A 113015-nucleotide genomic window follows, 5' to 3' on the forward strand; every position below is an offset into this window, starting at 1 on the left:
CAGAATCAGATCAAGCAATGGGCTCCTCTGATTATCGCCGGGCGCGATCCACACCAGAAAGTGGCTGCAACCTGGACGCCGGTTGGCACCGACGTCAACTATGGCGAAATTACACGCCAGCTGGTGGGTAGCCTGAAAAAAGACGCTAACTTTAAGCTGGAAACCTCGTCTGAAGTTACGGGCTTTAAACGTAACAGCGATAACTCCTGGCACGTCACTATTACCGACGTGAAAAGCGGCAAAGAGCACGCTGTAGATGCTAAATATGTCTTTATTGGCGCAGGCGGCGGGGCGTTAAAACTGTTGCAGGAAACGGGCATCCCGGAAGCTGAGAATTATGCAGGTTTCCCTGTCGGCGGTTCGTTCCTGGTGACAGAGAATCAGGACATAGCCCGTCAACACGCGCAAAAAGTTTATGGACAGGCTTCTGTGGGCGCACCACCGATGTCGGTACCGCATCTGGATGCGCGTTTCCTGGATGGTAAACGTGTCGTGCTGTTTGGGCCATTTGCGACCTTCTCGACCAAGTTCCTTAAAAACGGCTCTTTCCTCGATCTGTTAAGTACCACTACGACCAAAAACGTGGGTCCTATGACAGACGTAGGGCTTGATAACTTTGACCTGGTGAAATACCTGATTGGCCAGGTGATGTTAAGTGACGAAGATCGATTCGAGGCGCTGAAAGAGTATTATCCGTCAGCGCGTAAAGAGGACTGGAAACTCATTCAGGCAGGCCAGCGCGTTCAGATCATCAAGAAAGATGCTGAAAAAGGCGGCGTACTTAAACTGGGAACTGAAATCGTTACCGATAAACAGAAAACCCTGGCTGCGCTGCTGGGCGCTTCTCCGGGAGCCTCTACTGCTGCGCCTATTTCCATCAACGTGATGAAGGAACTGTTCCCTGAGCAATTCAAGTCGGCGGAGTGGCAGAGCAAGATCCGTAGCATCGTTCCTAGCTATGGGCAGAAACTGAACGGCAACGTTGCGCTGACCCAGCAGGTTTGGGATGAAACGGCGGCAACGCTGCAGCTGGTAAAACCGCCAGTGATCCAGATGAAGGACGCTCAGGACTCTCCTCAGGCTCAACCTCAGAAACCAAAAGCCGCTGCTGAAGCTCAGCATGATATGGCTCTCTAATCCTTACGGATGATTATAAAGCCCCTGAAGTTCTCTTCAGGGGCTTTTATTATCAGGTCGCTGCACGACAAATTTCACCTTTGCGATGTAATTTGCGTTAGAACTAAAAAAGCCACATATGAAGACTCACACTTTTACATTTATGTGAATTGCAGTCGGGCAAGTTATGGTGTTATTCAGCATCGCTACTTTCTATAAAAAGGCTTTTGTAAATGCCAGATAACGGCTGTCTGCTATACCCCGTTTAATACCCTTGTCGCGTAGTATGAGGTATTAACGCAAATTAGCCTTACGCATTGGCATTCTGTCGATGGTAGAGAGTAAATCTTCTGAAGTAAGCGGTGTTTTTTGACGAATTTTCACTCCGCCATCTTTACCGACCAGTATCACTTCGAAACCATCGGGCTTAAATTGCGAACGCAGCTGGCCACTGGCAGCGGGTGAGGTATCACTTAGCACAATGATATCGCGATCCGCTAAATCAGCTTTGCTTTGCTCTAGCATGGCAATTTGCCTGACATAGTCAGCATCTTTTTCAGATGGAGCAAATACAATAACAGGGCGATTATGCCACTGATACTGCTCAAGGCTTGCTGTATCAGGAGGTAAAGAGTCGAACATCGTTGTACCTGCCGTCAGCGCAGAGCTGTAAAACAACAATGACAGCACCAACATGCCTGAAGCCATAACGGCGTTATGAGACAGATATACTTGTGTTGGTAGTAAATATTTCATACGCATCCTTTACTCCTCTTAGTCAGGCTGACGGTATTCAGATAAAAAGAATGATCGGACAGATAAATGCGGGTCATATAACAACAGTAGTGTAGCTGGCCAGGTATGAACGTCTTCTTTTGTATATTTACAACGAGAGGGAACAAGAAACTCTATTCAAGACTGCGCTGGAGATGCACTCTGGCAACGCTTCGCCAGGCGCAGGCCGCCGGACAGGTAAGCGAAATCTTCCCGCCGGCGTTTCTGCTGACTACCATCATGGCCATGTTTGTAGCGTAGTCCGTCGCCAGTCCGTTTAGGCTTCACTCTGACATGGCTCAGCAGTCGCCACGGGCTTCCTGAGCTTCTCGGACAGCTGCAGGCTGACCAACGCCAGTACAATGAAGGCCACCGACATCCCGGCCAGCCCGTAAAATCCCGCCACCGGATAAACCCAGGAGGCCACCGCTGAGCCAAAGCCTATGCCCCCGAACATAAAGGCACTCGTCAACGCCAGCGTAATGCCGCGATGCCGGGCAGACGACAGTTCAACGATCCTGCGCTGCTGGCTGGGCCAGAGCAGGTCAGTAGCAAAGGCCCAGAAAACGAGCGCCGCCAGCAGCACCCCCAGCGCTTTCGGCAGCAGGGCAATCAGCGCCGTATCTACGATGAGCAGTGTCATGCCCGTTAGTAGCAGCTTTTCAGATGTAAAGCGTGTCGCCGCCCGGGTGACCCAGAGGTTTCCCAGCACCCCGGCTACGCCCAGCACTGCCAGCGCCGCAGAGACCGCATGCGTGCCGCCAGCGTAGGTGTCGCGGATGAGTGGGGCGATAAAAGAGTAAAAGCTGTAGACCCCTGAGGTGATGAAAAACACCACCAGAAATGCCGTCAGGTATTTCCCCTCAGACAGGACGTCCGCCATCTCGGCGAGCCGGATACGCGAACCCACACTTTCATCCGGCACCGTCAGCAGGATGTTCAGCCCGCTCAGCAGGCTCACCAGTCCGACCAGCGCAAACAGTGCTTTCGCCCCCCATATGCCGGCAACCCACGCGGCGAGCGGAATACCGGCCAGGCTCGCCATCGATACCCCGAGAAGCACCATGCCGATAGCCCGCCCGCGCTGCTGTTCATGTACCAGCTCAGAACCCAGCGCAACCAGTACCGGGCCGATAAACCCTGCACCCACTCCCATCAGTATGCGGGAGGCAACCAGCGCACCGTAGGCCGGAGACAGCGCAAAAGCGAAGGCGCCCAGGCCAAAAAGCGCGATGCCCGTGAGTACCAGCTGGCGACGGCGCAGATGACCAAACATGACCTGAACCAGCGGGGCGGCGAGTGCAAAGGTCAGGCCGAATATACTCAGTAAGCGCGCGCTCTGCGCATCAGTCAGCTGCCAGGCAGCAGAGATAGCAGGCAGGCTGCCGGCGACAGACAGCGCACCGGTAGCCTGTACAAAGTAAGCGATGCTTAGCGCGCGCAGGGCGCGGCGCTGGGAAGACGTGATAGCAGCGTTCATTATTCATCTCCGGCATAAAAAAACAGGGGCTGGACGCCCCTGTAGCGTTTACTGAACAGGAATTGGGTTATCCGCTACGGACTGGTTGAACTGGTTCACCAGGGTATGCTCGTCTGCGCCCGGGTTATCGCGCACCGGCAGCACGCGATCGACGATGGCTTCGATGGTGTCGGTGCCGAGCTTGTCGAAGGTTTCGCGGATAAAGTCTTCCAGCGGCATGGCACGCGGATCGCCGCTCTTGTAAATCAGGTCGGTATCAACCCATGGCGGAGAAATTTCAATCACCTGCACGCCACTGTCGCGCAGCAGGAAACGCTGAGACAGGGTGTAAGAGTGAATGGCGGCCTTGGTGGCGGAGTAGAGCGCGTTGGTTGCCAGCGGCAGAAACGCCAGCACTGAGCTGTTGTTGATCAGCACCGCGTCAGGCTGCTGCTTCAGGTGTTCGATAAAGGCGGCACTGACGCGCACCGGCCCAAGAATATTGGTGTCCAGCAGGGTGACCGCCTGCGCATCGTCCAGCTCGCCGGCCGCGTTGTCGAAAGGCATGATGCCGGCGTTGTTGATCACCACGTTCAGCGCCGGATAGCGGGCCAGCACGCTCTGCGCGGCGGCTCTGATGCTGTCGGCGCTAGTCACATCCAGCACCACATAATCCATGCCCGGGCTGGCAGCGGTCACCTCCTTCAGCAGCGCCTCACGGCGCCCGGAGATAATCACCTGGTTACCCAGCCGGTGAAATTTTTCTGCCATTGCGCGGCCGATGCCAGAGGTGCCGCCGGTGATAAAAACAGTGTTATTCGTCAGTTTCATGGTCATATTCCTTCAGATGATAAGTTTTAAGGTAATTAAGGTGTCAGGGTGGATCAGTGCATGGAAACAGGCTGATAGCGTGGAGCTGGCGCATCACTGCCAAGGTGCGGGATCATCGCCTGGCGTGCCTGCTCGTAATTTGTCCACAGGGTTTCGTCCTGCAGGGGCGGAATGGTGATCAGCTCGCCGCGGGCAAAGCCGGTCAGGGCGGCATCCACCATCTCCTGTGCGCTCATGACGATTTTTGGGTCGAGCCGATCGACAGGCAGACCGCCGTTATCCCAGAAAGGCGTCGCGGTGGCGCCAGGCAGTACGGCCTGCACCTGAACGCCTTTGCTGGCCAGTTCGTGATGCAGCGACTGCGTAAATGCCAGAACAAAGGCCTTACTGCCGCCGTAGACGCCGTTCAGCAATTCGGGCGCGACGCTGACGATTGAGGCAATATTGATGACGGCGCCGCGTCCGCGGTCAACAAACCCGGGTACCACGGCGTAGGTCAGGCGGGTCAGGGCGGTGACGTTCAGGCTGATCATGGCGGTCATCTGCTCCGCGCTGCTCTGCAGCAGCGGGGTGTGGGTGCCAATGCCGGCATTGTTAACCAGAAGCGTGATGCTGGCATCCTGACGCAGCTTCTCTTCCAGGCTGGCAAGCTGGGCGGCATCGGCCAGGTCAGCTGCGACAACCTCGACGCTGCGACCGCTGTCGGTGGTGATATGCTCAGCCAGCTGGTTCAGGCGATTGTGGTTACGCGCCACGATAATCAGGTCATAGCCCATACGTGCCAGGCGGCCGGCGTAGAGTGCGCCCATGCCGGTGGAAGCGCCGGTGACAACGGCGGTGCCGCGGTCGGTGTGTGTCTGCTGCGTCATGATGTTCACCTTGTCAGTTATCGGGTTGGTGAATTCATAGTACGCAGTCGCGCACCGGCGCGGCTGACAAGAAAGGGCGTATTTCAGGACATCATGATGGCCGGATTAACGGACATCATGATGGAGGAGGGATAAAGAGAGGCGAGGCTATCAGGCTTTTCCGGTGCGTATAGACTGTGGCGGAATGCCATAGCCGCGCATAAAGACCTCGCGCATGTGGCGCCGGTCGCGGAACCCGGACTCACGCGCAATCACCTCCATCGACAGCCTGCTCTGCTCAATCAGCAACCTGGCATTTTCCAGCCGCAGCGCCTCCACCGCTTTTGCCGGCGACTTGCCGGTTTCAGAACGGAACAGCCGGCTGAGCTGGCGCGCGCTGACGTGCACCGCATCCGCCATCTCTTCAATGGTGAGCGGCTTGCTGAGATTCTTGCGCGCATACTCCAGCGCGGACTGCAGGCGATCGCTGCGCGGCGCGAGCATCAGCATCTCCGAATGCTGGGTCTGCCCACCCGAGCGGCGATGGTGCATTACCAGCAGATGCGCCACGCTGCGCGCGACGTCCGCGCCCAGATCCTTTTCCACCATGCCCAGCGCCATATCAAGACCGGCGGTTAAGCCGGCGGACGTCCAGACGTGATCGTCGATGATAAAGATGCGGTCTTCCTCCACTCGAGTGGTGGGGTGCATCGTTTTCAGGGTCTGCGCGTGGATCCAGTGAGTGGTGGCGCGGCGCTGCGCAAGCAGTCCCGCCTGGCCCAGCACAAAGGCGCCGGTACAGATACCGGCCACGCGGCGCGCTTTCAGCGCATGAGTCTGCAAAAAGGTCACCACGCCGGGCGTTGCCGGCAGCTCAACCGGCGTCAGCACCCCGGCGATGAGCCAGGTGTCAACGGGCGCGTCCGCATCAAGCGGTTTGCTGTCAACGCTGAAGCCGTACGAAGATAAAACGGATCCACCCCTTTCAGAGTAAACCGCGCAATCATAGAAAGGTTCACCCTTAACCTGATTAGCGAACTCAAAGATACTCAGCGTGGACAACCCTAAAACCTGAAAGTAATCAGAAATCAGTAAGCCTACCCGATGCATCATATTCTCCTGTTACAGCCTGGCGCCGGAACCGTCTGGGTTGCCGGTATCGCTGAAAACGTTGAACATTAACAATACCCTGAATAAGACGCTTCACGTACTGACTTTTTAAGTGTGCGTCAATCCTCCTGCAGAACCAGACTTTCTATCTTCACTTTTCACGTGAAAGTGTTTGCTGTTATTGCACCTGTTTTACAGCAGATGTCCGCACTACTATTCATTTCACACAAGGCAGCGGAAATAACAGGCCGCCCTGATAAATAACCCTGAAAATCTCAATCACTGATTAAGGAAATGAAAATGAAAACTGTAAAATCTGCTCTGATTATTGCCGCCCTGACCGCCATTTCATTTGGCAGCTTTGCTCAGAGTATTACCGCAACGGGTTCGACGCTGGATGAAGCGGAGTCACAAATTGCACAGCAGGCTAAAAAAGCGGGCTCTGATTATAAAATTACCGAAAGCTATGCTGGTAATCAGTTCCATATGACAGCCGAGCTGATCAAGTAAATATGAAAATGATGAAAAAGGGCCATTTATCTGAGTGGCCTTTTCTTTTTTATATTTCCTTGCACTTGTTTTATCAGCAATGTTTCTTTAAGAGCTGAAGCAGGTAAGGCAACTCCGGCTTATCTTCATTCCACTCGTGAAAGTCTTTCCTGAAAAGGCTCTTTTCCGTTACGAGAGCGCTTATTAATATTTAACTCATACAAGGCGACCGAATTGAACGGCCACCTTAAAGTACTAACCTGACATCACAACGACTTTTAAAGGAAATGAAAATGAAAACTGTAAAATCCGCACTGATTGCAATCGCTCTTTCTGCTGTTTCATTCGCTGGTTTTGCGCAAAGCATTACTGCGACAGGTTCGACAATTGATGACGCTGAATCTCATATTGCGCAGCAGGCTCAGAAAGCAGGCGCCACTTATAAAATTACCGAAAGCTATTCAGGTAATCAGGTACACATGACGGCGACGCTGCATAAATAAGTTGAGTCTGGAAGGGCCATTTCAGTGAAATGGCCCTTTTAATTCAGGCGCTCTGGTTTGCGGCTGATACAGCCTGCGCTCCCTGCGCGAAAGCCGGATGTGTACGCATTAACGCCGTAATAGACTTGAGATGTTCGCGCAGCAGGGCGTGCAGCTCCCGGATCGCGGGCGAAAACTGTTTACGATGGGGGCAAATAAGATTCAGCGGCACGGCTTCACCAGGCTGTTCGGGAAGCAGCACTTCCAGCCGACCAGCCAGCACATCGGTGCTGACATCGATCCATGATTTATAGGCAATACCCATTCCCGCTACTGCCCAGCGTCTCACCAAATCGGCATCATCGCACAGCATCCTGCTGCTTACCGTCAGCTGGCGGCGAACGCCATTTTCTGGAAATGACCATTTATCGTAAGCGTGTCCGTTAAGGGTATAGAGCAGACAGTGGTGACTGAGTAAATCATCAAGGTGCTGCAGCCTGCCATGCTTGCTGATATAGGCCGGTGAAGCGGTAAGCACGCGCCGGTTGTCTTCGGCCAGCGGCAACGCCACATAGCTGCTGTTTTCGAGCGTCCCGTAGCGGATAGCCACATCCACCGGATCGCGAAAAACATCGCTGACCTGATCGGACATAAAGAGGCGAAGGGATATTTTGGGATGTTTTTCGCAGAAGGCGGTGATCACCGGCAGGATGATGTTTCGCCCGATATCTGACGGAATGGCAATTTTCAGTTCACCCTGCATCTCATCTTCACTGCCCTGCAGGCGCTCAGTGCCTGCCTGCAGGATGGTCAGCATTTCCTGAGCATAAGGAAGCCAGGTTTCTCCTTCTGCGGTAAGGCGCAGGCTGCGCGTGGATCGCGCAAACAAGCGTTTATTCAGGTCGCGCTCGAGGCGATTGACTGCGGCACTGACCTGCCCGGGAAGAATATCGGCTTCACGGGCTGCACTGGAAAAGCTGCCCAGCGCGGCGGAACGGACGAACAACGTAACATCTTCAAGACGTATCATTCAGACTCCAGAATGCAAAACGTATTCAGATCCGGTCAGGCTGAGACATTACTGGCTATCAGAAGATCTGATAAAGCCAAGCAGGGCGGTGACGCGCGCCTGCCAGCCCTGCGGCTCGAGCCTGTCATTTGCTTCCAGACAGGCCTCAACCAGAAAAGACCAGATAATTTCTGCCATTACGCCGGCATTTTTTTGTAGCGGGATATTCATCCGTATCTGTTCAATGACCGCTCCGCGAAAGTCGCGCACGATCTCCAGCGCAGCTGCGGGCAGAACGGCAACTTCCCGTGTGGAGTTGATAATGAAGCAGCCGTTAAACGCAGGATTATTAAACGGCGCAGCCAGCAGGAACTGTTCAATATTTTGCCAGCCATACGGCTGTTTTTGTAACAGAAACTGAGCGGGCGCGCTACTGACATAGTGTTCAAGCGCGCTGACAAAAAGCTGCTCCTTACTGCAGAAGGTGGCATACAGGCTTGAGCGGTTAATATCCGTCGCTTCTTCAAGCTGGCCCAGGCTGGTGCCAGCCAGCCCGTTCTTCCAGAAGACCGGAATAACGCGGCTCAGAACATCTTCATTGCTTATTTTCCTGGGTCTGGCCATCGGGACCTCCGTTTTAAACCAATCGTTTTAATATGCATCCTGTCGGCAAAAAATACCAGACTGAAAAAAATAAAAAACTGATTGGTTCAAAACTGCTTGCCTTTTTACTGTGCCATTAGCTAGTTTTAAAACGAACAGTTTAAAACAGGATCGCAGCATGAAAACCGAGACTCTTTCAGCCCGATATGCCTTCTGGATTAGTGCCGCCGTAGTGGCCCATACGCTCTGGACCAGCGCAGCACCCGCAATGATCTATCCGCTCTATGCCGCACAGTGGCACCTGTCCTTTACTCTTGTAACGGTGATTTTTGCTGTTTATCCGCTGACAGTTGTGGTGACGATGCTGCTGTTTGCGGGCCTGTCCGACAGAGCAGGCAGAAAATATGTCATGCTCGCTGGCCTGCTCAGCTCTGCTGCGGGCGTGCTGATGTTTGCGGCTGCAGACAGCGTAGCTGTCCTGTTGGCGGGGCGGGTCATGATGGGAATAGGCGTAGGATTATCAGCAGGGCCTTCTGCCGCGGCACTGGTAGATTACGCCGGTCAGGGCGGCTCAGCGCGCGCGGGTGCTGTGACGCTCGGGGCGCAGTCGGTGGGGTTCGCCGCGGCCCTTTTACTGGCCGGGGCGCTGGTCACGTGGGCACCGGCGCCTACGCGCCTGAGTTTTTATGTTCTCTTTGCGCTGCTGATAGTCCTGATCGTTCTTTGTCTGTTCATCCCGGGCGACCGTCCTGTGGGGATGCCTTCCAGACTGCTGGCCCGCCCTGACGTGCCAGTATACCTGCGCCACACTTTCATCTATGCCGCGCTGGCGGTAACGGGCGCCTATACCCACGGGGTGCTCATATCATCTGTAGGCGCTCAGATTGCCCGTTCGCTCATCGGTTCACCCAGCCCGTGGATTAACAGCGTGGCGCTGGCACTTTTTCCCGTGGCGCTGGGGATCGCTGGAAGCCTTGCCAGAAAGATTGAGGCTCGCCGTTCAGTCATAACGGGATCGATTGTCTCCGCGACGGGTATGCTCAGCCTGTGTATATCCGTATCTGAACACAGTCTGGTTTTTTTTATCAGCGCCTCACTTATCTCCGGCGCCGGCTATGCCTTTATGACCTTTGGCGGACTGGGCCTGATTGCGCGCGAGGCACGGCAGTCGGATCGCGGCAGCGCCATGTCTATGCTGTTCGTTTTTGCCTATCTGTTTACCGGCGGGCTCGCCGTTGTCCTCGGCAAAATGGCCACACAGCTGAACCTGGCGGTGGCGGTGTTCACCGGCGCGTTGATCCTTATTTTCATCTGTGCAGTGCTGATTATTCTTGGTTTATTTCAGCTGCGCAGCACTAACCGGCTTTCTGCAGCCGACATCTGAAACGTTTCTTACCACTCACCGGCGCTGAGATGTCATGCAGCGCTACAGGTTTCTTTTACCAAAATTCAGGAGAATACAATGTCCTTAAACATCTATCCGCTCAACCTGGGCAATATTACGCTCGATAAATCAGGTCTGGTGTTATTTCAGGATGCGGGCGTGAAAACCACGATCCCCACGCTGGGTTTCCTGATCACCGGCGGCGAGTATCCGGTGCTGGTTGATACCGGCTCGCGCTCAACGGAATATTACCGTCAGTTCGGATTTGAGGCTGAACAGACGCGCGAGATGACCCTTATATGGCTGCTTGCCCAGCATGGCCTGAAGCCTGCCGATATTCGCTACGTTATACATACGCATGCGCATGTTGATCATGCAGGGGGAGATTATCTTTTTCCCATGACCACAACGGTTTGCCTGTCGAGACGTGAGCTGTCATTCGCCGCCTCCGGCATTATGGGGCCGGCAATGTATGCGCTTGAAGATACCCGCCATCTGCTTGACCGCCTGTATACCAGAGGCGCGCTGCGCCTGTTCGATGTGGACGGTAGCTATGAAGAGGAGGTTATCCCGGGGGTAACGGTGCGCCTGAGCGGCGGTCATACGCCGGGTTCAATTTCTGTGCTGGTGGATACCGCCGAGGGCATTGCCAATATCAGCGGCGATGTGGTGTACAACCTGCAGGGCAGCCTTATCGATCCCTTCCTCGACAGTCTGAATCCTGGTGAACCGACCATTACCGGTAACCGGGCGATGTCGACGCTTGAGGAGAAGACCGCGATCAAAAAAGCCCTGGCCGGCGTCCGCTTTATACTGCCCAGCCATGATGTGCCTGCACTCGTTCAGGGAGGCAGGGTTATAGGTCTCCTGCAAAATGCGATCTCTAATCCCGAAGCCCGCGTCACTGACTCTTCTGCCTACACATTGCTGTAATGTCTCCGCGGAGCCTGCCAGGCTCCGCTTTTCATTTAACCATCGATGAGCCCGCGCGGACCTTACTTTCACTGCAGGAGTGAAAGTGCTGATGGTTTTCCCACGTTTTTCTGCACGCGCTGAGCCCGTAATCTCTCATCAACGAATCGACAGCGATACTGCTCACGCTATAACAAACGGGAACCACACTATGAAAGCCATTGTATACAGCCAGAACGGACTGCCGGTTACCGATCCGCAGTCTCTTTACCAGACCGAATTACCAAAACCTCAGCCGGGCGAACACGACCTACTGGTAAAAATCAGCGCGATTTCGGTGAATCCGGTCGATATCAAAGTGCGCGCGGGCTCGCCTGTGACGCAGCCGCGCATTCCTGGCTGGGACGCCGTGGGCACAGTGGAGGCTATCGGTGAGAGCGTCACCCTGTTCAGGCCTGGCGACAAGGTCTATTACTCTGGCTCCATTGTTCGCCCGGGCTCGTATGCAGAATACAGTCTGGTTGACGAGCGTATTGCCGCTCATAAGCCCGCTTCACTGAGCGATGCCGACGCGGCTGCGCTCCCGCTCACTTCCCTTACCGCCTGGGAGCTGTTGTTCGACCGTCTTGAAGTGAAGGAAGGACACGGCGACGCCATTCTCATCATTGGTGCTGGCGGCGGCGTGGGTTCGGTGCTCACTCAGCTGGCCAGCAAGCTGACCGGTCTTCGCGTTATCGGCACAGCTTCCCGCGCGGAGACGGCGGAATGGGTGCGCGAACTCGGCGCTCATGACGTCATCGATCACTCCCGTCCGCTGCTGGAGGGCCTGCGTGAAATCGGTGTCTCTTCCGTACGTTACGTCGCGAGCCTGACGCACACCGACAAACACTATCAGCAGATTGTCGAAGCGCTGGCGCCTCAGGGCCGGCTGGCTGTTATTGACGATCCGGAAACGCTGGATGCCTTACCGCTCAAGCGTAAGGCAGCCTCCCTGCACTGGGAACTAATGTTCACCCGCTCGCTGTTCCAGACCCCGGATATGATCCGTCAGAACGAGATTCTGGAGAGCGTGCGCCGCCTGGTTGAAGACGGCACCCTGCGTACCACGAAAGGCGAGCATTACGGAAAAATCAGCGCGGAAAACCTTCGCCGGGCGCACGGCTTTATCGAAAGCGGCCGGGCACGCGGAAAAATCGTGCTGGAAGGTTTCTGATTTCCCTGCCGGTCAGGCTACAGGCCGGCTGGCCCATTCTCTGTCTCAGGAAGATGCAATGATGAAAACACATATGATGAAAACGGCGTTGGCACTCTCTGTGGCGCTGGTGGCGGGTGGCAATGCCCTGCATGCGCTGGCGGCGGATGCCCACGCGAACCCAACCCTCAGCGAGCTTGCTCAGGACCGTGCGATCGGCAAACCCGAAGTGGTGGCGACGTTCAGCGGCGCCATGCCGACCGGGGTCACCGTGACCGAAACGGGCCGTATTTTTGTGAATTTCCCGCGCTGGGGTGACGACGTTCCCTTTACCGTGGCCGAGGTAAAAGGGAACCGGCTGGTGCCTTACCCGGACGCCGCGATAAATACCGCAGACACTGCTGCTCCCCGCACACATTTGTTGAGCGTACAGAGCGTAGTGGCTGACGGCCGGGGCCGGGTCTGGATACTCGATACCGCCGCGCCGGGCTTTTCAAAACCGGTTGCAGGCGGCGCAAAGCTTGTCGCGGTTAACCTGAAAACCAATCAGATTGAGAAAACCGTTGTTTTCCCGGCTGACGTGATCAAACCCGCTACCTACGTCAACGATATGCGCTTCGATTTTCGCATCGGTAAAGCCGGCGTAGCGTACGTAACCGACTCTTCACTGTCCGGGACCGGCGCGATTATCGTTATCGATCTGGACACCGGCAAAGCGCTGCGCCGTCTGGAGGGCGATCGCACAACGTCACCTGAGGCAGGCTTTTCGCCTGTCGTAGAGGGCGAAACGCTGCTTCAGCGTCACGCGGACGGAACAACCGCGCCGTTCAGTGTCGCCTCCGACGGCATTGCCATCTCTCCAGACGGTAAAACGCTTTACTACAGTCCGCTCTCGAGTCGTCATCTGTACGCCGTTCCCACCGCGCTGCTTCGCGACCCGGCCGTTACAGAGTCTCAGCTCTCGGCGTCCGTGAAGGACTTGGGTGAAAAAGGGGCGTCAGACGGCCTGGAAAGTGATGCGAAAGGGGCTGTGTATGCCGGTGACTATGAGCGTAATGCTATCCGTAAGCTGCCGGCAGGCGGGGAGTGGACAACCATTGCGCACGGTCCTGAGATTCTGTGGCCGGATACCCTGTCCGTCGGACCGGATGGCTATCTCTACTTCACCACCAACCAGCTGAACCGCCAGCCCGGTTTCCACGGCGGTAAGGATTTGCGTCAGAAGCCTTATGCCCTGTTACGCATCAAAATCAATGCAGCACCCGCACTCACGCACTAAATCATTCTACTTCAGGGGGCCAGAGGCCCCCGCTATCAGGAGCAGGCATGTTCAGTAAAATGTATGACGTTGATGAAGATCACATTGACTTTCAGAAGGTGGTAGACGGGCTTTACTACCCGTTTTATATGGAGTGGGCCCGTCACGCCTTCATGAAAGAGGCGCGGGGGATTGATATTGAAGAGGAGTTCAGACAGGGACGCATTTATATGGTGCTGGAGTACTCCCTGCGTTTCCGTCAAAGCCTGAAAAAGGGAGACAGAATTTTCAATGGTCGGCCGTGTATGCCCGAAGCGGTGACAAACGCGTTAACTTGCTGATTTTTTCCCAAACCCGGCGCGTCCGTGATGAAATTCATATGCGCCGGGTTTTCTGCATCACCTCTGGCTGCCCGAACGTCCTTAATTGCCTGCGATACGTGAGGGGCAGATACGCCATACCCTAACTGCCTTCCAGCCCTGTCGCCATTTCTCCCAGTGTAATGTGAAGCGATAAATCGCAGTATTCAGCACTCACCTCATGAAGGCGGGAAATATGCGCTGTCGACCATATCCCCGACGGCAAACTGATGCTGAGAAGCTGCGACGGCGCAGCGGAGAAAGACAGCTGCTCAAATCAGGCCAGTGCTCCATTAGTATTAACTCGAGGGGCGTTTGTGGCGGCTGACTGTTTTGCTCACTGCAGATGGTTTCAGGCCAGGTTGCTTAGAAGCTGTCGGAACAGGGAGTTTAGACAAGGGCGCCGGGAATGTTAAAAGCCCCGACGCGCTGCGTACGGGGCCTTTTGCCGACAATCTGATACCGCTAAAGGAAGATTCAGCGGTTTCTATCCATAAACGTACCGGCAGAGCCGGCGTCCGGGTCGATAAACACGACGTCACCGGGTGAGCGGCGGGGCGTGTCCAGCGTCAGGAAAATCACGGGTTCTTCCAGCAGAACGGGAAGCGCATGCACAACGTTGCGCTCGAAAAAAAGCATATCGCCGGGTCCGAACTCGGCCTCGGTCGACGCATCTCCCATCCAGAACGTTCCGCGGCCTGAAAGCACATACAAATACTCATCGCATTCGCGATGAAAGTGAGGGGGAACGCCCCGGTAAGCCCGGAACACACGGCTGCTGGCATCCGGGCGGTCGGTTAAATAGATATCGGCCAGCATCGTGGTAGCCGACTCCGGCAGGTTTTTTGCGATTTCGGCCGGTCTGAAGCGCGCTGACTTCTGCGCAGTGATATCCGCCATGTCATTTTCTCCTTAGCGATTGCAGGGATAAGGGCAGAGAGCAGAAGCGGCGAATTCTTTCCCGCCTCTGCGCCACTGAAGTCCTGAGCATCAGCTCACTTTAGGGAAGTCAACGACGGTGTCGTTTACCCTGTTCACCATGTTGGTAAACAGAATGGCGCTGACGGCACTAATGGTTTCCACAACCTGCTGGTCGCTGAATCCGGCCTCGCGGAAAGAGGCAACGCGATCGGCTGATACCGTTCCACGTGTGGAAACGAGATACTGAACGAACTGCACCAGCGCATCGATACGCGCATCGCCGCTGAAGCGGGCTTCACGCAGCTCCAGCGTCTGCTCATCGGTGTAACCCGCTTTTTTAGCCATCAGCGTATGAGCGGCCAGGCAATAGTCGCAGCCCGACTCTTCACTTACCGCCAGATTAATCGCTTCCAGCTCACGGGCGCTCAGGCTGCCTTTGTGCAGGGCCGCATTCAGCTGAAGCATCTGACCCAGAACGTCAGGCGAGTTGCTGCCGATAGTCAGATAGGCATTTGGGACTTTACCCATGCTGCCTTTAATCGCGCTAAACAGCTGGGCGGTTTTGCCAGTGGCATCGCTTTCAGTGATGGTATGTAAACGGCTCATAGTCAACTCCTGGTTTTATCTACGGGTAGGGGTACAGGTGCCAGAGTCGTTTGGCTTATCAGACTCTGTCGCGCTGAAGTCAGGAGTACAGTACTGCGGCTGTAAGATATGAAAAAGCTACTGGCGGAGTCAGGACTTTATCTTGAAAAGGTAAAATGGGGAGTACGTCGCTAAGCTTTTTTAAAACTCAGCATCATACTCTGACGGTCAGAAGTCTGGCTTAGGATAAACAGGAAAAAGAGCGGCTAGCGTTGAGGAAATAGCGTCGCGGCGCGCCTGAAAAAAACCGGTGCGTTCGCACCGGTCACAGTTTTGCTGTTGGCACCCATCTCTTCTTCACGCCTGTTTTACCAACCCGAACAGGTCATTAAGCGATTCGCTCATGGTGGGATGCGTGAAAATTTGATCTCTGAGCACCGTGTACGGCAATCCCGCATCCATGACGGTTTTCACAATATTGATCACCTCGTGAGAGTCCGCTGCCAGCAGCGCCACGCCAAGAATTTTCTTGCTGTCCTTGTCTACCAGCGCTTTCAGGACGCCTCGCGTATCGTTAATAACGCGAGCACGAGGAATGGCCGCTACAGGCAATGTCACCACCTGAAAATTCCTGCCCTGTTCACGCGCCTGCGCTTCTGTGAGGCCGATGCGCGACAGCGTTGGCGTCATAAATACGGAATAGGGGATATTCACGCGATCGTCTGTGGTTCGCTTTCCTTTACCCAGAAGCTGATCGTGCACAATGCGAAAATCATCCAGCGAAATGTAGGTAAACTGCGGGCCACCGGTGACATCACCCAGCGCCCATATGTGGTCCACTGACGTTTTCAGATGCTTATCAACCAGGATTGCACCACGCGTATCCGTGGTTACATCAGCGTTTTCCAGTTTCAATGTCTGCGTTGCCGGACGGCGCCCGGTTGCCACCAGTAATACATCTGCCTGACGATCGCCGTGACCCGTATGGAGCGTAACGCTGTTATCGTCACTGGTAACCGACTGCACCCTGGTGTCCAGCTCAATTTTTACGCCCTGGTCCTGCAGAACGGTTTTTATGGCCGCGCTGATATCAGCATCCTCACGTGACAGAAATTGCGATGAAGTCTCAAATAAGGTGACCTCACTGCCGAAGCTGGCAAACACAGAAGCGAATTCGACGCCAATATAGCCCCCACCCAGAATAGCTAGCCGTTTTGGCAGGCTGGATAAATTCAGGATGCCGGTGCTGTCGACAATGCGTGGCCCAGTGATTAAGCCGTCAATCTGCGGGATAACCGCCTCGGCGCCGGTATTAATGAAAATGCGATCGGCGCTGAGCTGACGGATACCCTGCTCAGTGTTGATTTTCAGCGTGTGAGGGTCGATAAATTCCGCATGACCATCAATCACCTCAACCTGCGCGATATTGGCCAGGTTCATGTAATTTTTTTCACGTAAAAGCTCGACTATAGCGGTTTTGCGCTGCATCGCTTCACTGAAGTCGGCGGTGGTTTGCGCATTGTGCACTAGCGCCTTGGTGGGAATACAGCCGACGTTAATACAGGTGCCGCCATACATCTCTTTTGATTTTTCAATGATCGCCACACGCCAGCCTGCACGCCCAAGAGCGGCGGCCAGCGTTTTGCCTGCTTTACCAAATCCGATAATCGCTGCCTGATAATGGTTCATAATGCTCTCCGGTTTAAAAAGTTGTAAAAATAGTCAACACCATCAGCTTACGATTGACGGCGACGCGCTTTTACGCCGCAACGCTGGCTTTTTTGTCTTTGCGTCTGAAATATCCGATTTGAGAATGAGAAATGGAAAACAGAGGACAAGCATGGATCCACTGAGTCACCTGCTGTTACTGCATAACCCACAGGGCCGCATCGACAAAAACTGTGTACTGAGTGGCGAATGGCAGCTGCCGCATCGGGCAGGGCAGCTGCGTTCGGTGCGCTGGCACACCGTAGTCGGTGGTTCAGTCATGCTGGATATGCCAGGCTCAACGAAAATAGAGCTCACTTCCGGCAGCGTGGTATTCCTGCCGCAAAATACCGCGCACCGCCTTTATCAACAGAGTACGTTGCCAACGCAACTGGTATGCGGAGTGCTGGAATTACCCGCGTCAGCCCAGGCTTTTCTTACGGCGCTGCCGGAAGTGCTGATGCTGGCGCCAGCGGTGGAGAGTCATGAAGCGCGCTGGCTGGCCGCCGCTCTGCCTTTACTTACCCAAAGTGATACCGCCGATGCACCGGGCGACGAGGCGCTGCGCAGTCATCAAATCAGCGCGATGTTTACCCTTGCTGTTCGCAACGGCCTTTCTGAGACGCTGCAGAATAAAAGTCTGCTGGCCCTGGCACTCCATCCTCGGGTCGGTACGCTGATCGCCCAACTTTGCGAGGCGCCGGAACGGCCGTGGACCGTGGAGGAAATGGCACAGCGCGTTTTTATGTCGCGCGCCTCTTTTGCGCTGCTGTTCCGCCAGCTGAGCGCAACCACGCCGCTTGCCGTGCTGACCTCTATTCGCCTGCAGCTGGCCGCTCAGCAACTGGCGCGCGATTCCGCACCGGTAATCAATATTGCCCTGGCTGTGGGCTATGCCAGTGAGTCCTCATTTCATAAAGCTTTTCTGCGGGAGTTTGACTGCACACCGGGCGAGTACCGCCGACGAACAGAAATGCTGGCGAAAGAAGATGTGATGCTTTTTCGGGTATAATGCTTTAAAGCTTTTCAGACGCGGTTAACCGCTGGCGCTGAGTTTCATGCTGTTGTACTGAGATTAATTCGCGGTGTTACATCAATACATCTTCGTGTATGCCGAAGACAATTTGTTCGGCATCACGGTAAGCAATAACTTCATTTTGATGAATCAGTTAATGAGCGCACCGCCTTCAATATCAATAACCGTACCGGTGACAAACGGATTATCCAGCAAAAACAGATAGCCTTTAGCGATGTCCTGCGCGCGGCCGTATGCTTTCACCGGCAGATTTGCAGCAGCCATCTGGAGCATGTTTTCACGCGCAACGGGCTCCATACTGGCGTACGCCTCCGTATCGGTCAGTCCCGGACTCACCACGTTCACGCGCAACGGGGAGAGTTCTTTTGCCAGTACCTTTGCGGCTGATTCAATGGCAGCATTCATCGTTGATTTAACAATGGTTCCGCTCAGCGTACGTCTTGCCACAAAACCGCTGGTCAGCGTAAGCGTTCCACGGGGTCGGATATTTCTGCTGAGATGCCTGGCGGTATAGATGCTGCCCCAGAATTTGGTATCAAAAGCCAGCCGCGCCGCGCTGAGATCCATTTCAGAGAGAAATCCACCGGGTGCCTGTGAGCCTGCCGTAAACACAATATTATCTACATCACCCAGCGAACTACTCAGCGCAACGACTTCTGCTTCGTTACTGACATCCAGTTTTAATGTTCTGATATCTGCTGGCTTCAGATTAAGCGATCGACGCGCAGCTTCCAGCTTCTCATTATTTCGTCCTGCAAGAATAAGCTCGTTTTCCTGCTCCGCCAGTGCACTGGCCACAGCAAAACCAATGCCTGAAGCGCCGCCAATAATTAATGTTTTACTCATCAGATTTATTCCTCATATTTATCAAAAGATGGAGCTCTGTATGTCGCTTTGAAAAGTGGTGTTAAAAGCACTTTACTTACCAACCCCTTTTTTGATAATGACAGTGAAAGTGGAATTACTTTTCGGAATAAATGAAAGATGGGAAAGCTTGAGGACATGGCGCTTATTGTCGAAGTGGCCGAGACCGGCGGACTGTCGGCCGCCGGGCGACGTCTCTCGCTGTCACCGGCGTCAATGACAGCAAGACTGAAAACGATAGAAGAGCGCTACCAGACCCGGCTCTTTCATCGTTCCACACGCGCTATCACGCTGACAAAGGTCGGAGAGGATTTTTACCATGCCGCGCTTCGGGTACTGGACGAGGCACGACACGCAGAATCGCTTTTGATGCAGAAAGAGGGAGTACTCAGCGGAAACATTCGCATTTCTGCCCCATCTGATTTCGGTAGACAATATCTCAGCCCTGCGATACTGGATTTTTCCCGCCTTCATCCTGACGTGAATCCGTCGGTTTACCTGGGAGAGCGCGTTGAGGACCTGATCGCTAACCGGCTGGACATGAGTATCCGTTTCGGTAATTTGCCGGACAGCAGCTTGATCGTCAGGAATATCGCACCTAACCACAGGGTGCTGGTTGCATCAGATACATATCTTCAAACCTATGGAATGCCCTCTACGCCTGATACTCTTCACGATCACAGGTGCCTGGCTCTGGAGCTTCACGGTGTTGTCATAAATGAATGGCGATTTGAAGAAGAAGGCGTTAGCAGAACTATTCGCGTGAATCCTGCCATGGTGTGTGACGATGGCGCACTGCTCCGTCAGTGGGTGCTTATGGGCGCGGGTATTGCCTGCAAATCCTGGTGGGATGTAAAAAGAGACGTTGAACAGGGAAGGCTTCATGTTCTGTTTGCAGAGAGTTTTATAGGATTCAGCTGCTTCGATCGCAAAAATGTCGGGCTGCAGTTTGTCTATCCACAGCGTAAGCTTCAGCCTTTACAAGTGTCTGCATTTAGTGAATTTTTCATCGACTGGCTGAAAAAAGCATAATGTGGTTTGGCTATATCCATGTCTGACACATAACGGTAAAACCGGGCAGGGTAAGCCGTCTGCTCAGGCGACAAACGGCCCTTTGCCGCTCAGAAGTGCAAGGTCCCCTGCGAGGGAGTGAGATCTGGCTAATCAATGCGAACAGGTGTTTTCCCGGTTACCATGCCAATAGCGCCCGCATAAATTTCTTTCATACCATCAACTGCCTCTTTTTCAGACTTCCTCAGCTGCTCAAGGATGTTGTGTTTTTCAACGTGTTTACCTGATGAAATCAAAGAAGATACTGCACGCCCGATCGCTAAATTGATTTCATCCATAGCCTGTGAAGTAATGATATCCATTTTGGCTCCTCAATGTTCAAATCATATCAGTGCGGGAAGATCGACATTTGTTAAACGCTCAATACCCATCTATGCCGGTAGAATCTCGAATAATACCAGGAAAAGTGCAAGGCGATAATCAGTCATGTCTGAAGGCGCGCAGACATTCAATCTTGCCAAAATGGTCTCTTTCGCGCTTGCGGCCCATTAGTACGAACGCGCGTTCAGAAAAGCGCCCAGCCCTGTTAATGACACTATTTTGGAATGCGGGGCGATAAGCAACACCATCAACATAATCATCCAAATGCAGGTCGAGCTTCTGCTTCTGGCATGAAGCGGAGTGCCGCAGCGTCTTTGAGCGAGCAGACTCAGTAAGCTTTGAGGCTGGCATAAGTAATAGAGAGAGACGTAGGCAGCCTGTGAAACGCCTTACTCCCCGGCAGGCCGACATGCGGAAAGGGTGTTTTCGCTGCTGCCGGAAAGCGCGTTAAACGCCAGAAGCAAAGATTTGTTTTCCGGTATGGCGGCTGAATCCGGTGAGTCGCTAATTTCCTGCATGTTAATCTTCTGTATTGTGAACCTGATCACCTCCTCGCCGGACGCTATTCAAACCAATCCCACTATAGTCGTTAAACATTCCGATTACGGTGGGTTACTAAAATGAAAAGAAATAAAAAAGCGGTGCACAACCGTTTAGCCACAAACATAACCATGGCATTATCTCTGGCTGTTTTTTCACTGGCGGGAAGCACAATGGCAAATGCCGCAGTAGATCATCAAACAGCATTAGTAGGAACATGGACATCGATTCCAGATGCGCCGTCAGCGCAAAAACCCGACCATCCCAGTGAAGGGTTATATCGCCTGAAGGTAAACAGCGACGGTACGCTGACGCCACTCGATGTGATCAAGATGAAAAGTCCGTCGTGGATTGTGAAATCCCGCGATGGGCGTTTTGCCTACACTACCAATGAAGAGAATGACGGCGCGGTTACCGCGCTGAGCGTGGATAAAAGCGGACAGGTGCAGGTGCTTAATAGCGTGGAGAGTCACGGCCAGCAGCCTACTCATGCGACTATCAGCCCGGACGGTAAGTTCCTGTTTGTCTCCAACTACTCCGTGGCGAAGGGGGGAGCGGGCGTATCGGTCTTCCCGATCCATCAGGATGGCAAACTGGGCGAGCAGGTACAACATTTCCCGTTCGAGCACGGTACCGGTGCCGTTAAAGGGCGTCAGGACGGCGGCCATGCGCACGCCACCACTTTTACGCATGATGGCAACTATCTCTACGCAGCCGACCTCGGCGGTGACAAGCTGCACGCCTACCGCTATCACGCTGATAAAGCACAGCCGCTGGAGGCAGATAGCGCGCGCGACGTGAATTTTACGGCCGGTTCGGGGCCTCGCCATATGGTGTTTGCGCCAGATGGCAAGCATGCCTATGTCATCACTGAAATGGCCGGCGAAATTGTCGTATTCAGCGTGAGTCAGGATCGTCTGGAGCCGGTTGGCCATATCAGGTTGAATAGCGAAAACAGCAGCGCAGACTATCGCAGCGGTGGAGGCATTATTTTAAGTCCGAACGGCAAATATCTGATTGCGTCGAATCGCGGCTCAGATAATAAATTGCTGGTGTTCAAAATTGAAGCGGATGGCATGTTGGGTAAACCCGCAAGCTATAACGCTAACGGTATTGAACCGCGTGCCTTTGCCTTCGACGGTAGCGGTAAATATCTTTACGTGGCTAACGTCTTCACTAACACTATTTCTCTGTTCCATTTCGATGAGCATACCGGCGAGATGAAAGCGGCGGGTGACGCGGCGAAAATATCTACGCCAACGGATATTAAATTCTTTAATTAAGCCAAAATGCTCACTCGCCTGGGGCGGCCTTACTGGACGCCCCAGGCATCAGTCAGCTGTCGCGTAGCTGCTTAGTTTCAGACGCGCGTGGTGGCTTTGACCGCGTCGACAAACAACCGTAACGCGAGAGGCATATGACGATGCTGCGAAAAGTAGAGCGCGATACCTTGTGAAGCGATGGTCCAGTCATCCAGCGAGGTAACCAGGCGCTCTCTATCCAGCCCGTGCCGAGCATAGCGCTCCGGCACATAAGCCACGCCTAATCCGGCGATGGCTGCCTCTGTCATTAACGCACCGCTGTTGAGCGTCAAACTGCCAGGTACATCCAGCGCAAACCGCTCCTGGTTTTGCTCATATTCCCAATGGTACCGTTTTCCGCCGGGTAAACGATGCCGTAAGCAGGTGTGCTGCATCAGATCCTGTGGGTGCTTAATGGGTGGACGTGCTGCTAAATAATCAGGCGATGCCACCGTAACAAAGCGTAACGGCCCGCTCAGTGCAATGGCCACCATATCCTTAGGCACATCTTCAAACAGCCGTATACCGGCATCAAAACCCTGCTCGACAATATCAACCAGCTCACCTTGCGCAACTAAATCAATTTCAATCCCTGAATATTTTTGCATGAATGTCGGCAATATCGTTTCCAGCAGAAGGCCGATCGCTGCATCGCTGGCGCTGATGCGCAGTGTTCCGTAGGGTTGGCGATCGCTGGCGGTGACCTCATTCAGCAACTCGTCCATTTGAGCGAGCAATGGCGTCATGCGCGCAATCAACATTTCACCGGTTTCGGTCAGCGCCACGCTTCGCGTTGTTCGATGGAAAAGCCGCACGCCAAGCGCCGTCTCCAGCCCTTTTATAGTGTGGCTGAGCGTTGAACGCTTAAGGCCGAGCACATCCGCCGCGCGGCGGAAACTGCGCTGATCGGCAACCGTTTTCACCGCCAGCAGTTCATTCCAGGACGGACGCTTCATTGTTTAAAATTTCCCACCATCGCATGCCGGTTTGGGGAGATTATGGCATCAATCATTCGTTTTAAGATGAACGTCGGTTCACTAAACAGGAGAATATTGATGAAAACCTGGCTCATTACCGGCGCATCCAGCGGCCTTGGACGCCTGATGTGTGAAAGTCTGCTGGCCTGTGGCGATCGGGTAGTGGCAAGCGTGCGACGCGAAACTGCATTAGAGGATATGCGTACGCAATACGGCGATAATCTACAGCTCATGGTGCTGGATATCAGCGAGACAGCAACGATTAAACCCGCCATTGAGGCTGCATTCGCTCAGGCGGGCACGATTGATGTGGTGGTAAGCAACGCGGCTTATGGGCTGTTTGGCGCAGCGGAAGAACTGAGCGATACGCAAATTGAGCGCCAGATTGCGACTAATCTCACCGGCTCAATTCAACTGATTCGCGCGGTAATTCCGTTTTTGCGGCAACAGGGCGGCGGTCGTATTGTGCAGGTTTCCTCGGAAGGCGGTCAGATTGCTTATCCTGACTTCAGTTTGTATCACGCCACCAAATGGGGAATAGAAGGTTTTGTCGAAGCCGTTCGACAGGAAGTCGCGGCGTTTGGCATCGACTTTTTATTAGTGGAGCCAGGGCCAACGGCAACGCGATTTGGTGCGGGGCTAGATATTGCGGATGCCTTACCCGTTTACAACGATACAGCAGCAGGAAAAATGCGGGCGGCGCTAATGAACGGCGAATTTGAGATTAAAGGCAATGCTCAAAAATGCGTGACGGCGATGATCGCAGCCGCAGATGCTGACAATCCGCCACTGCGCTTACCGCTTGGCAGCACGGCCTATAACAATATTGAAACGGCGCTAAACATGCGGCTGGAGGCACTGCGGGCAATGAAAACCGTGGCGTACAGTGCTGACAATCTGGAGAAGTAGCCGGAGTGCCTGTGTTTAACATCCTTAACGCGCCCGATATTTTAAATCTATCGGTGTGATAGTTATCATGGTAACAATGTCAGCACTTATTGATAACATTCTAATAGTAACCTTGGGTATCATTATCTCATCGAAAGCAAACGTGCTTTCAACCATACAAACCAAGGATTAAGACCATGAAAACCATCAAAGCAATCTCTATCGCAGCCGTTGCCGCCCTTTCACTGATGTCAGCAACCAGCTTCGCGCAGAGCATTTCTGTTACTTCCGGCACGCTTGACGGTGCAGAAGCCAAAATCGCCGCAGAGGCTCAGCAGCAGGGCGCTCAGTATAAAATTACTGAGGCTAACACCAATAACCGCGTCCATATGACCGCTGAGCTCTACAAATAAGGAATGGTCGCAAAAGGAAGTGCCGAAGAAGGCCGCCCAGAGGGCGGCCTTCTTCGCATTTTCGATGCTAATTTTCATTCGCCAGAGATCATGCTTCTGGCAGGCGCTTCAGCCACGCCGCACCGAGCCGCGCCATACCACGCTGGCCTCATAGATTAAACGGTCGTTTTGCTGTTCCGCTCGTGGACGCAGCTCTTCCTGACGTTCCTCCTGAGCGATTAGCCACTGCACCGCGTCATGTGCAAACTGCTCGACCGGCTGAGCGAAGGTGGTGAGGTTATAGGATGACCAGCCGCTTTGCGGGATATTGTCATAGCCCACCACGCAGAGATCTTCAGGGATACGCAACGCGAAGCTATGACGCGCTTCGTCCATAAATCCGCACGCCACCAAATCGGTTACGCAGAATACGGCGTCAGGCCGCTGCGGACGGGTGAGGAGGCGATGCGCCAGAATCCGTCCGCTTTCATAAGAGGTGCTTCCGTAACGCTCTACTGTGACCGCCACACCTGCGCGCGACGCTGCTGCAAGAAAATCGCCTTCCCGTTTCATCAGGCTGGGCGTGCCGGCCAGCGAGTTAGCAAAGGCGAGGCGGCGACAGCCGGCGCGCAAAAACGCCATCAATGCAGTTTCCGCCGCTTGCGTGGAGTCAAGATTAATACTGAGCGAGCCGGGCAGGGTTTCATCACGGTTGATTAGCATCAGGTGCTGACCATGCTGGTAGCACAGGTGAGTAATCCCGCTGTCAGGCATGCCGGAAAGGATGATAGAGGCGTCGGCGCGGAAGTTAATGGCCTGCTGTAGCGCGGCTGAGACGCTGCTGTCCGAGCGGTCGGTGTTAATTATCATCGCTACTTTGCCTGCCGCCTGCAGACATTGCGTCATCCAGCTTACCAGGCTGGCACGGTAAGGCGTGGCGACTTCAGAGACGATCAAACAAACAATACCGCTGCGGTTACGCACCAGGCTGCGCGCCAGATGATTAACGTGGTAACCCAGCTCTTCTGCCGCCTTCATTACGCGAGCGCGCATCGCTTCCGATACGCTGGCGCCGGGCGTGAAGGTGCGGGACACCGCGGAACGTGAGACCCCGGCGCGGCGGGCCACATCCTCAGCGCTGACAACCGTTTTCCCCTGATTCATGTTTCTCCTCGTCATGGCCACAGGCCCAGAAAGAGTCTGTATCAGATTGCACATATGTGCAAAAGAAAAGTCTGGCGTAATGTTGCAATTTTGTGACATGACTAATCAATTGCATCGTAAGCTGATTGACAGGCTATTTTTTGTTCTCTACTAATTTGCACACATGTGCAAGAAACAGATGCCAGTGCAGCATCACCTCTGACCCCAGGAGAACACCATGCGTTATACCTTGTTGATCCCAGCCATCACCCTGTGTTGCTCGACCCTGCCGTTAACCGCCCATGCCGCCGGTAATCTTAATATGATCTGCTCCGCTGATGTGGTGGTATGCGAACAGATGACGCGCTTGTTTAGCCAGTCGCATGCGGACATCAAGGTCAGCATGGTGCGGCTCTCTGCCGGTGAAGCCTATGCGCGCATTCGCAGCGAAGCGCGTAATCCGCGCACCGACATCTGGTGGGCAGGGACGGGCGATCCGCATATGCAGGCGGCGGAAGAAAAGCTGACTCAGTCTTATAAGTCTCCCTTGCTGAGCCAGCAGCATGACTGGGCGCAAAAACAGGCTGAAATCTCAGATTTTCGCACGGTGGGTATTTATGCGGGCGCGCTGGGCTGGGGCTACAACACGAAACTTCTTGCCGCAAAAAAACTGAAGGCGCCAGCCTGCTGGTCAGATTTGCTTGATCCGGGTTTCAAGGGCGAAATACAGATCGCTAATCCTAACTCTTCCGGCACCGCCTATAACACGCTGGCTACGCTGGTGCAGATCATGGGTGAAGACAAAGCGTTTGAATATCTGAAAAAACTCAATGCGAATATCTCGCAATATACCAAATCGGGTTCTGCGCCGGTAAAAGCCGCGGCGCGTGGAGAAACAACTGTCGGCATCGTTTTTATGCACGATGCGGTGGCGATGGAGGTCGACGGTTTTCCTATTAAAACCGTTGCGCCTTGCGAAGGCACCGGCTACGAGATTGGATCGATGTCCATCGTAAAGGGCGCGCGCAACCTGGCCGACGCCAAAATCTGGTATGACTGGGCGCTCAGCGCCGAAGCGCAGTCGCACATGAAAGAGGCGAAATCCTTCCAGCTTCCTTCCAATACTCAGGCGGAAATCTCTCAGTACGCGCCGCGATTCGAAAACATCAAGCTGATCGACTACGACTTCAAAACCTACGGGGATTCCGCGAAGCGCAAAGCGCTGCTCAGTCGTTGGGATAAAGAAATCGGCGCCAGCGCTCAATAACCCTGCTATGTCGGCGTAATGCCCGGCTAACCAATTCAACGGCGGTGGCGTAAGCCTGATGTCCGCTTCAGCCTGAAAACTCAGGTCGAGGTGATTCATGAATGCAAATAACCGGCGCTTAACCGGCGCGCTGGCTCTGGGGGCCGTGTCGTTGACGCTGCTTCCGTGGTACAGCCTTGAGGCGGGCTTTTTTGATTTCTCATGGCTCGGCGGGCTCTGGCGCGACGAAGCCGCCGCCCCGGCGTTGTGGCAAACCATCGTCTGGCACCGTCCATGGCTCGCCGTTATCACGGGGCTGTTTGCCCTTGCTGCTCTGTGCGGATTAATTAAAAATCGTGCATGGCGAAGCGCTTTGCTATCAGGCGTTAGCGCCCTCGGCGTGTTCTTTATGATCGCAGAGGGCCATGCCATTGGCTACAGCGGCTGGAGCTGGGCATGGCTGGAAAACGTGATGGGAACGCTGGAGCAAGGCCAGCCCGCTTTTGGCGCAGGCGCGCTGTTGATGCTGACCACCTTTCTGCTGCTGTTCGCGTTTGCCCTGGCAGAGCGCGGCGTGCTGAGAGGTGATGCCTTTGTGGTCGCCGCTATCGTGCTGTTGGTAGCGCTGGTCAGCGCCTTCGTGCTCTATCCGGTGCTGAGCCTGTTTGTGGTGTCGGTGCAGGATGTGGACGGTAGCTTCAAGCCAGATGGCCTGCTGGCGAATATGGGCGACCCGTCGATATGGAGCCTGTCTTGTCTTGCAGGCGGCACCTGCGGAACCGCCTGGCGCACGCTGACGCTGGCGCTGATGACCGCTACCGGTTCCACTTTGCTAGGGCTGGCCTTTGCGCTGGCGGCAACGCGCACCGCGCTGCCATTCAAAAAAGCGCTGCGTCTTCTTACCATTCTCCCCATTATCACGCCGCCATTTGTCATCGGCCTGGCGCTGATCCTGCTGTTTGGCCGCTCCGGCGTGGTGACCAGCTATCTGGCGACGCTGTTCGGCATTGAGCCCGGCCGCTGGCTATATGGCATGACCGGTATCTGGATCGCGCAGGTGCTGTCATTTACGCCCGTGGCGTTTATGGTTTTGATTGGCGTAGTGGAAGGCATCAGCCCGTCGCTGGAGGAGGCCTCGCAAACCCTACGCGCCAATCGCTGGCGCACTTTTACTCGCGTTTCGCTGCCGTTGATGGCGCCGGGGCTGGCAAATGCTTTCCTGATCGGCTTTATCGAAAGTATGGCCGATTTCGGTAATCCGATGGTGCTGGGCGGCAGTCACGGCGTGCTTTCGACGGAAATCTTTTTCTCTGTGGTCGGCGCGCAAAACGATCCCAGCAGGGCCGCGGTGCTGGCGATGATCCTGCTCTGTTTTACCCTGTGCGCCTTTATTATTCAGCGTCTGTGGCTGTCCGGTAAAAATTTCGCCACCGTGACTGGCAAAGGGGATGGCGGCACGCATAGCGCGTTACCCAGGCCGATGCGCGTGGGCATTTACGGGCTGGTGATCCCCTGGGGAGCGTTCACGCTGGTGGTCTACGGCATGATTATGGTTGGCGGGTTTGTACGTTCATGGGGACTGGATAACAGCCTGACGCTGGAGCACTACATTCACGCCTTTCGCGTCACGCTGCAGGAGGGGCATTTGGTCTGGAGCGGCGTCGCGTGGAACTCATTCTGGACCACGATTGAAATTGCGCTGATCGCGGCGCCCCTTACGGCTATCGTCGGGTTACTGACCGCATGGCTTATCGTACGGCAGAAGTTCGCCGGGCGTCAGGCGTTTGAATTTGCCCTGATGTTGAGTTTTGCCATTCCCGGCACGGTTATCGGCGTCAGCTACGTGATGGCCTTCAACCTGCCGCCGCTAGAGATCACCGGCACCGCGTTAATTCTCATCGTCTGTTTCGTTTTCCGCAATATGCCCGTCGGCGTGCGCGGCGGGATAGCGGCCATGAGCCAGCTCGATAAAAGTCTGGATGAAGCCTCTCTGACGCTGGGCGCCACCAGCTTTCGCACGCTGCGTAAAGTCGTGCTGCCGCTGCTGAAACCGGCCATCAGCGCTGCGCTGGTGTACGCCTTTGTCCGCGCCATTACCTCTATCAGCGCCGTGATTTTTCTGGTCAGCGCGCAGTACAACATGGCGACATCCTACATCGTCGGTCTGGTTGAAAATGGTGAGTATGGCGTGGCAATAGCCTATTCCTCTGTGCTGATCGTTGTGATGCTCGCCATCATTGCGCTCTTTCAGCTGCTGGTCGGCGAACGACGCCTGCGTCGGGCAGCCAAAAGCAGCGCAATCGCCGCTGCGTCTGGCGCACCCACGTCATTAACTCAGGAGAATGCCGTATGAGTACAGCAAAAGCAGGAACCGTCGTCTTTGAACATGTCGCTAAACGCTTTGCCGGGTTTACAGCCGTGCCCGACCTCTCGCTAACGGTGGAGGCTGGCACGCTGGTGACGCTGCTGGGCCCGTCCGGCTGCGGCAAAACCACCACGCTGCGTCTGCTGGCAGGTCTGGAGCATCCCACCTCGGGTCGCATTTTGATTGGCGGCAAAGAGGTCACGCATCTGCCTGCTAACGAGCGCGACGTTGCGATGGTGTTCCAGTCCTATGCGCTGTTCCCTCATATGTCGGCGCTTGAAAATGTGATGTACGGCCTGCTTTCCGGCGCCATGAGCCAGCGAGAGGCGCGAGATCGCGCGCGGGAAGGGCTAAAGCTGGTTGGGCTGGAAAATCAGGGGAATCGACTGCCGTCTGAGCTTTCCGGCGGCCAGCAGCAGCGTATTGCGGTGGCGCGCGCGCTGGTGCTGGAGCCGCAGGTGCTGCTGCTGGACGAGCCGCTCTCTAATCTGGATGAACGACTGCGCCGCCGCGTGCGCACAGATATTCGCGATTTGCAGCAGCGTCTGGGCTTTACCGCGGTTTACGTCACGCACGATCAAGAGGAAGCGCTGGCCGTCTCCGACAAAATCATCGTAATGAAAGAGGGAGAAATCGCCCAGCAGGGCGCGCCCGAAACGCTTTATGGTTCGCCCAATTCGATTTTCATCGCCGATTTTATGGGAGAGGCCAACATCCTGGCCTGTGAAGTGGAGTCGCTGGAGGGTGATGAGGCGATGGTTCGCCTTGGCAAGCGGCTTTATCGCGTGCGCGGCAGCGGCGCCACGCCGGGAAAAGCGCAGCTTTCGGTGCGTCCGCAGTTCATTACGCTGTGCCCTTCTGGCGAAGGTGCGCTGCCGGGCGAAATCATTCATGCCACCTGGCTAGGCGATCATATTGAGTATGAAGTGAACACCCCTCTCGGGGCGCTGTTTATCGTGGATAACCAGATGGAGCAGCGACTGCCGCTTGCTGCGAACGTCAACGTAGATTTTAAACCGCAGGGACTGGCGCTGATCGTCCCTTAAACCGGCCATGAAGGAAACATTATGAGTGAGCTTGATAATAAGGCATTGATGACGCGTCTGGCGCTGGCAGAAGAGACGGCGCGCGACGCCGGGGGTCTCGCGCTGAGCTGGTTCCACCAGCGCGACAGTTTAGTGGTTGAAACTAAAAAAGATCTACAGGATGTCGTCTCCAGGGCCGACCGCGATGTGGAAAAGATGATTGATGCCCGTATCCGCGAGAGCTTTGCGGAAGACGGTTTTCTGGGCGAGGAGTTCGGCTTACAACCCGGCACGTCGGGCTTTACGTGGGTGGTCGATCCTATTGACGGTACCAGCCCATTTCTTAACGGAATGCCGAACTGGTGCGTTTCAATCGCGGTGTTGTACCAGGGGGAGCCGGTGGTTGGCGTGATTTTCGCGCCATGCTTTGACGAATGCTATGTTGCCGCGACAGGAAAGGGTGCGACGCTCAATGGTCGCGCCTTGCAGGTTGACCCTGACAGAACGCTGCAAAATCATGTGGTCGGCTTTGGCGCGAACAGTTACGTTACGCCGCAAGCGGTAGGCGAGCTGCTGACCGCGCTGTTAGCGGCAGGCGGAAATTTTATTCGCATCGGGTCGGGCGCGTTAATGCTGGCATGGGTCGCGGCCGGGCGGGTGGTGGGCTATCTGGAGCCTTACATGCATGCCTGGGATTGCATGGCGGGGTATTGCCTGGTGCGCGAAGCCGGCGGCTGGTATTTACCTTTTAACACAGAGGGCGAGCGCTTAACGAAAGGAGCAAAAGTGCTGGCCGTCGCGCCCGGCGCCCGCGATGAGCTGAAGAAAATAGCTGGCGTTTAGCATAAATACGCCTGACGTCAGTCTGGTCAGGCGTGTTGATGATCGGCACGAAAGCCTCTTCGGCTAGCGTGAATTCTCTGGTGCGGGATGGCGAACGGGCGTGATTGCCGATCGTTAACGTTAACCTGCCCGTTCAGCGTTTCAGATGCGAACGCCGAATACGCAGCTCGCCCTGTTTTCAGCTACCACCCGGGTTTTCCTTCCTGATGTTGTCAGCTGCGCCGACAGAAGCCGCCTCATCAATATCGTCAAAGCCTGAAACGGCAAGTAGCGGGTTGCCTGCCGCATCCCGCAGAGATTCCAATGCGACCAGCGTCATATGTCGTTCTCGCAAAAGAGCGCCTCAACGCGCTCAGCGTCGGGCGTGCGCTGCAAATACGCTTTTATGAGGGCGTAACCTGCGCGTTTTAACCCGCAGTATTGCTCAGGTTGTTCTATCTTTAGTGTCGTCAAAATAAAACAACCGCTGGAGTAAGGGTTTATGTCGGAAGAAACAGAAAAGAAAACACTTAGCCACCGCGCGCCCCACACCGGCCCGGAATCCTCAGAAGCCGGGTTGGGTTCGCTGGCACCCAAGGATGGTTCGCATCAGCCGCAACCCGAACCGACGCCGCCTGGCAAACAGCCTACCGCGCCAGGCAGCCTGAAAGCCCCGCAGACGCATAACGCCAAACTTGACCAGCTCGAAGCAAATCGCAAAAACGGCACCGATCGCGCCCTTACGACCAACCAGGGCACGCGCATCGCCAACGATCAAAACTCGCTGCGCGCCGGTTCTCGCGGTCCTACGCTGCTGGAAGATTTCATCATGCGTGAAAAGATCACGCACTTCGATCATGAGCGAATTCCAGAGCGAATCGTGCACGCTCGCGGCTCTGCGGCGCATGGCTATTTTCAGCCTTACCGCTCACTTAAAGATCTTACTAAAGCGCAGTTCCTGAGCGATCCAGACCAGACTACGCCCGTTTTCGTGCGCTTCTCCACGGTGCAGGGCGGTGCCGGTTCCGCCGACACCGTACGCGATATTCGCGGCTTCGCCGCCAAGTTCTATACCGAAGAGGGCGTGTTTGACCTGGTCGGGAACAATACGCCGGTCTTCTTTATTCAGGATGCGCATAAATTCCCCGACTTCGTGCATGCCGTTAAGCCGGAACCGCACAACGAAATTCCGCAGGGCCAGAGCGCCCATGATACCTTTTGGGATTACGTTTCCCTGCAGCCGGAAACCATGCACAACGTCATCTGGGCGATGTCCGATCGCGGCATTCCGCGCAGCTATCGCACTATGGAAGGTTTCGGCATTCACACCTTCCGCCTGATTAACGCCGAAGGCAAAGCGACCTTCGTGCGTTTCCACTGGAAGCCGGTAGCGGGCAAAGCCTCGCTGCTGTGGGATGAGTCGCAGAAGCTGACCGGTCGCGATCCCGACTTCCATCGCCGCGATCTGTGGGAAGCCATTGAAGCGGGCGACTACCCGGAATTTGAGCTGGGACTGCAGCTAATCCCGGAAGAGGATGAGTTTAAATTTGACTTCGATATTCTCGATGCGACCAAGCTGATTCCAGAAGCGCTGGTGCCGGTCGAAATCGTCGGCAAGATGGTGCTTAACCGTAACCCCGATAATTTCTTTGCTGAAACCGAGCAGGTTGCGTTCCATCCTGGCCATATTGTGCCGGGCCTGGATTTTACCAACGATCCGCTGTTGCAGGGCCGCCTGTTCTCCTATACCGATACCCAGATCAGCCGCCTGGGCGGACCGAACTTCCATGAAATTCCGATCAACCGTCCGACCTGTCCTTACCATAACTTCCAGCGCCAGGGCATGCATCGTCAGGATATCGATACCAACCCAGCTAACTACGAGCCGAACTCGATCAACGATAACTGGCCGCGCGAAACGCCGCCGGCGGCTAAAAACGGCGGATTTGAAAGCTATCAGGAGCGGGTTGAGGGCCACAAAGTGCGTGAGCGTAGCCCCTCTTTCGGCGAATACTATGCCCAGCCGCGTCTATTCTGGCTCAGCCAGACCGAGGTCGAGCAGCAGCACATTATCGGCGCCTATTCGTTTGAGCTGAGTAAAGTCGCGCGCGCCTATATTCGCGAACGCGTGGTGGATCATCTGGCGCGCATTGACATCGCCCTGGCGCAGGGCGTCGCCGATAATCTCGGCATCGCCCTGACCGACGAACAGCTGAATATTCAGCCGCCAGCGGCGGTCAACGGCCTCAGCAAAGACGATAGCCTGAGCCTTTATGCAATTCCAGACGGCGAGATCAAAGGACGTCAGGTGGCATTGTTGCTCAGCGACGGCGTGAAAGCGGACGATGTGCTGAACATACTGCAGGCGCTTAAAGCCGCCGGCGTACACGCCAAACTGCTGGCGCCGCATATGGGCCAGGTGCGCGCAGACGACGGTTCTGTGCTGCCGGTAGACGCAACCTTTGCCGGTCTGCCTTCTCTGACCTTTGACGCGGTTATCGTGCCGGATGGCAATATCGATGCCCTGCTGCAGAGCGGCGATGCACGCTACTTCCTGCTGGAAGCCTACAAGCACCTGAAGGTGATCGGTCTGGTGGGCGGGGCGCGCCGTTTTAAAACGCAGTTCGGTCTGGAAGATGCGGATCGTGAAGAAGGCCTTGTGCAGGGCGATAAAGCGGAAAGCGCGCTGATGTCTGAGTTTACACAGGCGATGAAAGCGCACCGCGTCTGGTCGCGCAGCCAGAAGGCGCAAACTATTCCGGCATGACGATAGCGGCCGGCGAACTTTGCGCGGCTGATACTCTCTGTTTCAGGCTGGGTTGACCGCTGACATAGTAGAGGCAAAAAGAGCGCCATGTTTATCATGGCGCTCTTTTTTTAACTGCACGCTTTAGGGGCGCGCGCTATTCTCACGATTATCACACTGCGTTATTTTAATTCAGTCAATTCAACGGCTTGATTTTTCCATCTCAGGCCCGATACCTTCCGCTTGCTCAGGCGGCCGACAAGGCGCGCCGTTAAGATTATCTTGTTACAATTCCTGCTGGAAACGTCTGATTATTCGCTGAATTTCTCTCTCCTCGCGCCGATAAATCATTGCAGGCATATTTTGTGTCGGCGTAGCTTCACCAGGAGAAACCATGTTTCGAAAACTATTAAAAAAAACGCCCGCCACAGAGTGGGCTCAGTCAGCTATGGCTGAAGCGCCGGCCAGTGAAACGATCGTGAGTAATCACAATGACACCACGCTATTGAAATGCGTGATGACGCTCGGTCAGGAGGGCGTCTGGTATATTGAGTCACCCGATTTGCAAAGTGATTCGCCCGCCTTTTTTTCATCCTCGGCGCGTCGTCTTTTAGGCTTACCTGCTCAAAAAGATATTGGGCTGGCTTCGCTGCAGCAGCGTGTGCATCCGGATCACCGGGAAGCATTCAGAGATTTTATTCGATATGTGCTTAGCCACGGCGGTGCAGGGCAACCGCTGCGCTGCCGCATTAAAACCGACGGCGCCGCTTTTCAGTGGGTTCTTCTGCGCGCGCTGTATAGCACCGACTTTACGCCGCCGCGTCTGGTCGCCGTTGTGGAGAATATTGAGGAAGAAACCGCTCAGGCCCGTCTTTTCGATATCGTCTCTACGCGTTTTGACCTGTCGCGGGAAATGCTTAACGATGGACTCTGGGACCTGGATATTATCGGCGGCAATCCTCTTAATCCCGATAACGTATTTTGGTGGTCACCACAATTCAGAAAGCTGCTGGGCTTTGAAACGGTCGAAGAGTTTCCGGACGTGATGGAGAGCTGGGCTTCGCGCCTTCATCCAGAAGATAAGCAGGCTGCCCTTGACGCTTTCGTCAGCCATCTGATGGATTTCAGCGGCAAAACCGGTTTCGATATTGAATATCGACTCAAACTACGCGGCGGCGAATACCGATGGTTTCAGGCGCGTGGTCAGACGAAGCGCGCTACCGATGGTACGCCGCTCCGCGCTGTCGGCGCGCTTATTGATATTCAGGGCCGTCGCGATCGATTGCTTCATGAAGAGAATGAGATCAAACGCAACGTGCAGACAGCCGAAACCGCAAAAGAAATTGCCGAACTGGTCTCTGAGAACGGCAATATCGCCGCCCAGATTAAACTCATTTCGCTCAACGCCAGTATTGAAGCCGCAAGGGCGGGCATGCACGGGCGAGGCTTTTCCGTTATCGCCAGCGCTATCAGGGGACTGGCCGAACGAACCGCGGATATTACTGGGCAAATCTCCCGACTTCAGATGCGTATAAGAAACTCCGCCACGCGCACCGATTCGCCTCACGAGCATTAAGCCTCAGCCTTAATGAGCGTTTGTTCCGGACAGGCCTGTGGGCCTGTTCCGTTCATGCTACTGGCTGAAGGCGTAGAGGATGCGGAAACTGGACGAATACGCACGGAATATGGCAGCGATCAGGCGCGTTGCGCTTGCAGAGTCAGAGAGAGACAGATTCATCGGGCGATAAGCGGCAGTCAGGAGGAAGCTTGCTTCTATGGCGCGCGAAAAAGCATAAATAAGCCTGCCGCCTGAGCGGCAGGTATATTTCAGAACGAGATCATCTTGCCTGGGGCAATCTTTGTCGTAATCCCTAGCAGGGTTTTAGCGAGCGGGATGGCGACCGGCGCCAGCGCGCGACCTATCATCAGCGGCGTATGTTTGATGGTGGTCAGCATGGCGAAATCTTTATTGGCTCTGACGATATCATCTTTAATCGCTTTGCCGATCCTGACCGTTTGCGCGATGCCGTGGCCGCTCCAGCCATGAACCGAATAAATATTGCCGTTTCTTCTGCAGTCCGTGGCGCCATTCAGGGTTAAGTCGGTGGTGCCGCTCCAGGCGAAATCGAGTTCGATGTCGTCCCGTTCGGGAAAAACGGCGCGTATCCGCGAGGTTAAATACTCCACTGTTCTGCTGTCATCCCAGCGCAGACCCGTTCCCTGGCCGCCGAATAAGATCCTTTCATTGCGTACGGGACGATAATAATCGATCTGCAGCTGGGTATCGTAAACGGGCTTGCCCGTGGGAAGCAGCGTTTTAGAACCGCCTGCTACAGGAGACGTGACGCCGACATAGGTATAAAAGGGTATCGTGGTTTCTTTGTTTTCGTCGAGAAGCTTATGGGTGGCATCATGTACGGCAATCACCACGCCTTTTTTGGCGAGAATGACCCCTTCAGGCGTAATCACTCGGGTACCGCTGCTGGTTTTCTCAATTTTAATCACCTCGCTATGTTCATAGACGCTGCCACCATTTTTCAGGAAACCATACACCAGCCCACGATTCAGGGCTAATGAGTGCACCTGGCCGCCCAGGTTATCTAACACGCCGCCATAATATAAGTCAGAGTTGATATGTTCCTGCAGCTCATAGCTGCCGAGCACGTTGACATTATTTTCGCCAAGGAATTTTCTGGCATCAACGCCCTGTACCAGTGCATTCATATGTCCGGGATGAACGGCGGCGGTGATATGGCCATGATGACGATCGAAATTTAAATCGTAGCGCTGTGCGATTTCATCAATCAGCGACATGGCTTCCGTCGACGTAAAATGCCACAGGCGTTTCGCCTCTTCGAAGCTGAGATGCTCAATCATCGACTCGGCTTCCCAGCGCGCCAGGCCTGGCGTAAGCTGTCCGCCATTTCTGCCAGAGGCGCCAGAACCGATGGTGTTCTTTTCCAGCAGAATGGTATCAATACCCGCTTCAGAAAGATGAAGCGCGGTTGATGCGCCAAGCAGCCCGCCACCGATCACTACGAGTTCACACTCTTCCTCTTTTTTTAAAGAGGGAAAGTCGATCCAGGGTGCAAGTGTCGACTCGTAGTAATTTGCGGGGTTTCCAGGATCGCTGATCTGCGTATCCTCTTTATTTCGCACCCAGTTCCAGTCTGCATCTGGGTCGGCCTGGCTCATCATGGTAATTTTCGCGTCAGATATTAATTGCGGCTTGATTAACGTTTTATTTCCACTCATATGTTTTCTCGGTAAGTAGCGTGTACCACAGGAGACTTCACTGTGAATGCAAAACCTGTTTATTCAGAGATAGCGACTTCTTTTTTGGTAAAACTACAGTAAAGGATCCAGCCGAGACCTAAGGTTGCCCAGGTCAGGCCCAATATAAAGGCATCAAAGCTTAAGTTAATCCACATTACTGCGACGCAGCCCAGACCCGCCAGCGGCAACAAAATATTGTGGAATAACCTCTTTATGCCAATAGTCTCTTTTTTAATAATGGCAAAGTGTATGATGACGGATAAATTAACTGCGCTAAAGGCCACTAACGCGCCAAAGCTGATTAAGGAGACGGCGGTATCGAGCTGAATAAAAATCGCGGTCAGCGATATCAGGCCGATCAATAAAATACAGTAAACGGGGTTTTTATTTACAGGATGCAGGTAGCCGAAAAAGCGGTGCGTCAGGTTGTTGTTTTTGCCCATGATATGCAACAGCCTGGCGGCGCTTGCGTGGGAAGCCAGCGCTGAAGCAAAGGTATTGAGCAGAATGGCGATAAGAAACAGCGTTTGAAACATTTTGCCGCCTACGTTCAATACGATTTCCGGCAGCGCTTCCATGGGGTTTTTAAACTGCGAGTTGTCCGGGAAGTAGAGCTGGATAAACCATGCGGCGACAAAAAAGATAAAGCCTCCGCTGAGCGCCGTATAAAACACCGCTTTAGGGATGGTGCTGACCGGGCTTTTGGTTTCATCCGTGAGCGTCGTAACGGCATCGAAGCCAAGAAAGGAGAAGCAGAGCACCGCCGCGCCGCTGATCAACGGGATAATGCTGTTATGCCCGTTGAACAGCGGCTGAGTAGTAAAGATATGGCTGTCGCTATAATCCCTGAGGAGATTATGGATGACGAAATAGATAAAGACGCCCATAAGAATGACCGGAATGCCAACAAATATGAAGTTCGCATTTGCCAGCGTTTTAATATTGCAGCAGTTAACGAAGGTAACCAGCGAGGTGAACACTAAAATAGAGAGCCAGACAGGCACCTCAGGCAGCAGAGTCTGTAAATAGATCCCCGCCAGCAATGAGTTTATCATCGGCAGGAAAACATAATCCAGCAGGGAAGACCAGCCGACGATAAATCCGGTTTTATTGCCGCACACCTTTCTCGCATAGGTGTAAGCCGATCCCGACGAGGGATGCAGACGAACCATTCTGCCATAGCTAATTGCCGTCAATAATACCGCGGCCAGCGCCAGCAGATAAGCCAGCGGCACTCTTCCTTCCGTTATATTTGAAACGATCCCAAAAGTGTCAAATACCGTCATCGGTGTCATATAAGCGATGCCGATAATGACAACCTGCCATAATGAGAGGCAGGCGCTATTTGTCTCTTTTAATCTCATAGCAATATCTCACTCGAAATTTCAGTTGAATGACTTTTAACCTCTGATGCATTAAGCAATTAAAAAGATGCGCAACGTAGTGAACCGGGCCTGTCTCTTAGCGTGTCCGGTTTAGGGTGTTAAAAATTCATCATGTCTGCTATTCCAGCATGTTCGCTATGGGCAACCAGCTCCTCACAGCGGGAGTGAGAATGATTTAGCCTCTCTGCTGGTTTATCAGGTCAGCTGCAAATCCTGATATGACAATATATAAAACATAATATTATATATGTATATGGTTGGTGTCACAAAAATGTTAAATTTGTCTTATCGCGATGTAATGTAAGCCATTTTAGATTCATGCCGCATCGCTGTTGCCTTTCTCGCCCATGAATACCGATTATTCAGACAGTTAGCGGAGTGAGGTGGAGTGGAGCGAGCCAGATGAGCGCAGGCACAGTCACTTCTTCAGGCTCGGAGGATAAAGCGCACTGAAGCATTGCTGATGTGGCCGCCGCTTCAGCGCCAGCGGTAAAAAACGCCTGTCGAAAGCTTACGCCTGCTGCGCTTCTTTGATTAGCGCGGCCAGCCTGTGGAACTGGGTATGAATTTCGCTCTCCTCCATGCTGGCGAAGCCCAGCAATAAGCCTGACTGGCTTTTTTCGCCGGCATAATAACTCGACAGGGCGCGCACCAGGATCCCCTGGCGATTGGCGCGCTGCGCCAGCGTGACGTCGTCCACGCCTGCGGGCAGTTGCAAAATCAAATGCAGCCCGGCATTGCTGTTGTACTGGCCTAAAAAACCGCCGCCTAATTCGTCGTTGATTAAATTCACCAGAACCTGCCGGCGACGGCTATACAGCTGACGCATTTTCCGTATGTGCGCCGCGTAATAGCCTTCCCGGATAAAATCGGCCAGCGCTGCCTGCGTCAGCTGATGTCCGCCGCGATAGAGCTCGCTATGCATTCTTTTCAGCGGCGTTTTCAGCTGCTCAGGCAAAACCATATAGCCGAGCCGGAGTGCGGGATAGAGGGTTTTACTGAAGGTGCCTACGTAAATCACCGGACTGTTGGCCTCTAGCCCCTGTAACGCGGGAATAGGCTGGCCGGCAAAGCGAAACTCGCTGTCATAGTCATCTTCCACGATCCAGCTCTGGGTTTTGCGCGCCTGCGCCAGCAGCTGCTGCCTGCGGCTCAGGCTCATCACCGAACCCAGAGGATACTGGTGAGAGGGCGTAACAAAGATCAGCTCAGGCGGGACGATCCCCTCACCGTCGGGGATCAGCCCCTGTTCGTCCACGGGCATGGTGACGATCTCAACGCCGTTCATACGCAGGATATTTTTAATTCCCCAGTAGCCAGGCTCCTCTGTCCAGGCGCGGTCTCCCGGATTGCAGAGCGAGCGCGTCACCAGATCGAGCGCCTGATGAATGCCTTCGGTAATCAGGATCTGATCCGGCGTGCACTGGACGCCGCGCGCCGTGCGCAGGTAATCGGTCAGAGCGGCTTTAAGCACCTCGGAGCCGCCCGTGGTGTCATAGGTTAAAAGCGCCGGCGACAGCTGACGAGCCTGACGGTCGTAGAATTTTTTCAGCACGCGGTGAGGGAAGTTCGCGACGTCGGGCACGCCGGGTAAAAAGGCTCCCCACTGTCTGGGGCTTGCGCTGGCGTGCTCCAGTAACAGCAGGCCGCGCTCCGACAGCAGGGAATAGTCCTCAGCGGGCGCCTTATCCTGACTCACGGCAGGCCGGCACTCTAAATTATCGAGCACGCTGTGTGTGACGACCGTTCCGCTGCCCGCACGAGAGGAGATATAGCCCTCCGCCTGCAGCTGCTCATACACCCGCAATACCGTATTGCGCGACAGCTCAAGCTCACTGGCCAGATCGCGAGTCGGTGGCATGCGCGAAGAGGGCGTCAGATTGCCCGAAAGAATGGCGTTGCAAATGGCGATATACAATCGCTTATGCAGCTTTCCTTCCGTGCCGTTAAAAAATGCTTGTCTGATCACATCTCCAGCAAGTGAGTGCATTTGGATCCTGCAAATAAAATGATTTGGCTCTCGAATAAGGTACCAAACGCTGACAGATTGTCCCCAAGAGTTCAAATAAATTGTGAAGGGAAGGGGCTTACTATGAGTAATAACAATCTTCAGCAGCGTCGTCTGAATGCCACGCCGCGCGGGGTGGGCGTAATGTGTAACTTCTACGCCAGCTCGGCGGAGAACAGTACGCTGACGGATGTCGAGGGAAATCAGTATATCGATTTTGCCGCGGGTATCGCCGTTCTCAACACGGGGCATCGCCATCCCCGCCTGGTGCAGGCGATGGAGCAACAGCTCAAGGCCTTTACCCATACCGCTTATCAGATCGTGCCTTACGAGAGCTACATTTCGCTGGCGGAGAAAATCAACGCCGCCGCGCCGATCCAGGGCGAGCTAAAAACCGCTTTTTTCTCTACCGGCGCCGAAGCGGTGGAGAACGCGATCAAAATTGCGCGCGCCCATACCAAACGCCCAGGCGTCATTGCCTTCGGCGGCGGCTTCCACGGGCGTACCTATATGACGATGGCGCTGACGGGCAAAGTAGCGCCTTATAAAATTGGTTTCGGGCCTTTCCCGGGTTCGGTTTTTCATGTGCCGTATCCTGCCGAACTGCATAAGGTGACCACCGCTGATGCGGTCAACGCCATCGAGCGCCTGTTTAAATGCGATATCGAGCCGACCCAGGTTGCGGCGATTATCTTTGAACCGGTACAGGGCGAGGGCGGGTTTAATGTGGCTCCGCCAGAGCTGATTGCCGCTATCCGTGCTATCTGCGACAAGCACGGCATCGTTATGATCGCGGACGAGGTACAGAGCGGCTTCGCCCGCACCGGCAAGCTGTTCGCCATGGATCACTATCAGCACCAGCCCGACCTGATGACCATGGCGAAAAGCCTGGCGGGCGGTATGCCGCTCTCTGGCGTCGTGGGCAAAGCAGAGATCATGGATGCGCCGGCGCCGGGCGGTCTGGGCGGCACCTATGCGGGCAATCCCATGGCGGTGGCTTCCGCGCACGCCGTGCTGGATATCATTGAGGATGAACAGCTTTGTCAGCGCGCCGACGCGCTGGGCGAGCGCCTGCGCGTGGTATTGAGGGATTGTCAGGCCTGGTGCGCCGAACTGGCGGAAGTGCGCGGTCTGGGATCGATGGTCGCGGCGGAATTCTGTGACGCGCAGACCGGCGAGCCGTCCGCCGCCGCCGCGCAAAAAGTTCAAAAGCTGGCGCTTGAGCAGGGACTGCTGCTGCTGACCTGCGGCCAGTATGGCAACGTGATCCGCTTCCTCTATCCGTTGACCATTCCCGATGCCCAGTTCGAAACGGCGCTGAGAATTATCGAATCTGCGACGAAACAGTAGGAGAGCGATGCGATGAAACTGAATAATCCGGCGCTTCTTATCGAGAAAAACCTGGTGGATGGCCAGTGGATCAGCGCCGATTCGGGCGCGACGCTGGCCGTAACAGACGCCGCAACGGGCGAGGCGCTCGCCAGCGTGCCGCTGATGGGGCGCGCTGAAACAGAGCGTGCCGTCGAGGGCGCGCGAAAGGCGCAGCGCGAGTGGAAGCGTCGCACCGCGGGCGAACGCGCTAAGGTATTGCATCGCTGGGTTGCCCTGATCGAGGAAAACCGTGAGGATATCGCCCGCCTGATGAGTTCAGAGGGAGGAAAGCCGCTGGCCGAAGCGCGGGGGGAGGTCGGCTACGCGGCTTCATTCCTGACGTGGTTCGCGGAAGAAGCCCGCCGGGTGGACGGCGCGATATTGCAGCCGGTCAACGCTTCGCAGCGCTATGTCGTGACCAAACAGCCTGTCGGCGTCTGCGCGGCGATCACGCCGTGGAATTTTCCGGCGGCGATGATCACGCGCAAAGTGGCGCCTGCGCTGGCGTCCGGCTGCGCCATTATCGTCAAGCCCGCGGAGCAGACGCCGCTGACGGCGCTGGCGCTGGCAAAGCTGGGCGAAGAGGCTGGCCTGCCCGCCGGCGTGTTGCAGGTGCTCACCGGCGACCCGCGGGCGATAGGCGGCGAACTTTGTCAGAATCCCACGGTTCGCAAACTGAGCTTTACCGGATCGACCGAAACCGGGCGCATCCTGATGGCGCAGTGCGCGCCGGGCATTAAAAAGCTCTCCCTTGAGCTTGGCGGCAACGCGCCGGTAATCGTCTTCGACGACGCTGACATTGAGCAGGCTGTGAGCGGCATTATGGCCTCGAAGTTCCGCAACAGCGGCCAGACCTGCGTCTGCGCTAACCGGATATATGTGCAGCGCGGCATTTACGCCGCGCTGTCGGATGCGCTGGTGAACGCGGTCCAGTCACTTAAGGTCGGCAATGGTCTGGATGAAACCAGCCAGCAGGGACCGCTGATTGATGAGAAGGCGGTCAGCAAAGTCGAATCGCATATCAGCGATGCGCTGGAGCAAGGCGCGACGCTGCTGACGGGCGGAAAACGCCATCCGCTGGGCGGCAATTTCTTTATGCCGACGGTAATTGGCGACGTCACGCAGTCGATGCGTTTTGCGCGCGAGGAGACCTTTGGTCCGGTGGCGCCGCTTTTCCAGTTCAGCAGCGATGAAGAAGCGATCGGCTATGCCAACGATACGGAATTTGGTCTGGCCGCCTATATCTTTACGCGTGATGCCCGCCGTCAGTGGCTGGTTCCCGAGGCGCTGGAATATGGCATGGTGGGCGTCAATACCGGCCTGATATCCAATGAGGTCGCGCCTTTCGGCGGCATTAAGCAGTCCGGATTAGGGCGCGAAGGGTCGCGCTTCGGCATGGATGAATACCTCGAAATTAAATATGTTTGCGTCGCGCTGTAAACCTGATGCCGTAGTACTTTGCTCTTAAGAGCCACGACGATAGCGCTTATCGTCGTTTTTTTTCCTGCGATTTTAGCCCCGCCGCGCGGGGCAACTTTCCTCTTAAGCGGTTTCATGCCGCCGCTCAAATCACTTGTAAATGTTTAACAAAACTGTGACATGCGCAATATACATATAACTTAATATGTTTTATAAATTAGTCTCTATCGCCTGCGATTATGCCATTAAAGAGAACGACATATGGAACAGACACCTGAAAAAAGTCTTTATAATAATCAGCCCGAAAGCAAAGAACAGTTCAAGCGATCTATTGGACTCATCTCTAACTTTGCCCTCGGCTTTACCTACCTTTCGCCTCTGACGGCTGTTTATTCGCTGTTTGCGCTTGCCGTTACCCTGGCCGGGCCGCCCGCCGTCTGGTGGATCCTGATTGTCGCATGCGGACAGCTGCTGGTGGCGCTGGTGTTTGGCGAAGTGGCTTCTCAGTATCCGATTACCGGCGGCTTATATCCCTGGGCGAGACGCCTGTGGGGCAAGAAGTTTGCGTGGATCGCCGCCTGGATCTATCTGTGGGCGCTGGTGGTCACCATTACCTCCATTGCTGAATACACCTCAACCTTCGTCGCCTCGCTGTTTCATTTTGCCCAGACGCCGCTCAATCTGCTGATGACCTCGGTGGTGCTGCTGCTGCTGATGATGGGCGTGAATATGTCGGGCACCAAAAACCTGGCGCGCGTGGCGAAGATCGGTTTCTGGTGTGAAATCGTCAGCGTGATCGCGCTGGGCATCTATCTGCTGATCTTCCATCGCTCTCAGCCGTTCTCCGTTCTCTTCGACTCGATGGGCGTGATCGCTAAAGATGGCAGTTACACGACGGCGTTCATGTCCGCCGCGCTGATGGGCCTGTTTATGTTTTTTGGTTTCGAAGCCTGCGGCAACGTGGCGGAAGAGGTGAAAAATCCAGGCAAAAAGATCCCCCTGGCGATGATCCTGAGCATCGTTTTCGGCGCCATTTCAGCGGTGATTTCAGTCATGGGCTATCTGCTCTCTTCGCCCGATCTGGTTAATATCGTCACCGGTAAAATCGCCGATCCCATCCCGGCTATTCTTAACGAGGCGCTGGGAAGCACGGGCGCCACGGTGTTTATCGTGGTTGCCATCATCGCGATGCTCTCCTGCATTCTCTCGCTTCAGGCCGCGCTAAGCCGTCTGATCTTCTCTTTCTCGCGCGACAGGATGCTGCCCGGCAGCGAATGGATGGCGAAAATTTCCAAAAACAGCGTGCCGGATAACGCCATGCTGGTCAGCTGCATCCTGCCCGTCATCATCTGCGTTTGGGTCTACTTCCAGCCGGATAACCTTTCCCGCATCACCGCGTTCGCCGTGATCGGTATTTACATCTCTTTCCAGCTGGTGGTGCTGGCCGCGCTGCGCCAGCGTCTGAAAGGCTGGAAGCCGGCAGGCGAGTGGACGCTCGGCTCCTGGGGTTTCATCGTCAACCTGTTCGCGCTGATCTATGGCCTGTGCGGAATTTGGCTGCTCGCACAGCCTGCCGACGGCAATAGCTTCCTGGATCGCTGGACGGTGCTGGTGGGCCTGGCGGTGGTGCTAATCGCCGGCCTGCTTTATATGATGATTGCCAAACCGTTTGGGCGTTCCAGCGCGCCGGAAAACGACGCCATTGAGCACGCCACCAGGCTCCGGGCAAAAGAGGGCTTCTAAAAAATTCACGCTCGCTGTCGACACGGTCTTGAAGTGCGTCATCCTGAGCCGTAGCGTTCACGCTACGGCTTTTTTTTGCGTCCTGACAGAGAAGGCGTCGGCGCTCAGGCTGCTTTCGCCTGAACGCTGACGGGCAGGGCTACAGCTGGTAGAGAAGCACGTAGCTGTTTTGATAGACCGGTTTCCGCTCGTCCGCCTTGAAGAGTTCGCCGATGCGTAACCGTGGATTAGTTGAAAAAATGATCCCGCCGTCAAGGTTGGTCAGGAGCAATTTTTCCTTGCCGCAGAGTGGCAGCAGCTCTTCTTCAACGCGGCTGACGAGAATATCGAGCGCGGCGACGCCCAGCACCTGGCCTTGAATAAGCACGGGCACGGCGGCGGTCAGCGTCAGCGAGGTGTTGCAGATATAGTCGACGTAGGGGCCGTGGATATAGGCTTTGCCTTCCGAGACGGGGGTTTTAAACCATTCAAAGGTGCGAAAATCGAGTCGCTGCTGCGTCGCCTGGTCAAGATCGAGACTCACCTGCTTTAAGCCTTTATCTTTTTTATACCACCACTCCAGCAGCCAGTACTCCCGCACCGCGCCGCTGCTTTCAATGTGGCTCGCAAAGCCCGTTCCCGAGCAGTAGTGGTGATGGTTAAGCGTTTTTTTGATGTAAGACTGAATCGCCGCTTTAACGCCCGGCTCCAGCAACATTTCAGGGCGGCTTTCCTGATGAACGTTAAGAGATTGCCTGATCTCGTCTGCTAATAAACCAGTACTTTCGACAGTGGAGTTAATGATGTCGTCAATTTTACGGGTTAGCGCGCTAAGGTGCTCTGAGTGATTCATTTTCTACACTGCCTATACGGTGATTATTCAGAGTGATAATTCATTTTCTTTTCTAATAAATAGTCGGTGAACGTGTCGATAAGCTGTGTGGCGGCCTGAACGGCAGGCTGCTCTGCATGCGCGGCGAGCGCATCCGTCAGCCCGGCGTAAAGCGCGATGACCTCGCGATGGATATCGTCGGAGCGGTAAAGCGCGGCGACCAGAGAAGCCCATTCCGCCTGCAGCTGCAGCTCCTGGTTGGCCAGTCGGGCAGATTGCGAACTCGCCGCGATCGCCAGCAGGCAGCGCATATCCGCCTGCGTTCGCTGCTCGGGCGTTTCAGCATTTGTTAGCACCTCGGTAAATTCCAGAAGACGATTCAAATCCGCGTGAGTCATCCTCCGCGAAGCGAGTCTCGCGCTGTGGCTGATGATGGCGCAATGCATCTCGCCCAGGTCCGCCAGATAATCCGTACTGATGCTGCGAAAGGGGTGAAGATTCTTGCCCGATTCAGGCACGGTTTCGCAGACGAAGCTGCCGCCGTTGCGGCCGCGCACCGTATGTATCAGCGCGTTGGCGCGCAAGGTATTCAAGGCTTCGCGGATAGTAATGTGGGATACGCCCATCATCCTGGCGAGATCCGACTCGTTTGGCAGCTGTTCATGCGGTTCAAGCAGGCCGGTGACGATGGCGTTGGTCAGGCGCTGAACGATTTGATCGGAACGGCTGGCCTGGCCTATAGGAGCGAATATAACCGCGTGAGTAATCATAATCTTCTCTGAAAGTCCCTTATACAGGCCGCCATACTTAGCATAAACATACCTGTCACGAAAGAAGTAAATAACGTCAATAGCTTGTTAAAAGATGCCGAAAAGAGCAGGTCATCCTGCTGCCGTTGTGGGCCGATGCCGCCGGGCGCATAGCGCCTTTACCAGTGTAGTGTTAACCAGCGCGCGCCAGCGGCTGAGCGGATTGTAATCAATTTGTTAGAAATGCGATGCGCTTCATGTTGTAGGGACGCGCGCATTGAAACAGTGCCTGATAATATATTACATAATATCTTTTATGTATTAACGTAAGCGGAGAAGGCGATGCAAACCCTACAGCACTTCATTAATGGGCAGTATGTATCAAATCAGGAAAGCGATTTTTTCGATCTGATCAGTCCGGTTGATGGTGAAATCTATGCGCAGTCGCCCAATGGCGGTAAGGCGGAAATTGATCTCGCTTACGCGGCGGCTGAGAAAGCATTTTTAGTCTGGAAGAAGTCCACGCCGGCAGAGCGACAAAAAGCGCTGCTGCGGTTAGCAGATGAAATCGAAAAAAACGTCACCCGCCTGGCGGAATGGCAAAGCAAAGAAACGGGGCAGCTCAAACATTTTATTGAGAAAGAGGAGATTGCGGCGTCATGTGACGCTATCCGCTTTTTTGCGGGCGCCGCTCGCTGCCTGGAAGGCAAGGCGGCCGGCGAGTACGCTGCCGGCTTCACGTCGGTGATCCGTCGCGAGCCGCTTGGCATCGTCGGACAGGTGGCGCCCTGGAACTACCCCTTTATGATGGCGGTGTGGAAAATCGCCCCGGCGCTGGCCGCCGGCAATACGGTGGTCCTGAAGCCAAGCGATACGACGCCCGTCAGCACCTTGCTGCTTGCTGAACTGGCCGCGCCCTTATTTCCCGCCGGCGCGTTTAACGTCGTGCTGGGTAAAGCGGAGACGGGGTCGCTGGTGGTTTCAAATCCTGTGGCGTCGCTGGTGTCGATTACCGGGTCGGTGCGCGCCGGACTGCAGGTTGCCGCCTCCGCCGCCGCAAACCTGACCAAAGCGCATCTTGAGCTAGGCGGCAAAGCGCCGGTTATCGTCTTTGCGGATGCCGATATGGATAAGGCGGTCGAGACGATTACCACGGCTGGTTTTTTCAACGCCGGTCAGGACTGCACCGCTGCAACGCGTATCCTTGTTGAGGAGTCAGCCTATGACGATTTTCTTGCAAAGCTGGTTGCCCGGACGCGCAGCATTACATTCGGCACGCCTGACGATCGCGACGCCCTCTACGGCGCGTTAAACAGCCGTAATCAGCTGGAACAGGTAAGCGGCTTTATCGCGCGCCTGCCTGCGCATGCCAAAATCGAAACCGGGGGCCGCGCCGGAAAAGGGCCGGGCTTCTACTTCGAACCCACCATTATTTCTGGCCTTCACCAGCATGATGAAGCCATCCAGCATGAAGTGTTTGGGCCTGTGATGACCATCCAGCGCTTCTCTGACGAAGCGGACGCCTTGAACAAAGCCAACGATGTGGAATATGGACTGGCGGCCAGCGTCTGGACCCGGCACCAGGGTCGCGCGCAGCGTTTCAGCATCGAACTCGACTTTGGCACGGTGTGGATCAACAACCATATCCCGCTGTGTGCGGAAATGCCGCACGGCGGCTTTAAGAAATCGGGTTATGGCAAAGATCTCTCTTCTTACTCACTTGATGAGTACACCCGCGTAAAACACATCATGTGCGACATTAACGACTAAAGGAAGCAAGATGAAATCGATTCGAATCGCTGCGCTCTCCCTGGCGCTGATCTCATGCGGCGTAATGGCGAAAGCGTCGCCTGAGTCCGTGATAAACAGCTATATGGCCGCATGGAATGCTCATAGCGCGTCGCAGGCTGCGCAGTATCTGGCGAAAGATGTTGTCTATTACGACGCGGCAACCGGTTCGCCGGTCAAAGGGCAGCAGCGTGCGGAAAAAGAGGTTATCGGCGCGTTTATCCGCGCGGTGCCCGACCTGCAGTGGAAGATGACCAGCAAGCCGGTCTTTAACCAGGATACTATCGCTTTTCAGTGGGAATTTAGCGGAAAGAACGCCGGTGAATGGGCGGGCGCGCCAGCCACTAATAACAACATCAAGTTTGAAGGCGTCAGTTTTATCAAGGTTGTCGACGGTAAGATCGCTTATCAGGGCGACTACTATGATTCGAAAAAGCTAGAGGCTGAACTGGAAGCGAAGAAGCCGTAACGCAAAGCATTAATTCTTCTCCGTAGTCAGCTGCGGGGAAGAATAACCTGGGCTGAGATAGCTTATCTGCTTCTTGTCATAGTCTGACTCCCGCCACGCGAATATTCACTTCAATTTCATAATCCGCCGCCTCCTGACACATTTCGGAATATCCCCTTGCGCAAGCGAATCGTAATGCGGCTACGGGCAATATGTGCGCTTATCAGCAAAATCTACCGATAGCGATTGTCAGCATGAAAGACGCCTCGTAGGCTGAAAATGATTTTATTGGTCCGTTTTATACATCAATGAAAAATACGTTTCGTCTAAAAGCTTACTCTGGAGTCTGCAATGAAAATGCTTAAGTCATTAGTGTTACTTAGTCTGTTGTCTGTTTCAGCCACGGTATGGGCAGAGAAAATTGCCGTGTCGATGGCTTACTTCGATCAGAATTTTTTAACCATTATTCGGCAGTCGATTGATAAAGAAGCCAAAGCGCGCGGACTCGATGTGCAATTTGAGGATGCGCGCGGCGATGTCGGTCGCCAGACCGATCAGGTGCAAAGTTTTATCGGTTCCGGCGTGGATGCCATCATTGTCGATCCCGTTGATTCAGCCAGTACGCCACAGCTGACCCGACTGGCGCAGCAGGCGAAGATTCCTCTGGTGTATGTGAACCGGACGCCGGGCGATAAAACGCTGCCGCAGGGCGTGGTGTTCGTTGGATCTGACGAGCGGGAATCGGGCACCTTGCAGATGGAGGCGCTGGCGAAAATGGCTAACTATAAAGGCAATGTGGCGATCATGATTGGTAACCTGACTGACGCCGGCGCGCTGCAACGTACTAAAGATGTGGAGCAGGTTGTAGCGAAATATCCGGGAATGAAAGTTGTACAGAAGCAACCGGCAAATTATGCGCGTAACGAAGGCATGGATTTAATGCTGAACTGGCTCGGCAATGGCGAAGATATTGACATCGTCGCTGCCAATAATGATGAGATGGCGATTGGCGCAGCGATAGCGCTGTCGAAAAGCAATAAGAAGGTTTTAGTGGGGGGCATCGACGCTACGCCAGACGGGCTGAAAGCCCTTGCGCAAGACAAAATGCAGGTAACCGTTTTTCAGGATGCCGTTGGACAGGGTAAAGCGTCTGTGGACGTAGCGCAAAAGCTCATTAAAGGCGAAAAAGTTGATTCCCACCTGTGGATTCCGTTTGAGCTGGTCACCAGAGAAAATATGCAGAAATATGTGGAGAAGGGCCAATAACGACGGGATGAACCGATCGGCTTGCCTGTGCAGGCCGATCGCTCAGATCACTTCTTTTCACTCCGCCTCATCGGCACGCTGCGCGTCATAACCCGCCTGCGCCTGCTCAATCGCCGCGCCATATTCCCTGGCCCAGCCCACCAGCGCCACAAAAGGCGCCTGCAAGGTCCGGCCCAGCGGAGTGATGGCATACTCCACCGCCACAGGCGACGATGCAATCACGCGGCGGCTGACCAGACCGTTGCGCTCAAGTCGGCGCAGCGCCTCTGTCAGGGCCTTGTGTGTGATCGGATCAAGCCTGCGCTTGATGGCGTTGAAGCGCGCCGGTTCGCTGCACAGCACGGTCAGGATCAATACCGACCACTTGTTCGCCACCTGTTCCAGGATAGGGCGCGTGCTGTTGATCTCTGCCAGCAGAGCCGGGATATCGGTCGCCATATAGTTTCCCTCTGTATATCTGGTATAGATTAAGTGCGTAATTGACACTAAATATACGAAATATATTATCTGGCTTCCACTCTATTTCTGGAGCAGCCATGTTGAAACTCGAAGGAAAGACCGCCCTGGTGACCGGCGGCGGCAGCGGTATCGGCCTTGCGGTCGCGCGCCGCTTTGTGCAAGAAGGCGCCCACGTTTTTATTACCGGCCGACGCGAAGCGCAGCTGGCTGAGGCGGTCAGGCTTATCGGCGGCCGCGTCGAGGCGATAGCCGGCGACCTCACCTGTGCCAGCGACCTTGCTCGTCTGTTCGAGACCATCCACGCCAGAGCAGGGCGTCTCGACATTTTTGTCAACTCATCAGGCGTCTCCGAGCCTGCAAGCCTGGTCGATACCACTGAGGAACATTTCGATCGCGCCTTCAACCTGAACGTGCGCGCCATGGTGTTTGCGGTGCAGCATGCGGTTCAACACATGGGCGAGGGTGGCGCTATCGTGCTGGTCGGTTCTATTGCCGGCAGCATCGCCAATCCGGGCTACGGCGCCTATTCCGCCAGCAAGGCTGCGGTACGCTCCTATGCCCGCACCTGGAGCACGGAGCTGGCCCGGCGCGGCATCAGGGTCAACACGCTGAGCCCAGGACCTACCGACACGCCGATGTTCGACCGGGCCAGCGACGACGTCAGGCAGACGCTGACCGCGCGCATACCGGCCGGGCGTTTAGGGCATGCTGATGAGGTGGCGTCCGCGGCCTTGTACCTGGCCTCGGACGACAGCGCTTACGTCAGCGGCGCAGAGCTGGTTATCGATGGCGGGATGACGGCGTGAAAGGCATCCCTTGCGCACTGTCGCGCTGAGTAAAGGTCACAGCATAGAGGGCAGACCGCATCAGGGCATATTGCGCTGATGCGGAAGCCGCAGCCTGAACCGGCGATAGCGCCCCCAGCCGCGCTGAAAACCAAAGCGGAAAAGTGAACCGCACCCTTTACGTATTTACAAATTTAAATGTGTAAATATAATGCCCTCTCTTTTTTATCTGAGGATGTTTGTTATGTCGTCTCTTTTCGCGCCCCTGCCTTTAGGCGATCTCATGCTGCGCAATCGCATTGCGCTGCCGCCGTTAACCCGCTGCCGCAGCGATCAGCCCGGCAACGTTCCTGGTGAGATGATGGTGGACTATTATCGCCAGCGCGCCAGCGCCGGCTTTATGATTACTGAGGGCACGCAAATTGAACCTCGCGGTCAGGGATATGCCTGGACGCCAGGCATACATAGCGAGGCGCAAATTGCGGGATGGCGAAAAGTGACCGATGCCGTTCATGCAGAGGGCGGGACAATTTTTTGTCAGCTCTGGCACGTCGGCCGCGTGTCGCACAATGAACTTCAGCCAGGCAAGCAGCCGCCCGTTGCGCCCTCGGCCGTTGCCGCTACCGGCGTAAGGGTGTTTATTGAAACCGGGCCTGGCGCCGGGATGCTGACGGCGCCCAGCATGCCGCGCGAACTGACGACGGCAGAAGTGAAAGCGCTGGTGACGATGTACCGTACCGCGGCAGAGAATGCCAAAAAAGCGGGCTTCGACGGCGTGGAACTTCATTCGGCTAACGGTTATCTCATCAATCAGTTTATTTCTGAACATACCAACTTCCGCAGCGACGAATATGGCGGCTCACTCGAGAACCGTCTGCGCTTCCTGCGCGAAGTCACCGAAGCGGTCAGCGCCGTATTCGGTAGCCACCGCGTCGGGGTACGCTTCGCGCCGCTTTTCTCGAGCACAGATGAAGAGCGCGTTTATCTGGGGCTGGTAGAAAGCGATCCGCATGCCACCTACATCCGCGCCGCGCAGCTCCTGAACGAACTTGAAGTGGGATATTTATCCATCGCCGAAGCCGACTGGGATAATAGCCCCGAGATGCCGGAGTCGTTTCGCACTGCGCTGCGGGAAACCTTCCGTTCTCCCATTATGTATTCCGGCCGCTACACCCGCGAAAAAGCGGAACGTATGCTGGAAAAAGGCTGGGGCGATCTCTTCGGCTTTGGACGCACCTTTATCGCGAACCCGGATTTACCGGCGCGTTTTAAGGCGGGCCATCCCCTGAACAAGGTCGACGCAGCCTCACTGTATGGCGGGAGCCGGAAAGGATATACTGACTATCCTTTTTATTCCGCCTGACGTTCGGAGACGGCATGTCACCAGAAAATGCCATTAAATTACTGGCCAACCCGACGCGGGTTGCGGTGCTGAAATGGCTTAAAAACCCTGACGAAGCCTTTGCTGATTATGCTCAGCTCTATCCCTTCGAACAGTATGGCGTATGTGCCAGTCTCATTCAGGACAAGGCGGGCCTGTCGCAGCCCGCCACCTCGCTCTGTCTTAAAGCGTTGCATGATGCCGGCCTGCTTGAGGCCAGCAAGGTAGGCAAATGGACCTACTATCGGCGGCGCGAACAGGCGGTGCGCGAGATGAACCAGATGGTTATTCAGTCTCTGCAGGAGCTGTAAAGCGGTCATATGCAGGCGGCTGCGCTGAGCAGCCGCTTCGCGCGTGTCAGCCTATACCTTTATCCCGGCATCTTCAGACCGTTCCTTCTGGCCTGCTGGGTTATCCAGCGCGGGATCCGTCAGCGTCGCCCTCATGCGAGGGAGACTGTGCGGATAATTTTGTTGAACAAATTCAATCATCTTCTCCCGTACGTGGCAGCGAAGATCCCAGGCCGTGGGTGAGTTTTGCGCCGTCATCAGGAGTCGGATGGTCATGGTTTTGTCATCGGCATCGGTGACCTGAAGCACCTGAGTCTGTTGATCCCAGAGTCTGGTTTCGCTCAGGATTTTTTCAAATTGCCTACGCAGCGGCTCCAGCGGCATGGAGTAATCCAGATAAAGGAAGACGGAACCTAAAATTTGCGCATTCGTGCGCGTCCAGTTCTGAAAGGGATTTTCGGTGAAATAGGTAATGGGCAGAACCAGTCTTCGCAGATCCCAGAGACGAACGACCACATAGGTTAGGTTGATCTCTTCAATCCATCCCCACTCTTTTTCAACCACCACCGCGTCATCTATTTTAATCGGCTGGGTAAAGGCGATCTGGATGCCGGCAAAGAGGTTGACGAGCGACTTCTGCAGGGCAAAGCCGATGATTATGCCCGCCACCCCGGCCCCGGCGAGAATGGTAGTGCCAAATTTTCGCACGCCGGGAAAGCTGAGCAGGATAAGAGAAAGACAGATAGAAACCAGCAGAACAATCGCCACCTTTTTAACATAAATAATCTGCGTGCGGATTTTACGGGCGCGCAGATTATTAGAAAGGTTAATGTCATAGCGGATAAAAAGCATATCTTGCGCGACGTTAATCAGGCGAATTAAAACCGAGCACAATGATAATATAATAAATATATTGAGAGTGGTGGTGACAAAAGAAAAGGATTCCGGGTGAATATCGATATAATTCACGCCGACATTAATCATGATCAACGGGATGAACAGAAACATCGAGCCGCGCAGATGTTTTTCAAGAGATTTGAACAGTTTCCTGTCGCGGCCCTGCCAGTAACGAATAAATCTCAGCAGTAGAAATCGCGAGAGAAAACCCGCAGTTAACGAGAAGATGACGAGCAATACAGCAGGCACCCATGTTGGCATGTCAGATAACTCACCAGATAGTAAAGCCATTATTTTCCCTTATGTTCAGCTGACAGCAAGGTTGTCAGATAAGTCGTAAAATGCAGTAACCGTTGTCATCTCGGTTATCTGCTGATGACATAATTAACCCCCTTAGTTTATGAGAAAGTGAGTGACCTGCCTGGTTTACCCTGTGAAAAATCGAAAAGAGTCATTAACCCGATAAGCCCTTAAACTCATTTCGCTGATATAAAAGGAAATTTTTTGCGACCAGGCCGGGCCGTTCTAATTCGGCTACCTTTATAAGTACGTATGTACATATAGGAGGAAGCATGCACCAGCGGATCATCAGCTCACTAAAAAAGCATCTGGGGGAGAAGATACTGTCCGGCCGGGAGGCGGGATTAGCACTCCAGACCGGCCTCTGGAACGGCCTCGATGAGGTCAACGCACCTGTTTCCGTACGTTGCGCTCATCTCTCCGACCTGCAAAACGCTATCCGCATTGCCGCTGAACACGATCTGCCTGTTTCCGTGCTGGGTGGCGGTCATGACTGGAACAGGCGATCTGTTTCCGCGCAGGGCATCACGCTCGATCTTCGCGCGATGCGGCAAGTTTCAGTTAGCCGGGAACGCCTGACGCTTACTTCCGACGGCGGTGCGCGGGTAAAAAATGCTATCGACATGCTGCCCGATGGCTATGGACTGGTGACCGGCGTGCATACTGAGGTTGGGCTTGCCGGGCTGGCGCTGGGCGGAGGCTATGGAAAGCTCAATTCCCGCTTCGGACTGGTAACCGATAATCTTAAAAAGGCAGAGGTGGTGCTGGGGGATGGCTCTCTGGTTACCGTCAGTGCTACAGAGAATACGGATTTATTCTGGTCACTCAGGGGCGCGGGCAAAAATTTCGGTGTCGTGGCATCGGCAGAGTTTGCCATTCACCCTCTTTCGCCGGTGCTGAGCGCGACGCTGTTTATCGAACCGGAATATGCACAGCAGGGCTGGCAAAGCCTGCAGGCGATACTGGATGAGGCGGGCGACAGGCTGAGCGTTTTTTCCACTTTCTCCGCGCTGCCAGGCAAAGGAACGGGACTTATTCTTGAACCCATGTGGACGGGAGAGGAGGCCAAAGGCGAGCAGTGGCTCCGCCAGTTAGCGTCGCTGACGGGCGCCAGCGTGATCAATAAGGGCTGGACACAATACCGGGACACCTACGACAGCGCTTCCGATCAATCCGCCTGGCCAAAAGGGCGGGGCTATCAGATGGATGCCTTCAACCTTAGCCGTCTGGATCGGCAGACCGTCGAGGCGGTGTTAGCATGCTGCCAGCGCATGTCCTCCGCGCAAAACTGCATCATGCTGCACGATTTCCGCGGCGCGGCCGCGCGCGTTGCCTCAGAAGAAACGGCCTTTTCCCACCGCCGCGATCATTTCAACATGCAGGTAGTGGCAAGCTGGCAAACGCCTGCGGAAAAAAAAGAGGGAGAGCGGTGGATGGCGGAGATTCAGCGCATCATCGCGCCGGTCAGCGAGGAGAGCGCCTACCGGGCCGTGGTGGGCTCGGCAGGCCAGCATCGCGCGAGGGCGTTTTATGCGGGATCGCTGAACAGACTGCAGGCGATGAAAAAGCGGTTTGATCCAGAAAACCGATTCAACGCCCCGTACGGGCTGTTTTAAAAGGTTTTTATTAACCTCAGACAGCGTTAATACGCTGCTCAAGGGCGGCGTCTTAACGTTCAGCCAGCGGTCAGCTCATGACTCTCCGACAGCAGATCGTGAATCTCCTTCGGCGATAGCGGGCCGGAAAGAACGACGCTTATCCAGTGCTCTTTATTCATATGGTAAGCCGGCAAAATACCCTCTTTTTGCCTCAGGGAACCGATATGTTCTGGCCGGATCTTGACCTCCAGTACGTCAATTTCTTCGTCGCTTGCTAGCCCCAGTTTGGTTCCGGGCACGTTCATCACTATGCCGAACCATTTTTTCCCGTCGTGATGGCGGAGCACAGCATAGCCAGGCAGATTGCTCCATAAATATTCCGGCTCCGCCTGATAGTGCTCGCGGGCATAGTTGAATAGCGTCTCTCGTTTCATCGTGTCTCCCGGATTAACTGGTTAATAGTTATCAGTGCGGCGGTGAGTTTTGAACGGATATGCGCCGAAGCAGGGCAATGATCTCTTCTCGCGGCAGGCCACCGTCAGGATTGAGAAAGTTCTGCAGCAGAACGCCCTCTACGCATACGTCAAACGCGCGTGCCGTTGCAGGGGAAAAGAACCGTTCAAGGCAGCGTCTGGTTGAGTCTGACCAGGCGTTTAATATCTGGCGATAGGCCGGTTCGCGAGTCGCCAGCGAGTAAAATTCATAAAGCGCCGCCATATTTCGGCGGTTCACCCAGGCTTTGTCGGTCATAAGGGAGGCGAATGCGCCTATCGCCTCTTCAGGCGTGCTGGCTGACTCTAGTTTGGTTTTAACAAAATCCGCAGCGCCTTGGGCAAAGCGACTGAAGACAAGGAACAGCAGTTCATCCATGCTGTTAAAATGATAGGTCATCGACCCTAGCGGCACGCCAGCATGCGCGGCAATACGGCGATGGGTTATCCCCGCAACACCGCACTCGGCAATCAGCTCTAAAGCCTTATCGAGGATCTTTTCCTTGCGATGCGGATCGTAGCGTCGAAGCCTCTTTGCGCTTTCCTGATTCTCTTCAGCCATTGCCGCCCCTTATAAGTACATATGTACATAGAGTAGCGAACCGGCCAGATAACGCAATATTTACCCAGGCTGAAGCTGGCCCCAGCCTGCAGAGATCCTGTTATTAGTGAATAAAGGTTTTTTTAACGCGCACCGAATAGTGAAAGTAAGGTATCCAGATACAAGCGTGAAGGATATGCCTGAAAATCGGCATTATCTGCTCATAACCCAGCGAAACTTCCGGGAAGAGATATTTCGTGCAGGCCAGATCAAGCAGCATGATCGCTACGCCGACGGCGAGCAAAAGCGTATAGACCAGGGGTAACGATCGCTTTTTACGTACGAAGAGAGAAGCCGTGAAGATAATATAAAGCAGCGCGAAAAAATTAACGCCGGAGGCGATAAAAAAATAGCTGGATTGCGCGATCGGCGCACGGCCTGCCGTATAGAGAGCGGCCTGTAACGTGATCTGCAGCGAAGAGAAATAGCTGTAGCCGAAAACAAACAGGTTTAACAACGGCAGATATAAAAAGCCGCCAATTTTGCGAAACTGCTTTTCCTCACACTCGGCGCAATATTCCTGATACTGAGAGATTTCATTATCGCACTTTATACATGTCCATTTGAAAGGAGCGTCGGTCATTATTCATCCTTGTTGTTATTCCGTTTTTACGGTCACCGATCGTATCAGAGCGGATAAAAGTCGTGTAGATCGCTATCGGCCGACAGCGGGACATTCTTTAACGCTTTTGATGCCCATCCTGGACCCAAAACCTTTAGCACGATTCCACAGCGTTCGCTGTTTCATGACTCATGCCGCCAAACGTCTTGCGATAGGATGAGAGCGAGATTCCGACCGACTTGCGAAATGCGGCACGAAAGCTCTCCATCGATCCAAATCCACAGCGCGTCATGATTTGCTCGTTAGCGAGCTGATTATTTTCCAGCAGCTCGCGCGCCAGATTCATTCTCGCCTGCAGCAGCCAGGCTTTGGGCGTCGTACCCAACGCCTCTCTGAATCGTCTCAGGAAGGTCCGCTCCGACATCAGCGCCTGCTGCGCCATCTCGCCCACCGACAAAGGGCAGTGCAAATGCTGCAGCACCCAGTCCAGCACCGGCGCAATCTCATCGCGAGGCTTCTGCGCGACAGGAGAGGGGATAAACTGGATTTGTCCGCCGGCGCGCTGCGGCGCCATCACCAGGCGTCTTGCCACGATATTGGCGATATGGGTGCCGTAATCCCGGCTGATCAGATGCAAACAGGCATCGATGCCCGCCGCGCTGCCCGCTGATGTGATGATTTGCCCGCTGTCGACATACAACACGTTCGGATCCACCGTAACGTCAGGATAGCGCGCTGCCAGTTCGTCGGTGTAGCGCCAGTGGGTGGTGGCACACTTGCCGTTCAACAAGCCAGCCGCAGCGATAACAAAGACGCCTGAACAGATAGACAACAGGCGTGCCCCGCGCTGATAAGCATCGCATAAGGCGTCCAGTAACGCCTGCGGTGGCCTTTCATCGAGGTTACGCCAGCCGGGAATAATAATGGTCTGCGCCTCGCTGAGCGACTCAATGCCAAAACTTGATACGATCTGAATTCCTTCGGCAACCTGCATCGGCGACGCGTCGACCGCGACGATGCGGTGACGATACCAGGGAAAATCGAATTCAGGTCGAGGCAGGCCAAATATCTCTACCGCAATGCCAAACTCAAAGGTACAGAGTCCGTCATAGGCCAGAACGGCCACTACACCCGCTTTATTCATCATTGGCGGAAAACTACCGGTTATTGTCGGAACCGCCACTTTATCAGTCTGATGGTGCTTCATACAATCAGCATACTTTCAGACAGGAGAGATAAAGGATGACCAGTTTAATCAGCGAAAACGCGCCAGCCACCCCTGCGGAATCTTTGCAGCATTTCAGTCGTCGCTTAGCCTTTGAGACCGACTGCGCCGATGTGCATCACAGCCAGAAAACCGGCGATATCGACTATGTGCTGGTCGATGTCAGAAGCAATGAAGCCTTTTTAAAGGCGCACGTGCCGGGCGCGATCAATATCCCGACGCGCGCCATCACTGAAGAGCGCATGGCCGATTATGCGCGCGGCACGCTGTTTGTCGTCTATTGCGCCGGCCCGCACTGCAACGGCGTCCATCGCGCCGCCGTTCGTCTGGCGAGCCTGGGATTCTTCGTTAAAGAGATGATTGGCGGCATGACCGGTTGGGTTGACGAAGGGCTTGCTCTGCAGCAGGAAAACGGCGCCGCTCCCGTTGGCGGCTTCTCCTGCGAATGCTGAATCGGGACGCCTTTTCCGTTTTTCTGCCGGAAAGGGCGATCGCTTACCCCGCAAAAATGTTGTGGGGTAGCTCAAGCTTTCCGCTAAAGGTATTATAAAGGTATTGTCATTGGTGTTAGGTTGCCTCTACCAACACCGGGGAGTCCTTTCCAATGAAAACAACAATACCAAAACTGGCTTTTATGATGTTTCTTGAGTGGTTCATATGGGGCGCATGGTTCGTGCCGCTGTGGGCCTTTCTCAGCAAAAACGGCTTTTCACCGGTTGAGATCGCCTGGTGCTACGCCTGTACCTCTATCGCCGCCATTCTGTCGCCGATCCTGGTGGGCTCGCTGGCGGATCGCTTTTTCCAGGCGCAAAAGGTGCTGTCGCTGCTGACCATTGTCGGCGCGCTACTGATGTTTTTCGCCGCGCAGCAAACCCATTTCAGCGGCTTCTTTCCGCTGCTGCTGCTCTATGCGCTCACCTACATGCCGACTATCGCCCTGACCAACAGCATTGCTTTTTCCCACGTCGGGGATGTCGAACGCGATTATCCACGCATCCGCGTGATGGGCACTATCGGCTGGATCGCCTCCGGCATCGCCTGCGGTTTTCTGCCGCCGCTGTTCGGCTTCGGCGATATCTCCGCCAGCAATATTCCGCTGCTGATCACCGCCGCCAGTTCACTGCTGCTCGGCCTGTTCGCGCTGACGCTGCCCGCCACCGAACCGAAAAGCACGGCGAAATTTAGCCTGCGCGTCGCGCTAGGGCTGGATGCGCTGCATCTGCTGAAAGATCGCAGCTTTCTGGTGTTTTTTGTTTGCTCCTTTCTGTTCAGCATGCCGCTGGCGTTTTACTACATCTTTGCCGAAGGCTACCTGACCGAAGTCGGTCTGCCGCACGCCACGGGCTGGATGACGCTTGGCCAGGTGTCGGAGATTTTCTTCCTGCTGGCGCTGCCCTTTTTTATCAAACGTTTCGGCATCGGCAAGGTTCTCCTGCTCGGCCTGACGACGGCGGCGCTGCGCTACCTGTTCTTTATCTTCGGCAGCGATCAGAACCTCCTGACCTTCGGCCTGCTATTTATGGGCATTCTGCTGCACGGCGTCAGCTATGACTTCTACTTCATCACCGCCTATATCTATGTCGATAAAAAAGCGCCGGTAGCGATGCGTAACGCGGCGCAGGGACTGATTACGCTGGCGTGCCAGGGGGTCGGCAGCCTGCTGGGCTACCGACTCGGCGGTTATCTGATGCAGGAGATGTTCGCCTATGACCAGCCGCGCAACGGCCAGACCTTTAACTGGGCAGGCATGTGGCTGTTCGGCAGCGTGATGATCGTCATTATCACCGTCGCCTTTATCGTACTGTTCCGCGACGGCAAAAAGCGCAGCGATGAACTAACCACTTTCGACCATTCAGCCACCGCTGACAGCCATAAATAAGAGATGTAAACATGACGATAACAAACCAGGAAAAACGGATTTTAGGTGCGTTTTACGGCCAGGCGCTGGGCGATGCGATGGGCATGCCGTCGGAGTTGTGGCCGCGCAGCCGCGTTAAGCAGCACTTTGGCTGGATTGATCGCTTTCTGCCGGGGCCTGCCGAGAACAGCGCCGCCTGCTATTTCGGCCGCGCGGCGTTCACTGACGATACCTCGATGGCGCTGGCACTGGCGGATGCGATTATCAGCCATGACGGCGAAATCGTTGCCGAAACCATCGGCGCCAATATTCTACGCTGGGCTGAAACCTTCGACGCCTTTAATAAGAACGTCCTTGGGCCGACCTCCAAAATCGCGCTGAATGCGCTGAAAAACGGCACGCCGGTGGCGCAGCTGGAGAACAACGGCATGACCAACGGCGCCGCCATGCGCGTCTCGCCGCTGGGCTGCCTGCTGCCCGCGCGCCATCTCAGCGCCTTTATCGACGCCGTCGCGCTGGCATCGAGCCCGACGCATAAGTCGGATGTAGCGATCGCCGGCGCCACGGCCATCGCCTGGGCGGTTTCGCGCGCCATCGACGGCGGCGGCTGGGCGACGATTCGTGACGAACTGCCGGCCATCGCCCGCGCGGCGCAGGAGAAACGCATCACCACCTTTAGCGCGTCGATGGCGGCGCGTATCGAGCTGGCGCTGCAGGTTGTATCACAGAGCCGAGGCGTGGAATCCGCTATGCAGCAGATCTACGATGTGGTGGGCACCGGCACCAGCACCATAGAATCCGTACCGGCGGCCATCGCCATGGTCGAGCTGGCGCAGACCAACCCGAACCGCTGCGCGATCCTGTGCGCCAACCTGGGCGGCGACACCGACACCATCGGCGCGATGGCGGTGGCGATTTGCGGCGCGCTGCACGGCATCGACGCGATTGACGAGACGCTGAAGGCCGAGCTGGACGCCGCCAACGCGCTGGATTTCACCCACTACAGCCGCGCTTTCCTGCGCTTCCGCCAGCAGCGCGAGGCCGCCTATGCTGACGCCTGACGATCTGGCGCGGCTGGAGGGACGGCTGCCGGTGTGCGTTATCGGCGCGGCGGTGGTAGATGTGATTGCCGATGCCTACACGCTGCCGCATCGCGGCAGCGATATCGAACTGCATCAGCAGGGCGTCAACGTTGGCGGCTGCGCTCTCAACGTGGCGATTGCGCTGCATCGCCTCGGCATCCCGGCAATCAACGCGCTGCCGCTTGGCAACGGCATCTGGGCCAGTATCGTGCGGCAGAAACTCGCTGACTACGGCATTCACAGCGTGCTGGAAAGCGCCAAAGGGGATAACGGCTGGTGCCTGGCGCTGGTGGAGCCGGACGGCGAACGCACCTTTTTATCGGTGAGCGGCGTCGAGAACCTGTGGGATACGGCGCTGCTGAGCACGCTGCCGCAGCCTGAACACCGCTGGATTTATCTCTCCGGCTATCAGCTCACCAGCAAAAGCGGTGAGGTGCTGATCGACTGGCTGGAGCGGCAGGCGCAGCCCTTCCAGCTGCTGATCGATTTTGGCCCGCGGCTGGCGGATATCGGCGAGGCGCATTTTGACCGCATTATGGCGCTGCGGCCGCTGATTACCGTTAACCGACAGGAGGCTGAGCTGTTATGGCGCGAGCGTTTGTCTCTCTTGGCGCCTTTCGACGCGCAGCAGCTGATGGCGCGCTGGCGGCAGCGTTTTAGCGGCGCGATGGTGGTACGGCTGGATAGCGAAGGGGCGGGCTTTATCGACGACGCCGGTACGGGCTGGATCCCGGCGCTGGCGACCCAGGTCGTCGATACTATCGGCGCAGGCGACAGCCACGCCGGCGGGCTGTTAGCGGGGCTCGCGTCCGGCTGGTCGCTAGCGGAGAGCGTGGCGCTGGGCAATGCGGTCGCCTCTTACGTGGTCTCACGGCGCGGCGGCGACTGCGCGCCGGATCGCACGGCACTGCGCGCTTACTGGCAGCAGCGCCTTACTCCGCGATAAATACGTACATATCGCTGCGGCAATAGCTGATGCTGTACTCCAGCGGATTGCCCTGCGCGTCGAGCGTCAGCTGCTTAATGACCAGCACGGGCACGGTGGCGGGCAGGGCGATTTGCTGTTGCAGCGCCTCGTCCGGCATGCGTGCGCTTACTCTGCTCTGCGACTTCACCGGCAAAATCTGCTGCTGGTAAAAGTAGTCATAGAGTGAAATGCCAATCTTATCGGGGTCGGCGATATAGCGCGCTGGCACCCACGACTCTTCCACGGAAACCGCCTGCTGATCGACATAGCGAATACGCTTCAGCAGATAAACGTCGCTGCCGGTGTTCAGTCCCAGTTTTTCCGCGATGTCCGCGCTGCAAGCGATCTTACTTTTGTTGATCCAGACGGTATCGGGCTTTTTGCCGCGCAATACCGCCTGCTGCGACAGGCCTTTAGGCTCTTTTAAGGAGTATTCAAGCTGGCTGCAAATTTGCGTGCCGTATCCGCGCGAGCGAAACACCACGCCCTCTTTTTCCAGCTCATCCATCGCTTTACGCACGGTGATACGCGAAATATTCAGCGACTGGCTGAACTCCCGTTCGCCCGGCAGGATCTCTTCATGCACCAGAGTGCCGTCGCGCACCGCCTCTTTAACGGTGCTGGCGAAGCGTTTGTACAGCGGCGTGCGGCTCTCTTGCGCCAGCGTGGCGGTAAGCCGCGAAAATAGCGCGTCGTGATCGGTCATAACAGGCTGGGCACCCATTTCAGTAAGCGGCGGATGGGCTATGATACTGAATTTTCGGCGGCGGCGAAGCGCCATCATCGGTAGAAGAGATTTTTGTCTGGCTTGAACCGGCCCGCTCGAAAAGCGTCCGGGCTTATAACCTGTAACAATCAGACTTCACAGGGGCGTACGATGCCAGTTTGCCGTATGAAAGCGACGTCGAGAAGAGGCTTCAGTCGGCTGATTAGCAGCAGACTCACCGGTTAAAGCAGTGAGCCTGCTTGTTTATTAGCGCGTTACGCTAACATCTTTTAGCGTCACGGGGCTTTCAGGTTTATCACCTACCTGCATAGCGACCGGAACGAAAATGTTAAGGTCTTGCAGCCAGGCGAGTTTGTCATGACTTCCCGCCTGGCCTTCGTTAGTTTCATGACACTCAACTAACAGATATTTGCCGCTAAACTGAGGGGAAATTTTACCTGCATCTCCCTCGCCCGTAACGTTGCAACTTAACGCTGAAGCCGTCACTTTCTTGTCGGAATCGATATCGTCCCACCGCGCCTGGTATCGCTGACCAGCCACCAGCGGAAAATGCAGATCCGTCTGCAACTTATTAAGCAGCGAGGCGCCACTACTGATCGACATGGTGAACTTCAGCTGTAGCTGATTAGCCAGCGTTAAGCGTTGCACCGTCCAGATGCCATAGTCTTCCAGCTTGCGTATATAACCATCCCTTTGTGCATCCAGCTGGACTTTGATCTTACCTTGCGCGCTGACTTGCGTATAACGAACCTGCTTAAAGCGCGGAAGGGCCCAGGGTTTGATCAGTAACTGCGCCTGCTGCTCAATTGCCGCTGAAAGGGGGAATTTATTCAGCCACTGCGGATTATTATTACTCAGATCGGGCAGGGATGGCCCCATGAGCTTCGATTCGGGCTTATGGGCGGCGGGGACAAAATGCCCTTTGGCGGTGAAGGCTTTTCCTGCTGGCAACTGACAAAGCTGCTCGAAGCGTTGCGTCTTTTGCGCGTCAATTTTGAACTCATCCTTGCGGCGCACAAGATCCGCAGTAATAAGCGAGTCCGTAACGCGGCCTTCGCTGTCAATGTTCATTAATGCGACAACGGCTCCCTGATGCGTTGTACAGTTATACAGGTAATGCTCAATCTTTAATCCAAGCGGCGCGTCAAACGGCGGTTCCCAGATAATATCCGCAAAGTCATATCCCATACGTACCGATAAAATATCATCAATACGTTTGATGTTGTTAACATCGACCAAATCGGTTATGCCGACGCTATCTGTTGCGGATAATCTTTCCCAGCGAGCCTCTTTTATCGGTAACTGACAAACCATGCTGATATCCTCAGCGGTCATCTGCCTGTCATCCTGTGCCGGCGCGTAACGAAGGTAGCTGTTTCCGTAAAAGCGAGTCTGAGTCAACCCTTTATCATTCAGCCAGTCTTTATACAGAAGCTGTGCTTTGCCCTGTTTACAATCCACGGATCGCCACTCCTGAACTGTTTTTCCGTTATTGAGGTTTAGCGACACCATGTAATTCACACGATCGTGGATTCTGGTTATATAAAAGGGAGGAATGTTACCCCCTGTCGATACCGGCTTATCAACAGCCTGAGCGAAAGAAAACGGCAGCAGAGACAGAAAAAAAAGGGGGCGCAGTAAAGGCCGTATGCTGTACATATATGATCCTTCATATCGAGTAAGAAATGTGGGTATCGGCACCAGGACGTTGATTGTTAGCCTTACTTGATGTGTAAAGCCTGGCCTGAGGTAAGCTATTATCGCTGGTGGCACATAGCGGACACATGCAAAAGCGAGCAGACTCAATGCGTGTGCTGTACCCACAACATCACTCTCTCCCGTTTTATAAAAACCTGAATGGTAACTATGAACAATGTTTTGCCCCTGCTTGACGTGCAAAACGTGACTTTTTCCGTTGGTGAACGTCAGCTACTGCAACCCGTATCTGTGCAATTACATCAGGGCGACTCCCTGTTGCTGACCGGCCCCTCTGGAAGCGGAAAAAGCACACTTTTGAAAATTCTTGCTTCGCTTGTCACCCCAACGTCCGGACATATCCGTTTTAAAAACAGTGATATCACGACGCTCAGTCCAGAGAGCTATCGTCAGCAGGTCTCGTACTGTTTTCAGACTCCGCAGCTGTTTGGCCAGACGGTATATGAAAACCTTGCGTTGCCATGGCAGATTCGCCGGCAAAAACCCCAGCGGGATAAAATGGTTGCTGGGCTGGAGAGCGTCAATCTCTCTGCGGATATGCTGAATAAATCTGTAGAACAACTTTCAGGCGGAGAAAAGCAGCGTATCGGACTGCTGCGTAATCTGCAGTTTATGCCTGAGGTACTGTTACTGGATGAAGTCACCAGCGCCCTCGATGAAGAGAACAGGCTGGCAGTGCTTTCATTGATTAACCGGATCTCAGCCGAAGAGAAGGTAGCCGTGGTGCGGATCAGTCATGGTGTAAATGATATTCAGCAGGCTGAGCATGTGCTTCGCCTTGAGCCGCCAAAAAAGGAGAACAGGCGTGAATCAGCATAATATCAGTGATACCTCGCTAATACTGTCGCTCTCTCTGGTCATGATAGCGTTGCTTATCAGCCAGAAAAAAAAGCTCGGTATGGGCAAAGATATTCTCTGGAGCGTTTGTCGGGCGATTATACAACTGGTTATCGTCGGCTTTGTGCTGAAATCGATTTTTGATATCAATAATAGCTGGCTGACGGTGCTGATGGTGCTGTTTATCTGCGTCAATGCCGCGATCAATGCCCGTAAACGCGGTCGAAATATTGCTAACGTTTTTGCGATATCCTTTGCCGCTATTTTTAGCGGCACCGTTATCACGCTTACTATTCTGGTATTAAGTGGCGCGATAGCCTTTGTGCCGATGCAGGTCATTCCCATCTCAGGGATGATCGCGGGGAACGCCATGGTCGCGGTAGGGCTGTGTTACAGCAATCTGAACCAGCGCTTCAGCGACAACCACCAGAAAATAATGGAAATGCTGAGCCTTGGCGCGTCGGTAAAAATGTCGTCGGGCCGCATTATTGCTGACAGTATTCGTACAGCCATGATCCCGACAGTAGATGCGGCCAAAACCGTTGGGCTGGTCAGTTTGCCGGGTATGATGTCCGGGCTGATATTCGCGGGAATAGACCCGCTAAAGGCGATTAAATATCAGATTATGGTGACATTTATGCTTATAGGGACCGCCAGCCTCTCAACCATCATCGCGGTCTACTTATCCTATCGACGATTTTACAATGCCAGGTCACAGCTAAAAATGTCCGATAAACAGGGAGATTAGCCTGATCGTCATTCCTCTGTGCGTTTCATTCTGCGTAACTAAACGCAATTTAGCGGAGATGATTTCTTAGCTAATGCTTGTCTTTCGAATTCACGTCGCTGATTGTGGATGAAGAGAGGCATTTAAGGTTGGTAGTGTATGCTCAACAAAAAGAGGAAGCTGAACGTCCTGATTAGCCATTTGACAGGGACCAACATTCTCAGGCTGCGTTCTGACTGGTATGCATCACTGGAGGCCGCTTCTGGCACAGTGCCGGCTTTATCAGAGGTATCTTCAGGATTAAGCGAGTAGCAGGCTGAATATTCCCAGCCTGCTCAGCAAAGCGTTGATGAGACGCTGATATATAAAACGCAGTCAGCGTTGAAAGGCCATCTTACGCCCTGACGGGTCTGTCAACGACATTGCCTAACGCATTCCGCAGCGCCGGCTCGGCATATTTGCTGATGAGCCAGGCGATATAATAGAGCACGGTGACCACGACCACTGGCAGCGCTATCATCACCGCCTCACTCTTAATATAACCGTTCAGCTTAATCATCATGGCGATCATCAGGTTTTCATGAATCAGATAGAGCGCGTAACTGACAAAGCCAATGGCGGTGAAAAAGCGCACCGAAAGCCAGCGCTCCATCTGTTTTGAATAAAAGCTGGCGATAAAAAAGAGCATCACCATTAATAATGGTACTACTGAAATAATGCCGTCGTGTTTAACGTAGTAGCTGAAGTTAATCAGCAGCCCCAGTAATACCAGGAGATAGTGATAGCCTTTATCGCGCCCGTGTAAGCGTTCATAAACCAGACAACCCACCATAAACCAGGCGTAATGAATAAAGCCGAATTTTGAAATAACATCAATCAATAAGGGATGGCCAAATGATTTCATTACCGAAGATGCCGAAAGTAATAACATCGGCACGAGCAGCGCCGGCAGGCAATATTTTCGTCCGATGGTGAAATAGACGGCGCCGATAATCAGGTAAAACAATGCTTCGACATATAATGACCAGAACGAGCCCGCCATGGAGCTGAATTCAACGCCGGTAAATTGCGTCAGGGTTTCGGGATTGACAAATATCAGGCCGGGAATGAGATTCCTGCTTTCTGTGGTAATTACTGACGATTCGGTAAAAAATCCGCCAGCGATATAAAGCAGCAGACTGGCGATCAGCATCGCCGGAAACAGGCGCAGCCAGCGTTTTTTCAGGAAGTGTTTATAACTACGCGATTTATCCAGCGTCATAAAAATGACAAAACCGGAGATCATAAAAAATAGCTGCACGCCTACCCAGCCGAATGCCAGCAGCGGAATATGTTGTGTCGTCGCCACGTAAGGTAATAGTTCTGGCCATCGTGCATAGGCATGATAAGCAATGACCATCAGGATGGCTAAACCGCGCATGCCATCGAGATGCGTAATACGTGCGTGCATATATTCCCTTAGTAAAGAAAAATGGTGCAAAGTGTTAAGGCTAAATTAACACTGACATAGATTTACACTCAACCAGAATTATCCTGGAAAACTGCGTATAAAATAAGCGCGAACTGATGGCTGTGAGGAATTAACAGGGCAATGCTCTGAGCCGTTATGGCGGTAATATTATCGCTGGCGACAGGTCTGCCGTGAGCAAAAAGCGCAAAATATCATTCGGCTGGTTTTCAGGAACCTGCTTTTTTTAAAAGCGAATTAAGTCCAGCTTCCGTTGTCTTCTGACGTTAACCATAGTCATCCTGGCCTGGAGCTATATGCTAAATTCATCTACATTACAAATTTATTATCAAGAGGAGAGGGTGGCGCGCCATTGGGAGGGATTTTCTCTTTATCTTTCACTTTTATTCTTTGCAAGCAAAATACTTAGCAGGCTTATAAAATAATTAGCAGACTTATAAGTTATCCATATTTTACGGGCGCAATACCGGTATAGCGGGTAAATGCAACGCTAAAAGCGCTGGCTGAGCGATAGCCGACGCGCTCGGCCACTTCGAATACCGCCATATTTTTCCCGCGTAGCAGTTTTTTCGCCAGCGCCATTCGCCAGGTCAGCAAATAATCCATCGGCGCCATGCCCACCGTTTCACGGAAGCGTACAAAGAACGCGGAACGCGATAGCGCTGCTGCTTTCGCCAGTTCGGCGCCCGTCCAGCTATGCTCTGGCCTGGCGTGAATGGCCCGGATCGCCGCTGCCACGCGTTCATCGGCCAGTCCACTCATTACGCCGGGGCATGCGCTACCCAGCGGTATCGAGCGTAACGCTTCGATCAATAACAGCTCCAGCAATCGTTCCAGGACGATATCGCGCGCCGAACGTTGCGCGCGGCATTCGTCCATCACCAGCTGCACCAGCAAAGTCAGCCGCGATTCACCGCGAACATGAATGACCTGCGGCAGCAGCGAGACAATCAGCCCAGCATCGGGCGCATCGAAGTGGCAATAGCCAATCAGGGTTTGCACGTCGGCAGATTGTTCTGGATCGCCTATCCAGAATTCACCAGGGCCGAGCATTTGCGGCAGGGTGTCCGGCGCATCGGCTGCGGGCGGTTCGACGCTGCTCATAGAAAATTCCAGCGCGGCGGGGATGAGCACAAAGTCCCCAGGCTCCAGATTGATCGGCGGGTTTCCTTTCAGTGTGAGCTGACTGCGGCCTTCCAGCAGCAGGCAATAGAACGGCTGACCGGTTTCGTTGCGTTGTACCCGCCAGCGGCCGTTGGCGCACACGCGCTTAGAGAATGCCGCTTGCGGTTGTAGCAGCGAGACGATTTCAGCTAAAGGATCGATCATCTGGACTCCTGCGAATGAATGCTGGACTGTGCATTATAGTGCGTACATAAAACTGACTATATAGTAATCACCTACCTCAACACCAGCAGGAGTAAATTGTGAAAACGATCTTAATCACCGGATGTTCTTCAGGCTTTGGCCATGAAACGGCGCGTTATTTTCTTGAACGCGGCTGGAACGTGATCGCCACCATGCGTAATCCCCGGGCCGATCTGTTTCCGGATGCCGATAATCTGCGTCTGCTGCCGCTGGATGTCAGCAACGAGGAGAGCATCAGGCAGGCTATCGCAGAAGCGGGCGAGATTGATGTTCTGGTGAACAACGCCGGAATAGGTGTGCTCGCCGCGCTGGAAGGTATGGAGATGTCCACGGTGCGCGAGGTATTCGAAACCAATACGCTCGGCACTATCGCGATGACGCAGGCTGTACTGCCTCAGTTTCGCGCGAGACAAAGCGGCACGGTGATTAACGTCACCTCTACCGTGACGCTTAAATCTCTGCCCTTGCTGGCTGTTTATACGGCAAGCAAGGCAGCGGTGAACGCCTTTACCGAATCGCTGGCGCTAGAGTTACAGCCTTTCAACATCAACGTGCGTCTGGTTCTGCCGGGCCTGGCTCCAACCACGGATTTCGGCAAAAACGCCAGGTCGCGCATGGAAAACACCCAGCCTGAACCCTATCAGCCGCTGCTGGATCGCGTGTTTAGCGGAATGCAGCAGCCGCAACCCACCACCAAAGCGATTGACGTTGCGGAAGCGATATGGCGTGCCGCCACCGATCCCAGCGCACCGCTGCGTATTCCTGCGGGAGACGATGCGGTGGCGCTGATGCATGAAGTAGGTTAATCCTGCGCGTTCGCGACTGCCACTCTTCCTGTCAGTGGCAGCTCGCCATTTCATCAGGGACTTCCTGCTGGCCGCGGGGTCAGTCAACGATCAAGACGATTCTGGATATGTTATTTGAGTTTTTGTGATGAGACATTGCTTGCCGGTAGTATGTCAGCCAGCTTACTGGTTTGCGGTAAATGAAAAGTGGGCGTTCACATCTACTCTCATGTTCAAGCTGGTTCTTGCCGATAACAGATCCATGACTCGCTATAGAAAGGAAAATAAAATGACGCACGGAAAAGCTGCCTGGGTGTTGCCAGCCATTATGCTGTACGCCGCCAGAGCTGGAGCGGCCACGAGAGAAGAAATTGAGCGCTTCGAAAACGCCCAGCCGCCAGGCACGGTGTTGATCTGCCAGGGCGAGGGGAGTCTTTCAGCCGGGACGCATCGCATAACGGTCAGGAATAAGGTACGCGGGGAGATCCTCTCTTTTCAAGACGGGCGACAGCGTTCTCGCGCCGAGAGCATCGGTACTGTAGATGGCGCGGTTTATGCCCGATATACCTATGAAGTGACCTCATGGCTGGAACAGGATGCAGAGGTGACTGAACTCGATCCGGACAGCGTCCACGTCATTTTCCCTGAGAATAAAAAAGAGGCTGATGAGATAGCCCACTTTGTTCGTGTCAATGGCACTACCCGCCTGCGGTTTGAGGACTTCGACGCCACCCACTTTCCGGCCTGGGAGATTGCGCCTGCTCCCGACGACCCGACCGGCATGCGCTACCACTGCAAGCCTGAGTGATATCCGCGACGCGCTTTAGCTGCCGTGGAGGATAATCCCTGAGACGGTTACAGGTCTCAGAATCTGATAGAACCAGCTATCCGTTAACAGTGTTCGTTATGATGGACGCTGTTATTTTATTGCTGCTGTTGATTACTCTACTCGCTAAGTAAATACGCTACGGTCTCATGCCCATAATCTGCTCTACCTTGATGCAAAGCGCGGTGGGGAGCCTGAGTATGCTGCTCCTTGTCTGGCATGTGACGTTCTTCTTCTATTAATGAAGTATCGCCTATTAAGATATCTTTAAAATGGTGTGAGCAATCACTGGTCCGTAATGCTTAAAAATCCTCAATTTCTCTGAGGCCGCGCCAGCAGCGGCCAACTGACTCTGTCACCATCACGCCCGGTGCAGGTACAAATTCGGTTAACAGATGGTAGACGGCATCCATCAGCTCTTGTTTAGAGATATCTCCCTGATAGGTAAATATATCTCTGGGGAGCCAGTAAGTTTTATCACTGTCGTCAGCGATGCTGTGCCGGAATCCATTGTCGTTCATGGCATTGCGCAATCGCCTGTACTCTTCAGCCGCGTTTACTTTCCCACGGAGTTCAATTGAGATGTCATATACTGGCATGGGAATCGCCCTTAACTGTGGATAGAAATTTAAGTTTACTTTAGTTTGGCGGTTTTGCCAGTTCCTTGCTCTCTATTTAAAAAAGAAAAGGCGTAAGCCGCTGGTCCGTACTACAGGCAGAGGCTTACGCGCAGAGTCAATTCGCTTTCGGGCATCCCTCAGAGCAGATGCCCGTTTAACCTCAGAACAGCACCGAGTAGTTCAGCCCAAAGGTCCGTCCGCGCCCCTTATAGGTATAAAGAGCTGCGTCGCCGTAGGTCGGGCTATAGAGCCCCGGCGCCCGTTGGCCCCACACCGTGGTGTAATCTTTATCCAGCAGGTTCTCCACGCTGAAACTGAGTTTGCCGACCGGCAGCGCATAGCTTCCCAGCAGGTCAACGGTGTTATAGCCGTTGATTTTCTTGCCGTCCGCATCGGAAACGTCAAAGGTTTGCGTGCTCTGCACGCGCAGGTTCCAGTCGCCAGGCGCCCAGTTCAGCCAGGCGCTGACTTTTGACGGGCTGGCGCTGTCGATGGTCAGCTTCTCCCATTTACCCTCGACGCGCGTTTCAGATTTAATGACGTTGAAGTTAGAGCCGGTGCTCCATTCGCTGTCGTTAAAGAAGTAATCAACCTGGCCTTCCACGCCGTAAATGCGACGCTTATCGTCATCCAGGTTAATCGTCATATCGGTTTTATTGATGCTGATGGTTTTATCCGACAGCGAATAGTAAGCCGCCAGCTGGGTGCGCAGGTTATCGCCGGTATAGCGCCAGCCGAGCTCGTAAGAGTCGACTTTGATCCCATCGAGCTTCGAATCATTGACGTTAACGCTGTTGGTGAGGTTGTAATGCCCGTTCGTCAGGCGATAGGTGCCGGAGCCGTAATATTTGGCCAGATCGGGGATCTCAAAGCCCTGCGAGAAGTTAAACCAGACCTGCTGGCGCTCGGTCAGACGACCCAGAATGCCGGCATTGAAGAGCAGGTTATTGTAATCGGTCGAGCCGCCCGGCACCGCATCCGCCGAGTTGGCCTGGCCGGTGGCGATCGCCTGCTGCTGGGCATAGCCGACAAAGTCGTCCACTTTGTTTTTCGTATACTGATACCGCACGCCGCCGCTCAGCGTGATGGCGTCGATGTCGTAGCTCGACTGCAGGAACGGCGCAAGATTGGTGATGCTATAGCCTGGATAGCGCCCGACGTTATAGGCATTTTTTAGCGTCATGCCGCCGCTTTGCGCCGCGGTATTCAGGTCAAAAAACTGCTGATTGGCGTCAAAGGTCTCATGGTCGGCGTCAACGCCGTAAGTCAGCGTCAGGGCATCGAGCGGCTGGCTGTTGAGGGTCAGTTTGCCGCCATAGAAATCGGTCTTTTGCTGTGAGGCGCCGATACTGGAGACGCGGTTGCGGGTAAGGGTAGGGAAAGGATAGAAGGTCAGGCTCTCGTCGCGATAGTAAACCTGCGCCACCAGATCCTGGCCGAAAAAGTCGGTATTGGAGTACTGCACATTGATCAGATGGCGTTCGGTGCCGGGCAGGCGGTCGGAGTCGAGATTGCCTGAGTTATAGGCGCTGCCGGAGCCGGTTACCGCCGAGAAATTCTCGCCCAGATAGAGGCCGTGCTTGCCGTCCGATTCGCTCTTGAAGTACTGCGTGGTGAGCTGCAGCTGCTGGTTCTCATCGATATTGAGCGTGCCCGTGCCCATCACATCCAGACGATCAGAGTACTGCAGCCCGGTTTGGGTATTGTCGATAATCGCCTCGTTGCCTTTGCCGTCGTACCAGCCGCCGTAGCGCTGATACGCAACCGACAGGCGACCCGAGGCCTTGTCGTCGCCGCCGCTCACCGCCGCCGCGACGTTCTCATCATGATCGTTATGGCTGTTGAACCCGCTTTTGACGCCGGTTTGCAGCTCTGCCTGCGTGCCCGGCTGGCCTTTTTTAGTGACGATATTAATTAAGCCGCCGGTACTGCCACCGCCATAGAGCGAGGTCGCGCCTGAAATCACCTCGATACGCTCGATGTTGAAAGGATCGATCGCGTCCAGCTGGCGGCTGTCGCTGCGTGACGAGTTAAGGCGAACGCCGTCCACCATCACCATCATCGAGCGACCGCGCATGTTCATACCGTAGTTGGTGCGTCCCTGACTGCTGACGTCCATGCCGGGAATGAGCTGCGCCAGCACCTCTTTTAACTCCTTGCCACCCTGAACCTGCTGCTCAATTTCATCCTGCTCGATAATCCAGGTGGTTTGCGCCATTTCCGCCACGCTGCGGTGCGAGCGGCTGGCGGAGACCACCATTTGATCCTCTTTTATCTCTTCGGCCCAGGCGCCGGAAGAGAGCATCGCGAGTAAACAAGGATTTAAAACCCACAGATACGGCTGTTTCATTTTTTATTTTTTTCCGATGACGTGTTCAAAACTGAACTGTATTAACGGTGTGTTGAGGATCCCGATCGTGATTTTCCGGCTGCTGCGTGCGCCACTGGATCACGCCAGGGGTGGTGCTCAGCTCGAACGGCTCTGCCGGGTGCGCACGGTTAAGAATGCGGGCGGCGCGCCAGGCCATCAGGCTGAGCTGGGGTTCCGCAATGCCCAGACGCTGCATCCCGGCATTGACGGCAAAAAGGCTGTTGCTTTCCGGTCCGTCCCAGTTAAGGGTGAAGTCGGTGTTGATCTGGAAATTTTCGTCGCGATCGAGCTGCAGACGATGCGCAACAGGCGCCAGAAAAGCGGGACGCGCCGAGCGGTAGCCGGTGGCGAAAATCACCACGTCGGTCGTCAGCTGCTCTTCGCCGCGATCGAGATGGTGACGCAGCCTCAGCTGCTGCGCCTCCTGCGCCTGCTCAAGCGAGATCACCGAGCGCGACGGCATCAGGCGCGCCCAGGGCTGCTCGCGCAGCACCTCAAAGCGGTGATACATCGCCCGATAGATGGCGAGAAGCGACTCGCTGGTGATGCCGTCTGAGGTCATCTTCTGCTCGTTCAGCATCTGCTGGCGCGCGCTTTCGTCCAGCGTCGAGAAGCTTTCCAGGTACTCCGGCGTGAAGTACTCGTTGGCGAAGGCGGCTTCATCCAGCGCGTTGAAGTTATTCCTGCGCGACACCCAGTTCAGGGCTGCGGGCTGGCCCCATTCGCCGCGGAAGATATTGAGAAACAGGTCGGCGCCGCTCTGGCCACCACCGACGATGGTAACGCGCTTGCCGTGCAGGTCCGGCCGACGCAGCATCATTTCGCTGGCGTGAAAGCAGCGATCGCTCTGTTCGGTGACGCACGCCGGCAGCCTGGCCTGCTTTCCAATGCCGAGACAGACATGGCGTGCCTGGAAACAGTCATGCGCGGTTTCAACCGTGAACAGACGCGTCGCGTCGTTAAAGGTCACGCGGGTGACCGGCTGGTTAAAGGCCAGATTGCTCAGCCGCTTCGCCACCCAGGCCAGGTAGTCGGAAAACTCCTCTCTGGAGACCGTGCGCTGCTCGGTGGTGAGAAAACGGTAGAATTTCTTTTGCTGCACCAGATAGTTGACAAAGCTATAGCGGTTGGTCGGCTCGACCGCGCTTACAAGGTCTTTGAGAAAGCTGGTTTGCATTGCGCAGTCCGGCACCATCATGCCGGGATGCCAGGCGAAGTCGGATTTGCGCTCAAGAAACAGCGAGCTAAAACCGTCCAGTCCTTCCGCCAGCGCGGCGACGCTGAGGTTGAACGGGCCGATGCCTATGCCAATGAAATCATAAGGCTTCATTTTGCAGACTCCTGGGTCACCAGATAGAGAGGGTTATCGAGATCGGTAAGGTAGTTGGGCAGCATTCGGCTGCCGCCGTCGTGCTCTGAGAACCTCAGCTTTACCGGATTAAGCACGACGCGGATGATCTGAGGTTTGAAGAGATCGAACAGGGCGAAGCGATCGGCCATTGCAGGGTGTTGCGCCATATAGCGCTGCAGCACGCTGGCGAGAAGGCGATAGAAATGGCGCTCATCGATGCCCGACTGCAGCGTCAGACGGGAGATAAAACGCAGCACGGTGACAAAGTGCCCGGTCTGCAGATCGTGAATAAGATAGTCGGCGCTCAGACGCGCGGTGACCTCTTTCACCGCGGCGGGCAGCGACGCCGCCTCCGGGAAATCGCGATCGATAAGGCGCATATCGCCCTGAAAATCCTTCAGCAGAATGCGCTGCGGAATATGGTCCTTCATCACCAGCGTGACGTTCTGACCGTGCGCGATAAGCGCCACGCCGTAGCGGCACATCAGGTGATAGAAGGGGATCACCACCACGTCGAACATGCGGCTCAGCCAGTTTGCCGCATCCAGCCCCGAAGCCTTAATCCAGGCGTCAATCAGCGGGCGTCCGGCGTTGTCGGTTTCCATCAGCGCGGCCATCAGCACCGCCTGTTCGCCTGCCTGCAAGTAGCAGCCGGGGCTTTCGCGCCAGATCACGCCGAGCATCTCCTGGTAGCGATAGGGCGCCTGCGGCAGCGCGGCGTAGCCTTCGTGAGACAGGTAGCCTGCGGCCGGCTCCGCCAGAATCCGGGCGCCGGTGGCGCGCAGCGTCTCATCCTGCGCGAACTGCCGCGTTAACCAGCCGGAGGCGAGCGGCCCGGCGGCGATATACTTGCCGGGAATGCCGCGATAGCAGGAGGTGTTATAGATGGTCAGCGGCAGTTTGATATCGAACCGCGCCGCGCGGCTGACATTGGTCAGGGTGCGCAACGACTGCTGCGCCAGATAGCGGTCGCCGAAGGCGCCCAGCTCGACTATCTCGCCGCGCGCCAGCTGCGGCAGAAAGTGAATCGCGATTTTTTGCTGCCACTGCCAGGGATGAACGGGCAACGCCATCCAGCTGTCGTCGAGTCCGACTGACTGCCAGTGCTGGTGAAAACGCGTCAGCTCGGCGTCATCCATGGCGCTGGCAAGCAGGGTAGAGATGTCGCACGCCTCTTCATGGCTCCAGACCAGCTTATCGCGGCGTACCGCGACCCAGTGCAGCTGAAACCGGTTGCGGTACTCCGGCGCATAGGCGCGCAGCGCATCCAGCCCCCAGCCGCGCCGCCCTTTGTTGAAGATGAACTTGGGATGTCCGCTGAGCAGGCACTGCAGCTCATCCGCATCGAGCGCGATCAGATCGTCGGCGCTCAGCGAGCGGCGCGCTTCCAGCAGCTGCAGATCGCCGCGCAGCGTGGCATAAAGATCTTCAAGATGCTCGGCCGTCTGGGCATCGCTCATCTCCAGCGCCACGGCCAGCTGACGCAGCAGCGCGTCCGCCTCCAGCGGCCCGCCGCTGAGAGAGGCGGGATCGATATGCAGCCAGCCCCAGATGCCGCGGCTGGCGGCAAATTCCCAGCGCGCTGAGCCCACGGTGATTTCCCAGCGGCCAGCTGACCGCTCTATAGCGCGCAGCGCCTGCTCATACTCCAGCTCGGCGAGAATTTTGGCGATCATCTCGCGGTTGACGCGCTCCCACATCATAACCCTACCTCCGTAAAGAAGCGGTGGCGCTCGCTCATCACCAGGCGAGAGCGTTTGTGGGGGAAATCGAACTCCTTGAGGGTGTGATAGCCGGCAACCGGCAGATGGCGGAACAGACGCTGATTGTCGTAGCGCGGTTCAGCGACGATGCGCTGCGTACGGGGCTCGTCGAGAAACAGATAGTGCGTCAGCCCGCGCAGCCAGCTGCGAATAAAGTGCGCGCCGCGCCACGCCTCTTCGCCCACCAGCATGTGCAAACCGCGATCGTAAGGCTGCCAGCGGTAGTGACGGCCGATGCGATCTTCCGCCGCCCAGTAAATTTCGAAATAGCCGAACGGCTGGTCGTCAAAGCAGCCAATCACCGGAAAGCAATATGCGGAGTCGAGCTGCTTGCGCAGGTAGTTTTCCTGCTCCGGCTGCGGCGCCGCCATTTCCCAGAAGGCGTTGACGCGGGGCGCGTTCATCCAGCGCGTAAAGCGCGCGGCGTCCTCCGCCACGTCGGCGACGCGAAAGCTGAGCGTCCGCTTGATCTGCGGATCGTAGCGGCGATAGATTTCGCCTTCCGGCCTGGCCGGACGTACGGGATAGAAGAGCTGACGCTCATCGTCGAACTGCATTTTGCCGCTGGCCGTCGGGCGTTCGCCGCGGCGCCAGATCGGCAGCTGCCAGAAGGTTTCGCGGGAAATGTAGTCGCCGTCGACCGCCGCGAACAGCGCCTGCGCCTGCGGCTCATGCTGCCACTGCGCCCAGGGGAGATGAACGCCGCTCAGGTGCGGTGCGGCCACCAGCAGCTGATCGATCGCCTCGGCAAGCCAGCCTTCCGGTATCGCCGCTATAAACTGCAGCGCGGCGCTGTTGTCCAGCCCGAGCATGAGCGGCAACGGCTGTCCGGTCAGCGCACAGCGGAAACCGGTGTCGCCATGTACGATATGCGCGTTTGGCATCACGGCTTCTCCCTGTAGAACGGATTCTGGAAATCGAAGTAGATCACCGCCGGATCGGCGATGGTGTTTTCGTTGTGGTCGTAGAGATAGCAGTTGAAATTGCCTTTACAGTTCCAGTGTCGGCTGTCGAGCACGTAATCAAGGCTGCGGGTATCGCTGACGCGACTGCGCAACGCCGCCAGCCGGTCGCGCACCTGCGCCATCAGGCGCTCTTCGGTCTCGAAGCCTGCGGCGCCCAGCGCGGCGGTGACCGCCAGCGTGGAGTTGACCAGCAGGTAATAGGGGAAGTAGCGCAGCACCTGCTCGCGACTAAAGCGGTTTTCCGCATCCGCTTCGTCAATCTGCGCCAGCCAGTCGGCCGCGTTTTCCGTGAAGCCGCTGCCCTGGCAGTCGCGGTAGAGCAGGCCGACCGGCAGATCCTGCTGCATCTCCACCAGAATGTTTTGCTGATGCGCCAGCAGCACCAGGCCGTAATTGGCCTCGGTGCCGAACAGCGGCAGCAGTACGCGATCGCAGTAGGCGTTCAGCCAGCACTGCGCCGCCTGGGCAAGCGTCAGCCCGAGCCGAACGCTCACTCTTCTTACCGCTGCCGCCAGCAGGCTGTCGCCGCCGTCTGGCGCGGCCTGCGTCAGGCTGACCAGCACGTTGGTCTGGGTTGCCGGGGTATCGAAGAGGCTGTTGACGCGAAACGCCATCAGGCTCTCTTCCTGGATCGCGCCATCAGCGGCGCGCAACCCGGCCCAGCCATCCTCCTGCATCACGCGCATGGTGGGATAGTCCATCTGCAACGACTGCCAGCGCGGGGTCTGGGCGAGACGCGCCAGGCGCATACCGCGCTTCACCTCTTTCACCGACAGGGTCCGCACCGAATTAGTCAGACGCACGCTCAGCGAGAATTTGATCATGTCGCTGCTGGCGGGCGAGTAGAGCGAACGCGACGAGCTGGTAGGCAGCCAGGCGCTGCCGCATTCCCCTAAGTCCGCCAGCGCGCCGCTGGCGACCAGCTGCTGGCACCACGCCTGCGACAGCAGATAGCGTGCCTGCCACGGATGCATCGGGATCAGCCAGCGCTGGTCGGTAAACTGACTCAGCAGCGCGGGCGCGCTCTGCGCGGCAAAACGCAGCAGACGGGCGCGCAACGACAGGCCGAGGCTTTCGCCCGCCACATACTCGCTATCGACGGAGAGCCAGTGCAGCGGGAAGTCAGAGGCAAACTCAGGCAGATAGCGGCGCGCTTCTGCTTCATCAAAAGGCTCGTGCGATTTCGGGGCTGGGTGGAATGCGTGTCCCACCAGCAGCGCCTGTTCGGCCTCAGCAAACGAAAGCGGTTTGTGGCGTAACTCAGGCCAGCGATGACGCACATTGATCGCCTGCCAGGTATTGGCATGACTTTCGCCGACGCGCTGCTGGAAACGCTCGATGACGTCGCTGCTGAGCTCCGCGCGAATAGCCGGTTTTGCCAGGGTTAGCGATACCAGGGTTGCAAAGCTGATGGCTTCGCCCTCAGGCGAATCCGGGCTGATAAGCCGCGCGGGAAACTGATACTGATGGTGCTGAGTAGGAGAGAAGTAGCGCAGCGGCAGGCGGATCGCCTGTGATGACGAAAGGGGCAGGTCAATATGTTGCCTCTGGCCGGGCGCAGCCTCGGCAACATATTTCCAGTCGCGCGTTTCCCGAAAAAGCGCATTGAGAAAGCACTGCGCCGCCACGTCAACGCCAGCCGTTTGAGAAAAGCCATCCATAAGATAATCTCACTTCTTAACTGATAATGATTATCGTTATGATAATTATTTAATTTACAAAGGCAATCATTTTTGCAATATTTGCATACATCTAATGAACTGTATATCCCTGTTTTTAACGGTGTCTTTACATTTATGTGTCAGTTATTACAGAGCAGGCGGGTATGACGGGGCCGGGTAAATCAAGCTGGCCGCTGGCTTTTTGCGCCGGGCTGCTGGGAATTGGTCAGAACGGCTTACTGGTCGTGCTGCCACAGCTGGTAGAGATGACCGGCCTGACGCTCTCGACCTGGGCCGGTTTATTGATGTTTGGTTCGATGCTGTTTCTGCCCGCCTCGCCCTGGTGGGGACGCGTCGCCGAAGTGAAGGGCTGTAAATTTGTCGTGGTGGCATCGCTGTCAGGCTATCTGGCCAGCTTCGGCATTCTGGCGCTGGCGGTCTGGCTGATGGCGGAAAAGCGGGTCGGCATGCCTGCTGGGCTTGCCGCGCTAATCCTGTCGCGGATGGTGTACGGTCTGACCGTCTCGGGTATGGTGCCCGCCGCGCAAACCTGGGCGATGCAGCGCGCTGGCGCAGAGCGGCGCATGGCGGCGCTGGCGGCGATCAGCTCCGGGCTAAGCTGCGGGAGGTTGCTGGGGCCGCCTCTGGCGGCGTTGGCGCTCAGCCTTTATCCGATGGCGCCGCTGTGGCTGATGGCCGCCGCGCCGCTCTTCGCCCTGATGCTGATCGGCCGCGAGTATGGCGATCCGCCGCTGATGCCGGTGGCGCATCATGCCGCACGCTGGCATAGCAGTTTGCTGCCGCTTCTGGCGCTGGCGGCGCTGCTCGCCCTCAGCATCAGCCTGATGCAGATCGGACTGGCGCCCGTGCTGCGCGATTACATGAGCGAGCCCGCGGCGGTCAGCCGTCATATCGCCTGGCTGCTGAGCCTGGCCGCCATCGCGACGCTGCTGGCGCAGTTTCTTGTGGTCAGGCCGCAGCGGCTGCAGATTCAGCCGCTGCTGTTTAGCGCAGCGGTATTGATGAGCGCAGGGCTGGGCATCATGGTCGTCGGCAACCTTATTTCGCTTTATGCAGGCATTGCCGTCACCTCTTTCGGCGCCGCGATGGCGACCCCAGCCTATCAGCTGATGCTTAATCAAAAACTCTCTATCGGCAAAGGCGCGGGCCTGATCGCCACCAGCCACACGCTTGGCTACGGCCTGAGCGCCTTGCTGATCCCCTTCATCACGTGGCAGTGGGGACAGCACCAGGTGCTGGCGGGCGCATGGATAGCATCGGTGATATTTTTCATGGTGGCCTGTCGGCTGCGAGTAACGGCAAGCGCGGAAAGCGCGCGCTGAACGTCAGGAAAAAATATGGACCCCATTCCAGCCTACCGCTTATTCAATGTCACCCTGCTGCGCAAAAGATGGCTCTCTCCCTCGCTGGTGAGCTGCCTCTTTACGGGCGAAGAAATAGAGATGATGAAGCGCGATGGGCCCGATCAACGCATTAAAATTCTCTTTCCGTCGTTACAGGGGATTCCCGCCTCGTTAATCGCGCATCTTCCGTGGCGCGAGCAGCTTAAAGCCTTGCCGCCCGAGCAAAGACCGATACCGCGCACCTATACGCTGCGCGCTGTTAACGCTGCCGACCGCCTGGTGGAGGTGGAGTTTGTGATTCATGGCACAGAGGGGCCCGCTTCGGCCTGGGTCATCGGCGCCGCGCCAGGCGACGCTCTGCAGATGGTCGCGCCTAACCGGCAACACGCCGCCGACAGCGGGGGATATGAGTGGCGGCCTGATCCCGAGGTAGAGCGCGCGCTGGTGGTCGCCGATGAGACGGCGCTGCCGGCGGTGAAGGGGATCCTTGAGCAGGTGGCGCAAATGGCGTCGCCGCCTGCGCTGCAGATTTTTCAGGAGGTACCGCGGGCGGAGGACTGCGTCGACTGGCGGGAATATGCCTTTGCCGAGGTCTTCTGGCTTCCCCGCGACCAAACCCGGTCGGCGCACGGCGCAGCGCTGCTGCAGGCGGTAAAGGCGAACGTCGCCGTGCCTGACTCCGCGCTCCGCGCCTCTCCGGCGTCCCTTGAGGTCGAACAGGAGAGCCTGTGGCGCAGTGCGGCGTGCAAAAACGATCGTTTTTACGGCTGGGTGGCGGCGGAGTCCTCAGCCGTCAGGCACCTCCGACGTTATCTGGTGGGTGAGCGCCAGCTGGCGAGCGAGAGCGTGAGCTTTATGGCCTACTGGAGCAAAGGTTAACCGCGTCGGTTTGCTTAATTTATCGTGCGGAAAGCGATACGGGCGGAGGCGAGCCGCACTGCGGTACGGCGCGCCTCAGAGAGACTTGTCAGGAGTTTTCAGAGGAGCGCACGGCGTAGAAGCGCGCTTTTTGCCGCTGCCGCTCCCTGCGCGGCATCACCAGGCTGGCGATGATAATCACCAGCGTCAGACCGCCGGTCGCCAGCAACTCATTTTGATGCTGCGCGTTAAATAACATGCAAACTAGCACGGTGACGATAAACAAAATGGTCAGCCAGGTCAGACCGGGAAACAGCCACATGCGGTAACTCAGCGTTTCGCCCGCTTTTTCGCGCTTTTTGCGCAGCACCAGATGAGAGAAAGCTATCACCAGATAAACCAGCAGCGCGATGGCGCCTGAGCTTGCCAGCAGGAACTCAAACACCACGCTGGGCGCCAGATAGTTAGCCACCACCGCGACAAACGCCGCCGCCGTCGAAAGCAGCACCGCAACCCATGGCGTACCGCTGCGCGTGGTGCGCGAGGCCGCCGCAGGCGCATCTTTTCGACGCGACAGGGAGTAGAGCATGCGCGAAGAGGTATAGAGCGCCGAGTTAAGGCAGCTGCAAACCGCGATCAGCACCACGACATCGACGATGAGTTTGGCGTGCGGGATATTCATGGCCTGCAGCACGGTCTGATAGGATCCGTGCTCAACCAGCGACGGCGAATTCCAGGGCACCAGCGCGACCACGAAAAATATCGACAGCAGATAGAACAGCGCGATACGCCAGATAACCGAATTGGTGGCCTGAGTGATCTGCTTGCCGGGGTTCTTCGATTCGGCGGCTGCGATGGTAATAATTTCGGTACCCATAAATGAAAACATGGTGGTCAGAATCGCCGCCATCACCTTGCCGATGCCGTTGGGCATAAATCCCTGGGTGTCATAAAGATGCTGAAGGCCGCTGGCGCCGCTGTTGGGCAGATAGCCGAATACGGCCAGGCCGGCGGCACACAGGAATGCGACGATCGCCGCGACCTTGAGCAGGGCGAACCAGAACTCGAACTCGCCGTAGTTTTTTACGCTCAGCAAATTGGTCAGGGTTAAAACCACCGTAATAGCGAGCGTAAACTGCCAGATGGCGATCTGCGGAAACCAGGCGTGCAGGATGGTGCCGGCCGCGTTCGCTTCCAGAGGGATCACCAGCACCCAAAACCACCAGTAGAGCCAGCCGATGGTAAAGCCGGCCCAGCGGCCGAGCGCCTTGTCGGCGTAGGTAGAGAACGAGCCGGAGTCCGGCAGCGACACCGCCATCTCCGCCAGCATACGCATAATCAACACCACCAGCGCGCCAGCAGCGGCATAGGCGATAAGCACCGCCGGGCCCGCCTCGGCGATAGCGTGGCCGGATCCCACAAACAGGCCTGCGCCAATCACGCCGGCAATGGACAGCATGCGCACATGGCGCGGCTTTAGATTTTGTGCCAGTGCATCTTCATTCGCACTCTGCATTCTCGTCATCAATACATCTCCAGAACGGCTCCCGGGCTTGTGTGCCCGGGACGAGCAGGGGGACAGACTCGCGGCAGCGAGCCGGGAAGCTGATACGTTTTATTTACAATTCCCGACAAAGGCTTTTATTAATGCGTGCGGAGAGGTAAGTTGCCAGAGCCAATTTCAGAGAGTGGGATGGAGCCAATTGCAGCTGTTATATGCCGATCACTTATTAGAGCGACTGCAGGTTTTGCAGAGTGGTTCGCTACAGCAGCGACTGCTGGCCTGCATACAGGCCGCTATTATTGAAGGGGTTTTTCCTCGCGGCGGACGTTTGCCGCCGACGCGCGACATGGCGCGCGAGCTGGGCGTATCGCGTAATACGGTACTGCATGTTTATGAAAGTTTAATGGCACAGGGCTATGTTACGGCGCGCACCGGCAGCGGCACCCGCGTGGTGGAGACGCTGCCGGAGATTTGTCTGCAAAGTCAGGCGATCGATCTGCTTCAGCCGGTTGCCGCACCGCTGCCGGCCACGCTGTCAAAACGCGGCGCGATGCTGCTAGGGCATGCCACCGCCTCGCCCTATCAGTGGGGCGCCTTCGTGCCCGGCGCGCCCGACGTGACCGAATTCCCGCATAAGCTGTTTAGCCAGATTCAGGCGCGGCTCAATCGCGATCCCGACGTTCACCGACTGATTTACAGCAGCGGCGGCGGCTGCCCCGATCTCCGCCATGCGCTGGTGGAGTATCTGCGCGTGGCGCGATCGGTGAAGGCGGATGCCGATCAAATTCTCATCACCGAAGGGGTGCATCAGGCGGTGGATCTGGTGAGCTGCGTGCTGGGCGATCCTGGCGATCTGGTGTGGATGGAAGAGCCAGGTTACTGGGGCACGCGCAACCTGCTGCGTAAAAACGGCATGAAAATTCGCGCCATCCCGGTCGACGACGAGGGCATCGTGCCGGCGTCCGGGCCGCCGCCTCGCATGGTATTCGTGACGCCGTCACACCAATATCCGCTGGGCGCACATCTCAGTCTGGCGCGGCGTAAAGCCCTGCTGGCGCTGGCGCGACGTCACGGCAGCTGGATTATCGAAGATGACTACGACAGCGAGTTTCGCTTTTCAGGCACGCCCTGGCCGTCGCTACAGGGGCTGGAAGAGGATGCGCCAGTCATCTATATGGGCACCTTCAGCAAAACGCTCTATCCGGCGCTGCGCATTGGCTACATGGTGGTGCCGAAGATGCTGGCCGAGCCGATGCGTACCGCAGCGACCGAACTCTACCGCGGCGGTCATCTCTTGATCCAGCGCGCACTGGGTGAGTTTATCCGCCAGGGGCACTACATGGATCATATCCGCCGCATGCGGTTACTCTACGGCCAGCGGCGTCAGTTCTTATGCAAGCTGATCGAGCGCTATCTGGGGCCGTCGTTTTTACCGCCGGTCAACCATGAAGCGGGGCTGCATCTGGTGCTGCGGCTGCCGCCGGGCTGCGATGACGTCGCGATTACCGCAGAGGCGCTCAAGCGCGGCGTAAAGGTGCGGCCGCTCTCGCAGTACTATATGCATCCGCAGCGCGAACGCGGATTGCTGCTCGGCTACGCCTGCGTCAATGAGCGGCAGTGTCAGGATGCCTTCGGCGTGCTGAAGGGCTGTCTGGTCGCGGCGGGCATCGAGGTTAAGGCGCAGTAATGTCTTAAACGGTGACAAGGGCGATGTTTTTCTCTTTCAGCGCCAGCTGAAATGCGCGATCAAGCTTGTCTTCAATAACCAGAACGTCTATTTCTTCGCAGCTGGCGACGGAGAACCTGGCGACGCCTGGGATTTTCTCTGCGGTCAGCCCGACAATGGTCTGGCTGCTTTGCCTGATAGCCGCTTTCTTAAACTCACAGTCATCGTAATTAAAGCCTGTCAGTCCAGTATCGGGACTCATGGCGCATCCGCCTATAAACGCCTGGTCAAACATCACGCCTTTCAGCTGCTCAATGGCCCTGTTGCCGACGCAGCCGCCGCTGTTTTTATCAATGCGACCGCCAAGCATAATGACGTCAATCGCGGCAAAGTTCAGCAGCGCCGCGGCGATATCGGGCGCATTGGTGACCACCGTAGCGACGAGCGTTGCAGGCAGAAACCGGGTCATAGCCAGATTGGTGGTACCGGCATCGATAAAGATGCAGCTCGCATTTTTTATTCGCTCTGCGCACTTTTGCGCGATGGCCTCTTTAGCTGAGAGATTGTGCTCTTTTCGTATCGCAAAAGTGCCGGCATCCGGCACGATGAGCACCGCGCCGCCATACACCTTTTTGCACAGGCCTTCCTTGCTGAGTTCATGGAGATCGCGCCGAACCGTATGCTCTGAGACACCCAGCTGGCGGGCGAGTTCGGCGCAAACCACGCGTCCCTGTTCGCGCAAAGTTAGTCGGATCAACGCTTGCCGCTGCTCCGGGAAAGCTGCATAATCGAGCATAAATTACCTTTAATATTATTATAACGCGCTTAAGTGAGCATGATCGTGCATGCCACCGCACCTGTCAACCCGTTCCTGCTGCGCTTTTACCCGTACGCAGAAGGGGTTTGCAGCCATCTGACGAGGAACTACATGGTTATGCCATTCACCCGAATTACTTCGCGCCATGCGACGCGGCTGGCTTTTTTTATTGCGGGCGCGCTCACCGCCGCCTGGGCGGTTATTGTGCCCTATGCTCGCGCCAATACGGGCGTCGATGAGGCGACGCTGGGCACGTTGCTGCTCTGTCTGGGCGTCGGCGCGCTGATCGCGATGCCGGTAACAGGCTCGCTCACCAGCCGCTTCGGCTGCCGTCGCGTCATCATGGTTTCCATGGCGGTAATTATCGTCAGCGCGCCGCCGCTGGCGTTTATTGCCGATCCGCTGCTGCTGGGGCTGGTGCTGCTGCTGTTCGGCGTGGGCATGGGCGTTACCGACTGCGCCATGAACATTCAGGCGATCCTGGTGGAAAAGCAATCATCCGTTCCGCTGATGTCGGGTTTTCATGGCATGTACAGTTTTGGCGGCATTGCGGGCGCGGGCGTAATGACCTTGCTGTTAGCGATGGGAACAGAGATTGCTGTCGCGACGCTGCTGGTTAGTTTTATGGTGCTGGCGTTAGCCATACTGAGCTATCCGGGGCTGTTGACCTACGCCAACCCTAAAGAGGGGCCTGCGTTCGCCAGGCCGCGCGGAATCGTTTTGTTGCTGGGGATTGTCTGTTTTTCCGTGTTTCTGACCGAAGGGACGGTGCTGGACTGGAGCGCGCTCTATCTGACGCAGGTGAAAGGCATGCCGGATACGCTGGGCGGTCTGGGATATACCTGTTTCGCCGTGGCCATGACCGCCGCCAGGCTAACGGGCGACCGCGTTGTTCGCCATCTCGGCCGCTTTACCGTGGTTGTCGGCGGATCGGTGATGACGATCGCCGGGCTGGCGCTGGTGATCTACGTTCCCTCGTGGCACCTGTCGCTGCCGGGATACGCGCTGGTAGGAGCCGGCTGTGCGAATATCGTGCCCGTGATGTTTTCGGCGGTGGGGCAGCAGAGCGTGATGCCGCAGTCGGTTGCCGTTCCGGCCATGACCACCCTGGGATATCTGGGCGTGCTGAGCGGCCCGGCACTCATTGGCTATGTCGCTCATTTCACGTCTCTCGCCGTCGCCTTTTCACTCATCATGGGGCTAATGCTGTTTGTCGGCGCGCTGGCGTTCAGCCTGAATCTTGGCCGCGCGCGGTCGGTAAGGGAAAACGCATGAAAATCGCACACGTGGCGTTATGGACCAGAGATCTTGAAGCGCAAAAGGCGTTCTGGCGGCATTTCTTCGCCGCTGAATCGAACGATCTCTATATCAGCAAAAACCGGCCTGGCTTCCGCTCTTATTTTGTCAGCTTAGCCGAAGGGCCGACCATTGAGCTTATGAGTCTGGACGGGCTGGAGAGCGGCCCGCACGGGAAAGAAGTGACGGGATGGGCTCATCTCGCCATCACGGTAGGCTCTCGGCAACGGGTCGATGAGATGGTCAGGAAGGCTGACGCCAGTAACATATTGGTTAGCCCCGCGCGGGTCACCGGGGATGGCTATTATGAGGCGATTATCCGCGATCCAGACGGCAATCTGATTGAGATTGTAAGTTAGGGTGGGAACCTGGGCCGATTATCGGCCCAGAGATCGCGCGCCGCATTCGCTATGCGGCGATTCTGCCGCGCACGATAACCTTTCCTGGCTTGCTGTCGCCATCCTGCACGCGGCGAATCGCCAGGTTGAGCGCCTGCCAGGCGATCTCCTGCAGGTCGTGGCTGACGCAGGGAAAGTGGAAACCGTAAATCTCGGCGTGGGAAACATGATCGATACTGAACAGGTTGACGTCGTCCATGAGCCGCAGTTTGTGCTCGATACAGGCTTTAATGATGCCCAGCGAGATCTGGTTATTACAGCCGACAAAGTAATCTGGAGCCTTATGGCTGTTCAGCCAGCGGCTGGTTTCGCGCCACGCGGCATCCATAAAGAAATCGGCGTACAGAATTTCGAACGATTCCACCTTGCCCAGCAAAGCCGCCTGCAAGCCGGTGACTCTTTCACGCGCGACGTTGGAATTTTCCGGCCCGGAAACCACGACGACGCGGCTGGCCTGCTGCTCTAACAGCCAGCGGCCGGTCTGCAGGCCGCAGTCCAGGTTATCGATATAGACGCCGCTGCAGTGCGACGCCTGCAGTTCGCGATCGACCAGTACGACGGGGATGTTGAGAATTTCCAGCCGCTTCATATAGGCGGGATGATAGTTAACGTCATTGGATATCACGGAAAGAATAATGGCGTCGACGTTATAGCCGATCAGCTTATCGATAATGCGGTCTTCCGCTTCCTGCGATTCGCAGGAGTCAAACACCAGCGTGTCGTAACCCATCTTTTGCGCTTCCAGCGTCATCAGCCGCGTCAGTCCGCCAAAAAACGGGTTTGCCATATCAGGATTGACGATGCCGATGGTTTTACTGGCTTTCGCCCGCAGGTTGCGCGCGGCGGCATTAACGACATAGCCAAGCTGCTCTGCTGTTTCGCGAATGCGCTGCAGCGTTTCCGGATGCACTTTCTCAGGCTGCGAAAACGCCCGGGAAGCGGTAATTTTACTGACGTTCGCCTGCGCGGCGACGCTTGCCAGCGTCGCCTTTCGTCCCCGACCTGCTGCCAATTTCGGCTCCTTAATTAAACCACATCATTTTGTATCATTTACAAATCATGACAGATCCTGGGGTGCGATGCTAATGCTGATTGTTACGCCAGCCGGTTTACGCGCGGATCGGTGAAAATATCCAGCTCATCGCGGCTTTCAGACGAGAACTCCGAGACCACCGCTCCGTTATCGCCCGCCTGAAACCAGTGGCGCGTATTCGGCGCGATGGTGTATTGCTCGCCGGGCCGCAGCAGGACATAGCCGGTGCAGGTGTACCAGGCCTCGCTTCCTTCCGGCACGCGGCAAACCGGCGCGCCGCCGGCGTCATTCTCTGGCAGGCTGCTGTCGTCCACGAACAGGTAAACCTCGCCCCAGCGGCAGCGAAACGTTTCCTGTTTGCCCGGCGTGCCTTCAAACGGCGGGTGCAGATGCTCAGGACAGGTTTGTCTGGGAAACAGCACCAGCTCTTTGGCGCAGTAGCGCGGCGAGTTCACATAGGTCAGCAGCTGCAGGCCGGAAACAGGGTAATCCGGCAGTCCGAACGTGGCGATCTCAATACGCTGCTGCTCTTCCTGCGTGAGCGTAATGTTGGCCTGACGCAGCGCGCTCAGCGTGTGTTGCACATATTCATGGGTGTCCGTCATCGCTTCCTCAACTCATCATAATGGTATCGATAACATTTATTGCAGGGCAGCCAGGGTTAATCTGTGATCAAACTCAATGTTACTCATTGCTATAGGGTTTGGTTGTTAACCTTGATGATGATTTTTTAACAAACATCACAGTTTTGCAGCTTTATTTGCAGCAGTATCGCCGCAGATAAATGATATCGATACCATTAAAATGATCTTACCGGGGGCATAAAATGAAAGCATTGGTTCTGGCGCAAGCGGGCAAAATCGCCATTGAAGATCGCCAATTCGATGAAACGCTCGGCGATAACGACGTCGAAATTAAAATTCACTCCGTCGGCATTTGCGGCAGCGACGTTCACTACTATCAGCACGGCCGCATTGGTCCTTTTGTGGTTGAGGCGCCGATGGTGCTGGGTCATGAAGCGTCGGGCGTGGTGCTGGCCACCGGCAAAAATGTCACTCACGTCAAACCCGGCGATCGCGTCTGCATGGAGCCGGGCATCCCGGATCTGAACTCGGCCCAGTCGCGCGCTGGCATTTACAACCTCGATCCCGCCGTACGTTTTTGGGCGACGCCGCCGGTACACGGCTGTCTGCGTGAAACCGTTATTCACCCCGGCGCCTTTACCTTCAAACTGCCCGATAACGTCAGCTTTGCCGAAGGGGCGATGGTGGAGCCGCTGGCGATTGGCATGCACGCCGCGACCAAAGCGGGTATTAAGCCAGGGGATATCGCGCTGGTGATCGGCGCCGGCCCTATTGGCGTCGTGACGGCGCTGGCCGCGCTCGCAGGTGGATGTTCAGACGTCATCATTTGCGATCTGTTCGATGAGAAGCTGGCGGTCGCCGCCAACTACGACGGGCTGCACGCGGTTAACATCAAAAGCGGCGATTTGGCCGCTACCGTCGCCGCGCTGACCAGCGGCAACGGCGCTGACGTGGTGTTCGAGTGCAGCGGCGCCAAACCGGCTATCGCCACGCTGGCGCAGCATGCCGCGCCGGGCGCGACCGCGGTGCTGGTCGGCATGCCGATCGATGCGGCGCCGATGGACATCGTGGCCGCGCAGGCGAAAGAGATTACCTTCAAGACCATTTTCCGCTACGCCAATATGTATCCGCGCACGCTGCGTCTGCTGAGCAGCGGCAAGCTGCGCGTGCAGCCGCTGATCAGCCAGACCTACAAATTCAGCGAAAGCGTCGCCGCTTTTGAGCGCGCGGCCGCCGGCAACGCCTCAGATATCAAAATCATGCTGGAAATGGAGTAACTCATGTCGCTCTATGCGGGCATTGACTGCGGAACGCAAGGCACCAAAGTCGTGATTGTCGACAGCGAACAGGGTGTGATCCTCGGCGAGGGCAGCGCTGCGCACCGCCTGATCAGCGACTCCAGCGGCCGACGCGAGCAGCAGGCGGCGTGGTGGATCGAGGCGCTGGTGGACGCTTTTCAGCAGGCGGTTTCTCAGGCGGGCGTGGATGCGCGCCGCATCAACGCGCTGGGCGTCTCGGGTCAGCAACACGGCTTTGTGCCGCTGGACGAGCAGGGCGAGGTGCTGCACAGCGTCAAGCTATGGTGCGACACCGAAACCGCCGACGAGAACGCCGCGCTGCTGGCGCAGTTGGGCGGCGTAAGCGGATCGCTGGCGCAGTTGGGTTTAACGGTCGCCACCGGCTATACCGCTTCGAAAATCCTCTGGTTCAAACAGCAGCATCCCGAGCTCTGGTCGCGTCTGCACACGGTGCTGCTGCCGCACGACTACCTTAACTTCTGGCTGACCGGGGAGCGCGTTGCGGAGTATGGCGACGCCTCCGGTACTGGACTGCTGAACGTGCGCACCCGCGAATGGGATCGCCGCGTGGTATCGCTTATCGACGACAGCGGGCGACTGTGGGATGCGCTGCCGCCGCTGAAAAGCGCTGAAAGCTGTATCGGCACGCTGCGTCCGGAAGCGGCGGAAAGGCTGGGCCTCTCTACCGCCACGCGCGTCGCCACCGGCGGCGGCGACAATATGATGGCCGCTATCGGATCCGGCAATATCGCGGCTGGCACCGTGACCATGAGCCTCGGCACCTCCGGCACACTGTTCGCCTGGTCTGATGCGCCCGTCGTCGCCGACACAGAAGCCATTGCCGGTTTCTGCTCCAGCACCAACGGCTGGCTGCCGCTGATATGCACCATGAATGTCACCTCCGCGACCTCCTCGGTGCAGGCGCTGCTGGAAGAGGATGTCGCGGGGTTTAACCGGCTGCTGGAGCAGGCCGCGCCTGGAGCCGGCGGATTAGAGATGCTGCCTTTCTTCAACGGCGAGCGCGTGCCGCCGCTGCCTCATGCGCGCGCCAGCCTGCATAACCTCGACAGCGACAACTTTACCCGCGCCAACCTCTGCCGGGCGGTGGTGGAGAGCGCTACCTACGGTCTGCGCTACGGTCTGGATCTGTTTCGTCGTCAGGGCATTGCGGCGCGGGAAATTCGCCTCACCGGCGGCGGCGCACGCAGTCCGCGCTGGCGGCAGATTGTGGCGGACGTGACGGGCTGCCCGGTGGTTTGCCTGAAGGTCAACGAGACGGCGGCACTGGGCGGCGCGATTCAGGCGATGTGGGCGACCGCGCTGGCGGACCATCCGCATCAGCAGGCGCAAAGCGTGCTCAGCGATCTCTGTCGGCGTTTTGTCTCTCTTGATGAGTCAACCCGCGCCGAGCCTGACGCCGAACGTCAGGCGCAGTACGACGCGCTTTATCAACGTTACCTGCAGCGCCTGCAACAGGCTTACCCGGAGGTTTCACTGTGACACGCGATCCGCACACGCAACAGCCCGCTTATCTGCTGGAAGTGACCGGTGTAAAAAAGGCCTTTGGTCCGGTCGTGGCGCTGAAAAACGCTGAATTCGCCCTGCGGCGTGGCTCGATCCATGCGCTGTGCGGCGGCAACGGCGCGGGAAAATCGACCTTCCTGAGTATTCTGATGGGCTTTATCCAGCCAGACGGCGGCAGCATTTTCATCAACGGCGAGCGCTGCGAGTTTCATCATCCTAAAGATGCGCTTGCCGCAGGCGTGGCGATAGTACAGCAGGAGCTGAGCGCCATTCCCGATCTGACCGTGGCGGAGAATATCTGGCTAGGGCGCGAGCCGCGCCGTCTGGGTTTCGTCGATTTCGCCACCCTGAATCAGCGCACCCGCGACCTGCTGAAAGAGCTCGATTTCACTATCTCCGCCACCGAGAAAATGCGCAACCTCAGCGTCGCCGAGCAGCAGCTGGTGGAGATCGCCAAGGCGCTCTCCCATGCGAATGCCGACATCATCATTATGGACGAGCCCACCTCCGCAATTGGGGAAGAGGATGCGCAGAAGATCTTCCAGACCATCACCCGGCTGGCGCAGAAAGGCAAAGGGATTATTTATGTCTCGCACCGGCTGTCGGAAATTTTCCAGATCGCCGATAGCTACACCATCTTTCGCGACGGCGCCTACATCCACGAAGGTTTTATCGCCGACATCACCCGCGAGCAGCTGATTGAGCACATCATCGGCGGCGAGTACGACAGCGAATTCGCCAAGTTCAACCAGCCGGGCGAGGAGGTGATGATGGAGGTAAAAAACCTGCGCTGGCGCGACAAAATCAAAGATATCAGCCTGCATCTCAAGCGCGGCGAGATCCTGGGGATTTATGGTCTGGTGGGGTCAGGGCGCAGCGAGTTTCTCGACCTGGTCTTCGGCATCAATCATGCCGACAGCGGCACCATCCAGCTGGGTGACACCACCCTGGGACGCCATTCACCGAAAGAGGCGATTAGGTGCGGCATCGCCTATGTCACCGAAGACCGCAAACAGACGGGGCTGGTTCTCTGCCGCTCGGTTAGCGAGAACATCAATATCTCTTCTTTTGGCGCCATCAGCCGGTCGGGCTTTATCAATGAGAAGCAGGAACGCGATCGCGCCAGCGAGATGATTAAACGCTTTAACGTCAAAACGCCGGACGGCGATCAGATTGTCGGCAACCTGAGCGGCGGCAACCAGCAGAAAGTGGTGCTGGGGCGCTGGGCGCTGCTCGATCCGGATGTCCTGCTACTGGATGAGCCTACGCGCGGCATCGACGTGGGCGCTAAAAAAGAGATCTATCGCTTTATGTCGGAATTTGCTCTGAAAAACAAAGGGATAATTATGGTCTCGTCAGAGTTGTCGGAAATTATCGGCATGAGCGATCGCATACTGGTCTTCCGCGACGGGCAGCTAGCCGGTGAATTAACAGCGGCGCAGGCCACGCAGGCCGAGCTGATGAAACTGGCGGTATAACAGAGAGATAATAAGATGAACGGTACGCATTCTATGACACCCGGGGTTTCGTTTTTTACGCGCAACAAGCGCCGCATGCACAAGTACGGCATTATTATCGCCTTCTTTGTCCTGTGTCTGATTGTCGCGGCAATCGGCGAGGTACAGGTGGCGAAGGGCGCCTGGACCAACAACTACTTTCTCAGCAATGAAAATATGCTGATCGTCCTGCGCCAGGTCTCAATCAACGGCATTCTCGCCATCGGCATGACTTTCGTGATCATTACCGCCGGGGTCGATCTGTCGGTGGGATCGGTACTGGCGCTAAGCGGCATAGTCGCCGCGCGTTTCGCCACCAATAACAGCGGACTGGCGATTGGCGATACCGCGCATGCGGTCATGATGCCGTTAATCATCGCGCTGGGCATCGGCATCGTCTGCGGCCTGATTAACGGGACGGTACTGGCGCGCTATCGTCTGCAACCTTTTATCGTCACCATGGGCATGCTGTCGGCGGCACGCGGGCTGGCAATGCTCACCACCGACGGCAATCCGGTCTCGCAGCTGAACCGCGATTTCCGCTGGCTGGGAAATGGCTATATGGCCGGCATTCCGGTACCGGTGATTATCTTCGTGGTGCTGTTCGGCCTGGCCTGGCTGCTGCTCAACAAAACCATTTTCGGCCGCTACATCTATGCGGTAGGCGGCAACCCCAAAAGCGCCCGCACCTCCGGCATTAGCGTGGTGCGCATCAAAGTGCTGGTCTATACCCTGTGCGCCGCGCTGGCGGGGGTGGCCGGGCTGATCCTCACCGCCCGCACCGGCTCCGCGCAGACCAGCGCCGGCGCCGGCTATGAGCTGGACGCCATCGCCGCCGTGGTGATCGGCGGCACCAGCATGGCTGGCGGCGTCGGGACGCTGCTTGGCACCTTCTTCGGCGTACTCATTATCGGCGTGATGAATAACGGCCTCGACCTGCTGGGCGTGCAGTCCTATTACCAGCAGATCATTAAAGGCGCCTTGATTGTAGTGGCTGTATTGCTCGACCCGTCGCGTAAACAACAGCGCGATTAACCCTACTTATATAAAAAAAGCGACCAGGAGATAAGAATGAAAATGACCAAAATTGCATTGCTTGCCTCGGCAATGATGATGGGCAATATGGCGGTGGCGCAGGCCGCGCCGGTGAAAATCGCGGTGCTAATGTACGGCAACAAAGCGGAGTTTGTGCAGCTGATGGAGCGCTACGGCAAAGAGCATCCGTCAGTGAAAAGCGGCGATGCGGTATTGACCTTTTATGACGGACGCTACGACGCCTCGGTGCAAAATGACCAGGCCGCGACCGCCATTCAGACTCGCGCCGACGCGATTATCGTGAACCCCATGGACTTTGAAGCCAATATCGATATCGTCACCAACGCCAACGAGGCGAAAATTCCGGTCGTCGTCACCAACGCCCGCCTTAATACCGAGGAGATGACCTCGGAAGTGGTGTCGAACGACGAGCTGGGCGGTTATCTGGAAGCCAAAGCGGTGCTGGACAAGCTGCAGTGCAAAACGAAAAAAGTAAACGTGGTGATCATCGAAGGGCCGAAGGGCGGCAGCGGTGAAATTCAGCGCGGCAAAGGCAACGATAAAGCCATTGCCGAATGCGGCCCGGGTCAGGTGACCGTGCTGGAGCGCAAAACCGCTAACTGGTCGCGCGCCGAGGCGCAGCCGCTGATGGAAAACTGGCTGCAGAAACACCGTGGCAAAATCAACGGCGTGATCGGCCAGAACGACGAAATGGCGCTGGGCGCGATTGAAGCTATTAAGGGCGCTGGCCTGAACGTGAAAGATTTCGCCATCGCAGGCGTCGACGGCGTGTCAGATGCTATCCATGCGGTTCAGGCTGGCGAAATGGTTTCCATTCTGCAGGATGCGAAAGGCCAGATGCAGGGCGCTATCGATGTGGCGATGCGCGCCGCTAAAGGCGACAGCTATCAGCCGCAGTCCGACATCTGGAAACAGTACGCGAAAGATCTGAACTGGAACGGCGGCACCAGCAAACACTATTACATTCCCTGGACGGTGGTGACGCCGGAGAATGCGCAACAGCTGCTGGATGCGCGTAAGTAAAGGTCGTTGCAGCCTGCACAAAAGCGAGCGTTTGGTTTTATAGCCAAAGAAACCGCGCACCATTCGGACTGAAAATCGTTGCCTGCCTGATATGCCGTGCGCATTCAGGCAGGCCGTATCGCGGTCGTCGCAGAGCTGCGTAGCGCCAGGCCCGCGATCCTGCAAAAAATCTGTAAAATTATTGCAACTTAAATCAATTCCCGATCAGCCACTTAAAGGCAATTGGGCCGCAAAGCAGCGGAACTGCTGGGTTCACAGCTAAAGCCGTCTTTCGCCATGCCGATAAATCATACAGTTTCCATGAAGGTAGATAGCGGCTATGTTAACAATCAACCATAACGAATTTGCCGCGCGAGCGAGTAAATCGATAAACAATAGCTCGTCAGTGCTGGGGCAGGTTATTGAACGGCTCTCCTCGGGTGCGCGTATCAACAGCGCAAAAGATGATGCGGCCGGGCAGGCGATAGCCAACCGTATGACGGCCAACGTCAAGGCAGACAGCGTGGTTTCGCGCGGTCTGAACGACGCTATCAGCCTTGCGCAAACCGCAGAAGGCAGTTTAGGTACCGTCAGCGAGAAGCTTATTCGCGCCAAAAGCCTGGCGATCCAGGCCGCTAACGGCACGCTCTCCGACGCTGACCGCGCCACCGTCAACAACGAGTATCAGCAGATTCTGGCGAGCATTACCGACATTTCCCAGCAGACGGAGATATTTGGTCAATACCCGCTGGCAACAGACGATCCGGAGCTGCCGCCTGCGCTGTTGGGCAACGTACAGCCGATCAAAAATAAGTTCCCGGTCGCGAATCAGAGCTATTCGTTCACCTCCGGCGTGATACCGCTGGCTTATATTCCGGCGGGCGCTACCAACATTACCATCAGTATCGACTCGCTGGGTCAGGATGACGATTTACAGCTGTTTACGCGCGACGGCAAGCATCTGGTTGGCACGCCGATCAACGGCAGCGATCCCGACTTTACCTGGGTAAGCAAAGGGATCACCGATGACGCTACCGCAACGACGTCGCTGCTGACCAGCGCCAACGGTTTTGACAGCGGCGCCGCCTATGACGATTCCCAGCTGCTTCAGGGCGGGGCGAGCTGGTCGCTGAGCGGCAGCGCCTCGATGAGCTACAACGGCATGAACATCAGCTATAGCGGGGATGGGGATCGTTATGAGGATACATCTACCGGGGCCTATAACAACGGCACTATCCAGACCAATCCGCTGGAGCGTATCAGCCTGGATAAGGTGACCGAAGATCTGATTGTGGTCGTGGTGGGCAACGGCTCTTTCACCAGTCAGCTCACCTGGGGAGATCTGCCGGAGCCGGTGACTCAACCCGCGGTGCCGCCCATTAAGAGCCAGCATTTTGACGTCGTGACCAGCGCCGATTTCGGTCAGCAGATGCAGTTCGATACCCTGAAGCCGACGCCCGCTGACCTGAAAACGCTGGGGCTGAAGAATACGACGCTGTTAACCAGCGCCGATATTTCCGTCACCACGAAAGCGCTGGATGCGGCGCTGGAGAAAGTGAGCGCCTACCGTTCCTACTACGGCGCGAAGATTAACCGCTACGAATCGAACAGAACGGTGCTGGCGCAGCAGAGCGTCGATACGCAGTCGGCGCGTAGCCGCATTCAGGATGCGGACTACGCGCAGGAAGCGAGCCGCCTCGCGCAGACGCAGATCCTGCAGCAGGGTCAAAATGCGGTAATGAAAATCGCCAATCAGACGCCGGACATGGTGCTGACGCTGCTGCGCAGCTAAGGTGCCGCTGCTGTTTAGTTCCCGTCACGCCGGTTAACGCGCCCGCTTTTTTCTCCATATCACCAGGGATGGTTTCTTTCTCTTTTTCTCTAGCTGCCACCAGGATAAAGCGCCTGTAGCGGGTGAATTTATATTAGAGTGTGAAGCACTTATCCTGAAGTGTTTCAAGGTGCTGGAAAGAGGGCAAGCCATGCTATTCGCTATTCGATTTACCGATCATTCAGCTCAGTCAGGCGTCCGAGAGCGCTATTTCGACGCGCATATTGCGTGGCTGAAACTCAGAAGAGACGTCATCAAGATCGCCGGGTCTTTACGTGAAAAGCACAACGATCACCCCATTGGCGCTTTATGGATTGTTGAAGCCGCTACTGAAGAGGATGCCTTTAACCTTTTTGCTGAAGATCCTTTTTGGGTACATGGATTAAGGGCCTCTGTGGAGATCCACGCCTGGAGTCTGGCATTTAGCGACATGCTTTCAGAAGCCTCTTCCCAGCCGCCAGCCGCATGACTGCCCGGGCATCTTTGCCGTTCGCCAGACGCGCCTAAACCTCACCCCTGTTGCGCAGTCGCAAACAGAAGCGCGCGGACCCAGCGATGTCCCGCATCCCGGTGCGTTCGCTCGTGCCAGACGGCTATCTTGCTAAAGCCGGGAATCGTCAGCGGCGGCGGCAGTACACTCAAGCCAGGCAGATCGCGCGTCAGCCGACGCGGCACCACGCTAAGCAAATCGCTAACGCGCAGTATCTCCGGCAGCACCAGAAAGCTGCACACCGAGAGCGTCACGCGGCGCGTTCGGCCAAGGGCCGCCAGCGCCTCATCGGTAACGCCGCTAAAACTGCCATCCGCATAAGAGAATAACGCATGATCCTGCGCGCAAAAGCTATCGAGGGTTAAGCCGTCTTGCTGCGCCAGCGGGTGATCCTGCCGCATCAAACAGACATATTCCTCATCGAACAGGGCGCGCGCATGCAGACCATCGGGCGCGCTGTCGGGCGTAATCAGGGCAATATCAATAGCGCCGCGCTCAAATTGCGCCGTGAGAGGCTGGCTGCTGACGGGCGTGATCGCCACGCGAATGCCCGGTGCCTGACGGCGCAACGCCGCCATAAACGGCACGATTACCGCACGCAAGGCATAATCGGTGGCGGCAATCCGGACGGTCATCTCCGCCGTCGCCGGATCGAAAGCTTTCGGCTGCAACAGCTCCGCGACTTCCGCCAGTATGGTTTTCACCGGTTGCGCCAGCTCAAGGGCGCGCAGCGTCGGAATAATGCCGCGCTGCGTGCGGGTAAAAAGCGGATCGTCAAAACATTCGCGCAGGCGCGTAAGCATGCCGCTGACGGCAGGCTGAGTGAGCGATAATCGTTCTGCCGCGCGCGTCACGCTGCGCTCATCGAGCAGCGCGTCGAGGGTTTTGAGCAGATTGAGATCGAGGGTGCGGATATCGGTTTTCATAGACTCCAGCGTTAAGGGATGAGCGTTAAAAGAGCGTTGATGCATCGCCAGATATTAGCATGGCGAATATCAAAGATAATAAATGGCGATTGGCCTTATTTCTTGCGCAATTTGATACTTGTTTTGTTCGCTACCGAGGCTGGTAGCCCCGTAATCCAGGAGAAAAGCGATGAAAATGAATGCCATTAACTGGCCCGACGGTTTTGTGCCGGGCTTCAGCGACAATTTTTGTTCTAATGAAGTGATTGTTTCCGGCCTGAGCAGCAGGGAGATCTGGCCGCTGCTGAACCAGCCGTCGCTATGGCCGAGTTATTATCAGAACTCAGCGAATCCGCGCTTTTATGACGATAAAGGCCCCGAGCTGGCGCAGGATGTCCGATTCTACTTTGAAACCTTCGGCTTCCCGGTAGAGGCGCAGGTGACTGAATATGTTGCGCCCACAGAGGGCGAGCCCGCGCGTCTTTCCTGGCACGGCTGGGCGGGAGAAGAGGGCAGCGACGATCGGCTGGATGTCCTGCACGCCTGGCTGATTGAAGATTTATCAGACAAGCGCGTGCGCATCCTTACGCAAGAGGTACAGAACGGCAAACCCGCTAAAGAGCTGGCAAAGGCGAAACCCAATCCCATGATCAATGGTCATCAGGAGTGGCTGGACGGGCTGATCGCAGCGGCGCGCGCGCGGCAGTCGCGCTGACTGACACTCGCTGGATGATGCCGACAGCGGCGTTGCTGATACCCGGCTTACGCATCTTCGTTTCGCCATTCCGTCTTTAAGCGGTGAATAAGCCTCAGGAGAATGCGATAAGGTCAGCGCATCAGGCCTTTTACCGAAATAAAAATGAGCACCAGCCCGCCAGCGATATTGACATATTTTTTAAGGCGGGCGGGGTCGGCCTTTCTCGCCGAGAAAATCAGGGCATGGCTAACGGCAAGCAGCCAGACGCTCATCACCACGATATGAACCGTGGCCAACACCAGAAAGGATGAAAGGCCGCCATGACGGCCGGCAAACGGCGAAACCACCGTCAGATAGAACATAACGGCTTTGGGGTTGAGGACGTTAGCGAGCCAGGCCTCTTTTACCGTAACGGAAGCGACAGGCTTTTCAGGCGCCGTCTGCCTGGCGCGGAGACCGCTGCGAATGAGCTGGATGCCGAGCCAGAGAAGATAGAGCGTACCAGCGATTTGCAGTGCGCCAGAGAGCAGCGGTGCCGACGCGATAACAGCGGTGATACCTAGCCCGATAAGCAGCGCATGGGTATAGATGCCTATCGCTGTTCCAGTCAGCGTCCGGTAAAGCCCTTTACGCCCGCCGGCTAACGCGCTGTTCATCACCAGCGTAAAGCTGGCGCCGGGCGAGAGGGCTACAGGCAGCAGTGCGGGCAAGAAACCCAGCAGATCGATATTCATAGATCGAGGATAGCCGTTCCAGCGCCCGACTACTTATCCCGACCGGCCGTCCAGGGATTAAATGCCGGCTCGGTGCTGGCTTTAGCAGCGGGTTCATTCAGCGAGTCGAGATAAAGGGCTTCCACTTCGGCGCGCGCCCAGGGCGTACGACGCAAAAATTTTAAGCTCGATTTAACGCTCGGATCGTTTTTGAAGCAGTTGATATTGATCCGCTTACTCAGTTCCAGCCAGCCAAAGCGCGTCACTAACGCATTTACCTGCATTTCAAGCGTGACGCCGTGCAGCGGGTCTTTCGCGCGATGATCGGTCATGAAAAGTCCTCTTTATATGGACCGGAAAGGGTACAAGAAAGCCGAAGCAGCAGCAATCAATCACTATTCAGAGTACACTCACCGCTGTGAATTCACTCAGGACGATACGCTATGAACGATAAAAAGATGATCTCCATCGACCAGTTCGACCCGGATGAGCGGCTGGCGGTAGATGGCGTTTTAAAAGGGTTAATCGAAAAGTATCGCCAGCGCACCGGCAAAGAGCCGGACGTCAAGAAAGAGAAAGAGTTTACCGCCGAAGCCCGGCAGCAGATTATGAGCGTGAAGCTGGCGAAACAAAAAGCCCAGGCCGAAAAAGCCAAAAAGACGCCGACGCGCAGAAAGAAACCCGAAGCGATGAAGGAGAGCGAAGTCTCCGATTTCAGCTGGAAAGCCTCGGTAATTAAAGGCCGACGCTAGCGTTAATTAACAGATATCGGCTGGCATCGGCCAGCCGATATAATCCTGCGTCAGGCGCAAAGTTTCACAATGCGACTGCGATCGGCAAGCACTTCCGGCCCCATGGTAAAGGTTTTATAAAAACGCACCTCCGATCCTGCGCCGCGTTTATAGATATCGGCGAACATCGAGTTTTCCCAGGTATAAACCGTCACTCTTTGGTTTTCATGTTCCAGATGGGTAGTATTATCTTTTTGCACAACTTCGGTGGATGACCAGCCTCGATAGATGCACTCACTTAACTGTCCGGCGCTTCGGCCGCTAACCTGATGAAAGTCGGCGGATTTCATTCTTGCTTCCTGCGGCGTCGCCTGGCAGCCGCTCAGCATAAAAAGGGCGATCAACAGCGGTAACGTAAAATTACGCATCGGAAAGCTCTCCGTCAGATCGAAATAATGCTAAGGCTGGATGAATCTGCCTGCGAGCTAATTTACGCTTAGCGCCGCATAAGGTGAGTATATGAGATGGCGAGTTATTTACCACATGGCGACAATATTATTCAGCGCAGGGTTATTTTTAATTCAACCTGTAATTATGATCGATTTTAAAAAAGCCGCTGTGGCGCTGCGCACATTTTTACGCTGCGCCTCCCAGGCCGCCAGGCGTCGCGGCAAGATAAAAAATCAGGAAAATGCCGGGCGCGCTTTCCACCTCCAGCGCGGTATAGGTGTAATGATTTATCGTTCCATCGCGCTCGACGATCGCTTTATTGCCCGCGCCGACTTTATTGACGTCCTGCGCGTGCCACATGGTGCGAAATAGATCGCTGCGCGCAGCGAGATCGCGAATCACCTCTTCAAAGGCTTCACTCTGGTTGCTGGCGGCGTAATAGGCGCGGAAGGCGGCGATGCTGTGTCTGGCTGCCTGTTCCCAGTCGTGAATTTTCTGCTTATATCCCTCATTAATAAAAAGCAGTTTTAGCGAGTTGCGATCGGCTTCAGGGATCGTCGACCAGTCAAATAGCCGGACGCGAGCCGCTTCATTCCAGTAAAGAATATCCATATTGGCGCGGCGAATAAAAGCGGGATGCGGCGACAGGGCGTCTGCCATGGCGATCACCTCGCGCGGAATCGCTTTCGGGCCATCGGGGGGATTCTTTTTGCCGAAAATCAGCGCCTCGAGGTAATCCTGCTCGGTGGGCGAGAGCTGCAGCACCTTGCCGATGCGCTGGATCGCAGACGGGGAGATGCGAATGTCGCGACCCTGCTCCAGCCAGGTGTACCAACTGACGCTGACGGCGGCGAGCTGGGCTACCTCTTCCCGACGCAGGCCCGGCACGCGCCGTTGGCAGTTGCTGAAGCCATAAACTTCCGGATCAACGCGCGCGCGGTGGTGAACCAGAAAGTTCTTTATGTTCTCGTTGCGCGTCATCTGTACTCCTGGGTATGACCTCTGGTCATAGGATAACTGGCCCCATTTTTCGTCAGGTCATGCGGTTTTACACTGGCCGCAAGATTAAGTGACTTAGCGAGAAAAAAGCAAAAATATGTCGAATCAACACCTGTCGGAGCGCAACCCTTCCAGCCATCGTCTGCCGGGCGCCATCGGTACGCTGCTTACCGGCATCCTGACGCTGGTGGCGGTAATGGGAATTGGCCGCTTCTCTTTAACCCCGCAAATCCCATTGATGATTAAGGAAGGAGCCTTGACGCTCTCCAGCGCGGGCATTCTGGCGGCGATGAACTATATCGGCTATCTGCTGGGCGCGCTGCACGCCAGCCGCTTAACGAAACATCATGCCGTCTATTTAAAAACGGGACTGGTTGCCACGGTGCTGGTGACGCTGCTCTCTGCCGCGACAGCCGATTTTACCTTACAGTGCCTGTTTCGCTTTCTGTCTGGCGTAGGCGGCGCCTGGGCGTTGATTATCGTTACCTCATGGACGCAGCTGACGCTGGCGAGCCATCGGGCGCCCAGGCTATCGGCTGCGGTGTTTACCGGCCCCGGCATCGGCATCGCGTTAACCGGCCTGCTGGCCTGGGGCGGTGCGGCCTGCGGCCTGCGCGCCTCGCAGGCGTGGCTGGTTTACGGGCTGGTCGCCGCCGCTGCGGCGCTGCTGATTTTCAACCGGCTGCCGGTCTCGTTGCCGTCTGCGGATCGGTCGGCTAAGTCGGAACCCTTCAACCGCAACCTGAAAAGGCTGCTGGCGGCCTATAGCCTGGCGGGCTTCGGCTATATTTTGCCCGCCACCTTTTTGTCCCAGATGGCGCACAGCTTTTTTACCAGCGGCAATCAGGCGGCGCTCTTCTGGCCGCTGTTCGGCCTCTCTGCGGTGGCGGGCGTGCTGCTGGTGATCGCCTTCGCGGCGCGCCTCAATATCCAGGCCGCGCTGGCTGCGGCGATGGTGGCGCAGGGCATCGGCGTCGCCAGCGTAGTGATTTTCCCTGACGTGAAGGGGCTGTTCATCGCCACGCTGCTTACCGGCCTCGGCTTTCTTTCAATTATGCAGCTCTCGATGCGGCTGGCGCGCGATCTCTCCTCCGGCGCGATGGCTCGCACCGTGGCGGTGCTGACGTCCGGCTACGCCAGCGGGCAGCTAATCGGCCCGCTGGTCTCTTCGGGAAGCGTCATGCTGTTTCACTCGCTGCATCCTGCGCTGCTGCTGGCGGCAGCCGGTCTGGCGCTCGGCGGCCTGATCGTGGGCATCGCGATTAAACGCTAAAAAAACGCGCCGGTCTGGTGGCGCGGCGGCTTCTGATCCAAAATCGCCGTCTGCTTTCGAAAGGATCAACAGATGGCACGCACTCATACAATCCTGACCCTGGCCAGACGGGCGCTGATCGGCATCGCTGTTCTGCTGCTGGTTTTCTTTATTGGTCGTATTTATCAGTCGGAGCAGGGACCGTCGCTGCATCGCTGGCACAGCTGGGTGGCCGACGAGATGTCGGCCGATGAGATAGATCGCGCCAGCTTCGCCGATTATCAGCAGCGGGAAGCGCGCATCTTTCAGGAGATGAAAGCCGAGCTGAACGATGCGCTGAGCGATGAGGATAAAAACGCGCTGAACCGCTTTTATCCCGGCAGCGCAGTTTATCCGGCGCGCTTCGATACCGACTGGAATCGTTCGTTTATTCTGATGCCCAAAGGAGAAATTCGGGGCGCGGTGGTGCTGCTGCATGGGCTGACCGACGCGCCCTACAGCGTGCGCTATCTGGCTAAGGATTATCAGCAGCGCGGCTTTGTCGCGGTTGCGCCGCGGCTGCCGGGGCATGGCACGGCGCCGGGCTCGCTCACGGCGGTCGACTGGCAGAGCTGGATGGCGGCCACCCGACTGGCGGTGCGGGAGGCGACCCGGCTGGCGGGCGCGCAGCGGCCGCTGCATCTGGTGGGCTACTCCAACGGCGGCGCGCTGGCGATGAAATATGCGCTGGAGAGCCTGAGCGACAAACAGCTACGCGCGCCGCAGCAGATCGTTTTGCTGTCACCGATGATCGGCGTCACCGGCTATGCCCGCTTCGCCGGTATTGCGGGCTGGCCCGCCTTGTTTCCCGCCTTCGCCCGAACCGCCTGGCTCAACGTGGCGCCGGAATATAACCCTTTTAAATACAATTCGTTTCCCGTAAACGCCGCGCGCCAGTCCTGGCTGCTGACGCAGGCGTTGCAGGCGCAGATCGTTCAGGCGGCGCGTAGCGGGCAGATCAGCGCGCTGGCGCCCGTGCTGACCTTTCAGTCGGTAATGGACGCCACGGTAAGCACCCGCGCGGTGGTCGATGCGCTCTATCGCTATCTGCCGCGCAACGGCAGCAGTCTGGTGATTTTTGATATCAATCAGGCGGCCAATATGAGCGCGCTGTTCCGCGCGCCGCTCCCCTCGGCGGTGAGCCGTCTGCTGCCAGCCGCGCCGCGCGCTTACGCCGCCAGCGTGATCACCAACCGCACGCCGGTGACTTATCAAACGGAGGCGCGCACCATTAATGCGGGCGAGGTTGAGGAGCGGGTCAAACCTTTAACCCTTGCGTGGCCGCAGGATATGTTCTCTTTGTCGCATATCGCCGTGCCTTTTCCCTTGAACGACGATCTCTATGGCGAGCAGCCTGACAAGAAAAACCGCTACGGCATTTCGCTGGGCGACATCTCGCTGCGCGGCGAAACCAGCAGTCTGACCGTGGGTCCGGAAACCTTTATGCGCGCTACGTCGAATCCCTTTTTCAGCGAGATGATGGCGCGCATCAATGCGCAGATTGCCTGCAGCGGCGCAGAGGATTACCGCGCCTGCATCGGCCGCTAGGTTGCGACGGGAGAGACGCTAAACAAAAAAGCCCGCGCAAGGCGGGCAACAGAGCGTGTCGTTAGTTTCTTGATTTCGTAGGCAACACTTTGCTGTGTGTTACCTGTTAATCATAGCGCAGCGGCAGGGATTTTCTGTGTGAACTACGCAACGTTCTGTCTATATCTCTGACAGGCAGTAGCCGGCCGGCTTCAGGGTCAGGCATCCAGTTCATACTGAACCGAGAGCTGGCCTTTTTTCTCTTTGAGCTTAAGGATACGAATGTTGCCGATCTCCAGCGTATTCTGCACGTGGGTACCGCCACAGGCGTAGGGTTTGAGATCGCCCCAGGTCACCATTCGTTTGCCCGCCGTTTCGCTGATAACGCGGCTGTCGCCACGCTGAACCAGCGCCGCCGCATCGGCATTAAGCTCGTCAAGGGTAACGGGCGTTAAGGGCGCGACGGCGTCAAAAACGATGCGTCCTTCGCCCGGCTTATGGTTTCCCTTTACGCCCAGCCAGCCATATTTCTCTCCTGCGAGGCCGATGAGATGGCCGGCGGAATGGTAGCGTGAGTGAAGTGCGCGCAGTCCGGCGTCAACCTTTAGCTGCGCCGGACCCGTCTCCAGCGGGGCATCGGTAAAATGAAGCACCTGGTCGCCATCCTGCACCGCCTGCAGCATGTTTACGCCGTTAATCGTGCCTCTGTCAGAGGGCTGCCCGCCGCCCTGCGGATGGAACAGCGTGGCAGAAAGAATGACGCAGAAACGATCGTCGCTCTGCGGCGTGCAGCTTATTACCTGGCTTTCTGTCTCAAGCGCATCGCTGGCGAAATAGCGTTTTTCAGTCACGGCAACTCCTGTAAAAAAGAAAGACAGGAGGCAGCATACTGAGTCTGCGTGGAATAAAAAAGGGCGAGGAGGTAGGAAGGGAAGGTAGTGTGCGAGCATCCCTGCTCGACGGGCAATCCGTTAAATCGCTTCGCGAAGCTCCGGCCAGGCGACGGCGGCGCCGGTATCGCTGAACAGACGGCCCTGGAAGTTGATTACGCCTGCCGCTTCCAGCCACATCCACTCTTCCGGACGTTCAATGCCGGCGGCAATGACGGTGATTTCCAGCGCGGAGCAGCACTTGATAATCGCCTGAACCACCGCCTGCCGCGGGCCGCTGCGGTGTACGTCGCGGATAATGCCTGCGCCGATACGAATACGGTCGGGCTGAATGCGGGTCAGCATGGAAAGTCCTGCCGAACCGTCGCCGAAGTTATCGATCGACAAGCTGATGCCCGCTTCCTTGAGCTGTCTCACTGCAGTTGAAAACGCATCGAGCTGAGAAATGACCTCTGTTTCGCTGACGCCGATAATCACCTGCTCCGGCACCAGTCCGGCGCTACGGATCTCATCCACAATAATGCGCACCGCCTCAGGAATGGCGACCAGCGTCATCGGCAGCAGGCTGACGTAGAGCGGCATACCTTCCGGACAGGCTCTGCCCGCCTGGTCGAAAGCCTGTCTGGCGGCGTTCAGGCTGGCCTGATATTTCGGCAAACCTTCAAGCGCAACCTCTCCATTCAGCGTAGCGATAGCTTCAATCGCCGTGACCTGACGACCCAGCGGATCGATAACTGGCTTAAAGGTCACGCCGTGATTGGCGGGCCAGGCGTCTGAGGCGCCCGTCTGGTCTGCAATAAAGTCCCAGTATTCAACCGGCGGCACTTCAAAATAGTTCTCTTTTTCGCGCGACTCGACAAAGGTGCGTAAGAACTGTAAGCCGCGATCGTCGTAGGTGAGACGATAGCGCGAGGTGCCCTTATCCAGCACAGCCTGCAGAACAGTGGACCGCTCATGCTCGCGCAGATCGAACAACTCCATACCGGCGTTGCCAAAACGGCGCGACGGCGAATAGTCGCGCATCAGCTCGACAACGTTATGATGGCGCTTGTCGGCGCAGATGCGGCTATAAATATCCAGCACGCCCGCCTCCGGCCCCTCCAGGATCTGGAAAAAGTGGGTGCCGTTAAACAGCAGAATGCCGGTCACTTCATGGGACGCATTCAGCTGGCTGGCTTTATCCACCATGCCAGGAAGAGATTTTACAGGCACCTCGTCAGAGAGATGGCTGCGGTAAATTATTGTTGTAAGCATGAATGCTCCGGTTACGTGATTGTCGCGGCCACATTAACAGCAACAGGCAGGTCAACGCCAATTAACGCTGAGTAATTTGTGCGATAACAGGATTAATCCTGCTCGTTTTAGCGAGAGCGGCTGAATAAAAAAGATAACTATGCTGCTTTTTCACCGTCAGCAATAAGAAGATTCAAATTGGCATTTTCGTAATTTGATGTATTTATTGTGATTAAATATTTTAACCTAAAATTTATTCTGAACTACCGCTTCGCTTGAAAGAAAGTTGCAGTTTTTACAAGTTTTTACCATGTTCAGAGCCAGGTGTTTTTAAGCCAAACGGCAGCTCTTTACAAAAATAAAATTCTGTACAGGTTTGCGGTTACTAAACTGACAAATGAGGTTATGTCTAATTCGCAACAAAAGGAGACTACGTGTTATTTCACAACGACGAGAAAGGTCACGCCATTATTGGCGAAGCTGTCATCAGCCTGGCTCTCGGTGAGAAAGAAATAAGCGTTGAGACACTCATCGCTGAGCTGAGTCGGATGGCTGAAAATGAAACCCACGCCGCAAGGCTAACGGCTATCTCGGAGGCCAGACGCTGGCTGAAGAGCTATCAACATCATGACATCCGGGATCGATCCGAACTGCACTGGCTGACAGTCGCAGGGCGGGAAGATGATGGAAAACACAGCGAGGACGTCATCCGGCTCCGGCCGGAAAACGACGATGAAAGATAACCTCATTATCGGGCGCGTCTGACGCGTCCCGGCCGGAGACCGTTGTCAGGGACGACACCTTCTTTATCTGCGCCTGATTGCACCACCTGCAAAGTTGTACAACTTTACCTAAGCCTTTTAAGTCGCTGAAAGCCCGTAAAAACGGGCTTTTCAGGCGATGTAGCACTTTTTGCACAAAAATAAGACCTGTACAACCTCGCTAGGGCTGTACAACTTTGCAGGAGTTGTATAACTTTACTGCAGGTTTTGACGACCACTATTTAATCGCTTGTTAACGCAGAGGGTTTACCATGCGCCAGAACGTCGTAATCGCAGACACAGTTCGCTATATCAGCACCACCGCGCTGCCGTCGCAGCAGGAAACTCTGGGTCAGGTTGTGACAGAGATTCTGCGCGCTGGCCAAAACCTGAATCGCAAGGCGCTGTGTTCGCGTCTGATCCGTCGCCTGGAGCAGGCGACGGGGCCGGAAGAAGAGCAGCAGCTTCATCTGCTCATTGGCATGCTGTTCAGCCGCTAATCGCCCGATGTAGAAACTGGTTCAGGATGAGCTGCTGGGCTCAGCCTGAGCAACCATTATTTGACGGCGCTGCACCATGCTCGCAGGCCATACTAAAAGAACATACTATGCAAATTCAATCGAATGCTCAGCAGAGCGCATCTGCAGAAGCCGACATTATTCATCACTTCCGCGAAGCGGGCGATCGTCTGGAAGCGGAGTCTCGCGTGCTGGATGGCGTTATTCGCGATATCGTAATTCATGGCAAACGCGTCACCAGCAAAGCGATTATTCTTTATCTGATCGCTGAACTGGAGAGCACCACCGACGTGGTGCATCTTGATGTACTGCGTCACTGCCTGGAAATCGTGGTAGGCCGCACGCCGGACGACGAAGGAATCTAATCAGCGATGCGCCGTCTGGCCTGCGGGCGCCGGCGCAGCCGTTTCAAACTGACCCTGCGACGCCATAACCGAACAGCTCACTGCGGCGGCAAGGGAAACGGCAATCCAGATTTTCATCACTCTCTCTCCTGTTTTCGTTTATTTCACTCTCTTTAGCCTGGCACGCGAGCGCGTCAGCGAAAGTCTCTATGATAAGAAAAGGAATTTTCTGAGAGCGAAGGAGAGGGCATAAACGAATAACGCGCTAGTGCAGCAATCTTTCCGCTGACGGACGCCCCGTCAGCGAACCGTGCGTTCCGTAGTGCGCGCGCAGTTCGTCATGCACCTGATTGATCGCATGGCGCATCGCCATCAGGCGCTCGCTGTCCTGCTCCATTTTAAGCTGAAGCTGCAGCGTTTCCGTCACTGTGCGCCATGAGATATCGGCGCCCGCGCTCACCAGCTGCATAACGGCTTCGCCGATAACAATATTCGTCATCTTCTCGTTTGAATTATTTTCCATATTTCCTCGTCTCGCCTGAAACCTGGAAAAAGCTTAGCACAGGAATAGCGAACTGCAGGGCATCCTGTGCTCTCGCTAAACTAACGCCTGAGGCGGTAGATATCCGCAAAGTAGAGATAGCCTTTCTTGTCATACTGGCTCTTTAAGCGCGCCTTTTCATCGGCGCTAAGCACGTCACCGGCAAGCAGCGACTGAATAAAAGCGTCGCGTACGTGAACTTCCATATACCAGTCGCCGGTATAGCAATTTTTCAGCGCGCCTCTGTCAATATCTTTTACTCTGTAGGCGGGATTGATATGAAAAAAGAAGAAGAAATTACAGACGGCGAAAATAGCGCAGCAAACAATATATTCAATGGTGCCGAAGGATGAGGAATAAAGCAGCACGCCCATGGTAATCACAAACAGAAAGCACATCAGGCCATACAGTCCTGGATATTGCTTAATAAAGGAGATGTCAAAATAGGGTCGATCATTGCGATTTTCAGCGCGGTTTATTTGGTCTAATTCTTGCTGCAACAGACTTTCTAATTCGTTATACATGTAACCACTCTCAGCTAAAAACAACCCCAAAAGTATAGATGAATCGCGTTTGATTAGACACCGCAAATGAAACCTGATGCGGCAATGCCTTGTTCAGGGCAATCACGCCAGCGCGAAGATAGGCTGGCGTACTAAGCGGCAGAAAACGGGCGCGCCCTCAGGCGCGAGAAGAAAAAATAAAGTGGGTATCGGTTTCGCTGATCAAATAGAGGTTCTTCGCTTCGCCGCTGGGCGATACGAAAACCATATCCTGACCGATGCTAAGCGGCGCGAACACCTCGACCGGCTGGTTTTCTTTCTGGATCTCAAGCAGCATGCGCGACTCGAATGCGCGATCGGCAACGCTATCGAGATGATAATTGCAGCTAAAAGAAAGTTCAGGCTTATCGAGAATATAGAACTGTCCGGACGGCATAAGCTTGACCTCATTAGGGGAAAACCGCGTGGCAAAAACGCCAGCGATAACCTTAGTGTAGCTTTAAAAAGGAGAGGGGCGCGAAAGAAACAGAAGCGAACCGCACGCGTCGCAATGTTTGTTAGCAAGCTAATAATACCATGCGCAAGAAAAGTTAAAGCCTGTGGCGGTTTTTATGAGACTATTCTTATGCCCTTTCAAGAGCTAAGCCATTGCGAGTGCCGGAGATAAGCGCCGGGTGGGGCACGCGTATTTTGTCAGGTCGCCTCAGGCGGCCTTTTTTATGCGCGGCGAAGAGATAAAGCAAACCGCCATTCCATGGCGAACAACATTCCTAAAGGTACCTTACTCAGAATTACTCGGCGGACGACGGCTTTTTTGACCACCTTTCCGACCGGCTTCCCTGGCTCTGTCAGGATTGTTTCTGAAATTGCCTCCGCTGGCTTTGCCTCCTGCGCTGCCCGCTTCTTTTGCTCGATCCGGATCGTTAGCAAAATTACCAGCGCCACCTCTGTATTTCTGTTGTGTCATAGGTAGAACTCCTATCAATGTTCCATGAGATAAAAGGACTAGCTAGTCACCTTTTAAGCGTAGCCCGGCGCCGGGCTTAAGAGCAAGGCTATGTCTCAGCAAAAGGTGCTTATTCTTCGCGAAGTTAATTCCAGAGGCCAGGCGTGCCGCTGCGCGCAGCGGCATAAAGAAACAAGGTGAGCCTGTCTGAAAAACCTCACCTGTTCAGGCGAAAGGCGAGCGGTTTTCCTCTGACGCCTGCGCGCGATCGCGCGAAAGACGCCAGAAATCGGAGCCGGAAGGGTGCTGATAAATGCGCAGCGAAAAGATCCCGGCGACGGCGTAGATATACTCGAAAATCGCCGACTGCGAATTTTCATAGTCGGCCCACAGCGTCGACGAGGTAAAACAGTAGACCTCGATTGGCAGTCCGTCCGGCGAGGGTTTGAGCGCGCGCACCACGATATACATATCCTTGCGAATATCATCGCGCTGCGCCAGCCAGGCGGTAAGGTAGTGGCGGAACACGGTGAGATTGGTCATGCCGTTTTCAATAAACCAGCGATCGCCCACGGCGCTGATGTCGCGCCCGTCGAGCAGCACCGAAAGCGGTTCGCTGACGCCGCGCAGCTGGGTCATCGACTGCAACATTTCCTGATTCACAAAGGTGACCGAATCGAGGTCGAGATAAAAGCTGCGCATAATGCGCCGCGCGCCCGACGAAAACATCGCCTGCCAGTTGGTGTAGGTTTCCGTCAGGAAATTTTTGGTGGGAATGCGGGAGATGGTGTTATCCCAGTTGCGGATAGTAATGGTATGCAGAGCGATATCGGTGACTTCGCCGCTGAGATTTTTATCCGGCATCTCTATCCAGTCGCCGAGCTGCAGCACGTCGTTGGAAGAGACCTGAATATTGGCCACCAGCGACAGCAGCGTATGCTGAAAAACCAGCATTAATACCGCCGCCGCCGCACCCAGGCTGGAAATAATAATCACCGGCGATTTATTCGACATGATCGCCAGGATCATAATCGCCGATAAAATATGCACCAGGATTTTGCCGACCTGAATATAGCCTTTAATCGAATGATTTTTACGCTTCGATTTTTTCGAATAGGAGTTGTTGACGATCTCCAGCACTTCATTAAAAAAGAGTGAGAGATAGACGAAGAACAGAATGCCGCACAGGGTCCGGATGGCGATTTGCAGATGCTCGGGCAGTTCAGGCATGAACTGCAGTAAATAATAGACGGTGATAACCGGAATAAAGTTGGAGAGCTTCTCCGATATCCTGACATCCTTATCCAGCGGCACGTCGCTTTTATGGGCGCTGAAAAAGACTTTGCGCACCACTTTGACCACGAAGAATTTGCAGACAAGATGCGCAACCATGCCGGCGAGAACCAGCAGAAGAATATTGAAGGTGGCGGAAAGCGCGACGTTCCCCTCAATAAAGCCCATTAATTCGTTAAAATAGTGCATTTTTACCACGTACTGAAAAAGGTAGAGCGAAAGTTAAGCATAAAACAGAGGCGGATGATAAGCGACGAATGCGTCGTTAAGGAACAGCGGCAAGAGGACAACGCCCAGACGAAGCCGGGCGAGGGGCGCCAGAACGACGGGTTAAGACTGAGCAAGCCGACCGTCTTATCCCGCCGCGCGGGGCGTCAGAGCAGAGAATCGGGATTGGCTTTAGCGGCTTTTTTCTCCTCTTCGACAGCCTGCACCGGATCGGCAGCGCTCAGCCAGCGATCGAATTTCTGGTAGGTCTCGATAAAGGATTTAAAGTAGACGGTAATGCCGGTGACATTCTCTTTACGCTCCATATAAGCCACCGCCAGTTTAAACGCATCCTGATTTTCAAATTTCACGGGCTTTACTCTCCTGAATTACGGGTTTATTCAGCGTAGCCTGGCGTCGAAACCCGCGCCTGTGCATCTGTCTGCTTTTTCCCGCAAGGCGCGGCGGAGTGTGACGACGCATGACCCGCAGCGGCAGCATCATAACCCCACGCGCCTCGCTTTACAT

The 113015-nt window shown here is 55.8% G+C and carries 110 protein-coding genes (1 of these 110 running past the window's edge); 56 read left to right on the plus strand and 54 right to left on the minus strand.

Annotation, left to right across the window (positions count from 1 at the left end; all coding sequences use genetic code 11):
• Positions 1-1137, plus strand: the 3' portion of a protein-coding gene (mqo, locus tag PVE98_RS20140; protein ID WP_033748328.1) for a malate dehydrogenase (quinone). The gene continues 519 nt to the left of window position 1, outside the view; only the last 1137 of its 1656 coding nucleotides appear in the window; its start codon lies off the left edge, out of view; the stop codon is at positions 1135-1137.
• Positions 1138-1410: 273 nt separating this feature from the next.
• On the opposite strand, the gene PVE98_RS20145 is transcribed toward mqo, so the two are convergent.
• The 5 genes from PVE98_RS20145 to PVE98_RS20165 form a co-directional block, all read right to left on the minus strand.
• A complete protein-coding gene (locus tag PVE98_RS20145; protein WP_227741445.1) occupies positions 1411-1878 on the minus strand; it encodes a DUF4174 domain-containing protein in 468 nt (155 codons plus the stop codon).
• A 289-nt stretch (positions 1879-2167) separates the two neighbouring features.
• Complete coding sequence (locus tag PVE98_RS20150) at positions 2168-3370, minus strand: MFS transporter (RefSeq protein ID WP_096074127.1); 1203 nt, start codon at positions 3368-3370, stop codon at positions 2168-2170.
• Between the two features lie 48 nt (positions 3371-3418).
• Positions 3419-4180 (minus strand): SDR family oxidoreductase, encoded by a 762-nt coding sequence (locus tag PVE98_RS20155; RefSeq protein WP_096074126.1) that lies wholly within the window; start codon positions 4178-4180, stop codon positions 3419-3421.
• Positions 4181-4233: 53 nt separating this feature from the next.
• Positions 4234-5049, minus strand: a complete 816-nt coding sequence (locus PVE98_RS20160; RefSeq protein WP_096074125.1) for an SDR family oxidoreductase — start codon at positions 5047-5049, stop codon at positions 4234-4236.
• A 150-nt stretch (positions 5050-5199) separates the two neighbouring features.
• Complete coding sequence (locus PVE98_RS20165) at positions 5200-6138, minus strand: GlxA family transcriptional regulator (protein WP_033748332.1); 939 nt, start codon at positions 6136-6138, stop codon at positions 5200-5202.
• Between the two features lie 300 nt (positions 6139-6438).
• Between PVE98_RS20165 and PVE98_RS20170 the strand changes: the two genes are divergently transcribed.
• Both PVE98_RS20170 and PVE98_RS20175 read left to right on the plus strand, forming a co-directional pair.
• The gene (locus tag PVE98_RS20170; protein ID WP_096074124.1) at positions 6439-6648 is read left to right on the plus strand and encodes a YdgH/BhsA/McbA-like domain containing protein; all 210 of its coding nucleotides are present in this window, start codon (positions 6439-6441) and stop codon (positions 6646-6648) included.
• A gap of 272 nt (positions 6649-6920) precedes the next feature.
• Complete coding sequence (locus PVE98_RS20175) at positions 6921-7130, plus strand: DUF1471 domain-containing protein (RefSeq protein ID WP_096074123.1); 210 nt, start codon at positions 6921-6923, stop codon at positions 7128-7130.
• 43 nt (positions 7131-7173) lie between these two features.
• Here the strand turns inward: PVE98_RS20175 and PVE98_RS20180 are convergent, their stop codons facing one another.
• Both PVE98_RS20180 and PVE98_RS20185 read right to left on the minus strand, forming a co-directional pair.
• Positions 7174-8139, minus strand: a complete 966-nt coding sequence (locus tag PVE98_RS20180; protein ID WP_096074122.1) for a LysR family transcriptional regulator — start codon at positions 8137-8139, stop codon at positions 7174-7176.
• Between the two features lie 48 nt (positions 8140-8187).
• The gene (locus PVE98_RS20185; protein WP_096074121.1) at positions 8188-8742 is read right to left on the minus strand and encodes a TetR/AcrR family transcriptional regulator; all 555 of its coding nucleotides are present in this window, start codon (positions 8740-8742) and stop codon (positions 8188-8190) included.
• 157 nt (positions 8743-8899) lie between these two features.
• Between PVE98_RS20185 and PVE98_RS20190 the strand changes: the two genes are divergently transcribed.
• From PVE98_RS20190 to PVE98_RS20210, 5 genes are all read left to right on the plus strand, one after another.
• Positions 8900-10105 carry an MFS transporter gene (locus PVE98_RS20190; protein ID WP_096074120.1) on the plus strand — a complete coding sequence of 402 codons (1206 nt, stop codon included), beginning with the start codon at positions 8900-8902 and terminating at the stop codon, positions 10103-10105.
• Between the two features lie 78 nt (positions 10106-10183).
• On the plus strand, positions 10184-11038 hold the full coding sequence (locus tag PVE98_RS20195) for an N-acyl homoserine lactonase family protein (RefSeq protein ID WP_096074119.1): 855 nt from the start codon (positions 10184-10186) through the stop codon (positions 11036-11038).
• A 190-nt stretch (positions 11039-11228) separates the two neighbouring features.
• Positions 11229-12230, plus strand: a complete 1002-nt coding sequence (locus PVE98_RS20200; protein ID WP_033748339.1) for a zinc-binding alcohol dehydrogenase family protein — start codon at positions 11229-11231, stop codon at positions 12228-12230.
• Between the two features lie 61 nt (positions 12231-12291).
• Positions 12292-13488: an L-dopachrome tautomerase-related protein gene (locus tag PVE98_RS20205; protein WP_096074347.1), complete on the plus strand. Its 1197-nt coding sequence runs from the start codon at positions 12292-12294 to the stop codon at positions 13486-13488.
• A 47-nt stretch (positions 13489-13535) separates the two neighbouring features.
• The gene (locus PVE98_RS20210; protein WP_051905562.1) at positions 13536-13808 is read left to right on the plus strand and encodes a hypothetical protein; all 273 of its coding nucleotides are present in this window, start codon (positions 13536-13538) and stop codon (positions 13806-13808) included.
• A 495-nt stretch (positions 13809-14303) separates the two neighbouring features.
• Here the strand turns inward: PVE98_RS20210 and PVE98_RS20215 are convergent, their stop codons facing one another.
• The 3 genes from PVE98_RS20215 to rclA form a co-directional block, all read right to left on the minus strand.
• Positions 14304-14726 carry a cupin domain-containing protein gene (locus PVE98_RS20215; RefSeq protein ID WP_096074118.1) on the minus strand — a complete coding sequence of 141 codons (423 nt, stop codon included), beginning with the start codon at positions 14724-14726 and terminating at the stop codon, positions 14304-14306.
• Positions 14727-14816: 90 nt separating this feature from the next.
• Entirely contained in the window at positions 14817-15353 is a 537-nt protein-coding gene (locus tag PVE98_RS20220) for a carboxymuconolactone decarboxylase family protein (protein WP_033748343.1), read from the minus strand.
• A 336-nt stretch (positions 15354-15689) separates the two neighbouring features.
• Positions 15690-17021 (minus strand): reactive chlorine resistance oxidoreductase RclA, encoded by a 1332-nt coding sequence (rclA, locus tag PVE98_RS20225; RefSeq protein ID WP_313618878.1) that lies wholly within the window; start codon positions 17019-17021, stop codon positions 15690-15692.
• Positions 17022-17172: 151 nt separating this feature from the next.
• Between rclA and rclR the strand changes: the two genes are divergently transcribed.
• Positions 17173-18051 (plus strand): reactive chlorine-specific transcriptional regulator RclR, encoded by an 879-nt coding sequence (gene rclR / locus PVE98_RS20230; RefSeq protein ID WP_096074116.1) that lies wholly within the window; start codon positions 17173-17175, stop codon positions 18049-18051.
• A 153-nt stretch (positions 18052-18204) separates the two neighbouring features.
• Here rclR and PVE98_RS20235 read toward each other — a convergent pair whose 3' ends face one another.
• Entirely contained in the window at positions 18205-18921 is a 717-nt protein-coding gene (locus tag PVE98_RS20235) for an SDR family oxidoreductase (RefSeq protein WP_096074115.1), read from the minus strand.
• Positions 18922-19059: 138 nt separating this feature from the next.
• On the opposite strand from PVE98_RS20235, the gene PVE98_RS20240 reads away from it, so the two are divergent.
• On the plus strand, positions 19060-19971 hold the full coding sequence (locus PVE98_RS20240) for a LysR family transcriptional regulator (protein ID WP_096074114.1): 912 nt from the start codon (positions 19060-19062) through the stop codon (positions 19969-19971).
• A 128-nt stretch (positions 19972-20099) separates the two neighbouring features.
• Here PVE98_RS20240 and PVE98_RS20245 read toward each other — a convergent pair whose 3' ends face one another.
• Together PVE98_RS20245 and PVE98_RS20250 are read right to left on the minus strand one after the other, a co-directional pair.
• Positions 20100-20312 carry a hypothetical protein gene (locus tag PVE98_RS20245; RefSeq protein WP_096074113.1) on the minus strand — a complete coding sequence of 71 codons (213 nt, stop codon included), beginning with the start codon at positions 20310-20312 and terminating at the stop codon, positions 20100-20102.
• 408 nt (positions 20313-20720) lie between these two features.
• Positions 20721-20849 carry a hypothetical protein gene (locus tag PVE98_RS20250; RefSeq protein ID WP_255404255.1) on the minus strand — a complete coding sequence of 43 codons (129 nt, stop codon included), beginning with the start codon at positions 20847-20849 and terminating at the stop codon, positions 20721-20723.
• Between the two features lie 195 nt (positions 20850-21044).
• On the opposite strand from PVE98_RS20250, the gene PVE98_RS20255 reads away from it, so the two are divergent.
• Complete coding sequence (locus PVE98_RS20255; RefSeq protein WP_096074112.1) at positions 21045-22154, plus strand: lactonase family protein; 1110 nt, start codon at positions 21045-21047, stop codon at positions 22152-22154.
• Between the two features lie 77 nt (positions 22155-22231).
• Here the strand turns inward: PVE98_RS20255 and PVE98_RS20260 are convergent, their stop codons facing one another.
• Positions 22232-23128, minus strand: a complete 897-nt coding sequence (locus tag PVE98_RS20260) for a LysR family transcriptional regulator (protein WP_096074111.1) — start codon at positions 23126-23128, stop codon at positions 22232-22234.
• A 99-nt stretch (positions 23129-23227) separates the two neighbouring features.
• Between PVE98_RS20260 and PVE98_RS20265 the strand changes: the two genes are divergently transcribed.
• Positions 23228-24058: an SDR family oxidoreductase gene (locus PVE98_RS20265; protein WP_096074110.1), complete on the plus strand. Its 831-nt coding sequence runs from the start codon at positions 23228-23230 to the stop codon at positions 24056-24058.
• A gap of 176 nt (positions 24059-24234) precedes the next feature.
• Entirely contained in the window at positions 24235-24450 is a 216-nt protein-coding gene (locus PVE98_RS20270; RefSeq protein ID WP_096074109.1) for a YdgH/BhsA/McbA-like domain containing protein, read from the plus strand.
• A gap of 108 nt (positions 24451-24558) precedes the next feature.
• On the opposite strand, the gene PVE98_RS20275 is transcribed toward PVE98_RS20270, so the two are convergent.
• The gene (locus PVE98_RS20275; protein ID WP_033748358.1) at positions 24559-25593 is read right to left on the minus strand and encodes a LacI family DNA-binding transcriptional regulator; all 1035 of its coding nucleotides are present in this window, start codon (positions 25591-25593) and stop codon (positions 24559-24561) included.
• Between the two features lie 217 nt (positions 25594-25810).
• Between PVE98_RS20275 and PVE98_RS20280 the strand changes: the two genes are divergently transcribed.
• The 4 genes from PVE98_RS20280 to PVE98_RS20295 all read left to right on the plus strand — a co-directional run bounded on the left by PVE98_RS20280 (position 25811) and on the right by PVE98_RS20295 (position 31051).
• The gene (locus PVE98_RS20280) at positions 25811-26839 is read left to right on the plus strand and encodes an ABC transporter substrate-binding protein (protein ID WP_096074107.1); all 1029 of its coding nucleotides are present in this window, start codon (positions 25811-25813) and stop codon (positions 26837-26839) included.
• Between the two features lie 97 nt (positions 26840-26936).
• Complete coding sequence (locus PVE98_RS20285) at positions 26937-29171, plus strand: iron ABC transporter permease (protein ID WP_033748361.1); 2235 nt, start codon at positions 26937-26939, stop codon at positions 29169-29171.
• Positions 29168-30229 carry an ABC transporter ATP-binding protein gene (locus PVE98_RS20290; protein WP_096074106.1) on the plus strand — a complete coding sequence of 354 codons (1062 nt, stop codon included), beginning with the start codon at positions 29168-29170 and terminating at the stop codon, positions 30227-30229. Before PVE98_RS20285 ends, PVE98_RS20290 begins: the two co-directional genes overlap by 4 nt.
• Positions 30230-30250: 21 nt before the next feature.
• Positions 30251-31051: an inositol monophosphatase family protein gene (locus PVE98_RS20295; RefSeq protein ID WP_096074105.1), complete on the plus strand. Its 801-nt coding sequence runs from the start codon at positions 30251-30253 to the stop codon at positions 31049-31051.
• Between the two features lie 178 nt (positions 31052-31229).
• Here the strand turns inward: PVE98_RS20295 and PVE98_RS20300 are convergent, their stop codons facing one another.
• Positions 31230-31370, minus strand: a complete 141-nt coding sequence (locus tag PVE98_RS20300; RefSeq protein ID WP_187143691.1) for a hypothetical protein — start codon at positions 31368-31370, stop codon at positions 31230-31232.
• Positions 31371-31532: 162 nt separating this feature from the next.
• On the opposite strand from PVE98_RS20300, the gene katE reads away from it, so the two are divergent.
• Both katE and PVE98_RS20310 read left to right on the plus strand, forming a co-directional pair.
• Positions 31533-33797, plus strand: coding sequence for a catalase HPII (gene katE / locus PVE98_RS20305; RefSeq protein WP_096074104.1), 2265 nt, complete (start codon positions 31533-31535; stop codon positions 33795-33797).
• 373 nt (positions 33798-34170) lie between these two features.
• Positions 34171-35352 carry a PAS domain-containing protein gene (locus tag PVE98_RS20310; protein WP_096074103.1) on the plus strand — a complete coding sequence of 394 codons (1182 nt, stop codon included), beginning with the start codon at positions 34171-34173 and terminating at the stop codon, positions 35350-35352.
• A gap of 251 nt (positions 35353-35603) precedes the next feature.
• On the opposite strand, the gene PVE98_RS20315 is transcribed toward PVE98_RS20310, so the two are convergent.
• The 3 genes from PVE98_RS20315 to PVE98_RS20325 form a co-directional block, all read right to left on the minus strand.
• Positions 35604-37031 carry an FAD-binding oxidoreductase gene (locus tag PVE98_RS20315; protein WP_096074102.1) on the minus strand — a complete coding sequence of 476 codons (1428 nt, stop codon included), beginning with the start codon at positions 37029-37031 and terminating at the stop codon, positions 35604-35606.
• A gap of 59 nt (positions 37032-37090) precedes the next feature.
• Positions 37091-38416: an APC family permease gene (locus tag PVE98_RS20320; RefSeq protein WP_096074101.1), complete on the minus strand. Its 1326-nt coding sequence runs from the start codon at positions 38414-38416 to the stop codon at positions 37091-37093.
• A 532-nt stretch (positions 38417-38948) separates the two neighbouring features.
• Complete coding sequence (locus tag PVE98_RS20325; RefSeq protein WP_096074100.1) at positions 38949-40427, minus strand: PLP-dependent aminotransferase family protein; 1479 nt, start codon at positions 40425-40427, stop codon at positions 38949-38951.
• 102 nt (positions 40428-40529) lie between these two features.
• Here PVE98_RS20325 and puuE point away from each other — a divergent pair, with 102 nt between their 5' ends.
• From puuE to PVE98_RS20340, 3 genes are all read left to right on the plus strand, one after another.
• Positions 40530-41795, plus strand: a complete 1266-nt coding sequence (gene puuE / locus PVE98_RS20330) for a 4-aminobutyrate transaminase (RefSeq protein WP_033748373.1) — start codon at positions 40530-40532, stop codon at positions 41793-41795.
• A 12-nt stretch (positions 41796-41807) separates the two neighbouring features.
• Positions 41808-43256 carry an NAD-dependent succinate-semialdehyde dehydrogenase gene (locus PVE98_RS20335; RefSeq protein ID WP_096074099.1) on the plus strand — a complete coding sequence of 483 codons (1449 nt, stop codon included), beginning with the start codon at positions 41808-41810 and terminating at the stop codon, positions 43254-43256.
• 240 nt (positions 43257-43496) lie between these two features.
• Positions 43497-44978 (plus strand): APC family permease, encoded by a 1482-nt coding sequence (locus PVE98_RS20340; protein WP_313618882.1) that lies wholly within the window; start codon positions 43497-43499, stop codon positions 44976-44978.
• Between the two features lie 139 nt (positions 44979-45117).
• Here PVE98_RS20340 and PVE98_RS20345 read toward each other — a convergent pair whose 3' ends face one another.
• Together PVE98_RS20345 and PVE98_RS20350 are read right to left on the minus strand one after the other, a co-directional pair.
• A complete protein-coding gene (locus PVE98_RS20345; protein ID WP_096074097.1) occupies positions 45118-45810 on the minus strand; it encodes a cache domain-containing protein in 693 nt (230 codons plus the stop codon).
• A 23-nt stretch (positions 45811-45833) separates the two neighbouring features.
• The gene (locus PVE98_RS20350; protein WP_033748378.1) at positions 45834-46559 is read right to left on the minus strand and encodes a FadR/GntR family transcriptional regulator; all 726 of its coding nucleotides are present in this window, start codon (positions 46557-46559) and stop codon (positions 45834-45836) included.
• 321 nt (positions 46560-46880) lie between these two features.
• Here PVE98_RS20350 and PVE98_RS20355 point away from each other — a divergent pair, with 321 nt between their 5' ends.
• The 3 genes from PVE98_RS20355 (at position 46881) to PVE98_RS20365 (ending at position 50040) form a co-directional block, all read left to right on the plus strand.
• A complete protein-coding gene (locus PVE98_RS20355; protein ID WP_096074096.1) occupies positions 46881-48308 on the plus strand; it encodes a gamma-aminobutyraldehyde dehydrogenase in 1428 nt (475 codons plus the stop codon).
• A 10-nt stretch (positions 48309-48318) separates the two neighbouring features.
• Entirely contained in the window at positions 48319-48795 is a 477-nt protein-coding gene (locus PVE98_RS20360; protein WP_033748380.1) for an ester cyclase, read from the plus strand.
• Positions 48796-49125: 330 nt separating this feature from the next.
• On the plus strand, positions 49126-50040 hold the full coding sequence (locus PVE98_RS20365) for a sugar ABC transporter substrate-binding protein (protein WP_096074095.1): 915 nt from the start codon (positions 49126-49128) through the stop codon (positions 50038-50040).
• 57 nt (positions 50041-50097) lie between these two features.
• Here PVE98_RS20365 and PVE98_RS20370 read toward each other — a convergent pair whose 3' ends face one another.
• Entirely contained in the window at positions 50098-50478 is a 381-nt protein-coding gene (locus PVE98_RS20370; RefSeq protein ID WP_033748384.1) for a helix-turn-helix domain-containing protein, read from the minus strand.
• A 98-nt stretch (positions 50479-50576) separates the two neighbouring features.
• Here PVE98_RS20370 and PVE98_RS20375 point away from each other — a divergent pair, with 98 nt between their 5' ends.
• From PVE98_RS20375 to PVE98_RS20385, 3 genes are all read left to right on the plus strand, one after another.
• Complete coding sequence (locus PVE98_RS20375; RefSeq protein ID WP_313618883.1) at positions 50577-51305, plus strand: glucose 1-dehydrogenase; 729 nt, start codon at positions 50577-50579, stop codon at positions 51303-51305.
• Positions 51306-51528: 223 nt separating this feature from the next.
• The gene (locus PVE98_RS20380; RefSeq protein WP_033748389.1) at positions 51529-52647 is read left to right on the plus strand and encodes an alkene reductase; all 1119 of its coding nucleotides are present in this window, start codon (positions 51529-51531) and stop codon (positions 52645-52647) included.
• Positions 52648-52661: 14 nt separating this feature from the next.
• A complete protein-coding gene (locus PVE98_RS20385; protein WP_033748390.1) occupies positions 52662-52976 on the plus strand; it encodes a helix-turn-helix transcriptional regulator in 315 nt (104 codons plus the stop codon).
• Between the two features lie 51 nt (positions 52977-53027).
• Here the strand turns inward: PVE98_RS20385 and PVE98_RS20390 are convergent, their stop codons facing one another.
• Positions 53028-54143, minus strand: coding sequence for a mechanosensitive ion channel family protein (locus tag PVE98_RS20390; RefSeq protein ID WP_033748392.1), 1116 nt, complete (start codon positions 54141-54143; stop codon positions 53028-53030).
• 281 nt (positions 54144-54424) lie between these two features.
• Between PVE98_RS20390 and PVE98_RS20395 the strand changes: the two genes are divergently transcribed.
• Positions 54425-55768: an FAD-binding oxidoreductase gene (locus tag PVE98_RS20395; protein WP_333620284.1), complete on the plus strand. Its 1344-nt coding sequence runs from the start codon at positions 54425-54427 to the stop codon at positions 55766-55768.
• A 59-nt stretch (positions 55769-55827) separates the two neighbouring features.
• Here the strand turns inward: PVE98_RS20395 and PVE98_RS20400 are convergent, their stop codons facing one another.
• From PVE98_RS20400 to ftrA, 4 genes are all read right to left on the minus strand, one after another.
• Entirely contained in the window at positions 55828-56184 is a 357-nt protein-coding gene (locus PVE98_RS20400) for an MmcQ/YjbR family DNA-binding protein (RefSeq protein ID WP_096074092.1), read from the minus strand.
• A 31-nt stretch (positions 56185-56215) separates the two neighbouring features.
• A complete protein-coding gene (locus PVE98_RS20405; protein ID WP_096074091.1) occupies positions 56216-56803 on the minus strand; it encodes a TetR/AcrR family transcriptional regulator in 588 nt (195 codons plus the stop codon).
• A 103-nt stretch (positions 56804-56906) separates the two neighbouring features.
• Positions 56907-57425, minus strand: coding sequence for a DUF2569 domain-containing protein (locus PVE98_RS20410; RefSeq protein WP_096074090.1), 519 nt, complete (start codon positions 57423-57425; stop codon positions 56907-56909).
• A 133-nt stretch (positions 57426-57558) separates the two neighbouring features.
• Positions 57559-58551 (minus strand): transcriptional regulator FtrA, encoded by a 993-nt coding sequence (gene ftrA, locus PVE98_RS20415; RefSeq protein ID WP_096074089.1) that lies wholly within the window; start codon positions 58549-58551, stop codon positions 57559-57561.
• Positions 58552-58646: 95 nt separating this feature from the next.
• Between ftrA and PVE98_RS20420 the strand changes: the two genes are divergently transcribed.
• The 4 genes from PVE98_RS20420 to PVE98_RS20435 all read left to right on the plus strand — a co-directional run bounded on the left by PVE98_RS20420 (position 58647) and on the right by PVE98_RS20435 (position 62515).
• Positions 58647-59081: a rhodanese-like domain-containing protein gene (locus tag PVE98_RS20420; protein WP_096074088.1), complete on the plus strand. Its 435-nt coding sequence runs from the start codon at positions 58647-58649 to the stop codon at positions 59079-59081.
• A 152-nt stretch (positions 59082-59233) separates the two neighbouring features.
• Positions 59234-60508 carry a nucleoside permease gene (locus PVE98_RS20425; protein WP_096074087.1) on the plus strand — a complete coding sequence of 425 codons (1275 nt, stop codon included), beginning with the start codon at positions 59234-59236 and terminating at the stop codon, positions 60506-60508.
• Between the two features lie 11 nt (positions 60509-60519).
• Positions 60520-61548 (plus strand): ADP-ribosylglycohydrolase family protein, encoded by a 1029-nt coding sequence (locus PVE98_RS20430; RefSeq protein WP_096074086.1) that lies wholly within the window; start codon positions 60520-60522, stop codon positions 61546-61548.
• On the plus strand, positions 61535-62515 hold the full coding sequence (locus tag PVE98_RS20435; protein ID WP_033748403.1) for a PfkB family carbohydrate kinase: 981 nt from the start codon (positions 61535-61537) through the stop codon (positions 62513-62515). Before PVE98_RS20430 ends, PVE98_RS20435 begins: the two co-directional genes overlap by 14 nt.
• Here the strand turns inward: PVE98_RS20435 and PVE98_RS20440 are convergent.
• Both PVE98_RS20440 and PVE98_RS20445 read right to left on the minus strand, forming a co-directional pair.
• Positions 62502-63242, minus strand: a complete 741-nt coding sequence (locus tag PVE98_RS20440) for a GntR family transcriptional regulator (RefSeq protein WP_096074085.1) — start codon at positions 63240-63242, stop codon at positions 62502-62504. The two genes, PVE98_RS20435 and PVE98_RS20440, sit on opposite strands and share 14 nt — an antisense overlap.
• A 267-nt stretch (positions 63243-63509) precedes the next feature.
• On the minus strand, positions 63510-64922 hold the full coding sequence (locus tag PVE98_RS20445; protein WP_096074084.1) for a hypothetical protein: 1413 nt from the start codon (positions 64920-64922) through the stop codon (positions 63510-63512).
• A gap of 207 nt (positions 64923-65129) precedes the next feature.
• On the opposite strand from PVE98_RS20445, the gene fetA reads away from it, so the two are divergent.
• Together fetA and fetB are read left to right on the plus strand one after the other, a co-directional pair.
• Positions 65130-65798: an iron efflux ABC transporter ATP-binding subunit FetA gene (gene fetA, locus PVE98_RS20450; RefSeq protein ID WP_096074083.1), complete on the plus strand. Its 669-nt coding sequence runs from the start codon at positions 65130-65132 to the stop codon at positions 65796-65798.
• A complete protein-coding gene (gene fetB, locus PVE98_RS20455) occupies positions 65785-66564 on the plus strand; it encodes an iron efflux ABC transporter permease subunit FetB (protein ID WP_096074082.1) in 780 nt (259 codons plus the stop codon). The genes fetA and fetB overlap by 14 nt, the downstream gene beginning before the upstream one ends.
• A gap of 373 nt (positions 66565-66937) precedes the next feature.
• Here the strand turns inward: fetB and PVE98_RS20460 are convergent, their stop codons facing one another.
• A complete protein-coding gene (locus tag PVE98_RS20460) occupies positions 66938-68023 on the minus strand; it encodes an acyltransferase (protein ID WP_333620283.1) in 1086 nt (361 codons plus the stop codon).
• 429 nt (positions 68024-68452) lie between these two features.
• On the minus strand, positions 68453-69340 hold the full coding sequence (locus tag PVE98_RS20465) for an AraC family transcriptional regulator (RefSeq protein WP_096074080.1): 888 nt from the start codon (positions 69338-69340) through the stop codon (positions 68453-68455).
• Between the two features lie 98 nt (positions 69341-69438).
• Here PVE98_RS20465 and PVE98_RS20470 point away from each other — a divergent pair, with 98 nt between their 5' ends.
• Both PVE98_RS20470 and PVE98_RS20475 read left to right on the plus strand, forming a co-directional pair.
• Entirely contained in the window at positions 69439-70185 is a 747-nt protein-coding gene (locus PVE98_RS20470) for an SDR family oxidoreductase (protein WP_096074079.1), read from the plus strand.
• Between the two features lie 268 nt (positions 70186-70453).
• On the plus strand, positions 70454-70972 hold the full coding sequence (locus PVE98_RS20475) for a hypothetical protein (RefSeq protein ID WP_333620282.1): 519 nt from the start codon (positions 70454-70456) through the stop codon (positions 70970-70972).
• A gap of 320 nt (positions 70973-71292) precedes the next feature.
• On the opposite strand, the gene PVE98_RS20480 is transcribed toward PVE98_RS20475, so the two are convergent.
• The 6 genes from PVE98_RS20480 to PVE98_RS20505 all read right to left on the minus strand — a co-directional run bounded on the left by PVE98_RS20480 (position 71293) and on the right by PVE98_RS20505 (position 79721).
• Positions 71293-71589 (minus strand): hypothetical protein, encoded by a 297-nt coding sequence (locus PVE98_RS20480; protein ID WP_033748410.1) that lies wholly within the window; start codon positions 71587-71589, stop codon positions 71293-71295.
• A gap of 181 nt (positions 71590-71770) precedes the next feature.
• A complete protein-coding gene (locus PVE98_RS20485) occupies positions 71771-73960 on the minus strand; it encodes a TonB-dependent siderophore receptor (protein WP_096074077.1) in 2190 nt (729 codons plus the stop codon).
• A gap of 25 nt (positions 73961-73985) precedes the next feature.
• The gene (locus PVE98_RS20490; RefSeq protein WP_096074076.1) at positions 73986-75311 is read right to left on the minus strand and encodes a lysine N(6)-hydroxylase/L-ornithine N(5)-oxygenase family protein; all 1326 of its coding nucleotides are present in this window, start codon (positions 75309-75311) and stop codon (positions 73986-73988) included.
• Positions 75308-77035: an IucA/IucC family siderophore biosynthesis protein gene (gene iucC / locus PVE98_RS20495; RefSeq protein WP_096074075.1), complete on the minus strand. Its 1728-nt coding sequence runs from the start codon at positions 77033-77035 to the stop codon at positions 75308-75310. The genes PVE98_RS20490 and iucC overlap by 4 nt, the downstream gene beginning before the upstream one ends.
• On the minus strand, positions 77032-77979 hold the full coding sequence (locus PVE98_RS20500; RefSeq protein ID WP_096074074.1) for a GNAT family N-acetyltransferase: 948 nt from the start codon (positions 77977-77979) through the stop codon (positions 77032-77034). The genes iucC and PVE98_RS20500 overlap by 4 nt, the downstream gene beginning before the upstream one ends.
• On the minus strand, positions 77979-79721 hold the full coding sequence (locus PVE98_RS20505; RefSeq protein ID WP_096074073.1) for an IucA/IucC family siderophore biosynthesis protein: 1743 nt from the start codon (positions 79719-79721) through the stop codon (positions 77979-77981). Before PVE98_RS20505 ends, PVE98_RS20500 begins: the two co-directional genes overlap by 1 nt.
• A 164-nt stretch (positions 79722-79885) precedes the next feature.
• Here PVE98_RS20505 and PVE98_RS20510 point away from each other — a divergent pair, with 164 nt between their 5' ends.
• Entirely contained in the window at positions 79886-81064 is a 1179-nt protein-coding gene (locus PVE98_RS20510) for an MFS transporter (RefSeq protein WP_096074072.1), read from the plus strand.
• A gap of 15 nt (positions 81065-81079) precedes the next feature.
• Positions 81080-81964, plus strand: coding sequence for a siderophore-interacting protein (locus PVE98_RS20515; protein WP_096074071.1), 885 nt, complete (start codon positions 81080-81082; stop codon positions 81962-81964).
• 88 nt (positions 81965-82052) lie between these two features.
• On the opposite strand, the gene gabP is transcribed toward PVE98_RS20515, so the two are convergent.
• Positions 82053-83468 (minus strand): GABA permease, encoded by a 1416-nt coding sequence (gene gabP / locus PVE98_RS20520; RefSeq protein WP_072010391.1) that lies wholly within the window; start codon positions 83466-83468, stop codon positions 82053-82055.
• Between the two features lie 178 nt (positions 83469-83646).
• On the opposite strand from gabP, the gene PVE98_RS20525 reads away from it, so the two are divergent.
• Complete coding sequence (locus PVE98_RS20525; protein ID WP_096074070.1) at positions 83647-85134, plus strand: PLP-dependent aminotransferase family protein; 1488 nt, start codon at positions 83647-83649, stop codon at positions 85132-85134.
• A 4-nt stretch (positions 85135-85138) separates the two neighbouring features.
• On the opposite strand, the gene PVE98_RS20530 is transcribed toward PVE98_RS20525, so the two are convergent.
• Positions 85139-85909, minus strand: coding sequence for a DeoR/GlpR family DNA-binding transcription regulator (locus PVE98_RS20530; RefSeq protein WP_096074069.1), 771 nt, complete (start codon positions 85907-85909; stop codon positions 85139-85141).
• Between the two features lie 138 nt (positions 85910-86047).
• On the opposite strand from PVE98_RS20530, the gene PVE98_RS20535 reads away from it, so the two are divergent.
• Positions 86048-87205: an MFS transporter gene (locus PVE98_RS20535; protein ID WP_096074346.1), complete on the plus strand. Its 1158-nt coding sequence runs from the start codon at positions 86048-86050 to the stop codon at positions 87203-87205.
• Positions 87202-87585: a VOC family protein gene (locus PVE98_RS20540; protein WP_033748429.1), complete on the plus strand. Its 384-nt coding sequence runs from the start codon at positions 87202-87204 to the stop codon at positions 87583-87585. The genes PVE98_RS20535 and PVE98_RS20540 overlap by 4 nt, the downstream gene beginning before the upstream one ends.
• Before the next feature lie 49 nt (positions 87586-87634).
• Here PVE98_RS20540 and PVE98_RS20545 read toward each other — a convergent pair whose 3' ends face one another.
• Both PVE98_RS20545 and PVE98_RS20550 read right to left on the minus strand, forming a co-directional pair.
• A complete protein-coding gene (locus PVE98_RS20545) occupies positions 87635-88636 on the minus strand; it encodes a LacI family DNA-binding transcriptional regulator (protein ID WP_096074068.1) in 1002 nt (333 codons plus the stop codon).
• 83 nt (positions 88637-88719) lie between these two features.
• Entirely contained in the window at positions 88720-89262 is a 543-nt protein-coding gene (locus PVE98_RS20550; RefSeq protein ID WP_096074067.1) for a D-lyxose/D-mannose family sugar isomerase, read from the minus strand.
• 221 nt (positions 89263-89483) lie between these two features.
• On the opposite strand from PVE98_RS20550, the gene PVE98_RS20555 reads away from it, so the two are divergent.
• From PVE98_RS20555 to PVE98_RS20585, 7 genes are all read left to right on the plus strand, one after another.
• Entirely contained in the window at positions 89484-90518 is a 1035-nt protein-coding gene (locus tag PVE98_RS20555; protein ID WP_096074066.1) for an NAD(P)-dependent alcohol dehydrogenase, read from the plus strand.
• A gap of 3 nt (positions 90519-90521) precedes the next feature.
• Positions 90522-92039, plus strand: coding sequence for a xylulokinase (gene xylB / locus PVE98_RS20560; protein WP_096074065.1), 1518 nt, complete (start codon positions 90522-90524; stop codon positions 92037-92039).
• Positions 92036-93541, plus strand: coding sequence for a sugar ABC transporter ATP-binding protein (locus PVE98_RS20565; protein WP_051905563.1), 1506 nt, complete (start codon positions 92036-92038; stop codon positions 93539-93541). The genes xylB and PVE98_RS20565 overlap by 4 nt, the downstream gene beginning before the upstream one ends.
• A 33-nt stretch (positions 93542-93574) precedes the next feature.
• Positions 93575-94594, plus strand: a complete 1020-nt coding sequence (locus tag PVE98_RS20570; RefSeq protein ID WP_369799136.1) for an ABC transporter permease — start codon at positions 93575-93577, stop codon at positions 94592-94594.
• 36 nt (positions 94595-94630) lie between these two features.
• The gene (locus PVE98_RS20575; protein ID WP_407568605.1) at positions 94631-95638 is read left to right on the plus strand and encodes a substrate-binding domain-containing protein; all 1008 of its coding nucleotides are present in this window, start codon (positions 94631-94633) and stop codon (positions 95636-95638) included.
• A 319-nt stretch (positions 95639-95957) separates the two neighbouring features.
• Positions 95958-97409 carry a flagellin gene (locus PVE98_RS20580; protein ID WP_096074064.1) on the plus strand — a complete coding sequence of 484 codons (1452 nt, stop codon included), beginning with the start codon at positions 95958-95960 and terminating at the stop codon, positions 97407-97409.
• Positions 97410-97599: 190 nt separating this feature from the next.
• The gene (locus tag PVE98_RS20585) at positions 97600-97917 is read left to right on the plus strand and encodes a YciI family protein (protein ID WP_033749069.1); all 318 of its coding nucleotides are present in this window, start codon (positions 97600-97602) and stop codon (positions 97915-97917) included.
• A gap of 41 nt (positions 97918-97958) precedes the next feature.
• Here the strand turns inward: PVE98_RS20585 and PVE98_RS20590 are convergent, their stop codons facing one another.
• Positions 97959-98864, minus strand: coding sequence for a LysR family transcriptional regulator (locus PVE98_RS20590; RefSeq protein WP_096074063.1), 906 nt, complete (start codon positions 98862-98864; stop codon positions 97959-97961).
• A gap of 175 nt (positions 98865-99039) precedes the next feature.
• On the opposite strand from PVE98_RS20590, the gene PVE98_RS20595 reads away from it, so the two are divergent.
• The gene (locus PVE98_RS20595) at positions 99040-99558 is read left to right on the plus strand and encodes a polyketide cyclase (protein ID WP_096074345.1); all 519 of its coding nucleotides are present in this window, start codon (positions 99040-99042) and stop codon (positions 99556-99558) included.
• 113 nt (positions 99559-99671) lie between these two features.
• Here the strand turns inward: PVE98_RS20595 and PVE98_RS20600 are convergent, their stop codons facing one another.
• Positions 99672-100274, minus strand: coding sequence for a LysE family translocator (locus PVE98_RS20600; RefSeq protein ID WP_096074062.1), 603 nt, complete (start codon positions 100272-100274; stop codon positions 99672-99674).
• Positions 100275-100303: 29 nt separating this feature from the next.
• A complete protein-coding gene (locus PVE98_RS20605; RefSeq protein ID WP_096074061.1) occupies positions 100304-100585 on the minus strand; it encodes a VF530 family DNA-binding protein in 282 nt (93 codons plus the stop codon).
• 111 nt (positions 100586-100696) lie between these two features.
• Between PVE98_RS20605 and PVE98_RS20610 the strand changes: the two genes are divergently transcribed.
• Positions 100697-101005: a hypothetical protein gene (locus PVE98_RS20610; protein WP_033748457.1), complete on the plus strand. Its 309-nt coding sequence runs from the start codon at positions 100697-100699 to the stop codon at positions 101003-101005.
• A 50-nt stretch (positions 101006-101055) separates the two neighbouring features.
• Here PVE98_RS20610 and PVE98_RS20615 read toward each other — a convergent pair whose 3' ends face one another.
• Positions 101056-101412, minus strand: a complete 357-nt coding sequence (locus PVE98_RS20615; RefSeq protein ID WP_096074060.1) for a hypothetical protein — start codon at positions 101410-101412, stop codon at positions 101056-101058.
• A 208-nt stretch (positions 101413-101620) separates the two neighbouring features.
• A complete protein-coding gene (locus tag PVE98_RS20620) occupies positions 101621-102415 on the minus strand; it encodes a helix-turn-helix transcriptional regulator (protein ID WP_096074059.1) in 795 nt (264 codons plus the stop codon).
• 115 nt (positions 102416-102530) lie between these two features.
• Here PVE98_RS20620 and PVE98_RS20625 point away from each other — a divergent pair, with 115 nt between their 5' ends.
• Together PVE98_RS20625 and PVE98_RS20630 are read left to right on the plus strand one after the other, a co-directional pair.
• Entirely contained in the window at positions 102531-103706 is a 1176-nt protein-coding gene (locus tag PVE98_RS20625; RefSeq protein WP_096074058.1) for a YbfB/YjiJ family MFS transporter, read from the plus strand.
• Positions 103707-103778: 72 nt separating this feature from the next.
• Positions 103779-105272: a carboxylesterase gene (locus tag PVE98_RS20630; RefSeq protein ID WP_096074057.1), complete on the plus strand. Its 1494-nt coding sequence runs from the start codon at positions 103779-103781 to the stop codon at positions 105270-105272.
• 197 nt (positions 105273-105469) lie between these two features.
• Here PVE98_RS20630 and PVE98_RS20635 read toward each other — a convergent pair whose 3' ends face one another.
• Together PVE98_RS20635 and PVE98_RS20640 are read right to left on the minus strand one after the other, a co-directional pair.
• Positions 105470-106102 carry an alanyl-tRNA editing protein gene (locus PVE98_RS20635; protein WP_096074056.1) on the minus strand — a complete coding sequence of 211 codons (633 nt, stop codon included), beginning with the start codon at positions 106100-106102 and terminating at the stop codon, positions 105470-105472.
• Positions 106103-106222: 120 nt separating this feature from the next.
• A complete protein-coding gene (locus PVE98_RS20640) occupies positions 106223-107395 on the minus strand; it encodes a diguanylate phosphodiesterase (RefSeq protein ID WP_096074055.1) in 1173 nt (390 codons plus the stop codon).
• A gap of 413 nt (positions 107396-107808) precedes the next feature.
• Here PVE98_RS20640 and PVE98_RS20645 point away from each other — a divergent pair, with 413 nt between their 5' ends.
• The 3 genes from PVE98_RS20645 to PVE98_RS20655 all read left to right on the plus strand — a co-directional run bounded on the left by PVE98_RS20645 (position 107809) and on the right by PVE98_RS20655 (position 109018).
• Positions 107809-108117: a hypothetical protein gene (locus PVE98_RS20645; protein WP_033748465.1), complete on the plus strand. Its 309-nt coding sequence runs from the start codon at positions 107809-107811 to the stop codon at positions 108115-108117.
• A gap of 290 nt (positions 108118-108407) precedes the next feature.
• Positions 108408-108635 carry a regulatory protein YcgZ gene (gene ycgZ, locus PVE98_RS20650; protein WP_033748467.1) on the plus strand — a complete coding sequence of 76 codons (228 nt, stop codon included), beginning with the start codon at positions 108408-108410 and terminating at the stop codon, positions 108633-108635.
• 107 nt (positions 108636-108742) lie between these two features.
• On the plus strand, positions 108743-109018 hold the full coding sequence (locus PVE98_RS20655; RefSeq protein WP_033748469.1) for a biofilm development regulator YmgB/AriR family protein: 276 nt from the start codon (positions 108743-108745) through the stop codon (positions 109016-109018).
• Positions 109019-109262: 244 nt separating this feature from the next.
• Here PVE98_RS20655 and PVE98_RS20660 read toward each other — a convergent pair whose 3' ends face one another.
• The 6 genes from PVE98_RS20660 to PVE98_RS20685 form a co-directional block, all read right to left on the minus strand.
• On the minus strand, positions 109263-109520 hold the full coding sequence (locus PVE98_RS20660; protein WP_096074054.1) for a hypothetical protein: 258 nt from the start codon (positions 109518-109520) through the stop codon (positions 109263-109265).
• Positions 109521-109600: 80 nt separating this feature from the next.
• Positions 109601-110062, minus strand: a complete 462-nt coding sequence (locus PVE98_RS20665) for a YlaC family protein (protein WP_096074053.1) — start codon at positions 110060-110062, stop codon at positions 109601-109603.
• A 157-nt stretch (positions 110063-110219) separates the two neighbouring features.
• The gene (locus tag PVE98_RS20670) at positions 110220-110477 is read right to left on the minus strand and encodes a hypothetical protein (RefSeq protein ID WP_033748473.1); all 258 of its coding nucleotides are present in this window, start codon (positions 110475-110477) and stop codon (positions 110220-110222) included.
• A 345-nt stretch (positions 110478-110822) separates the two neighbouring features.
• Entirely contained in the window at positions 110823-111008 is a 186-nt protein-coding gene (locus PVE98_RS20675) for a general stress protein (protein ID WP_072010392.1), read from the minus strand.
• 204 nt (positions 111009-111212) lie between these two features.
• Complete coding sequence (locus PVE98_RS20680; protein ID WP_096074051.1) at positions 111213-112469, minus strand: mechanosensitive ion channel family protein; 1257 nt, start codon at positions 112467-112469, stop codon at positions 111213-111215.
• 185 nt (positions 112470-112654) lie between these two features.
• Positions 112655-112858 (minus strand): hypothetical protein, encoded by a 204-nt coding sequence (locus PVE98_RS20685; RefSeq protein ID WP_033748479.1) that lies wholly within the window; start codon positions 112856-112858, stop codon positions 112655-112657.
• Positions 112859-113015 lie beyond the last annotated feature (157 nt).

Source organism: Pantoea sp. GABEPS69, from assembly GCF_045780835.1.
In the GTDB taxonomy this organism is placed as follows: domain Bacteria; phylum Pseudomonadota; class Gammaproteobacteria; order Enterobacterales; family Enterobacteriaceae; genus Pantoea; species Pantoea septica.

Excerpts from the sequence above, each read along its gene's own strand:
- PVE98_RS20550 (WP_096074067.1), bottom strand. The coding sequence starts at position 89,262 with ATGACGGACACCCATGAATATGTGCAACACACGCTGAGCGCGCTGCGT.
- PVE98_RS20540 (WP_033748429.1), top strand. The coding sequence starts at position 87,202 with ATGAAAATCGCACACGTGGCGTTATGGACCAGAGATCTTGAAGCGCAA.
- ftrA (WP_096074089.1), bottom strand. The coding sequence starts at position 58,551 with ATGATGAATAAAGCGGGTGTAGTGGCCGTTCTGGCCTATGACGGACTC.
- PVE98_RS20435 (WP_033748403.1), top strand. The coding sequence starts at position 61,535 with ATGCTGACGCCTGACGATCTGGCGCGGCTGGAGGGACGGCTGCCGGTG.
- xylB (WP_096074065.1), top strand. The coding sequence starts at position 90,522 with ATGTCGCTCTATGCGGGCATTGACTGCGGAACGCAAGGCACCAAAGTC.
- PVE98_RS20655 (WP_033748469.1), top strand. The coding sequence starts at position 108,743 with ATGCAAATTCAATCGAATGCTCAGCAGAGCGCATCTGCAGAAGCCGAC.
- PVE98_RS20405 (WP_096074091.1), bottom strand. The coding sequence starts at position 56,803 with ATGGCTGAAGAGAATCAGGAAAGCGCAAAGAGGCTTCGACGCTACGAT.
- PVE98_RS20570 (WP_369799136.1), top strand. The coding sequence starts at position 93,575 with ATGACACCCGGGGTTTCGTTTTTTACGCGCAACAAGCGCCGCATGCAC.
- PVE98_RS20335 (WP_096074099.1), top strand. The coding sequence starts at position 41,808 with ATGAAACTGAATAATCCGGCGCTTCTTATCGAGAAAAACCTGGTGGAT.
- PVE98_RS20395 (WP_333620284.1), top strand. The coding sequence starts at position 54,425 with ATGCACCAGCGGATCATCAGCTCACTAAAAAAGCATCTGGGGGAGAAG.
- PVE98_RS20345 (WP_096074097.1), bottom strand. The coding sequence starts at position 45,810 with ATGAATCACTCAGAGCACCTTAGCGCGCTAACCCGTAAAATTGACGAC.
- PVE98_RS20630 (WP_096074057.1), top strand. The coding sequence starts at position 103,779 with ATGGCACGCACTCATACAATCCTGACCCTGGCCAGACGGGCGCTGATC.
- PVE98_RS20425 (WP_096074087.1), top strand. The coding sequence starts at position 59,234 with ATGAAAACAACAATACCAAAACTGGCTTTTATGATGTTTCTTGAGTGG.
- PVE98_RS20180 (WP_096074122.1), bottom strand. The coding sequence starts at position 8,139 with ATGATACGTCTTGAAGATGTTACGTTGTTCGTCCGTTCCGCCGCGCTG.
- PVE98_RS20165 (WP_033748332.1), bottom strand. The coding sequence starts at position 6,138 with ATGCATCGGGTAGGCTTACTGATTTCTGATTACTTTCAGGTTTTAGGG.
- PVE98_RS20615 (WP_096074060.1), bottom strand. The coding sequence starts at position 101,412 with ATGCGTAATTTTACGTTACCGCTGTTGATCGCCCTTTTTATGCTGAGC.
- PVE98_RS20215 (WP_096074118.1), bottom strand. The coding sequence starts at position 14,726 with ATGGCGGATATCACTGCGCAGAAGTCAGCGCGCTTCAGACCGGCCGAA.
- PVE98_RS20620 (WP_096074059.1), bottom strand. The coding sequence starts at position 102,415 with ATGACGCGCAACGAGAACATAAAGAACTTTCTGGTTCACCACCGCGCG.
- PVE98_RS20575 (WP_407568605.1), top strand. The coding sequence starts at position 94,631 with ATGAAAATGACCAAAATTGCATTGCTTGCCTCGGCAATGATGATGGGC.
- PVE98_RS20185 (WP_096074121.1), bottom strand. The coding sequence starts at position 8,742 with ATGGCCAGACCCAGGAAAATAAGCAATGAAGATGTTCTGAGCCGCGTT.
- PVE98_RS20375 (WP_313618883.1), top strand. The coding sequence starts at position 50,577 with ATGTTGAAACTCGAAGGAAAGACCGCCCTGGTGACCGGCGGCGGCAGC.
- PVE98_RS20585 (WP_033749069.1), top strand. The coding sequence starts at position 97,600 with ATGCTATTCGCTATTCGATTTACCGATCATTCAGCTCAGTCAGGCGTC.
- PVE98_RS20665 (WP_096074053.1), bottom strand. The coding sequence starts at position 110,062 with ATGTATAACGAATTAGAAAGTCTGTTGCAGCAAGAATTAGACCAAATA.
- PVE98_RS20175 (WP_096074123.1), top strand. The coding sequence starts at position 6,921 with ATGAAAACTGTAAAATCCGCACTGATTGCAATCGCTCTTTCTGCTGTT.
- PVE98_RS20675 (WP_072010392.1), bottom strand. The coding sequence starts at position 111,008 with ATGACACAACAGAAATACAGAGGTGGCGCTGGTAATTTTGCTAACGAT.
- PVE98_RS20440 (WP_096074085.1), bottom strand. The coding sequence starts at position 63,242 with ATGACCGATCACGACGCGCTATTTTCGCGGCTTACCGCCACGCTGGCG.
- PVE98_RS20315 (WP_096074102.1), bottom strand. The coding sequence starts at position 37,031 with ATGAGTGGAAATAAAACGTTAATCAAGCCGCAATTAATATCTGACGCG.
- PVE98_RS20275 (WP_033748358.1), bottom strand. The coding sequence starts at position 25,593 with ATGAATCAGGGGAAAACGGTTGTCAGCGCTGAGGATGTGGCCCGCCGC.
- PVE98_RS20465 (WP_096074080.1), bottom strand. The coding sequence starts at position 69,340 with ATGATCGATCCTTTAGCTGAAATCGTCTCGCTGCTACAACCGCAAGCG.
- PVE98_RS20580 (WP_096074064.1), top strand. The coding sequence starts at position 95,958 with ATGTTAACAATCAACCATAACGAATTTGCCGCGCGAGCGAGTAAATCG.
- PVE98_RS20220 (WP_033748343.1), bottom strand. The coding sequence starts at position 15,353 with ATGAGCCGTTTACATACCATCACTGAAAGCGATGCCACTGGCAAAACC.
- PVE98_RS20355 (WP_096074096.1), top strand. The coding sequence starts at position 46,881 with ATGCAAACCCTACAGCACTTCATTAATGGGCAGTATGTATCAAATCAG.
- PVE98_RS20270 (WP_096074109.1), top strand. The coding sequence starts at position 24,235 with ATGAAAACCATCAAAGCAATCTCTATCGCAGCCGTTGCCGCCCTTTCA.
- rclA (WP_313618878.1), bottom strand. The coding sequence starts at position 17,021 with ATGAACCATTATCAGGCAGCGATTATCGGATTTGGTAAAGCAGGCAAA.
- PVE98_RS20205 (WP_096074347.1), top strand. The coding sequence starts at position 12,292 with ATGAAAACACATATGATGAAAACGGCGTTGGCACTCTCTGTGGCGCTG.
- PVE98_RS20590 (WP_096074063.1), bottom strand. The coding sequence starts at position 98,864 with ATGAAAACCGATATCCGCACCCTCGATCTCAATCTGCTCAAAACCCTC.
- PVE98_RS20600 (WP_096074062.1), bottom strand. The coding sequence starts at position 100,274 with ATGAATATCGATCTGCTGGGTTTCTTGCCCGCACTGCTGCCTGTAGCC.
- PVE98_RS20670 (WP_033748473.1), bottom strand. The coding sequence starts at position 110,477 with ATGCCGTCCGGACAGTTCTATATTCTCGATAAGCCTGAACTTTCTTTT.
- PVE98_RS20555 (WP_096074066.1), top strand. The coding sequence starts at position 89,484 with ATGAAAGCATTGGTTCTGGCGCAAGCGGGCAAAATCGCCATTGAAGAT.
- PVE98_RS20360 (WP_033748380.1), top strand. The coding sequence starts at position 48,319 with ATGAAATCGATTCGAATCGCTGCGCTCTCCCTGGCGCTGATCTCATGC.
- PVE98_RS20320 (WP_096074101.1), bottom strand. The coding sequence starts at position 38,416 with ATGAGATTAAAAGAGACAAATAGCGCCTGCCTCTCATTATGGCAGGTT.
- PVE98_RS20200 (WP_033748339.1), top strand. The coding sequence starts at position 11,229 with ATGAAAGCCATTGTATACAGCCAGAACGGACTGCCGGTTACCGATCCG.
- PVE98_RS20530 (WP_096074069.1), bottom strand. The coding sequence starts at position 85,909 with ATGCTCGATTATGCAGCTTTCCCGGAGCAGCGGCAAGCGTTGATCCGA.
- PVE98_RS20400 (WP_096074092.1), bottom strand. The coding sequence starts at position 56,184 with ATGAAACGAGAGACGCTATTCAACTATGCCCGCGAGCACTATCAGGCG.
- PVE98_RS20385 (WP_033748390.1), top strand. The coding sequence starts at position 52,662 with ATGTCACCAGAAAATGCCATTAAATTACTGGCCAACCCGACGCGGGTT.
- PVE98_RS20195 (WP_096074119.1), top strand. The coding sequence starts at position 10,184 with ATGTCCTTAAACATCTATCCGCTCAACCTGGGCAATATTACGCTCGAT.
- PVE98_RS20625 (WP_096074058.1), top strand. The coding sequence starts at position 102,531 with ATGTCGAATCAACACCTGTCGGAGCGCAACCCTTCCAGCCATCGTCTG.
- PVE98_RS20310 (WP_096074103.1), top strand. The coding sequence starts at position 34,171 with ATGTTTCGAAAACTATTAAAAAAAACGCCCGCCACAGAGTGGGCTCAG.
- PVE98_RS20605 (WP_096074061.1), bottom strand. The coding sequence starts at position 100,585 with ATGACCGATCATCGCGCGAAAGACCCGCTGCACGGCGTCACGCTTGAA.
- PVE98_RS20500 (WP_096074074.1), bottom strand. The coding sequence starts at position 77,979 with ATGCCAAACGCGCATATCGTACATGGCGACACCGGTTTCCGCTGTGCG.
- PVE98_RS20155 (WP_096074126.1), bottom strand. The coding sequence starts at position 4,180 with ATGAAACTGACGAATAACACTGTTTTTATCACCGGCGGCACCTCTGGC.
- PVE98_RS20280 (WP_096074107.1), top strand. The coding sequence starts at position 25,811 with ATGCGTTATACCTTGTTGATCCCAGCCATCACCCTGTGTTGCTCGACC.
- PVE98_RS20485 (WP_096074077.1), bottom strand. The coding sequence starts at position 73,960 with ATGAAACAGCCGTATCTGTGGGTTTTAAATCCTTGTTTACTCGCGATG.
- iucC (WP_096074075.1), bottom strand. The coding sequence starts at position 77,035 with ATGATGTGGGAGCGCGTCAACCGCGAGATGATCGCCAAAATTCTCGCC.
- PVE98_RS20660 (WP_096074054.1), bottom strand. The coding sequence starts at position 109,520 with ATGGAAAATAATTCAAACGAGAAGATGACGAATATTGTTATCGGCGAA.
- gabP (WP_072010391.1), bottom strand. The coding sequence starts at position 83,468 with ATGACGAGAATGCAGAGTGCGAATGAAGATGCACTGGCACAAAATCTA.
- ycgZ (WP_033748467.1), top strand. The coding sequence starts at position 108,408 with ATGCGCCAGAACGTCGTAATCGCAGACACAGTTCGCTATATCAGCACC.
- PVE98_RS20510 (WP_096074072.1), top strand. The coding sequence starts at position 79,886 with ATGACGGGGCCGGGTAAATCAAGCTGGCCGCTGGCTTTTTGCGCCGGG.
- PVE98_RS20420 (WP_096074088.1), top strand. The coding sequence starts at position 58,647 with ATGACCAGTTTAATCAGCGAAAACGCGCCAGCCACCCCTGCGGAATCT.
- PVE98_RS20410 (WP_096074090.1), bottom strand. The coding sequence starts at position 57,425 with ATGACCGACGCTCCTTTCAAATGGACATGTATAAAGTGCGATAATGAA.
- PVE98_RS20245 (WP_096074113.1), bottom strand. The coding sequence starts at position 20,312 with ATGGATATCATTACTTCACAGGCTATGGATGAAATCAATTTAGCGATC.
- PVE98_RS20300 (WP_187143691.1), bottom strand. The coding sequence starts at position 31,370 with ATGACGCTGGTCGCATTGGAATCTCTGCGGGATGCGGCAGGCAACCCG.
- PVE98_RS20515 (WP_096074071.1), top strand. The coding sequence starts at position 81,080 with ATGGACCCCATTCCAGCCTACCGCTTATTCAATGTCACCCTGCTGCGC.
- PVE98_RS20260 (WP_096074111.1), bottom strand. The coding sequence starts at position 23,128 with ATGAAGCGTCCGTCCTGGAATGAACTGCTGGCGGTGAAAACGGTTGCC.
- PVE98_RS20535 (WP_096074346.1), top strand. The coding sequence starts at position 86,048 with ATGCCATTCACCCGAATTACTTCGCGCCATGCGACGCGGCTGGCTTTT.
- PVE98_RS20640 (WP_096074055.1), bottom strand. The coding sequence starts at position 107,395 with ATGCTTACAACAATAATTTACCGCAGCCATCTCTCTGACGAGGTGCCT.
- PVE98_RS20285 (WP_033748361.1), top strand. The coding sequence starts at position 26,937 with ATGAATGCAAATAACCGGCGCTTAACCGGCGCGCTGGCTCTGGGGGCC.
- PVE98_RS20190 (WP_096074120.1), top strand. The coding sequence starts at position 8,900 with ATGAAAACCGAGACTCTTTCAGCCCGATATGCCTTCTGGATTAGTGCC.
- PVE98_RS20350 (WP_033748378.1), bottom strand. The coding sequence starts at position 46,559 with ATGATTACTCACGCGGTTATATTCGCTCCTATAGGCCAGGCCAGCCGT.
- PVE98_RS20445 (WP_096074084.1), bottom strand. The coding sequence starts at position 64,922 with ATGTACAGCATACGGCCTTTACTGCGCCCCCTTTTTTTTCTGTCTCTG.
- PVE98_RS20380 (WP_033748389.1), top strand. The coding sequence starts at position 51,529 with ATGTCGTCTCTTTTCGCGCCCCTGCCTTTAGGCGATCTCATGCTGCGC.
- PVE98_RS20505 (WP_096074073.1), bottom strand. The coding sequence starts at position 79,721 with ATGGATGGCTTTTCTCAAACGGCTGGCGTTGACGTGGCGGCGCAGTGC.
- katE (WP_096074104.1), top strand. The coding sequence starts at position 31,533 with ATGTCGGAAGAAACAGAAAAGAAAACACTTAGCCACCGCGCGCCCCAC.
- PVE98_RS20210 (WP_051905562.1), top strand. The coding sequence starts at position 13,536 with ATGTTCAGTAAAATGTATGACGTTGATGAAGATCACATTGACTTTCAG.
- puuE (WP_033748373.1), top strand. The coding sequence starts at position 40,530 with ATGAGTAATAACAATCTTCAGCAGCGTCGTCTGAATGCCACGCCGCGC.
- fetA (WP_096074083.1), top strand. The coding sequence starts at position 65,130 with ATGAACAATGTTTTGCCCCTGCTTGACGTGCAAAACGTGACTTTTTCC.
- PVE98_RS20325 (WP_096074100.1), bottom strand. The coding sequence starts at position 40,427 with ATGCACTCACTTGCTGGAGATGTGATCAGACAAGCATTTTTTAACGGC.
- PVE98_RS20595 (WP_096074345.1), top strand. The coding sequence starts at position 99,040 with ATGAATGCCATTAACTGGCCCGACGGTTTTGTGCCGGGCTTCAGCGAC.
- PVE98_RS20265 (WP_096074110.1), top strand. The coding sequence starts at position 23,228 with ATGAAAACCTGGCTCATTACCGGCGCATCCAGCGGCCTTGGACGCCTG.
- PVE98_RS20240 (WP_096074114.1), top strand. The coding sequence starts at position 19,060 with ATGGGAAAGCTTGAGGACATGGCGCTTATTGTCGAAGTGGCCGAGACC.
- PVE98_RS20255 (WP_096074112.1), top strand. The coding sequence starts at position 21,045 with ATGGCAAATGCCGCAGTAGATCATCAAACAGCATTAGTAGGAACATGG.
- PVE98_RS20340 (WP_313618882.1), top strand. The coding sequence starts at position 43,497 with ATGGAACAGACACCTGAAAAAAGTCTTTATAATAATCAGCCCGAAAGC.
- PVE98_RS20160 (WP_096074125.1), bottom strand. The coding sequence starts at position 5,049 with ATGACGCAGCAGACACACACCGACCGCGGCACCGCCGTTGTCACCGGC.
- PVE98_RS20610 (WP_033748457.1), top strand. The coding sequence starts at position 100,697 with ATGAACGATAAAAAGATGATCTCCATCGACCAGTTCGACCCGGATGAG.
- PVE98_RS20430 (WP_096074086.1), top strand. The coding sequence starts at position 60,520 with ATGACGATAACAAACCAGGAAAAACGGATTTTAGGTGCGTTTTACGGC.
- PVE98_RS20475 (WP_333620282.1), top strand. The coding sequence starts at position 70,454 with ATGACGCACGGAAAAGCTGCCTGGGTGTTGCCAGCCATTATGCTGTAC.
- rclR (WP_096074116.1), top strand. The coding sequence starts at position 17,173 with ATGGATCCACTGAGTCACCTGCTGTTACTGCATAACCCACAGGGCCGC.
- PVE98_RS20250 (WP_255404255.1), bottom strand. The coding sequence starts at position 20,849 with ATGCAGGAAATTAGCGACTCACCGGATTCAGCCGCCATACCGGAAAAC.
- PVE98_RS20235 (WP_096074115.1), bottom strand. The coding sequence starts at position 18,921 with ATGAGTAAAACATTAATTATTGGCGGCGCTTCAGGCATTGGTTTTGCT.
- PVE98_RS20680 (WP_096074051.1), bottom strand. The coding sequence starts at position 112,469 with ATGCACTATTTTAACGAATTAATGGGCTTTATTGAGGGGAACGTCGCG.
- PVE98_RS20365 (WP_096074095.1), top strand. The coding sequence starts at position 49,126 with ATGAAAATGCTTAAGTCATTAGTGTTACTTAGTCTGTTGTCTGTTTCA.
- PVE98_RS20170 (WP_096074124.1), top strand. The coding sequence starts at position 6,439 with ATGAAAACTGTAAAATCTGCTCTGATTATTGCCGCCCTGACCGCCATT.
- PVE98_RS20290 (WP_096074106.1), top strand. The coding sequence starts at position 29,168 with ATGAGTACAGCAAAAGCAGGAACCGTCGTCTTTGAACATGTCGCTAAA.
- PVE98_RS20150 (WP_096074127.1), bottom strand. The coding sequence starts at position 3,370 with ATGAACGCTGCTATCACGTCTTCCCAGCGCCGCGCCCTGCGCGCGCTA.
- PVE98_RS20480 (WP_033748410.1), bottom strand. The coding sequence starts at position 71,589 with ATGCCAGTATATGACATCTCAATTGAACTCCGTGGGAAAGTAAACGCG.
- PVE98_RS20390 (WP_033748392.1), bottom strand. The coding sequence starts at position 54,143 with ATGGCTTTACTATCTGGTGAGTTATCTGACATGCCAACATGGGTGCCT.
- PVE98_RS20490 (WP_096074076.1), bottom strand. The coding sequence starts at position 75,311 with ATGAAGCCTTATGATTTCATTGGCATAGGCATCGGCCCGTTCAACCTC.
- PVE98_RS20145 (WP_227741445.1), bottom strand. The coding sequence starts at position 1,878 with ATGCGTATGAAATATTTACTACCAACACAAGTATATCTGTCTCATAAC.
- PVE98_RS20370 (WP_033748384.1), bottom strand. The coding sequence starts at position 50,478 with ATGGCGACCGATATCCCGGCTCTGCTGGCAGAGATCAACAGCACGCGC.
- PVE98_RS20295 (WP_096074105.1), top strand. The coding sequence starts at position 30,251 with ATGAGTGAGCTTGATAATAAGGCATTGATGACGCGTCTGGCGCTGGCA.